The organism is Sphingomonas sp. AC411 (assembly GCF_979253035.1).
Genome location: NZ_CEEDAQ010000001.1, coordinates 2,887,501 through 3,000,459 on the forward strand (window position 1 = coordinate 2,887,501; position 112,959 = coordinate 3,000,459).

The 112,959-nt window shown below is 66.8% G+C and carries 98 protein-coding genes, 1 tRNA gene and 25 pseudogenes (1 of these 124 only partly in view); 59 read left to right on the plus strand and 65 right to left on the minus strand.

Translation table 11 applies throughout. The features are described 5' to 3' along the window. A protein-coding gene (locus tag AC0IX7_RS14790) for a CBS domain-containing protein (RefSeq protein ID WP_471812586.1) crosses the window boundary here: on the minus strand, positions 1-61 show its 5' portion. Its footprint begins 368 nt before the window's first position; 61 of the gene's 429 nt are visible here — the first part of the coding sequence; its start codon is at positions 59-61; the stop codon falls past the left edge of the window. Positions 62-132: 71 nt separating this feature from the next. On the opposite strand from AC0IX7_RS14790, the gene AC0IX7_RS14795 reads away from it, so the two are divergent. After that, on the plus strand, positions 133-447 hold the full coding sequence (locus AC0IX7_RS14795) for a hypothetical protein (protein WP_471812588.1): 315 nt from the start codon (positions 133-135) through the stop codon (positions 445-447). A gap of 50 nt (positions 448-497) precedes the next feature. Here the strand turns inward: AC0IX7_RS14795 and AC0IX7_RS14800 are convergent. Next, positions 498-1,585, minus strand: a pseudogene (locus tag AC0IX7_RS14800) (glycoside hydrolase family 43 protein). Between the two features lie 551 nt (positions 1,586-2,136). Between AC0IX7_RS14800 and AC0IX7_RS14805 the strand changes: the two are divergent. Together AC0IX7_RS14805 and AC0IX7_RS14810 are read left to right on the plus strand one after the other, a co-directional pair. Then, positions 2,137-3,178: pseudogene (locus AC0IX7_RS14805) on the plus strand (Ppx/GppA phosphatase family protein). After that, positions 3,175-3,846 carry an RlmE family RNA methyltransferase gene (locus AC0IX7_RS14810; protein ID WP_471812590.1) on the plus strand — a complete coding sequence of 224 codons (672 nt, stop codon included), beginning with the start codon at positions 3,175-3,177 and terminating at the stop codon, positions 3,844-3,846. Before AC0IX7_RS14805 ends, AC0IX7_RS14810 begins: the two are co-directional and overlap by 4 nt. 548 nt (positions 3,847-4,394) lie before the next feature. Here AC0IX7_RS14810 and rpoZ read toward each other — a convergent pair. Further along, on the minus strand, positions 4,395-4,739 hold the full coding sequence (gene rpoZ / locus AC0IX7_RS14815; RefSeq protein ID WP_055882033.1) for a DNA-directed RNA polymerase subunit omega: 345 nt from the start codon (positions 4,737-4,739) through the stop codon (positions 4,395-4,397). Between the two features lie 140 nt (positions 4,740-4,879). On the opposite strand from rpoZ, the gene AC0IX7_RS14820 reads away from it, so the two are divergent. Continuing rightward, positions 4,880-6,040, plus strand: a complete 1,161-nt coding sequence (locus AC0IX7_RS14820) for a phospholipase D-like domain-containing protein (RefSeq protein ID WP_471813891.1) — start codon at positions 4,880-4,882, stop codon at positions 6,038-6,040. 278 nt (positions 6,041-6,318) lie between these two features. On the opposite strand, the gene AC0IX7_RS14825 is transcribed toward AC0IX7_RS14820, so the two are convergent. Beyond that, a complete protein-coding gene (locus tag AC0IX7_RS14825; protein ID WP_471813893.1) occupies positions 6,319-6,831 on the minus strand; it encodes a class I SAM-dependent methyltransferase in 513 nt (170 codons plus the stop codon). A 292-nt stretch (positions 6,832-7,123) separates the two neighbouring features. Between AC0IX7_RS14825 and AC0IX7_RS14830 the strand changes: the two genes are divergently transcribed. Both AC0IX7_RS14830 and AC0IX7_RS14835 read left to right on the plus strand, forming a co-directional pair. Beyond that, positions 7,124-7,447, plus strand: a complete 324-nt coding sequence (locus AC0IX7_RS14830) for an antibiotic biosynthesis monooxygenase family protein (RefSeq protein ID WP_471812592.1) — start codon at positions 7,124-7,126, stop codon at positions 7,445-7,447. Then, positions 7,444-8,766 (plus strand): MFS transporter, encoded by a 1,323-nt coding sequence (locus tag AC0IX7_RS14835; protein ID WP_471812593.1) that lies wholly within the window; start codon positions 7,444-7,446, stop codon positions 8,764-8,766. Before AC0IX7_RS14830 ends, AC0IX7_RS14835 begins: the two co-directional genes overlap by 4 nt. 6 nt (positions 8,767-8,772) lie before the next feature. Here the strand turns inward: AC0IX7_RS14835 and AC0IX7_RS14840 are convergent, their stop codons facing one another. The 3 genes from AC0IX7_RS14840 to AC0IX7_RS14850 all read right to left on the minus strand — a co-directional run bounded on the left by AC0IX7_RS14840 (position 8,773) and on the right by AC0IX7_RS14850 (position 12,247). Then, positions 8,773-9,180, minus strand: a complete 408-nt coding sequence (locus AC0IX7_RS14840; protein WP_471812595.1) for an LmrA/YxaF family transcription factor — start codon at positions 9,178-9,180, stop codon at positions 8,773-8,775. A 193-nt stretch (positions 9,181-9,373) separates the two neighbouring features. After that, entirely contained in the window at positions 9,374-9,838 is a 465-nt protein-coding gene (locus tag AC0IX7_RS14845) for a nuclear transport factor 2 family protein (RefSeq protein WP_471812597.1), read from the minus strand. Between the two features lie 135 nt (positions 9,839-9,973). Beyond that, positions 9,974-12,247 carry a CDC48 family AAA ATPase gene (locus AC0IX7_RS14850; RefSeq protein ID WP_471812598.1) on the minus strand — a complete coding sequence of 758 codons (2,274 nt, stop codon included), beginning with the start codon at positions 12,245-12,247 and terminating at the stop codon, positions 9,974-9,976. A gap of 282 nt (positions 12,248-12,529) precedes the next feature. On the opposite strand from AC0IX7_RS14850, the gene AC0IX7_RS14855 reads away from it, so the two are divergent. Next, positions 12,530-13,414: a LysR substrate-binding domain-containing protein gene (locus AC0IX7_RS14855; RefSeq protein ID WP_471812599.1), complete on the plus strand. Its 885-nt coding sequence runs from the start codon at positions 12,530-12,532 to the stop codon at positions 13,412-13,414. Positions 13,415-13,532: 118 nt separating this feature from the next. Here the strand turns inward: AC0IX7_RS14855 and AC0IX7_RS14860 are convergent. Then, positions 13,533-13,990 (minus strand): annotated as a pseudogene (locus AC0IX7_RS14860) (peptidylprolyl isomerase). 104 nt (positions 13,991-14,094) lie between these two features. Here AC0IX7_RS14860 and mgtE point away from each other — a divergent pair. Further along, the gene (gene mgtE, locus AC0IX7_RS14865) at positions 14,095-15,504 is read left to right on the plus strand and encodes a magnesium transporter (protein ID WP_187504262.1); all 1,410 of its coding nucleotides are present in this window, start codon (positions 14,095-14,097) and stop codon (positions 15,502-15,504) included. A gap of 30 nt (positions 15,505-15,534) precedes the next feature. Next, positions 15,535-15,938: pseudogene (locus AC0IX7_RS14870) on the plus strand (DUF1489 family protein). Positions 15,939-16,334: 396 nt separating this feature from the next. On the opposite strand, the gene AC0IX7_RS14875 reads toward AC0IX7_RS14870, so the two are convergent. From AC0IX7_RS14875 to AC0IX7_RS14925, 11 genes and pseudogenes are all read right to left on the minus strand, one after another. Next, positions 16,335-16,874 carry a GIN domain-containing protein gene (locus AC0IX7_RS14875; RefSeq protein ID WP_471812600.1) on the minus strand — a complete coding sequence of 180 codons (540 nt, stop codon included), beginning with the start codon at positions 16,872-16,874 and terminating at the stop codon, positions 16,335-16,337. Next, positions 16,871-17,047 carry a hypothetical protein gene (locus AC0IX7_RS14880; RefSeq protein ID WP_471812601.1) on the minus strand — a complete coding sequence of 59 codons (177 nt, stop codon included), beginning with the start codon at positions 17,045-17,047 and terminating at the stop codon, positions 16,871-16,873. The genes AC0IX7_RS14875 and AC0IX7_RS14880 overlap by 4 nt, the downstream gene beginning before the upstream one ends. After that, entirely contained in the window at positions 17,044-17,373 is a 330-nt protein-coding gene (locus AC0IX7_RS14885; protein WP_471813895.1) for a GIN domain-containing protein, read from the minus strand. The genes AC0IX7_RS14880 and AC0IX7_RS14885 overlap by 4 nt, the downstream gene beginning before the upstream one ends. Then, positions 17,310-17,828, minus strand: coding sequence for a GIN domain-containing protein (locus AC0IX7_RS14890; protein WP_471812602.1), 519 nt, complete (start codon positions 17,826-17,828; stop codon positions 17,310-17,312). The genes AC0IX7_RS14885 and AC0IX7_RS14890 overlap by 64 nt, the downstream gene beginning before the upstream one ends. 218 nt (positions 17,829-18,046) lie before the next feature. Continuing rightward, positions 18,047-18,430 (minus strand): Rap1a/Tai family immunity protein, encoded by a 384-nt coding sequence (locus tag AC0IX7_RS14895; RefSeq protein WP_471812603.1) that lies wholly within the window; start codon positions 18,428-18,430, stop codon positions 18,047-18,049. A gap of 27 nt (positions 18,431-18,457) precedes the next feature. Beyond that, positions 18,458-19,261, minus strand: coding sequence for a hypothetical protein (locus AC0IX7_RS14900; RefSeq protein ID WP_471812604.1), 804 nt, complete (start codon positions 19,259-19,261; stop codon positions 18,458-18,460). 35 nt (positions 19,262-19,296) lie between these two features. Continuing rightward, positions 19,297-19,608 carry a hypothetical protein gene (locus AC0IX7_RS14905; protein ID WP_128454792.1) on the minus strand — a complete coding sequence of 104 codons (312 nt, stop codon included), beginning with the start codon at positions 19,606-19,608 and terminating at the stop codon, positions 19,297-19,299. A 501-nt stretch (positions 19,609-20,109) separates the two neighbouring features. Beyond that, positions 20,110-20,643 (minus strand): CarD family transcriptional regulator, encoded by a 534-nt coding sequence (locus AC0IX7_RS14910; protein ID WP_056053923.1) that lies wholly within the window; start codon positions 20,641-20,643, stop codon positions 20,110-20,112. Positions 20,644-20,845: 202 nt separating this feature from the next. After that, positions 20,846-21,187: a ferredoxin FdxA gene (gene fdxA, locus AC0IX7_RS14915; protein WP_031393648.1), complete on the minus strand. Its 342-nt coding sequence runs from the start codon at positions 21,185-21,187 to the stop codon at positions 20,846-20,848. Positions 21,188-21,429: 242 nt separating this feature from the next. Beyond that, on the minus strand, positions 21,430-21,738 hold the full coding sequence (locus tag AC0IX7_RS14920; RefSeq protein WP_235982864.1) for an RNA-binding S4 domain-containing protein: 309 nt from the start codon (positions 21,736-21,738) through the stop codon (positions 21,430-21,432). After that, positions 21,731-24,222, minus strand: a pseudogene (locus AC0IX7_RS14925) (helicase-related protein). Before AC0IX7_RS14925 ends, AC0IX7_RS14920 begins: the two are co-directional and overlap by 8 nt. Positions 24,223-24,518: 296 nt before the next feature. On the opposite strand from AC0IX7_RS14925, the gene AC0IX7_RS14930 reads away from it, so the two are divergent. Next, complete coding sequence (locus AC0IX7_RS14930) at positions 24,519-25,910, plus strand: M23 family metallopeptidase (protein WP_471812606.1); 1,392 nt, start codon at positions 24,519-24,521, stop codon at positions 25,908-25,910. A gap of 128 nt (positions 25,911-26,038) precedes the next feature. Here AC0IX7_RS14930 and AC0IX7_RS14935 read toward each other — a convergent pair whose 3' ends face one another. The 4 genes and pseudogenes from AC0IX7_RS14935 to AC0IX7_RS14950 form a co-directional block, all read right to left on the minus strand. Next, a complete protein-coding gene (locus AC0IX7_RS14935; RefSeq protein ID WP_471812608.1) occupies positions 26,039-27,115 on the minus strand; it encodes a histidine-type phosphatase in 1,077 nt (358 codons plus the stop codon). A 7-nt stretch (positions 27,116-27,122) separates the two neighbouring features. Continuing rightward, positions 27,123-28,247, minus strand: a complete 1,125-nt coding sequence (locus AC0IX7_RS14940) for a Ca2+-dependent phosphoinositide-specific phospholipase C (RefSeq protein WP_471812610.1) — start codon at positions 28,245-28,247, stop codon at positions 27,123-27,125. After that, positions 28,247-30,220 carry a TonB-dependent receptor gene (locus AC0IX7_RS14945; protein WP_471812612.1) on the minus strand — a complete coding sequence of 658 codons (1,974 nt, stop codon included), beginning with the start codon at positions 30,218-30,220 and terminating at the stop codon, positions 28,247-28,249. The genes AC0IX7_RS14940 and AC0IX7_RS14945 overlap by 1 nt, the downstream gene beginning before the upstream one ends. A gap of 227 nt (positions 30,221-30,447) precedes the next feature. Further along, positions 30,448-30,780 (minus strand): annotated as a pseudogene (locus AC0IX7_RS14950) (TonB-dependent receptor plug domain-containing protein); the annotation flags it as partial. A 368-nt stretch (positions 30,781-31,148) separates the two neighbouring features. Here AC0IX7_RS14950 and AC0IX7_RS14955 point away from each other — a divergent pair. From AC0IX7_RS14955 to AC0IX7_RS14970, 4 genes and pseudogenes are all read left to right on the plus strand, one after another. Beyond that, complete coding sequence (locus AC0IX7_RS14955) at positions 31,149-32,132, plus strand: LacI family DNA-binding transcriptional regulator (RefSeq protein ID WP_471812614.1); 984 nt, start codon at positions 31,149-31,151, stop codon at positions 32,130-32,132. Positions 32,133-32,284: 152 nt separating this feature from the next. Continuing rightward, positions 32,285-34,726, plus strand: coding sequence for a TonB-dependent receptor domain-containing protein (locus AC0IX7_RS14960; RefSeq protein WP_471812616.1), 2,442 nt, complete (start codon positions 32,285-32,287; stop codon positions 34,724-34,726). Between the two features lie 121 nt (positions 34,727-34,847). Continuing rightward, complete coding sequence (locus AC0IX7_RS14965) at positions 34,848-36,542, plus strand: alpha-amylase family glycosyl hydrolase (protein WP_471812618.1); 1,695 nt, start codon at positions 34,848-34,850, stop codon at positions 36,540-36,542. A gap of 176 nt (positions 36,543-36,718) precedes the next feature. After that, a pseudogene (locus AC0IX7_RS14970) lies at positions 36,719-38,033 on the plus strand (MFS transporter). A gap of 59 nt (positions 38,034-38,092) precedes the next feature. Here the strand turns inward: AC0IX7_RS14970 and AC0IX7_RS14975 are convergent. The 7 genes from AC0IX7_RS14975 to AC0IX7_RS15005 form a co-directional block, all read right to left on the minus strand. Continuing rightward, positions 38,093-39,763, minus strand: coding sequence for an ATP-binding protein (locus tag AC0IX7_RS14975; protein ID WP_471812620.1), 1,671 nt, complete (start codon positions 39,761-39,763; stop codon positions 38,093-38,095). Positions 39,764-39,841: 78 nt separating this feature from the next. After that, positions 39,842-40,561 carry a TIGR02186 family protein gene (locus AC0IX7_RS14980; RefSeq protein ID WP_187504291.1) on the minus strand — a complete coding sequence of 240 codons (720 nt, stop codon included), beginning with the start codon at positions 40,559-40,561 and terminating at the stop codon, positions 39,842-39,844. Positions 40,562-40,599: 38 nt separating this feature from the next. After that, a complete protein-coding gene (locus AC0IX7_RS14985) occupies positions 40,600-41,514 on the minus strand; it encodes a sulfite exporter TauE/SafE family protein (RefSeq protein ID WP_471812622.1) in 915 nt (304 codons plus the stop codon). Positions 41,515-41,625: 111 nt separating this feature from the next. Next, on the minus strand, positions 41,626-42,576 hold the full coding sequence (locus AC0IX7_RS14990) for a hypothetical protein (RefSeq protein WP_471812624.1): 951 nt from the start codon (positions 42,574-42,576) through the stop codon (positions 41,626-41,628). Between the two features lie 35 nt (positions 42,577-42,611). Continuing rightward, entirely contained in the window at positions 42,612-43,109 is a 498-nt protein-coding gene (locus AC0IX7_RS14995) for a hypothetical protein (protein ID WP_471812626.1), read from the minus strand. Between the two features lie 77 nt (positions 43,110-43,186). After that, positions 43,187-44,017, minus strand: coding sequence for a glycosyltransferase (locus tag AC0IX7_RS15000; protein WP_471812628.1), 831 nt, complete (start codon positions 44,015-44,017; stop codon positions 43,187-43,189). A gap of 324 nt (positions 44,018-44,341) precedes the next feature. After that, a complete protein-coding gene (locus AC0IX7_RS15005) occupies positions 44,342-44,848 on the minus strand; it encodes an outer membrane protein assembly factor BamE (RefSeq protein ID WP_128454806.1) in 507 nt (168 codons plus the stop codon). A 133-nt stretch (positions 44,849-44,981) separates the two neighbouring features. Between AC0IX7_RS15005 and AC0IX7_RS15010 the strand changes: the two genes are divergently transcribed. Both AC0IX7_RS15010 and AC0IX7_RS15015 read left to right on the plus strand, forming a co-directional pair. Beyond that, complete coding sequence (locus AC0IX7_RS15010) at positions 44,982-45,488, plus strand: ubiquinol-cytochrome C chaperone family protein (RefSeq protein WP_471812629.1); 507 nt, start codon at positions 44,982-44,984, stop codon at positions 45,486-45,488. Next, a complete protein-coding gene (locus AC0IX7_RS15015; protein ID WP_471812630.1) occupies positions 45,485-46,009 on the plus strand; it encodes a DUF177 domain-containing protein in 525 nt (174 codons plus the stop codon). The genes AC0IX7_RS15010 and AC0IX7_RS15015 overlap by 4 nt, the downstream gene beginning before the upstream one ends. A 256-nt stretch (positions 46,010-46,265) precedes the next feature. Here the strand turns inward: AC0IX7_RS15015 and AC0IX7_RS15020 are convergent. Continuing rightward, positions 46,266-46,806, minus strand: a pseudogene (locus AC0IX7_RS15020) (SixA phosphatase family protein). Between the two features lie 8 nt (positions 46,807-46,814). After that, positions 46,815-49,528, minus strand: a pseudogene (locus tag AC0IX7_RS15025) (ATP-dependent DNA helicase). A 249-nt stretch (positions 49,529-49,777) separates the two neighbouring features. Between AC0IX7_RS15025 and AC0IX7_RS15030 the strand changes: the two are divergent. From AC0IX7_RS15030 to AC0IX7_RS15050, 5 genes and pseudogenes are all read left to right on the plus strand, one after another. After that, positions 49,778-51,344, plus strand: a pseudogene (locus AC0IX7_RS15030) (lysine--tRNA ligase). A 230-nt stretch (positions 51,345-51,574) separates the two neighbouring features. Next, positions 51,575-52,132 (plus strand): 2'-5' RNA ligase family protein, encoded by a 558-nt coding sequence (locus AC0IX7_RS15035; RefSeq protein WP_471812632.1) that lies wholly within the window; start codon positions 51,575-51,577, stop codon positions 52,130-52,132. Between the two features lie 293 nt (positions 52,133-52,425). Next, positions 52,426-53,268 (plus strand): arginase family protein, encoded by an 843-nt coding sequence (locus AC0IX7_RS15040; protein WP_471812634.1) that lies wholly within the window; start codon positions 52,426-52,428, stop codon positions 53,266-53,268. Between the two features lie 49 nt (positions 53,269-53,317). Beyond that, entirely contained in the window at positions 53,318-53,905 is a 588-nt protein-coding gene (locus tag AC0IX7_RS15045; RefSeq protein WP_471812635.1) for an MFS transporter, read from the plus strand. Next, positions 53,872-54,333 carry a hypothetical protein gene (locus AC0IX7_RS15050; protein ID WP_471812636.1) on the plus strand — a complete coding sequence of 154 codons (462 nt, stop codon included), beginning with the start codon at positions 53,872-53,874 and terminating at the stop codon, positions 54,331-54,333. Before AC0IX7_RS15045 ends, AC0IX7_RS15050 begins: the two co-directional genes overlap by 34 nt. A gap of 257 nt (positions 54,334-54,590) precedes the next feature. Here AC0IX7_RS15050 and AC0IX7_RS15055 read toward each other — a convergent pair whose 3' ends face one another. Together AC0IX7_RS15055 and AC0IX7_RS15060 are read right to left on the minus strand one after the other, a co-directional pair. Then, positions 54,591-55,562 (minus strand): dipeptidase, encoded by a 972-nt coding sequence (locus AC0IX7_RS15055; protein WP_471813897.1) that lies wholly within the window; start codon positions 55,560-55,562, stop codon positions 54,591-54,593. Further along, complete coding sequence (locus AC0IX7_RS15060; RefSeq protein ID WP_471812638.1) at positions 55,529-55,819, minus strand: hypothetical protein; 291 nt, start codon at positions 55,817-55,819, stop codon at positions 55,529-55,531. Before AC0IX7_RS15060 ends, AC0IX7_RS15055 begins: the two co-directional genes overlap by 34 nt. A 97-nt stretch (positions 55,820-55,916) precedes the next feature. On the opposite strand from AC0IX7_RS15060, the gene AC0IX7_RS15065 reads away from it, so the two are divergent. Next, on the plus strand, positions 55,917-56,621 hold the full coding sequence (locus AC0IX7_RS15065; protein ID WP_471812640.1) for an acyltransferase family protein: 705 nt from the start codon (positions 55,917-55,919) through the stop codon (positions 56,619-56,621). Beyond that, positions 56,612-57,118, plus strand: coding sequence for a hypothetical protein (locus tag AC0IX7_RS15070; RefSeq protein ID WP_471812642.1), 507 nt, complete (start codon positions 56,612-56,614; stop codon positions 57,116-57,118). The genes AC0IX7_RS15065 and AC0IX7_RS15070 overlap by 10 nt, the downstream gene beginning before the upstream one ends. Here AC0IX7_RS15070 and AC0IX7_RS15075 read toward each other — a convergent pair. The 6 genes and pseudogenes from AC0IX7_RS15075 to AC0IX7_RS15100 all read right to left on the minus strand — a co-directional run bounded on the left by AC0IX7_RS15075 (position 57,016) and on the right by AC0IX7_RS15100 (position 63,244). Next, positions 57,016-57,774 carry an energy transducer TonB gene (locus AC0IX7_RS15075; protein WP_471812643.1) on the minus strand — a complete coding sequence of 253 codons (759 nt, stop codon included), beginning with the start codon at positions 57,772-57,774 and terminating at the stop codon, positions 57,016-57,018. The two genes, AC0IX7_RS15070 and AC0IX7_RS15075, sit on opposite strands and share 103 nt — an antisense overlap. A gap of 478 nt (positions 57,775-58,252) precedes the next feature. Next, positions 58,253-59,180 (minus strand): annotated as a pseudogene (locus AC0IX7_RS15080) (electron transfer flavoprotein subunit alpha/FixB family protein). After that, positions 59,177-59,923 (minus strand): electron transfer flavoprotein subunit beta/FixA family protein, encoded by a 747-nt coding sequence (locus AC0IX7_RS15085; protein ID WP_056419080.1) that lies wholly within the window; start codon positions 59,921-59,923, stop codon positions 59,177-59,179. The pseudogene AC0IX7_RS15080 and the gene AC0IX7_RS15085 overlap by 4 nt, the downstream one beginning before the upstream one ends. Positions 59,924-60,291: 368 nt before the next feature. Next, positions 60,292-61,494 (minus strand): ADP-forming succinate--CoA ligase subunit beta, encoded by a 1,203-nt coding sequence (gene sucC / locus AC0IX7_RS15090; protein WP_471812645.1) that lies wholly within the window; start codon positions 61,492-61,494, stop codon positions 60,292-60,294. Positions 61,495-61,731: 237 nt separating this feature from the next. Beyond that, positions 61,732-61,998, minus strand: a complete 267-nt coding sequence (locus AC0IX7_RS15095) for a hypothetical protein (protein WP_187502531.1) — start codon at positions 61,996-61,998, stop codon at positions 61,732-61,734. Further along, a complete protein-coding gene (locus AC0IX7_RS15100) occupies positions 61,991-63,244 on the minus strand; it encodes a radical SAM protein (protein ID WP_471812646.1) in 1,254 nt (417 codons plus the stop codon). Before AC0IX7_RS15100 ends, AC0IX7_RS15095 begins: the two co-directional genes overlap by 8 nt. 426 nt (positions 63,245-63,670) lie before the next feature. Between AC0IX7_RS15100 and AC0IX7_RS15105 the strand changes: the two genes are divergently transcribed. Together AC0IX7_RS15105 and AC0IX7_RS15110 are read left to right on the plus strand one after the other, a co-directional pair. Continuing rightward, positions 63,671-64,201 carry a sterol desaturase family protein gene (locus AC0IX7_RS15105; RefSeq protein WP_471812647.1) on the plus strand — a complete coding sequence of 177 codons (531 nt, stop codon included), beginning with the start codon at positions 63,671-63,673 and terminating at the stop codon, positions 64,199-64,201. 43 nt (positions 64,202-64,244) lie between these two features. Continuing rightward, on the plus strand, positions 64,245-64,574 hold the full coding sequence (locus tag AC0IX7_RS15110; protein WP_187502528.1) for a PilZ domain-containing protein: 330 nt from the start codon (positions 64,245-64,247) through the stop codon (positions 64,572-64,574). A gap of 216 nt (positions 64,575-64,790) precedes the next feature. Here AC0IX7_RS15110 and AC0IX7_RS15115 read toward each other — a convergent pair whose 3' ends face one another. After that, a complete protein-coding gene (locus tag AC0IX7_RS15115; protein WP_056053689.1) occupies positions 64,791-65,729 on the minus strand; it encodes a ribose-phosphate pyrophosphokinase in 939 nt (312 codons plus the stop codon). A 153-nt stretch (positions 65,730-65,882) separates the two neighbouring features. On the opposite strand from AC0IX7_RS15115, the pseudogene AC0IX7_RS15120 reads away from it, so the two are divergent. The 10 genes and pseudogenes from AC0IX7_RS15120 to AC0IX7_RS15165 all read left to right on the plus strand — a co-directional run bounded on the left by AC0IX7_RS15120 (position 65,883) and on the right by AC0IX7_RS15165 (position 73,730). Then, positions 65,883-67,150: pseudogene (locus AC0IX7_RS15120) on the plus strand (glutamate--tRNA ligase). Between the two features lie 508 nt (positions 67,151-67,658). Beyond that, entirely contained in the window at positions 67,659-68,324 is a 666-nt protein-coding gene (locus AC0IX7_RS15125) for an energy transducer TonB (protein WP_471812650.1), read from the plus strand. A 439-nt stretch (positions 68,325-68,763) separates the two neighbouring features. Beyond that, positions 68,764-69,720: pseudogene (gene ribD, locus AC0IX7_RS15130) on the plus strand (bifunctional diaminohydroxyphosphoribosylaminopyrimidine deaminase/5-amino-6-(5-phosphoribosylamino)uracil reductase RibD). After that, positions 69,720-70,331 (plus strand): riboflavin synthase, encoded by a 612-nt coding sequence (locus AC0IX7_RS15135; RefSeq protein ID WP_471812652.1) that lies wholly within the window; start codon positions 69,720-69,722, stop codon positions 70,329-70,331. The pseudogene ribD and the gene AC0IX7_RS15135 overlap by 1 nt, the downstream one beginning before the upstream one ends. Next, positions 70,315-71,481 carry a 3,4-dihydroxy-2-butanone-4-phosphate synthase gene (ribB, locus tag AC0IX7_RS15140; RefSeq protein ID WP_471812653.1) on the plus strand — a complete coding sequence of 389 codons (1,167 nt, stop codon included), beginning with the start codon at positions 70,315-70,317 and terminating at the stop codon, positions 71,479-71,481. Before AC0IX7_RS15135 ends, ribB begins: the two co-directional genes overlap by 17 nt. Continuing rightward, positions 71,481-71,902 (plus strand): annotated as a pseudogene (gene ribH / locus AC0IX7_RS15145) (6,7-dimethyl-8-ribityllumazine synthase). Before ribB ends, ribH begins: the two are co-directional and overlap by 1 nt. A 9-nt stretch (positions 71,903-71,911) precedes the next feature. Next, positions 71,912-72,112, plus strand: a complete 201-nt coding sequence (locus tag AC0IX7_RS15150) for a DUF4169 family protein (RefSeq protein ID WP_471812654.1) — start codon at positions 71,912-71,914, stop codon at positions 72,110-72,112. 367 nt (positions 72,113-72,479) lie between these two features. After that, positions 72,480-73,085 (plus strand): DUF1206 domain-containing protein, encoded by a 606-nt coding sequence (locus AC0IX7_RS15155; RefSeq protein ID WP_471812655.1) that lies wholly within the window; start codon positions 72,480-72,482, stop codon positions 73,083-73,085. Beyond that, on the plus strand, positions 73,043-73,294 hold the full coding sequence (locus tag AC0IX7_RS15160; RefSeq protein WP_471812657.1) for a DUF1206 domain-containing protein: 252 nt from the start codon (positions 73,043-73,045) through the stop codon (positions 73,292-73,294). The genes AC0IX7_RS15155 and AC0IX7_RS15160 overlap by 43 nt, the downstream gene beginning before the upstream one ends. Before the next feature lie 37 nt (positions 73,295-73,331). Continuing rightward, a complete protein-coding gene (locus tag AC0IX7_RS15165) occupies positions 73,332-73,730 on the plus strand; it encodes a hypothetical protein (RefSeq protein ID WP_471812658.1) in 399 nt (132 codons plus the stop codon). Here AC0IX7_RS15165 and AC0IX7_RS15170 read toward each other — a convergent pair. Both AC0IX7_RS15170 and AC0IX7_RS15175 read right to left on the minus strand, forming a co-directional pair. Then, complete coding sequence (locus tag AC0IX7_RS15170) at positions 73,646-74,230, minus strand: hypothetical protein (RefSeq protein WP_471812659.1); 585 nt, start codon at positions 74,228-74,230, stop codon at positions 73,646-73,648. The two genes, AC0IX7_RS15165 and AC0IX7_RS15170, sit on opposite strands and share 85 nt — an antisense overlap. A gap of 264 nt (positions 74,231-74,494) precedes the next feature. After that, complete coding sequence (locus AC0IX7_RS15175; RefSeq protein ID WP_471812660.1) at positions 74,495-75,583, minus strand: alkene reductase; 1,089 nt, start codon at positions 75,581-75,583, stop codon at positions 74,495-74,497. 51 nt (positions 75,584-75,634) lie between these two features. On the opposite strand from AC0IX7_RS15175, the gene AC0IX7_RS15180 reads away from it, so the two are divergent. From AC0IX7_RS15180 to AC0IX7_RS15205, 6 genes and pseudogenes are all read left to right on the plus strand, one after another. Then, positions 75,635-76,630 carry a DMT family transporter gene (locus tag AC0IX7_RS15180; protein WP_471812661.1) on the plus strand — a complete coding sequence of 332 codons (996 nt, stop codon included), beginning with the start codon at positions 75,635-75,637 and terminating at the stop codon, positions 76,628-76,630. Beyond that, positions 76,627-77,279 (plus strand): annotated as a pseudogene (locus AC0IX7_RS15185) (COQ9 family protein). Before AC0IX7_RS15180 ends, AC0IX7_RS15185 begins: the two are co-directional and overlap by 4 nt. Positions 77,280-77,460: 181 nt before the next feature. Further along, positions 77,461-77,736, plus strand: coding sequence for a FeoA family protein (locus AC0IX7_RS15190; protein WP_471812662.1), 276 nt, complete (start codon positions 77,461-77,463; stop codon positions 77,734-77,736). Between the two features lie 9 nt (positions 77,737-77,745). Then, positions 77,746-79,618: pseudogene (feoB, locus tag AC0IX7_RS15195) on the plus strand (ferrous iron transporter B). A gap of 8 nt (positions 79,619-79,626) precedes the next feature. Beyond that, positions 79,627-80,220, plus strand: coding sequence for a single-stranded DNA-binding protein (gene ssb, locus AC0IX7_RS15200; protein WP_471812663.1), 594 nt, complete (start codon positions 79,627-79,629; stop codon positions 80,218-80,220). 5 nt (positions 80,221-80,225) lie between these two features. Beyond that, positions 80,226-81,758, plus strand: coding sequence for a sensor histidine kinase (locus tag AC0IX7_RS15205; protein WP_471812664.1), 1,533 nt, complete (start codon positions 80,226-80,228; stop codon positions 81,756-81,758). Here the strand turns inward: AC0IX7_RS15205 and AC0IX7_RS15210 are convergent. From AC0IX7_RS15210 to metX, 4 genes and pseudogenes are all read right to left on the minus strand, one after another. Then, the gene (locus AC0IX7_RS15210; protein ID WP_471812665.1) at positions 81,755-82,135 is read right to left on the minus strand and encodes a response regulator; all 381 of its coding nucleotides are present in this window, start codon (positions 82,133-82,135) and stop codon (positions 81,755-81,757) included. The two genes, AC0IX7_RS15205 and AC0IX7_RS15210, sit on opposite strands and share 4 nt — an antisense overlap. A gap of 94 nt (positions 82,136-82,229) precedes the next feature. Beyond that, a pseudogene (gene metW, locus AC0IX7_RS15215) lies at positions 82,230-82,816 on the minus strand (methionine biosynthesis protein MetW). Positions 82,817-82,841: 25 nt separating this feature from the next. Then, positions 82,842-83,246: pseudogene (locus AC0IX7_RS15220) on the minus strand (GNAT family N-acetyltransferase); the annotation flags it as partial. Further along, positions 83,243-84,409, minus strand: a complete 1,167-nt coding sequence (metX, locus tag AC0IX7_RS15225) for a homoserine O-acetyltransferase MetX (protein ID WP_471812666.1) — start codon at positions 84,407-84,409, stop codon at positions 83,243-83,245. The gene metX and the pseudogene AC0IX7_RS15220, both read right to left, overlap by 4 nt. Before the next feature lie 376 nt (positions 84,410-84,785). Here metX and hisC point away from each other — a divergent pair, with 376 nt between their 5' ends. Together hisC and AC0IX7_RS15235 are read left to right on the plus strand one after the other, a co-directional pair. Then, a complete protein-coding gene (hisC, locus tag AC0IX7_RS15230) occupies positions 84,786-85,883 on the plus strand; it encodes a histidinol-phosphate transaminase (protein ID WP_471813899.1) in 1,098 nt (365 codons plus the stop codon). Beyond that, positions 85,883-86,789, plus strand: a pseudogene (locus AC0IX7_RS15235) (prephenate/arogenate dehydrogenase family protein). The gene hisC and the pseudogene AC0IX7_RS15235 overlap by 1 nt, the downstream one beginning before the upstream one ends. 158 nt (positions 86,790-86,947) lie before the next feature. Here AC0IX7_RS15235 and AC0IX7_RS15240 read toward each other — a convergent pair. The 4 genes and pseudogenes from AC0IX7_RS15240 to ftsE form a co-directional block, all read right to left on the minus strand. Next, positions 86,948-87,627: pseudogene (locus AC0IX7_RS15240) on the minus strand (lysophospholipid acyltransferase family protein). After that, entirely contained in the window at positions 87,624-88,160 is a 537-nt protein-coding gene (locus AC0IX7_RS15245; protein ID WP_471812667.1) for a YdcF family protein, read from the minus strand. Before AC0IX7_RS15245 ends, AC0IX7_RS15240 begins: the two are co-directional and overlap by 4 nt. Beyond that, complete coding sequence (locus AC0IX7_RS15250) at positions 88,157-89,056, minus strand: cell division FtsX domain-containing protein (RefSeq protein ID WP_471812668.1); 900 nt, start codon at positions 89,054-89,056, stop codon at positions 88,157-88,159. Before AC0IX7_RS15250 ends, AC0IX7_RS15245 begins: the two co-directional genes overlap by 4 nt. After that, the gene (gene ftsE, locus AC0IX7_RS15255) at positions 89,053-89,769 is read right to left on the minus strand and encodes a cell division ATP-binding protein FtsE (protein ID WP_332796933.1); all 717 of its coding nucleotides are present in this window, start codon (positions 89,767-89,769) and stop codon (positions 89,053-89,055) included. The genes AC0IX7_RS15250 and ftsE overlap by 4 nt, the downstream gene beginning before the upstream one ends. A gap of 164 nt (positions 89,770-89,933) precedes the next feature. On the opposite strand from ftsE, the gene AC0IX7_RS15260 reads away from it, so the two are divergent. After that, positions 89,934-90,716, plus strand: a complete 783-nt coding sequence (locus AC0IX7_RS15260) for an MJ0042-type zinc finger domain-containing protein (protein WP_471812669.1) — start codon at positions 89,934-89,936, stop codon at positions 90,714-90,716. A 149-nt stretch (positions 90,717-90,865) separates the two neighbouring features. Here AC0IX7_RS15260 and AC0IX7_RS15265 read toward each other — a convergent pair whose 3' ends face one another. The 3 genes and pseudogenes from AC0IX7_RS15265 to AC0IX7_RS15275 form a co-directional block, all read right to left on the minus strand. After that, positions 90,866-91,015: a hypothetical protein gene (locus AC0IX7_RS15265; protein WP_471812670.1), complete on the minus strand. Its 150-nt coding sequence runs from the start codon at positions 91,013-91,015 to the stop codon at positions 90,866-90,868. Continuing rightward, positions 91,012-91,656 carry an MATE family efflux transporter gene (locus tag AC0IX7_RS15270; protein ID WP_471813901.1) on the minus strand — a complete coding sequence of 215 codons (645 nt, stop codon included), beginning with the start codon at positions 91,654-91,656 and terminating at the stop codon, positions 91,012-91,014. The genes AC0IX7_RS15265 and AC0IX7_RS15270 overlap by 4 nt, the downstream gene beginning before the upstream one ends. Before the next feature lie 63 nt (positions 91,657-91,719). Then, positions 91,720-92,132: pseudogene (locus AC0IX7_RS15275) on the minus strand (MATE family efflux transporter); the annotation flags it as partial. Between the two features lie 184 nt (positions 92,133-92,316). Here AC0IX7_RS15275 and AC0IX7_RS15280 point away from each other — a divergent pair. From AC0IX7_RS15280 to AC0IX7_RS15300, 5 genes are all read left to right on the plus strand, one after another. Next, positions 92,317-92,403: transfer RNA gene (locus AC0IX7_RS15280), tRNA-Leu, on the plus strand. An 81-nt stretch (positions 92,404-92,484) separates the two neighbouring features. Beyond that, on the plus strand, positions 92,485-92,637 hold the full coding sequence (locus AC0IX7_RS15285) for a hypothetical protein (protein ID WP_175518116.1): 153 nt from the start codon (positions 92,485-92,487) through the stop codon (positions 92,635-92,637). Positions 92,638-92,787: 150 nt separating this feature from the next. Beyond that, the gene (locus AC0IX7_RS15290; RefSeq protein WP_471812671.1) at positions 92,788-93,570 is read left to right on the plus strand and encodes an exodeoxyribonuclease III; all 783 of its coding nucleotides are present in this window, start codon (positions 92,788-92,790) and stop codon (positions 93,568-93,570) included. Next, positions 93,567-94,610 carry a GTP cyclohydrolase II gene (gene ribA, locus AC0IX7_RS15295; RefSeq protein WP_471812672.1) on the plus strand — a complete coding sequence of 348 codons (1,044 nt, stop codon included), beginning with the start codon at positions 93,567-93,569 and terminating at the stop codon, positions 94,608-94,610. The genes AC0IX7_RS15290 and ribA overlap by 4 nt, the downstream gene beginning before the upstream one ends. 44 nt (positions 94,611-94,654) lie before the next feature. Beyond that, on the plus strand, positions 94,655-95,131 hold the full coding sequence (locus AC0IX7_RS15300) for a YdcF family protein (protein WP_471812673.1): 477 nt from the start codon (positions 94,655-94,657) through the stop codon (positions 95,129-95,131). A 197-nt stretch (positions 95,132-95,328) separates the two neighbouring features. Here the strand turns inward: AC0IX7_RS15300 and AC0IX7_RS15305 are convergent, their stop codons facing one another. After that, positions 95,329-95,991: an HAD family hydrolase gene (locus AC0IX7_RS15305; protein ID WP_471812675.1), complete on the minus strand. Its 663-nt coding sequence runs from the start codon at positions 95,989-95,991 to the stop codon at positions 95,329-95,331. Further along, positions 95,988-96,661, minus strand: a pseudogene (locus tag AC0IX7_RS15310) (YggS family pyridoxal phosphate-dependent enzyme). The gene AC0IX7_RS15305 and the pseudogene AC0IX7_RS15310 overlap by 4 nt, the downstream one beginning before the upstream one ends. 22 nt (positions 96,662-96,683) lie before the next feature. Between AC0IX7_RS15310 and AC0IX7_RS15315 the strand changes: the two are divergent. Next, entirely contained in the window at positions 96,684-97,211 is a 528-nt protein-coding gene (locus tag AC0IX7_RS15315; RefSeq protein WP_471812677.1) for a thiamine phosphate synthase, read from the plus strand. 324 nt (positions 97,212-97,535) lie between these two features. On the opposite strand, the gene AC0IX7_RS15320 is transcribed toward AC0IX7_RS15315, so the two are convergent. Beyond that, positions 97,536-98,243, minus strand: coding sequence for a hypothetical protein (locus AC0IX7_RS15320; RefSeq protein WP_187502497.1), 708 nt, complete (start codon positions 98,241-98,243; stop codon positions 97,536-97,538). A 293-nt stretch (positions 98,244-98,536) separates the two neighbouring features. Here AC0IX7_RS15320 and AC0IX7_RS15325 point away from each other — a divergent pair, with 293 nt between their 5' ends. From AC0IX7_RS15325 to AC0IX7_RS15350, 6 genes are read left to right on the plus strand one after another with little or no spacing between them, the layout of a single operon-like run. Next, complete coding sequence (locus AC0IX7_RS15325; protein ID WP_187502496.1) at positions 98,537-98,968, plus strand: DUF3576 domain-containing protein; 432 nt, start codon at positions 98,537-98,539, stop codon at positions 98,966-98,968. A gap of 10 nt (positions 98,969-98,978) precedes the next feature. Beyond that, positions 98,979-99,773 carry a class I tRNA ligase family protein gene (locus tag AC0IX7_RS15330; protein WP_471812678.1) on the plus strand — a complete coding sequence of 265 codons (795 nt, stop codon included), beginning with the start codon at positions 98,979-98,981 and terminating at the stop codon, positions 99,771-99,773. A 38-nt stretch (positions 99,774-99,811) separates the two neighbouring features. Further along, positions 99,812-101,659, plus strand: a complete 1,848-nt coding sequence (leuS, locus tag AC0IX7_RS15335; RefSeq protein ID WP_471812680.1) for a leucine--tRNA ligase — start codon at positions 99,812-99,814, stop codon at positions 101,657-101,659. Next, complete coding sequence (gene lptE / locus AC0IX7_RS15340; RefSeq protein ID WP_307087948.1) at positions 101,656-102,189, plus strand: LPS assembly lipoprotein LptE; 534 nt, start codon at positions 101,656-101,658, stop codon at positions 102,187-102,189. The genes leuS and lptE overlap by 4 nt, the downstream gene beginning before the upstream one ends. Beyond that, positions 102,186-103,007, plus strand: coding sequence for a DNA polymerase III subunit delta (gene holA / locus AC0IX7_RS15345; RefSeq protein ID WP_471812682.1), 822 nt, complete (start codon positions 102,186-102,188; stop codon positions 103,005-103,007). Before lptE ends, holA begins: the two co-directional genes overlap by 4 nt. Further along, positions 103,004-103,237 carry a hypothetical protein gene (locus AC0IX7_RS15350; protein ID WP_471812684.1) on the plus strand — a complete coding sequence of 78 codons (234 nt, stop codon included), beginning with the start codon at positions 103,004-103,006 and terminating at the stop codon, positions 103,235-103,237. Before holA ends, AC0IX7_RS15350 begins: the two co-directional genes overlap by 4 nt. 151 nt (positions 103,238-103,388) lie before the next feature. On the opposite strand, the gene AC0IX7_RS15355 is transcribed toward AC0IX7_RS15350, so the two are convergent. The 6 genes and pseudogenes from AC0IX7_RS15355 to AC0IX7_RS15380 form a co-directional block, all read right to left on the minus strand. After that, the gene (locus AC0IX7_RS15355; RefSeq protein WP_471812685.1) at positions 103,389-104,285 is read right to left on the minus strand and encodes a ParB/RepB/Spo0J family partition protein; all 897 of its coding nucleotides are present in this window, start codon (positions 104,283-104,285) and stop codon (positions 103,389-103,391) included. Next, positions 104,282-105,064 carry a ParA family protein gene (locus AC0IX7_RS15360; protein ID WP_332744945.1) on the minus strand — a complete coding sequence of 261 codons (783 nt, stop codon included), beginning with the start codon at positions 105,062-105,064 and terminating at the stop codon, positions 104,282-104,284. The genes AC0IX7_RS15355 and AC0IX7_RS15360 overlap by 4 nt, the downstream gene beginning before the upstream one ends. A gap of 7 nt (positions 105,065-105,071) precedes the next feature. Beyond that, entirely contained in the window at positions 105,072-105,680 is a 609-nt protein-coding gene (locus AC0IX7_RS15365) for a 16S rRNA (guanine(527)-N(7))-methyltransferase RsmG (RefSeq protein ID WP_471812687.1), read from the minus strand. Next, positions 105,677-107,511, minus strand: a pseudogene (gene mnmG / locus AC0IX7_RS15370) (tRNA uridine-5-carboxymethylaminomethyl(34) synthesis enzyme MnmG). The gene AC0IX7_RS15365 and the pseudogene mnmG overlap by 4 nt, the downstream one beginning before the upstream one ends. A gap of 54 nt (positions 107,512-107,565) precedes the next feature. Continuing rightward, positions 107,566-108,843, minus strand: coding sequence for a tRNA uridine-5-carboxymethylaminomethyl(34) synthesis GTPase MnmE (mnmE, locus tag AC0IX7_RS15375; RefSeq protein WP_471812688.1), 1,278 nt, complete (start codon positions 108,841-108,843; stop codon positions 107,566-107,568). A gap of 7 nt (positions 108,844-108,850) precedes the next feature. Beyond that, positions 108,851-109,087 (minus strand): DUF6489 family protein, encoded by a 237-nt coding sequence (locus AC0IX7_RS15380; protein WP_471812689.1) that lies wholly within the window; start codon positions 109,085-109,087, stop codon positions 108,851-108,853. Between the two features lie 69 nt (positions 109,088-109,156). Between AC0IX7_RS15380 and AC0IX7_RS15385 the strand changes: the two are divergent. From AC0IX7_RS15385 to AC0IX7_RS15395, 3 genes and pseudogenes are all read left to right on the plus strand, one after another. Beyond that, a pseudogene (locus AC0IX7_RS15385) lies at positions 109,157-109,288 on the plus strand (hypothetical protein); the annotation flags it as partial. Positions 109,289-109,437: 149 nt separating this feature from the next. Beyond that, entirely contained in the window at positions 109,438-109,617 is a 180-nt protein-coding gene (locus AC0IX7_RS15390; RefSeq protein WP_471813903.1) for a methylated-DNA--[protein]-cysteine S-methyltransferase, read from the plus strand. Further along, positions 109,614-110,315, plus strand: a complete 702-nt coding sequence (locus AC0IX7_RS15395) for a dienelactone hydrolase family protein (RefSeq protein WP_471812690.1) — start codon at positions 109,614-109,616, stop codon at positions 110,313-110,315. The genes AC0IX7_RS15390 and AC0IX7_RS15395 overlap by 4 nt, the downstream gene beginning before the upstream one ends. A 182-nt stretch (positions 110,316-110,497) precedes the next feature. On the opposite strand, the gene AC0IX7_RS15400 is transcribed toward AC0IX7_RS15395, so the two are convergent. Then, positions 110,498-111,217 carry a TerC family protein gene (locus AC0IX7_RS15400; protein ID WP_187502552.1) on the minus strand — a complete coding sequence of 240 codons (720 nt, stop codon included), beginning with the start codon at positions 111,215-111,217 and terminating at the stop codon, positions 110,498-110,500. 234 nt (positions 111,218-111,451) lie between these two features. After that, positions 111,452-112,706: pseudogene (rho, locus tag AC0IX7_RS15405) on the minus strand (transcription termination factor Rho); the annotation flags it as partial. Positions 112,707-112,959: the final 253 nt, after the last annotated feature.

Genomic DNA, 112,959 nt, shown 5'->3' on the forward strand with positions numbered 1-112,959 from the left:
TATCGGGAGTCAGCGACTGGATGCCACCCTTTCGGTCCTTCAGGATCGCCGCGATCGTCATCTTCGCCTCTCCTCAACTGCGTCTGTTGCGCGTGGCTTGAGGAAACCATGTTTGCGCGGCAATGTGAAGCGATGACCGATCGCCAGCCCAACGCTCCGGCCGACCCGCCGACCGGACCCCCGACCGGACTGGACGACCCGCATTATGCGGCGTTCGCATGGGCGCGGTTTCGCGGGATCATGGCGTGGATGGTGCTGGCCGCGGCGATCTGCGTCGCGGCGGTGATCGCGGCGATGGCGCATCTGCAGGGACCGCTGCATCTGGTGACGATGCTGGCGGTGATCGGCGGGGTCGGCGGATCGGTGATGATGGCCGGCCTGCTGATGGGGCTTGCCTTCCTCAGTTCGGGCAGCGGACACGACGAGGACGTGACGCGGATCGACTGAGCCTGCCCGTTATCGACAGACGGGTTCCGGCGCACCGGAACCCCGCTGGATCATTTCTTGAACGGATCGATCAGCCGAATCGTGCCATCCGGATTGAAGGTCAATTCGGTCATCTTCGCCGAGCGGAGGTGGTTCTTATTCGACAATTGCGTGTCGTGATAAAACAGCCACCAGCGGTTCTGGAACTGGACGATCGAATGGTGCGACGTCCAGCCCTGGACCGGCGACAGGATATGGCCGGTATAGCGGAACGGCCCATAGGGATTGTCGCCGATCGCATAGGCCAGGAAGTGCGTGTCGCCGGTCGAATAGGTGAAGTAATATTTGCCCGCGCGCTTGAACAGCCACGCAGCTTCGAAGAAGCGCCGGTCGTGATCGCCACCCAAGAGCGGCTTGCCTGCCTCATCGACGATCTGCACGTCGCGCGGAGGCTCGGCGAACTGTTTCATGTCCGCGGACATCCGCGCGACCTTCGGGGATAGCGCCGGCCGGTCGTCCTGCTTCAGATCTGTATCGCCGGCATTCGGATCGAAACTGCCCTTGCTCCAGCGCTGCAACTGGCCACCCCAGATGCCGCCGAAATACATGTAGCTCTCGCCGGTCGTGTCGGTGAACACGGCAGGATCGATCGAATAACTGCCCCGGATCGGCTGCGCCTCGGCCTTGAACGGGCCGGTCGGGGACTTCGACGTGGCGACGCCGATACGGAACACACCCTGTTTGTCCCGCGCGGGCATATAGAGATAATAGGTACCGTTCTTATAGGCTGCGTCCGGCGCCCAGGTCTGCTTGGATGCCCAGGGAATCTGCTTCACGTCGATGGCGACCGGATGGATCGTCACCGGACCACCGGGCGATCCATGCTCAGCACCCGGTAATCGTGCATCGCATATTGATTGCCCAGATCGTCGTCGGGGATGCCGGCGTCGACATCGTGGCTCGGATACACGTAGATCTTGCCGTTGAAGACATGCGCGGAGGGATCCGCGACGTAGATCTTGGTGACGAGCGGCTGTGCCAGATAGCGTTTGCCGTCGGGGCTGCGGGGCTCCGGCTTGGTCGTACTCTGTGCAAGCGCGAGGCCGGCGACGAGCAGAAACGGCAACGTCGTGATAAGGGCGGGCGGGCGAAGGCGCATAGTCATTAATCCTTCCTGTCGGGCGACCTTCTGCGAGGTCTGTCGAGCGATGAACTACGGTAGATAGCGCTACCATATGAAGGAGTGTGCGGCGGAGCAAGGGATTGCTCGAGCGCTGGCCGGAATCCATCATGGTGGTGCGAGTGCCGATGCAGCGGGCCAGCTGAAGACCGTAGCGGTGTGCCGCGACATCCGCTTCATCTGGACGATGAATATGCGCGGCCGGGGGTACGGGTATTACAGTAAGGGAGGGTTTGGCTCGCCGCAGTTCTTTCGGGTCGAATCGACCGCTGGATGCCCCGTGAGGATCTCGAACCTCAATAGGCGGTATCAGAAACCGCAGTCTTACCATTAGACGACGGGGCATCAGCGAGGGCGCGATCTAGGCGGGCGGTTTGGCGCTGTCAACGCCAAGATGTTGCCGATGTGCCACGTCGCTTGCGTAATCGCGCCGCCGCGCTACATTCGTGATCAAGCACCGGGCGGGTATTTTCCCGCGGCGGCAGACATAGATAGCGAGTTTTACGGCGATGGGGGATGTTTCCGCCCGAATGCCGTTCCGGCAGGGTGGTCCTGCCCGTCCGGCGACGACCCGGCCCTCTCGTGGGCGGTGGGCCGATGCGCAGGCGTTTGCCGCGCTCGATCTCGGTACCAACAATTGCAGATTGCTGATCGCGCGTCCCCAGGCTGGCGGCTTCGCGGTGATCGACGCGTTCTCGCGAATCGTGCGGTTGGGCGAGGGCCTGGCGTCGACCGGCAAGCTGAGCGACGCGGCGATCGAGCGGACGATCGCGGCCTTGCGCGTGTGTTCGGACAAGTTGCAGCGGCGCAACGTCACGCTGGCGCGATCGGTCGCGACGGAGGCGTGTCGGCAGGCGTCGAACGGGCCGGACTTCATCGCGCGCGCACTGGCCGAGACGGGGATCCACCTCGACATCATTTCCGCCGAGGAAGAGGCGCGGCTGGCCGTGCTCGGCTGCCATGCGCTGATCGAGCCGGGGAGGATCCCGCGCTGGTGTTCGATATCGGCGGCGGATCGACCGAGCTGGTGCTGATCGATACCTCGACGCCTGTTCCGACCGTGCTCGACTGGCATTCGGCACCGTGGGGCGTGGTGTCGCTGACCGAGCATGCCGGCGGTGGCGAGGGCGAGGACGGTCGTCGCGCCGCCTATGCGAAGATGCGACAGGTCGTCGCGGACAGTTTCGCCGGGTTTGCGAGCCGCCTCCCCGGCATATCGAGCGGCCCCGGCTGCTCGGCACCAGCGGCACGGTGACGACGCTCGGCAGCGTGCATCTCGGGCTCAGCCATTACGACCGGTCGGTGGTCGACGGGCTGATCGTGCCCGCGGCGGCGATGCGGCGGATCAGCGCCGACCTTTCCCATATGTCGATCACGGAGCGCGCCAAGCTGCCGTGCATTGGCAACGAGCGCGCCGACCTGGTGGTCGCGGGCTGTGCGATTTTGGAGACGATCATGGATTTGTGGCCCGCCGAACGGCTCGGCATCGCCGACCGCGGTATTCGCGAAGGCATACTGCGCGGCCTGATGGGCTCGCCCAAGCCCGGCAAAGCCACGGGAGCGACGGCATGAGCCGCGGCGGTTCCGGCGGGCATGTCCGCGTGCTCACCGCGCGCAAGCGGACCGCGCAGTCGACGCGCTGGCTCGAGCGGCAGCTGAACGATCCGTATGTGAAGCGCGCCAAGGCCGACGGCTATCGCAGCCGCGCCGCGTACAAGCTGATCGAGCTGGACGAGCGGTTCGAGCTGATCCGGGGATCGAAGCGCGTGGTCGATCTGGGCCTCGCGCCGGGCGGCTGGGCGCAGGTGATCCGGCGGCGGATCCCCAAGGCGACGGTCGTGGGCATCGACCTGCTGCCGGTGGATCCGATCGAGGGCGTGACGATCTTCGAGATGGATTTCCTCGACGATGCCGCGCCGGCGAAGCTGATCGAGGCGCTGGGCGGCGCACCGGATCTGGTGCTGTCGGACATGGCGGCGAACACCGTCGGGCATCCGCAGACCGATGCCTTGCGGACGATGGCACTGGTCGAGACCGCGCTGCACTTTGCGTGCGAGGTGCTCGAGCCGGGCGGCACGTTCGTGTCGAAGGTGTTTGCGGGCGGTGCGGATTCCGAGCTGGTCGCGGAGATGAAGCGGAACTTCAAGACGGTGAAGCATGCGAAACCGCCGGCCAGCCGCAAGGGGTCGGTGGAGTGGTTCGTGGTGGCGCAGGGGTTTAAGGGTCGGTCAGCGGATTAGCGTGGCTAATCCGCGTCGCGGACCGACCCCGGCCAGCGTTGCGCAGCAACGACTGACGACACGGCTTTGCCGTGGCGCCCTGCCTTAGGGTGGTCGCAAGCGATGCGGCCGAAATGAAGCATAACCATGTTTCCCCGCGAAGGCGGGGATCCAGACTGGGCTCCCGCCTTCGCGGGAGAACACGAGCGAGGCTCGCCAGATGTGATGCGTCGATCAACGACCCACGTCTTCGTCATGCCCGCGCAGGCGGGGATCTATATTCTCGGACGGTCGCGATCCTAAGAGAGGCTGGCCAATATGGGTTCCCGCCTCCGCGGGAATGACGAACGGCCCGACCACATCACGCGTGCCCTCACCCTTCCCACGGCGAAGTCGCCGCGGGCCCCTTCCCTCTCCCCTTCAGGGAGAGGGCATAGAAAAGCCCGCGGACTTGGTCCACGGGCTTTCTCTATTTCGCGCGCCGCGGCAAAGCCGCGTCGTCGGTCGGGCGATGCCCGCCGGCCGGGGTTTCGGCCGAGCCGCGGATTAGCTTCGCTAATCCTGCTGCCTCAACCCTCGTAATCCGCACCCAGATTCTGGTTCCGCGGCGGCGCAGCAGCGGTAAGACGCAGCGCCTCGGCCGAAGCGGCCAGGCTGCCGACGGCATCGACTTCGTCGTCGTCGTCGACGCGAACCTTCTGCAAGCCCTGGATGACCTGTTCCTTGAGATGCGCCGGCTTGACGTTCTCGTCGGCGATCTCGCGCAGTGCGACGACCGGGTTCTTGTCGCGGTCGCGGTCGAGCGTCAGTTCGGCGCCGCCCGAGATCTGGCGCGCACGCTGGGCCGCGAACAACACCAGGTCGAACCGGTTGGGGATCTTGTCGACACAATCCTCGACGGTAACGCGCGCCATGCGGCTTCCTTCGTAACAACGATAGAATGAGAATGCGTCGCCTACGGGGGTGGCCCGCAAAGTCAAGAAATCTGCCGCCCCCGTCTCATGGAGACCCCCGCGGGTTGCCACCGACGCCCCCCATGTCCATCACGCGCCGCATGGACGATCCCGCAGACCAGCCGACTTTCGCCGTCGACGGCAACCAGATGACGCTGCTCGACACCGGCCCGCGCCGCCTCGACGCGGTGCTAGCGCTGATCGACGGCGCCGAGCGGACCCTGCGCATACTCTATTACATCTACGCCGACGACGAGTCGGGCAAGCGCGTCAACGCTGCGCTCATCGCCGCCGCCAAGCGCGGGGTCGACGTCGCGCTGATCGTCGACGGTTTCGGCAGCGACGATGCCCCCGACGCGTTCTTCGAACCGCTGGAAACCGTCGGCATCTCGGTCTGCCGCTTCTCGGCGCGGTTCGGTCGCCGCTATCTGCTGCGCAACCACCAGAAGCTTGCGCTCGCCGACGAAACCCGGATCATCATCGGCGGCTTCAATATCGAGGACGATTATTTCGGCACCGCCGCCGAACAGGCCTGGCGCGATCTCGGCCTGCTGGTCGAGGGACCGGCGGCGGGGCGGCTGGCCGGCTATTTTGACGCGCTGAAGGACTGGATCCACGAGCCCAGGAACAAGCTGCGTCGGCTGAACGCCGCGCTGTCGCGCTGGAGCGAGACCAAGGGCACAACACGGTGGCTGATCGGCGGACCGACGCGGAAACTGTCGCCCTGGGCGCGCGCGGTGCGTGACGACATGCGCGCCGGACGACGGATCGACATCATCGCCGGCTATTTCACGCCCAGCCCCGCGCTGCTGCGGCGGCTCGACAAAGCCGGGCGTCGGCAGGCGGACGTGCGGATCGTCACGGCCAGCAAATCGGACAACAACGCGACGATCGCCGCCGCGCGGTTCACCTATGCGGGTTTGTTGCGGAAAGGCCTGCGGGTGTTCGAATACCAGCCGACCAAGCTGCACACGAAGCTGTATGTGATCGACGACGCGGTCCATATCGGCTCGGCGAATTTCGATATGCGCAGCCTGTTCATCAACCTCGAACTGATGCTGCGGATCGAGGATGCGGCGTTCGCGGCACATGTCCGGGAGTATATCGACGGCGAAGTGGCGAAATCGACCGAGGTGACCAAGGCGCTGTACCAGGCGAACACCGGCTGGGTGCAGCGGTTGAAGCAGCTCGGTGCGTATTTCGTGGTCGCGGTGGTGGACCCGAGCTTGTCGCGCGGGCTGAATTTCGGGATCGACGAATAGGGAGCATTTTTCGATCCTCCCCCGCCAAGGGGAGGTGGCGCCGAAGGTGACGGAGGGGGAGGACACGGAACAGCGGTTGCACTTACCTCCCCTCCGTCTGGCAAGAGCTAGCCACCTCCCCTGGCGGGGAGGATTGTTGGGTTCCGATAATCTCAAGTCACCAGCGCCGACGGCAAAGCCGCCGTCGGACGGGTTCGGCTTAGCCGACCCGCCGGCCGGGCCTGACGCTGCGCGGCGCTATCGCTCCGCGCAACGGCGCGGGCGTTGCCGCGCCTGCGTCAGTCCTTCCACGCCCAATACAACTGCGCCGGCGGCACGTTCCACCACTCCATATCGTGGTCGATCGAATCGAAATGCGGCGTCAGGAAGTCCTTCACCTTGGGCGAGAACTGATAGACCAGGAACGCGCCACCGGTCCGCAACACCGCATGCGTCGCCGCGGCGATCGCCGGGCCTACACCTGGGGGCAGCGTCGAGAAGGGCAGCCCCGACAACACGTAATCGGCCTTTTCGAAGCCGTGGTCGGCGACGATGGTTTCGACCTCGTCCGCCGACCCCAGCACCGCGAAGAAGCGCGGGTCGGTGATCGTGTGGCGGAGATACTGGATGAACTCGGGGTTGGTGTCGATGACCACCAGCTTGGCATCGGGCGCCATCCGGTCGAGGATCGGGCGGCAGAAGGTGCCGACGCCCGGGCCGTATTCGACGAACAGCTTGCAGTTCGCCCAGTCGACCGGGTCGAGCATTTTCCGAATCAGCTTGTCCGACGACGGCACGATCGATCCGACCATGACCGGATGTTTCAGGAACCCCGAAAAAACATCTGCCACGGGGACGGCACGCCGGCGGGGCGACTGCGTGCACGCCGGGTGGCGGTGGTCGAACTGGGCATCGTGTTCCTTACGATCAGGGGTCCCGCACCGTGGCGGAGCTTTGCCCCTCCCGTCGCACGAATTCCGAACGCGTTTCAAGGGCCGCGGGTTGCATGCGGCGACGAACCGAAGTGGAAGTCGTGCGGCGACAAGTGGTTCCGCCGAGCGCCAACGCCGTTGCCAAGCCTGCGGCATCGCTTAAGCACAGGCCATGCACGACGATCGAACAGGAGAAGTGGCGGTCATTTTCGTGTCGTTTCGTAACGGCGCGGACATGATCGGCTATGCCGAGGCCGCGGCGGCGATGGATGCGCTCGCCACCGCGCAGCCGGGCTATCGCGGGGTCGACAGCGCACGCGAGGCGGACGGCATGGGGATCACCGTCAGCTATTGGGCGGACGACGCCGCCGCGATCACGTGGCGCGACCACCTGGAGCACGCCGCGATCTGCGAGCGCGGGCGGGCGCTCTGGTACGATCGCTATTCGGTGACCGTCGCGCGCGTCGAGCGCGGCTATGCCTGGGCGCGACCATGATCGGCGCGAAGATCGGCGGCGCGACCGAAGGTTCGAAGATCGACCGCCGCTTCGCACTGATGTTCCTCGTGATGCTGACGATCGCGGCGGGCAATACCGCGCTGCAATCGGTACTGCCCGCGCTCGGTCGCTCGCTCGGAGTCGCCGACAGCGCGGTGGCGGCGGCGTTCTCGGTGTCGGCGCTGCTGTGGGTGATCGCCGCGCCGTTCTGGGCGAACCGGTCGGACAGGCACGGCCGGCGGGCGATGATCCTGCTCGGCATCGGCGGTTTCAGCGTGTCGCTCGCGCTGTGCGGGGTGTTCCTGATGGCCGGGATCAACGCGTGGATCGGCGGCACGGCGGCGTTCCTGTGCTTCATCGGCGGGCGACTGATCTACGGGACGTTCGGTGCGGCCGCGCCGCCTGCGGTACAGGCGCTGGTCGCCGGCGAGACGACGCGCGAGGAACGGACCAAGGCGCTGACGCTGCTCGCCTCCGCGTTCGGACTCGGCACCATATTGGGGCCCGCGATCGCGCCGTATCTGATCCTCGGCTCGATCGGCGGAGTCGAGATCGGGCTTGCCGGCCCCGCCTTCCTGTTTGCGGTGTTCGGCGTCGCGGTATGGATCACGGTGCGGCGGATGCTGCCCGACGACAAGATCGTCGCCGCCCACGAGACGCATGGCGCGAGTTCGGCCTATCCCTCGATCGGTGGCGCGCCCACCGGCGCGTCGGTCGCCGCCGCGACGGGATCGCATGTCGAGCATGTCGGCTACACCGATCCGCGCATCCGCGCCTGGATGATCGCCGGGCTGGTGATGGGCCACGCGCAGGCGATGACGGGCCAGGCGATCGGTTTCCTCGTGATCGACCGACTCCACCTCGCGCCTGCGCTGGCGCTGGAGCCGACCGGCATCGTCCTGATGATGGGCGCCGGCGCCGCACTGCTCGCGCAATGGGGCATCATCCCACGGTTGAACCTGACGCCGCGACAGCTGGTGCTGACCGGGCTGGTGCTGGCCGCAGCCGGCACCGCGCTGACGGGAATAGCGACGTCGCTGTACACGATCGCGACCGCCTATGCGCTGGCAAGCCTCGGCTTCGGCTTCACGCGCCCGGGATTTACCGCAGGCTCGTCGCTCGCGGTCGGCGCCAACGCGCAAGGTTCGGTCGCGGGCAAGGTGACGAGCATCAACGGCGCGAGCTTCGTCCTCGGCCCGTCGATCGGTGTCGGCCTGTACGAGGCGCAGCACTCGCTGCCGTATCTGGTCGCGGGCGCGGCGTGCGTGGTGATGATCGCCTATGCCTGGGTGGCGCTGCGCGATGCAAAAGAAGGTTAGGGTGGGTTAGGCCAAGATCGCATCCGACGGGTGGCCGCGACGTGCCACTGCGTCGAGCAGAGTCGCCTCGAGCCGCCGCACGATCCGCACGAACGCGGCATCCTCACCCAATGCGCGCGCAAGAACGATCGCGCCCTGGATCCCGGCGACCGTTTCCTCTGCGAGCCGCATGGCCAGCGCCGGCGGAAGCCGGCCCGTTTCGAGGCAGTGCGCCAACGCCGATATCCAGCGCGTAAAGTAGCGCCTGATGCTGACCGCGAACAGGTCTCCGGAAGAGCCGAGACCGAGCCAGCCGACGAGGCATACCCTGCCTCGGACTCGAAATACGCGGTGACGTCCGCGAACATCGCGGCGATCGACGATGCCGGGTCGCTTGCCTGCTCCAGGGCTGTGAAGATCGCCCTCGCGAACCACGCGTCTATGTCGGCGAGGACCGCCTCCATCATCTCCGCCTTCCCGCCGGGAAAGAAGTTGTAGAGGCTGCCCTTGCCGAGGCCGGTCGCTTTCGAGAGCATCGACAGGCTCGCGCCCTCGAAGCCGTGTTCGCGGAACGCCTCCGCCAGCGCCGGCAGGGCGTCCGTGCGATCGGTCAGGACGCGCTTCCCGCTCAGAGGTCGAGGTCGCTCAGCGAGGGGTGATCGTCCGGGCGACGGCCGAGCGGCCAGTGGAATTTGCGGTCGCTTTCCGCGATCGGCTGGTCGTTGATCGAGGCGATGCGGCGCGCCATCAGCCCGGCATCGTCGAATTCCCAATTCTCGTTTCCATAGGACCGGAACCAGCAGCCGTCGTCGTCACGCCATTCATAGGCGAACCGGACGGCAATCCTGTTGCCGTCATGCGCCCAGACTTCCTTGATGAGGCGATAGTCCAATTCTCGTGCCCATTTGCGCGTCAGGAAGGCGACGATCGCGTCGCGGCCGATCAGGAACTCGGTCCGGTTCCGCCAGACGCTGTCGGGCGTGTAGGCCAGCGACACCCTGTCGGGATCGCGGCTGTTCCAGGCATCCTCAGCCATCCGCGCCTTCTGTGCGGCGGTTTCGGAGGTGAACGGAGGCAATGGCGGACGGGACATGGCGACACCTGTAGCTGACTTGTACCGAACGGTACAACATGGTCGCCCAGGGTGCAATCCGTGCCCAAAGGCACGGCCGACCGGTTCGCCATCGGCACCTTTTCCACCCGGCCGAAACCGGGTGGGAGGCGAGGTTCAGTCGTCCGTCTTCTTGGGGAACGCGAAGCCGAGTGGCTGGATTGCCGTCGCATCCTGTTTCAGGCGGGCGGCCATCTGTTCGTATTCGCGCTCGGTTTCGGGGGTCACGCTGGCGCGCGACTCCTTCAGGGCGCCTTCGAAGTCGGCCATCGTCACGTCGGTCGAGTCGATCGAGCGACGCAAAGCGACCAGACCGGCGCGCCGAACGACGTCTTCCAGATCCGCGCCGCTGAAGCGGTCGGTGCGGTCCGCGAGACGATCGAGATCGACGTCGCTCGCCAGCGGCATCTTCTGCGTCTGGATGCCGAGGATGCGGCGGCGCCCGGCCTTGTCGGGGACGCCGACATAGACGAGTTCGTCGAATCGGCCCGGCCGCAGCAACGCCGGATCGATCAGGTTCGGGCGGTTGGTCGCGCCGATCACCACGACCGACTGCAGCTCCTCGAGCCCGTCCATCTCGGCGAGGATCGTGTTGACGACACGCTCGGTCACCTGGGGCTCACCTGCGCCGCTGCCGCGTGCCGGCACCAGCGAGTCGAGTTCGTCGATGAAGATCACGCACGGTGCGACCTGGCGGGCGCGCTGGAACAGCCGGGTGATCTGCTGCTCGCTTTCGCCGTACCATTTGCTGAGCAGGTCGGACGACTTGGTGGCGATGAAGTTCGCCTCCGCCTCGCGCGCGACCGCCTTTGCCAGCAGAGTCTTCCCGGTACCGGGCGGGCCGTAGAGCAGGAAGCCCTTGGCGGGGCGGATGCCGAGCCGGCGGAACGCGTCGGGGTTCTTGAGGGGAAGCTCGACGCCCTCCTTCAGCCGCATCTGCGCATCGTCGAGGCCACCAACGTCCGCCCAGCGCACGGTCGGCGCCTGCACCATGACTTCGCGCATCGCCGAGGGCTGGACGCGTTTGAGCGCGCCGAGGAAATCCTCGCGCGTGACCGACAATTCGTCGAGCACCTCCGGCGGGATCGTCCGTTCCTCGAGATTGAGCTTCGGCATGATCCGGCGGACCGCCTCGATCGCCGCCTCGCGGGCGAGCGCGGCGAGGTCGGCACCGACGAAGCCATAGGTGGTTCGCGCCAGTTCATCGAGGTCAACGCGGTCGCCGAGCGGCATGCCGCGTGCGTGGATGCCAAGAATTTCGCGACGGCCGCGCTCGTCGGGCACGCCGACGACGATCTCGCGGTCGAACCGGCCGGGACGACGGAGCGCCTCGTCGATTGCCTCGGGCCGGTTGGTGGCGGCGATCACGACGAGGTTCGCACGTGACTCGAGGCCGTCCATCAGCGTTAGAAGCTGCGCGACGAGTCGCTTCTCCGCTTCGCCGGACACCTGGCCGCGTTTTGGTGCGATCGAGTCGATCTCGTCGATGAACACGATCGAGGGTGCCGATTTCGCGGCTTCCTCGAACACTTCGCGCAGGCGCGACTCGGACTCGCCATAGGCCGAGCCCATGATCTCGGGCCCATTGATCAGGAAGAACTGCGCGTCGGATTCGTTGGCAACGGCGCGTGCGAGTCGCGTCTTGCCGGTACCGGGAGGCCCGTGCAGCAACACGCCCTTGGGCGGATCGACACCGAGCCGCTGGAACAGTTCGGGATAGCGCAGCGGCAACTCGACCATCTCGCGCAACTGGTCGATCGTCTGCGCCATGCCGCCGATATCGTCATAGGTGACGTCGGCGCGGCGCGCGGCCTGCGGCTCCTCATATTCGGAGCGCAGTTCGATCTCGGTATTCTCGTCGATATGCACCACGCCCTTGGGGCTGGCGGCGATCACTGCGAGACGGATCTCCTGCAATGCATATGCCGGCGCGTTCATGAACTGTTGGACGCCCGGCGGCATGTCGCCGACGCGCTGATGCCCGGCGGTCGCGACGATGTCGCCCTGACAGATCGGCCGGCCGAGAAAGGTGCGCTTGAGCGCGTTGGTCGAGCCCTGGAGGCGGAGGTTCTGCTGGGCGGGCGCGAACACGACGCGGGTGGCGGGCTTCGACTCGGCCTTGCGCACTTCGACGAAATCGCCCGAGCCGACCCCGGCATTCGCACGCTGGAGCCCGTCGATGCGGAGGATGTCGAGGCCCTCGTCCTCGGGATAGGGCCCGACGGCGCGCGCGGGCGTGTTCTGCTTGCCGAGGATCTCGATCACGTCGCCCTCGCCGATCCCGAGCGTCGCCATCAGCGCGCGCGGCAGATGCGCGAGGCCGCGGCCACTGTCCTCGGGACGCGCATTGGCGACCTGGATTTTCCGCGTGGGGGTTTCGCTATCTGGCATTTCTGCTCCTTCGAACTCGTAGCGCGCGAGATAGGAGGCCGGTTCCGGGCTTGCGAGGACTTGAAATGGCGCGGGGGACCCCGGGCAGACAAAAAAGGGCCGGCCAATGAAGGCCAGCCCATGAAAGTTTTTAGGAGAGGATGCCTGAAAGGCGAGGTCTTTTGCGTCGAGACGGTTCATGTTGCAAGTGCGAAGGGATCAGCTACGATTGCGCTAACTGCAATCGCATGCATGAATGCGTCCAGCGGTCATTGTCACACTCGTCGAGTCGAAAGAGGAAACATGCGCAGGCTGCCGCCATTGGGGGCTATCGAGGCGTTCGTGCAGGTCGCGCGGCTGGGCTCGATCAAGGCCGCGGCCGAGGATCTGGCGCTGTCCGCCCCAGCGCTCAGCCGGCGCGTGCAGAGCCTGGAACGATTCATCGCCAAGCCTTTGTTCGCGCGCCGGCATCAGGCGATGGTGCTGAATGCGGATGGCGAGCGGTTGCTGGCACAGATTGCGCCCGTGCTCGATCTGCTGTCGGATGCGGTCGAATCGCTGACCAGCACGACCGAGGTGCTGCGGCTACGGTTGGGCATCCTGCCGCTTTACGCGTCGCAGAAGCTGTTTCCGCGGCTGGGCGAGTTGCGCAAGGCACATCCCGAACTGCACCTCGACATCGATACCGCGGCGCATCTGGTGTCGCGGCTCGGCGACGGCCTCGATGCGGTGATCGCCTTGTCGCGCGAGATCGATCCGTCGCTGTACGCGCGGCGGCTCGATCGCAATTCGGTGTATGTGATCGGTGCGCGCAGCCTGCTCGAGCGGGCGGACCCGATCACGCGGCCCGAACAGCTGTCGACCCTGACCGCGCTGGTCCACCGCGACATGACGGATACGTTCTCGGCATGGCGGACCGCGGCTGGGCTCGACGATATCGAGCCGCTGGCGATCGATCATTTCGATTCGGGCGCGCTGATGCTGGAGGCGGCCGCGCAGGGGCTCGGCGTCGCGTTCATGCACGCGAGCCATTTTGCGGATGCGAACGACCCGCGGCTGGTGCGGCTGTTCGATATCGAGGTGGAGAGCCCGTACAGCTACTGGTTCGTCTGCCGCCCGCGGGCGTTGCAGACCAAGCCGGTGCGGCTGTTCCACGACTGGTTGATCTGCACTTTGGCGGAAGTCTGACCGCTGCTCCCTCCCGCTCGCGAGAGGGGTCGGGGAGGGGCGTCTCACACACACCGGACGCCGGTACGTACGTCGCGCCCTTCCCTAGCCCCTCCCGCAAGCGGGAGGGGAATTATGCTTACGCAGCGCGTGCCTTGATGATCTTGCCCGGGTTGCGCGGGGCTCGCCCTTCGGCAGCGCGTCGACCAGGTCCATGCCGTCGGTGACCTGGCCCCAGACGGTGTACTGCTTGTCGAGGAAGCGCGCGTCGTCGAACACGATGAAGAACTGCGAGTTCGCCGTGTCGGGCTGGTTGGTGCGCGCCATCGAGCACACGCCGCGGACATGCGGCTCGGCCGAGAATTCCGCCTTGAGGTTCGGCTTGTCCGAGCCCGACATGCCGGTGCCGGTGGGATCGCCGCCCTGCGCCATGAAGCCCGGGATCACGCGGTGGAACACGACGCCGTCGTAGAAGCCGTCATTGGCCAGCTCGACGATCCGCTCGACGTGCTTGGGCGCGAGATCGGGGCGCAGCTTGATCGTGACGTCGCCGCCTTCGAGGGTCAGCGTCAGCGTTTCGGGGTATCGGCCATTCATGTTCTCCTGAATTGATGCGCGGCAGATAGGGAGCCGCACTCCGACTGGCAAATGCGCACGCGTCGCGTTAGGGCCCAACCGCGCATCTTTTAAGGGAGGCAGCCATGAGCGAACTCGAGCTTCCCGAGGTCGAAACCGAAACCCAGCCCGAGACCCAGCTCGATCGCGACGACCATCTGCGGCCCGAATTCGTCCGGGCGGTGCTCGATGCGGTCGAGGATGGCGACGACGAGGCGGCGCGCGCGCTGGTCGAGCCGCTGCACCCGGCCGACATCGCCGATCTGTTCGAGCTGACCCCGCAGGAGGATCGCGCCGCGCTGGCACGCGCGGTCACCGACCTGCTCGGCGGCGACGTGTTCGCCGAGATGAACGATTACGTCCGCGAGGACCTGATCGATGCGCTCGAGCCGCACCAGGTCGCCGATCTCGCGTCCGAACTCGATACCGACGATGCGGTCGCGATCATCGAGGACATGGACGAGGACGAGCAGCGCGCGGTGCTGCGCGCGCTCGATCCTGACGATCGCGCCGCGATCGAGGAGGCGCTGAGCTACGCCGAGGAATCCGCCGGCCGCCTGATGCAGCGCGAGCTGATCGCTGTCCCTGAGCATTGGACGGTCGGCGACGCGATCGATTATCTGCGCGGCCATGAGGAGCTGACGACCGATTTCTGGGAAATCTTCGTCGTCGATCCGGCGCACAAGCCGATCGGCACATGCCAGCTGTCGTGGATGCTGCGTACCCCACGCGGAATCGCGATCGCCGACGTGATGAAGCGCGAGCAGACGCTGATCCCGGTCGACATGGACCAGGAGGAGGTCGCGCTGCGCTTCCAGAAATACGCGCTGATCTCGGCCGCGGTCGTGGATCATGGCGGGCGGCTGGTCGGCATGATCACGGTCGACGACATCGTCCACATTATCTCCGAAGAGGCGGGCGAAGATACGCTGCGCTTGGCCGGCGCGGGCGACGGCGACATCAACGAGCCGATCCGGCTGACCGTGCGGACGCGGTTCACGTGGCTGGTGGTCAATCTCGGCACCGCGATGGTCGCGTCGTCGGTGGTCGGGCTGTTCCAGGGGACGATCGCGAGCTTCGCGCTGCTCGCGGTGCTGATGCCGATCGTCTCGGGGATGGGCGGCAATGCGGGGACGCAGACGCTGGCGGTGGTGGTGCGGGCGCTCGCGACCAACCAGCTGACGAGTTCGAATACCGCGCGGATGATCGGGCGCGAGTTCAGGATCGCCGCCGCCAATGGCGTGATGCTGGGGGCGCTGATCGGGTGCGGGACGTATGTGATCTTCCACAACCTGAATCTGTCGATCGTGATCGCCGCGGCGATGCTGACCAACAATCTGACCGCGGGGCTGAGCGGGGTGCTGGTGCCGGTAACGCTCGACAAGTTCCGGATCGATCCGGCGGTGTCGTCGGCGGTGTTCGTGACGACGATGACCGACACGATGGGGTTCTTTTCGTTCCTCGGGCTGGCGTCATTATGGGGTCTGCACGGTTGATCGTCGCTTTTAGAGCCCATTTCCAGTCACATGCCGCTCCACCTCACCAAAGTCGCGTTCGGCGCGGAAAGCGTCGACCACCTCGCCGAGCGGCTCCGGCTGCGCGGCGAGGAAGGGCCGGTGTTTCTCACGACGCGCTATCTGCCGAAGCGGCATGAGGAAGTCGCGGGTCAGGGTTCGATGTTCTGGATCCTCAAGCACCAGCTGATCGCGCGCTCGCCGATCCTGGGCTTTGGCGAGGCCGAGGGTGGGCGCGTAGCGATCCATATCGATCCGAAGCTGGTGCTGGTTCAGGCGCGGCCCAAGCGTGCGCACCAAGGCTGGCGGTATCTGGAAGGGGCGGATGCGCCGCTCGATCTGGGGGCGATGCGACCGGGCTGGATGTCATGCCGCCGGCGTTGATGACCAAGCTCGCGGAGTTGGCGCTGATCTGAGGGGCTGGCCTCTCGGGGAGAGAGGTGGCTTTGGTTCGAGCGGTTTGGTCGCCAACGGGCCTACCCACTCCAACCCCTCCCTTTCAGGGAGGGGAGCCTGTTGAGCCCCATGCTGCCGAACTTCCAGCCGCGGCGGCCAGCCATCCTGCCAAGCCCGTCATCCCAGCGAAAGCTGGGATCTCATCATGGGCCGACCGTCACCTGCCCCGCGGGATACCCCAGCTTTCGCTGGGGCGACGGCGCGGTGGGCGGCGGGAGTGGTGAATGGCAGCATGGCGGAGGTGACGCAAAATCCAGAACGCGTGCTGCTCCCCTCCCTGAAAGCGAGGGGTTGGGGGTGGGTCGGCCCGTTGTTCGAACGCCTTGACCGCCAAGCCGCAGCCCCGCCCCTGCATCTCAGGAAGTAGGGCCCGCCTTCCCACACACCACCGGCCCACCGGTCGCCGCATCCACCCGGCATTTCGCGTTGCCGGTGACCGTGACCGTCCCCAGCCCGCTGTTCGTCACCTGTGCGGTGTAGCGCGCGGCCGCCTTGGTCTCGCCGACGCCATCCAGATGCACGGTCAGGTCGTCGACCGCGAGCGCCGACGCGTCGATCGCGCCCGGCCCGCTCGTCACCAGCCGCGCCCTTGCCGCGCGGCCGGCGAGCGTCATCTGGCCGGTACCGATCAGCGTCGCGTTCAACTGGTCGGTGTCGGCGGCCGCGAGCGACATGCTGGAGTTACCGCTGACCGTGACGTCGACTCGCATCCCGCGCATCCTGGCGATCGTCAGCCGCCCACCGGCTGCGACGCTGGCTGAGGTCAGTCCGGGCGTCGACAAATTGATCACGATCGGCGCCGAGCCCCTCGTGCGCGGCTGTTCGCCCCAGCCGCCGGTGCCCTTGCGCACCGACAGCGTGGTGCCGTCGACGCGAACCGCCACGGTTTCGGTCATGCGGAATCGCCGGTGATCGTCGCGCGCGGCGAGCCGATCGTGACGCGCACTTCGAACGGCCCCTCGACGCGCACCCGGTCGAAGCTGCCGACCGAGACCGTCCGGCTGGCCGCGGATCCTTGCGCGAACGCCGGCGAGGACAGGAGCAGCAGTGGCGCGAGCAGGTATCTCATGCCCGCGACCGTCGCCGCTCCCGCCGATCTTCGCAAGCCGTGCCGCGCAAGTCAGCTTCCGCAGCGGACGCTGCCGGAGCCCATCTTGAAACCGTGCAGCGCGAACGCGGCCCGAGATCGACGTCGCCCGAGCCCATCATGTCGACCTCCGCGGGGCCATCGACCACCGCGCGGACGCTGCCAGAACCGGCGATCTCGACCTTGGCGGACTTCGCCTGGAGCTTCGACGCCTCGACATTGCCCGAGCCGGCGATCTCGACGCTCAGATCGCGTGCGGACCCGCTGGCGCGCGCGGTACCGGAGCCCCGATCGAGAATTTCGCCGATTCCACCTGCACCGCGGCGATCGTCAGGTTGCCCGACCCTGCGATCCCGCCCTCGAACGCGCTGCCCTCGACGCGGTCCACCGCCATGTTGCCGGAGCCTGAGACGTTCGCCTCGGTCAGCCGCGGCAGCGTGACGTACACCTTGACGTTCGCCCCCTTGCTCCAGCCGAAGCCCGTGCCGTTCTTGCGCCCGATGTCGAGCGTGTCGCCGTCGCGCTCGATCCGAAGTCGGTCGAGCTGCTCGCTCGGTCCCTCGGCGCGGACCGAGAAGCCGGTGCCGACGCGCACGTCGACATCGTCCGAGCCGCGCAGGTCGATCTGGTCGAAATCGGTGACCTGGAAGGTACGGGTCGTACCCGACCCCGCCGCGGCGACCCCCGATCCCTCCTTGTCGTCGTTCCAACTGAACGAGCAGGCGGCGAGAGGTATGATCAGCCCGAGCGCAAGAAAGTTCATCGCATCCTCCTGTGTATTGTTTGAGCAATACACCTGATCGAGAGGGCTGCAAAGCGAAATTGCGCGGGCGGCGGACGTGAGCTCCCTAGAATCCTCCCCGCCAGGGGAGGTGTCGCCGAAGGTGACGGAGGGGAGGACACGGAACGGCGGTTGCCGCCTACCTCCCCTCCGTCTGGCAAGGGCCAGCCACCTCCCCTGGCGGGGGAGGATTACAAATATCAGCGCCTCTTGCAGGGATAAGCGTCGCGCAGGGCGTCGCGGACGACGAAGGAGGGCGCGCCGGTCCCCGTCTTCTTGGCCCGTGCGCGCAGATACTTCCGCACCGCCGCTGCGACCTCGATGTTCGAGGCGCGGGCCGGCAACGGGCAGATGTCGCCCGCCAAGGACAACGCGTCGAATTCGCCGAGGATGTAGCCGGTGCAGAAATTGGCGCTCGGATCGCTGTCCTTGCCCCGGCAATATTCGAGCAGTTGCTGGGTCGTGAGCGAACTCACCACGACAGCTCGATCGCGTGCTCGATCAGTCCGACTATCTGCGGGGTGGCCGGCGGGGCGATCGGGTGCGGCAGCCACGGCGGCTCCGGCAAGCATCAGTAAGATCATGACGTTTCCTCTGCGCCGGACAGCGCCCTAGCTGCCGACTGCGGCGCTGACATACGGCAACAGGCGCACGCGTGGGAACACGTCGTCGAGCGATTTGGTGTCGGGCAGGATATAGACGATGCCGCCCTTCTTCTGGAACTGTGGCGTAAGCGTCCGGATGTAGAATTTGGTGCCGACGTTGATGCAGCCGAAGCTGATGCGGTTGTCGTCCGGCGTCGGCGACAACAGCCTGTCGACGCGGTGCTCGCTCTTGTGCGTGGTGATCACCGCGTGGATCGCGACCGAATTGGCATAATCGACCCAGATCACGCGCTGGTGACCGAAGGCACGGCCGAACTTCGAGACGAACCGCCCCGCCGGCGTGGTCCGCTCGGCCGGACCGATATCGGCAAGGTCCTTCGCTCCGACCCCCGGCGAGGAATCATCGCCTACGCCGACGCCGAGCAGAACGGGCGCCTGGCCGAGGAACTCGCCCTTGGCGCTGAACAAGAGCAGCGATGCCGCCTGCTTGTCGATCACGACATAGGGCAGCCCGGCATTGTCGTGTTCGGCCGCGATCCAGGCGATCATGCGACTCGCCGGCTCCGATTGCGGCGGCAGTAGCAGCGGGGCCGCCTCGACCGGCTTGGCGACCTTGGTGCGGGACCGCTTCGGCGCCTTGGCCTTGCGCGACTTGGTCGAAGCGGCAGCCTTGGCCGCCGCACCACCCGTCGCCCCACCGGCCAGCGCGGCCTGCGGTGCGACGAGCGCGAACGCCAGCCATAAGCCCATGCCTGTACGGCAGGCGTGCCGGAACAGCCCTGCGGATGTCACGACGACATCGTCCAGCAAGGCTGTCCGTCGATGCAGGCGCTAGCGTGGATGGCTTAGCCGCGCGGCTTGCGCTGGCGCTGCTGGGCCTGCATCTGCATCTGCTGGTCGAGGCCATCGACGCGGCCGTTGAGCTGGTCGATACGCTGGCCGTTCTGCTGCGACTGGCCGGCGGCGGCCTGTGCCTGGGCGAGTGCCTGGCCGGACGTGCCTTCGACGGTCCGCAGGCGACCGTCCATGCCGTCGATCCGCGTGTTGACGACGGCGATCTGATCTCGGACGAAGCCCTTCGTGGCGCAACCGCTCAGGCCGACGCCGGCGATGAGGATCAGGGCGACCGTCGGGTATTTCGGGAGATTCGTACGCATAGACTTAACCTTTCCAAACATGGATGGCGTCAGTCAGCGGAGAGTCGGGGCAATGACAATCGATATCCGCCGAGACGGTCGCTCCGTCCGGCGAGACGTTCACCCGATCGGGCCAGACTTGTCCGAGGATGGAGTCTGCGACTGAATTTTGCGTGTAACGATACTGCCGGTCGCTTTCTTGATCGATGGCAAGCTTACGTTCAGATTAGCGGAATCCGCCAAACTTAACGCAGGATATACTTGAGGTACTTGCATTAGCCCGGCGAAGGCAGGGATGATCGTGGGAGGTACCACCTTTCAATCCTCCCCCGCCAGGGGGAGGTGGCTGGCGCTTGCCAGACGGAGGGGGCGGCAAGGGGCCACCTCTGTGCCGTGTCCTCCCCCTCCGTCACCTTCGGTGCCACCTCCCCTGGCGGGGAGGATCGAAAGGCAATCGATCCCCCAAACGAAAAAGGGCGGCCCCGCGGCACCGCCCTTTCGTCTCGACAAAGCACCCAGCGGTTATGCCGGCACCTTGTCCTTGTTGTAGATCGCGGCCGCGGCGCGGAGGATGTCGAGGATCTTCTCCTGCGCCTTGGGCTCGTCGAGTTCTTCCATCGCCGCCAGTTCGCGCGCGAGGCGGCTGGTCGCGCCTTCGAAGATCTGACGCTCGGAATAGCTCTGCTCGGGCTGGTCGTCGGCGCGGAACAGATCGCGGACCACTTCGGCGATCGACACGAGGTCGCCCGAGTTGATCTTGGCTTCATATTCCTGCGCACGGCGCGACCACATGGTACGCTTGACCTTGGGCTTGCCCTTGAGCGTGTCCATCGCCTCGCGCATCGTCTTGTCCGACGACAGCTTGCGCATGCCGACGCTTTCGGCCTTGTTGGTCGGCACGCGGAGCGTCATGCGCTCCTTCTCGAACCGGAGGACGTAGAGTTCCAGTGTCATGCCGGCGATTTCCGAGCGCTGGAGCTCGATCACACGGCCGACCCCGTGCTTTGGGTAAACGACGAAATCACCGACATCGAAGGACAGTGCCTTGGCAGCCATTTGGGGCCTTTCCGGATCAGGCCTCCACGCGACGCCTCGACGAAGGACTCGTCGCAGCTGCATCGGGGGAGGGATAGGTCTGTACGTCAAGCGGATGACGTGAATCATCGCGCCCGTCGCGGACCCATCTAGCAGCTTTGCAACAAAATTACCAGCCGAACGTGGCAGGCGGCTTGCCCTTTTCGGGATTCGCCGCCTCTTATCAGTCGCCTGCGCCGGGTTCGGGCGAGAAATATTTGTCGAACTTGCCCTCGACACCCTTCATCGCGTCGGCGTCCGGCGGGGTCTGGTTGTCGTTGCGCGTGACGTTGGGCCATTGCGCCGAGAAGGTCGTGTTCAGCTCGAGCCACTGTTCCAGCCCGCTCTCGGTGTCGGGCAGGATCGCTTCGGCGGGGCATTCGGGCTCGCACACGCCGCAGTCGATGCACTCGCTGGGATTGATCACCAGCATGTTCTCGCCCTCGTAGAAGCAGTCGACCGGGCACACTTCCACGCAGTCCATGTACTTGCAGCGGATGCAGGCATCGGTGACGACGTAGGTCATTGCAGAACTCCTGGGCCGGATTCCTTCCCGGCGACGAACGCGCCAGCGACTATGCGCGCAGGCCCGTCGCGTCAATCATAGCTGGGCTTGTGCGAGACGTTATCAGGCTTTGCCACTCTGTTCCTCCCCTGCAAGGGAGGTGGCTGGCGCTTGCCAGACGGAGGGGTATTCGCGCTGTCGAGAGGGTATCACCCCTCCGTCAGTCCTGCGGACTGACACCTCCTTGCAGGGGAGGATCAAGTTTATTCCGAGGCAGGATCGCGGACGGTACCGGCCGGCGTCCTCCCCGCAATCAGATCCTGATAGCATTCCTGCGCCTCGGGCGCCGGGCCACGCCTGACCGGCAGCGCCTCGACCCGGATCACCCGCACCCGCTCCTCCACCGCAAACGTCAGCACATTCCCGACCCGCACCGGGCAATGCGCGCGATCGATCGGGCGGCCGTCGATGCGGAGATGCCCCTTCTCGGCGATCGCCTGCGCGGCGCTGCGCGTCTTTGCGAGCCGCACGAACCACAGGAACCGATCGATCCGCATCGCGCCTTCAACCATGGCGGACCAGTGCGGCGAGCCCGGCAAACGCATTCTGCCGCGACGGATCGATCGGCGTCGGCGCCACGGCACGCGCCGGCGGACGGCCACGCCAGACCCAGCGCGGCGTGTCCCCCGCCAGCGCCTTGAACCCGAGTTCGGCCATCAACCGCTCCAGCGACGCCGGATCGACGCCGATCGAGGTGGCCAGCGCCGGATCGGGCGCGAACGGCGTGCGCCCCTGTCGCGAGTCGTGCGCGACGCGGGCGATCCGCTCGATCAGGTCGACGCGGACCGCCTGGAGTCCGAGCGGACGGAACCCTGCTTCGAGAACCGCACCCTCGCTGCCACGCGCCAGCACGGTGGCGCCCTCGCGCGGCACGGCGATCATCGTACCGCGAGCCGCCGCCAGGATACGCCGCCAGCGTGCCGACTCGGGCTTGAGCAAGCGCGCGTCAAACAGGTCGAGCGCACCGATCGTGATGCCGATCTTGCGCAACCGCTTGCGTTCCTCGGGATCGATCGCGTCGAGCGCGAGGCGCATCGGCAACCGTGGCAGGATCCCGCCGGCCTCTTCGATCGCACTGGCGACCGCGCGCAACGCGGGCGTCGCGTTGGGATCGCGACTCAAGTCGGCGAGGTGGACCAGCACTGCGATCCGCCGCTTGAGCATCGCGCCGAGCCACAGCGACAGACGCGCCTCGATCCGATCGCGCGCGGGCTTGTCGAGGCAGTCGAGCGACCGATCGAGGATCAGCTTCGGCCGCGCGAACGACGGTCCCGCGCCGAGCTTGGCGACGGGATGCCCCGCCCAGATGATCTGCGCCGCATCGTCGAGTGCGATGTCCGCATCGGGTGCGTCGACCAGCGACTGCCCGCGGCGCGAACGCTCGCCGGTCAGCCGCTTTTCCGCCGCCGCCAGCAGCAGCCTTTTGTCGCTCGCCCGCGCATCCGCCGCCACGGTGAAGCGGAACCCGTCGAGGCGACCGATCGGATGATCCTCGACCATCACCTCGCCCTCGGGGCCGATCACCACCGGCAGCGCGCCCGCATCCGCGCCGATCTGTCGCATCAGCGCGGTCGTGCGCTTGTCGACGAATCGCTGCGTCAGGCTCGCATGCAGCGCGTCCGACAGCCGTTCTTCGAGTGCAGCGGTGCGCGCGGCCCAGAGCGTCGGCTCGGCCAGCCAGTCCGCCCGCTGCGCGATATACGCCCAGATCCGCGTCGCGGCGATCCGTCCGGCAATGACGGGCACGTCGCCCGCCACCGTATGGAGCCGCGCGATCTCGTCGGCGAACCATTGGTGCGGGATATGCCCCCGCCCTTCGCTCAGATGCCCGAACAGCCGCGACACGAAGCGCGCATGGGGATCGAGCCCGACCTTCCGGAAATCGGGCACGCCGCACGCCGCCCACAGTCGCGCGACCATCGCCGGATGCCGCGCCCGCTCGCGCACCCAGCCCTCCTCGGCCAGCCGCTTCAATACACCGAGATCGAGTGCTTGCGGCGCAGCGCGCAGGACGCCCGCAGGAGGCCGCGCCTCCAGGCTCGCGACCAGCGCATCGATGCTGGAGAAATCAGGCTCGCCCTGCCGCCAATACAGATTTTCGAGCCGCGGAAACCGGTGCTCTTCGATCGCCAGCACTTCCTCGGGCAGGAACGCGCCGGGACCGTCGTCGGACAGCGCGCCGAAGGTCCCGTCGCGCTGGTGCCGCCCCGCGCGGCCGGCGATCTGCGCCATCTCCGCCACCGTCAGGCGACGCTGGCGCTTGCCGTCGAATTTGTTGAGGCTGGCGAACGCGACATGCGCGACGTCCATGTTGAGCCCCATCCCGATCGCATCGGTTGCGACCAGGTAATCGACCTCGCCTGCCTGGAACATCGCGACCTGCGCGTTGCGGGTGCGGGGCGACAGCGCGCCCATGACGACGGCCGCGCCACCGCGCAGGCGCCGCAGCATCTCAGCGACCGCGTACACTTCCTCTGCGGAGAACGCGACGATCGCGGAGCGCTTTGGCAGCCGGCTGATCTTTTCGCACCCGCATAGGTCAGCGTCGAAAAGCGCGGTCGGTTGACGATCTCCGCCTTGGGCACGAGCGCCTTGATCATCGGCCGTAGCGCCTCGGAGCCGAGGATCATCGTCTCCTCGCGGCCCCGCGCGCGCATCAGGCGATCGGTGAAGACATGCCCGCGCTCGGGATCCGCCCCTAGCTGCGCCTCGTCGATCCCGACAAAGGCGACGTCGCGATCGGGCATCGACTCGGCGGTACACAGGAACCAGCGCGCGTCGGGCGGCACGATCTTCTCTTCGCCGGTGACGAGCGCCACCCGGTTCGCGCCCTTGATCGCGACGACGCGGTCATAGACCTCGCGCGCGAGCAACCGCAGCGGGAAGCCGATCATGCCACTGGAATGCGCGCACATCCGCTCGATCGCGAGGTGCGTCTTGCCGGTATTGGTCGGGCCGAGAACCGCCGTGATCCCGTCGTTCGCGCCGTCGTTCATTGCAGCAACATCGGGGGTAAAGCGTGGCGGCGCAATGACCTGCGAAGAGTTTCGTCGGTATTAACGATCCGCCGCCGCCCGCGCACATCTCAGCGCAATTTGGGCGAGCCATACACACCGGTTAATTTGACTTTAGCATGTCGCGACCACAACCACCGCGTGACGCCGGGGGACCGGCACCATCGGGGCGGGCCTTGCGTGTATCTTCGTAACGATCAGGGCTTCGAATTGGCCAGCGCCACAGCGGGTTCGGTCGTGCGCCAACGCCGGCGCGCGCCCAGCCGACACGCGCGCCGTTGCTCGACCGGGCGACGCAGATAGACTGGGTGCCCGATCTCGGCGCGCGGATCGGGAGTCTCGACTGGTGGCGCGGCCTTGCGACCTGCACCGCGCTGTGTGCCGCGACCTGGACGTTGTCGCCGGGGATAAAGCCGCTGGTCGGCGCGGTGCCGACGCCGCTCGCGGGCGCCGAGTGGGAGGAGACACGGGCACAGGGCATCTCGCCGCTCGCCCAGGGTGCGACGACGGGGCGGCGGATGGGGGCCAACGATCTCGTCGCGCCGCTGGCCGAAGTGCCCGAACGGCCGAGCGTCGATCTCTCCGCGACGCTCGGCGAAGGGGACAGTTTCGACCGCGCCCTGATCCGCGCCGGCGTCGGCCGCAACGATGCCGAGGCGGCGGCGGCGCTGGTCGCGCAGTCGGTCGATCCGAAGGCGATCCCGGCGGGCACGCGGATCGCGCTGACGCTCGGGCGGCGGGCGGACCGGACCGTGGCCCGGCCGCTGGAAAAGCTCGATTTTCGCGCGCGGTTCGATCTGGCGCTGTCGCTGGCACGGGGTGCGGGCGGGCTGACGGCGAACCGCAAGCCGATCGCGATCGACTCGACGCCGCTGCGTATCCAGGGCCTGGTCGGCTCCAGCCTCTACCGCTCGACGCGAGCGGCCGGCGTGCCCGCCAAGGCGGTCGAGTCGTTCATCAAGGCGATCTCGACCCGGCTGTCGATCGGCCGCGACGTGACCGCCTCTGACAGCTTCGACCTGATCGTCCAGCGCGAACGCGCGGCGACCGGCGAGACCCGCATCGGCGACCTGCTGTTCGCCGGGATCGACCAGGGTCGCCGCAAGGTGCAGCTCGTACGGTTCGCCCCCGATGCGGCGAACGTCGACGACGATGCGAGCCGCGGCGGCTGGTTCGACGCGAACGGCCAGACCGAACGCCGCGCGGTATCGGGCATGCCGGTGATCGGGCGGATCACCTCGAGCTTCGGGCTCAGGACGCACCCGCTGCTCGGCTTCACGCGCATGCACAAGGGCCTCGACATCGGCGCGCCCTATGGTGCGCCGATCCGCGCGATGACCGACGGCAGGGTCGCGTTCGCGGGGCGGACCGGCGGCTACGGCAATTTCGTCAAGCTCGTCCACGGCGGCGGCATGGCGAGCGGCTACGGCCATATGAGCCGGATCGCGGTGTCGTCGGGTACGCGCGTGCGGGCGGGCCAGGTGATCGGCTATATCGGCTCGACGGGCATGTCGACCGGGCCGCATCTGCACTGGGAAGTCTGGAAGAACGGCACCGCGATCAACCCGCGCTCGGTCTCGTTCGCGAGCGTCGCGCAATTGTCCGGCGCGAAGCTGAGGGCGTTCAAGGCGAAGGTCGCGCAGCTGCTGGCGGTCCGCGTCGGCGGGTAACGCCCGACGTTCAGCCCCGCCCGACGTTCAGTTGCGGACCGGGGCCAGACGTCGTTCGAGCGACCGGGTGAAGATCGCCGCCGGGCAGAGCGTCCGTGCACAGCCGGCCACCCGCAGCGGCGTGACCGTCATGCCACGCCCCCGGCACGCAGGACCCGGGGCGACTGCGTGCGATAGGAGACCCGCACGAACGTCCGCCCGGTAACCGTATCCCGGATCCGCTCGAACAGCAGCGCGCCGCCGGGCGGGACATCGTTGGTCGCATAGCCCGGCGTGACGAGATCGACCCCGAGCGCAGCCGCCAGCGCGGCGACGTTGGTATCGTGGCCCATCAGCACATCGAGCCGCGGCCCGTCGTTCAGCGACCGGATCACGCGGCGCCCGATCACCGACGACTGGTGCGCCGCCATGTAGGGCGGCCTGGCGAACACCGCGAACAACGCTGCATGCAGCGCCCCGAGCCGTTTCAACGCCGCGGCATCGGCGCGTCCCCAGCCGACGTCGCGCGCGGGCAGGCCTTCGAGATACTGGAGCAGCAATACCTGCGCGACGCCCGACGTGCCGCGGATCGCCCCTTCGAGCGCGATGCCGTGACCGCCGTCATCGGACACGATACGCGCCGGTCCCGCGGGCACGCAGCCCCCGCCGCAGCCCAGCACGCGATCGAGGCTGGCGATCGCGTCACGGTGCCGGCGGACGAGCGCCGGCATCCCTCCGGTCACGCGGTCGATATCGGCAATCGCCCTGGCCGCGTCGAACGCGGTCGCATGCGCGCGGAGCGGCTCGAACATCGGATCGACCATGCCGGGCGCACGGTGCTCGACGCGCAGGCCACAGCCCGGCGCAAACCCCTGGGCATAGGCGTCACCGCTGGCGATCGTACGATCCGAACTGTTGCTGGCGATCCGTAGCGTTGCCGCGCCCGGGCACCCCTTCGCTGCAAACAGGCCGCGTGCCGCAAGCCATTTGCGGTCTTCCGCCGCGACGATCTGCAGTGCCCGAACACCGTGCGGTGTCACCCGGCTATCGGCGACGGACCATTTCGGCCAGGGCGCTGCGGTGCGCGTGCCGTCGGGCACCTCCCCCGGCAGCGGTGCGCGAATGCCGTGCCGCATCACCAGCACCGCGCGTTCGGTCACCAGGCTGGCGCGCACCGGAAACGCCACGCTGCTGGCGATCGCGAGTCCGACCAGAAGAGACGTCAAGCGCATCTCAGGGCTCCACCGTGCACGGCGCCGTCACCAGCACCGGATTGCACCGTGCCATCGCACCACCGGGCAGGGTCACCGCGAAGCCGAACCCCTGCGGGTCGGGGGCGCCCGGATAATAATCGGTGCTGACCGCCTGCGCGCCGCTGTCGGTCGCCGCCTTCGCCTTGGTCCTGTCGTGCGTGCGCGCTTCGACGGTGTTGGCGTCGGTCCGCGTCCGGACGATAACGCCGGCTTTCACCCAGTCGCGGATGCGGGCGCCGTCGACCAACGGATCCTGGACGATCTGGATCGCGCTTTCGGGCTCGCCGTCGGGATACCAGCCGAACATTGCCCGTCCCCGCAGCGACGGATGGCCCGCGCGATAGGCGTTCGAGACGGCCGGACGGACATCGAGCAGGACGTAGATCCGACCGCGCGCAGCCTCCAGCGTGGGCCAGCCCTTACCATGCACGGCCGCCGCCAGCGTCGCGGCATTGCCCCGCACCTCGTCCGGCACGATCAGCCGCCGTCCCGGTATCGCCTGCCGGATTTCACGATCGAGCGAGTCGAGCAGCGCGGCATCGTCGAGCGGCAACGGTGCCGCGACCTGCGCAGAGGCCTGCGTATCGGCGGCGTTGATCGTGACCATGATCGGCAGATGGCGCGGGTGCGCGCGCGACCAGGCATTCACTTCGCCGAGGCAGCGCTGCAACGTCACGCAGGTCGAGATATAGTCGATGTCGGGAACGTGGAACACCTTGTACCCCGGCCGCAGCATCGCCGCACGATCGAACGCGGTCGTCTCCCCCGCCGCCCGCGCAAGCCGCTCGCCCTTCGGATCGGCGTAGCGACCGCCTTTCGGATCGGCGAAGATGTCGATCTCCAGCTGCCGCACGCCGCGATCGAGCTGTGCGGCCAGCGGCAGATGATAATAATCGAGCGCCGCCGCGGTCTTCGGATCCCGCCGCCGCAGCTCGGCCATCACCGCATCCGGGATCTTTGCCTTGAAGCTGTTGTGCGAGCCGACGACCTGGATCTCGTTCATCCGCGCCGGCCCCTGCCCCGGTGCATGATCGGGCTCGGCGGCCTGGGTGGCGCCACCGATCGACAGACCGACCACCAGCATTGCGCGTGCGAAGGTCCGCATCAAACTTCTGCCCGCACGCCGAACAACACGGTCCGGCCCCAGTAATTGATCTCGCCGAAGCGGTTCTCGTCGTCGTTATACGTGTAGAGATGCGCACCCGACAGGTTGATGCCCTCCAGGCTGAACGTCACCCGGTCGCTCGCCTTGACCGAGATATTACCGTCGAGCGATCCGAACGGCGCGGTGTAGACCGGCGCCTGCGTCGTGCTGCCGGTGCCCGACAGATACCGGTCGCGCCAGACGTACGACAGCCGCGTCGAGATCGGTCCCTTCTCGTAGAAGCCGCTGATGTTGGCGCTGTTCTTCGACAGCCCGATCAGCTCGTCGCGGATCGGCCGTGCGCCTGCGGTGTAGCTCGCCTTGACCGAGGTGTGCGTATAGGACGCCTGCACGCCGAGACCGTCGAACGGCGCCGGCAGGAAGGTGAAGACCTGGTTGTAGGCCGCCTCGACGCCGTACACCTTCGCGTCGCCGCCGTTGACCTGCGTCGAGAGCAACACCGTGCCGCGACCGGGGATGTCGATGTTGACGTTCTGCTGCGTGATATAGTCGTCCATCGCCTTGTAGAACACCGCGCCCGTCAGCGAGCCGGCGCGGTTGAAATACCATTCGAGCGATCCGTCGAACTGCGTGGCCAGGAACGGCACCAGCTGAGGATTGCCGCCGCCCGCTGTCGGCGCGTCGGTCGATACGGTGATCCGCGGCGCGCTGTCGGTGACGTTCGGACGCGTCAGCACGCGGCTCGCGGCGAGGCGACCGACCAGATCGTGCGTCAGTTCGGCGCGCAGGTTGAAGCTCGGTAGCCAGTTGTTGAACGTCTTGGGGAAGCTTGCCGGCGTCGCGACGCTACCGGTGGTCAGCGTACCGCTCGCGACCTGATCGGTGTGGACATAGCGGACGCCGAGATTGCCGGTGACCGGCACCGCGCCGACGTCGAAGCCGTAATCGGCGCGCGCATACGCACCCCAGATCTTCTCCTTCACGACGAACGACGAGCGTAGATCGCCCGCGGTCAACGGCGACGCCTGCACCGCAGGGGTGAAGAACGCGTCGAGATAGGCCTGAGTGACGGGCACCAGGAACTGGCGCAGCGTATTGCCGGACACGCCCTTCAGGAAATCGTCGTACGGCAATTGTTCGTAGGCGCCCGACCCGAGGCTCGACAGCGGGGTGTTGGCAGCCGGATTGACGTTGAAGTCGCGGCGGAAATAGTCGCGCTTGCGCCAGTGATATTCGCCGCCCGCCGCCAGCTTGGTGATGAAGCCGTCGAAATCATGCGCGACATCGGCGCGGGTGTAGAAATCCCAGTCCTTGCTGTCCTTGGGTGCGATGTTGAACTGGTACAGCTGGTAGTTGGCCGGGTTGGTCGCATCGGTCGTCGTCGTGAAGGTCGGGATCGTCTTGTAGCCGGCGGACGCGTCGTAGGTCAGCGGCGCGAAGAACATCGCGCGGCTGCGCACCGTGCCCTCGTTATAGTTCGGGTGATAGCTGTGTGCGCTCGACCAGTTGACGGTCCCCGAGGCGTGCCACGCATCGGCATCCCAGGTCTGGCGCAGGCCGATGTTGAGCAGGTCGTGGCGGTTGAGGCTGTATTCGCGCGACGCCATGAAACGCACGTCGTTGATCGTCGCGGCGACCACCGTATCGCCGTCGAGCTTGACGCTGGACGGCACGATCACCGGGCGATGCCCCGCGACGCTCGCATCGTCGGGATAGATGTCGAGGCCGAATTCGTCATAGGCGACGTCGAGCCGGGTCGCGAGAATGTCGAGCGTGGTCTCGAACTCGGCATTCGGCTTCCACTGCGCGGAGACCATGCCCGAGATCCGCTTGCGATCCTCGGTCTCGATCGTCGGGCGCGTGCGGGTCGGCGTGTAGAGTCCGGTCGCGAGCCCCCCGAGGCGGGCGCGGTGAACTTGTCCAGGTTCCAGCCGAAGTTCAGAAAGCGATCGTTGCGCACCGCCTTTTGCCAATATTGCGCGCCGGCCAGGATGCCGAAGGTGCCGCTCGCGTTGGTCGCGCTGGTGATGACCGTCGCGTTCGGCTTCACCTTGTCGGTCTGGCCCGTATAGGTGCCGCGCAGATTGACCGTGGTCTTGTTGCCGACGTCGAGCGGGTGGAACGTCTTGACGTCGATATTCCCGCCCAGCGCACCCTCGGTCATGTTCGCGGTCGGCGTCTTGACGACGTCGATGCTCGAGGTGAATTCGGCGGGCAGCATCTCGAAGCGGAACTGGCGACCGTTCGCGCCGCCATTCTCGATCAGGTCGTTCAGCGCCACCGTGCTGCCGTTGAGCAGCGTGCTTTGGAACTGCGGCCCGAGCCCGCGGACGCTGACGTACAGACCCTCGCCGCGCGGACGGGTGATCGTCACGCCGGGGATCACCTGCAACGCCTCGGCGACGTTCTGTGCCGGAAACTTGCCGATGTCGGTCGAATTGATCGAGATCGACGCCGTAATCGGCACGCCGCTTCGTCTCGGTCGCGGCGCGCAGGCTGCGCGCGTAACTGCCGGTGACGACGATCTCGCCATTCTCGTCGGTGCCGGTAGCGGGCTCGCCGGTCTTGTCGGGCGTGGCTGCGTTCGTCGGCATCGCCGGGTCGACGCGGTCCTGCGCCTGCGCCTGCGCCGCAACCGCGCTCGAAACCAGGATCAGCGAACCCGATGCCCGAAGCAGGCTCTTGAACATACGCATCGCAATAAAGTCCCCGGTGGCACCGTCGCCACGTCGGCGCCACTAGGTATCGTCAGCGTCATTTCCGCGAACGAACCGCGACACTCGTGTTACATGGCGTCATGTTTGGACACCGCGCACCGCGATCCTGCCCGCAATTGCCGCCCCTGGGCGACGACTGTACGATGGCGCGCAGTGTCGCGACGACGAGGATCGACCCATCGCAATGAAACTGGCCGATCTGGCCGTGCTCGCCGGCGTTTCGACCGCGACGGTATCGCGTGCGCTGGCCGGGCACAACTCGGTCAATGCCAAGACGCAGGCGCGGATCCTGGCGCTGGCGCGCGAGCATGACGTGCGACCCAACCAGCTCGCGCGCAACCTGCGGCTGAAGAGCACCGGGGCGATCGGCCTGGTCCTGCCGCTCGGCCACGCGAAGACGCAGCACCTGACCGACCCGTTCTTCCTGTCGTTGCTCGGCTTTCTCGCGGATCTGCTGGTCGAGCGCGGCTATGACATCCTGTTGTCGCGGGTCATTCCCGATGCCGACGACTGGCTGGAGCGCGTGGTCGACAGTGGGCGGATCGAAGGACTGTTGCTGGTCGGGCAGTCGGACCAGTTCGGCGTGATCGAGCGGGTCGCGCAACGCTATCGTCCGCTGGTCGTGTGGGGCGCGCATCGCCCGGACCAGCATCATCTGACGATCGGATCGGACAATGTCGCGGGCGGTCGGATGGCGGCGGAGCACCTGATCGCGCAGGGCCGGCGGCAACTCCTGTTCGTCGGCGACCCTGCCCCGCCCGAATTCGCGGACCGGCTGGCCGGGTTCGCGGCGGCGGCGCGCGACGCAGGCGTTGCGCACGACATACTGGCGACGCCGATGATGCCCGAAGCGGTTCATGCCGCGGTGGCGGAGCATCTTGCGCGCGGCGCCGCTCCCGATGCGATCTTCGCGGCATCGGACGTCGCGGCGATGAGCGTGCTGCGCGCGCTGGCCGAGGCCGGGATCGACATTCCGGGCACGACCGCGGTGGTTGGCTATGACGACGTGACGCTTGCCGCGCATACCTCACCGTCGCTGACGACGATCCGCCAGGACCTGGCGATCGGTGCCGAACTGATGGTCGACCGCCTGCTGAAGCGGATCGCCGGGGAGCCGGCCGAGTCCGCGATCGTGCCACCCGTGCTTATTACGCGACAGTCCGGATGAATCCTGCAATCGATTGTGAAATGCTATTGCAATCGATTGCAAGAATAGTAGGAGGCGATCCTTGGCTTCACAGAAAGCCGGCCCGCAGGGAGGATCGCATGAAAGTATGTCACGTTTTGCTGGCTGGCATCGCCGCCGCTTCGTTCACAACCATGGCCTCGGCGCAGACCGCCGATCCACAGGTCGACCCGGCTGCGGCCCCCGCTCCCGTCGACGCACCGCAGGACGACATCGTCGTGACCGCGGTCGCGCGCGGCACCAACCGGCTCAACACGTCGATCACCACCAGCTCGATCAATTCGGACGCGCTGATCCAGCTCGCACCGCGCACGTCGGGCGAGCTTCTCCGCAACCTGCCCGGCATCCGCGTCGAGGCCTCGGGCGGCGACGGCAACGCGAACATCTCGGTCCGCGGCCTGCCGGTCGCATCGGGCGGGTCGAAGTTCCTCCAGTTGCAGGAAGACGGCCTGCCGATCCTCGAATTCGGCGACATCACCTTCGGCAACGCCGACATCTTCCTGCGCGCCGATTTCAACGTGCGGACGATCGAGTCGGTCCGCGGCGGTTCCGCCTCGACCTTCGCGTCGAACTCGCCCGGCGGCGTCATCAACTTCATCTCGAAGACCGGCGGGCAGGAAGGCGGCGCGTTCCAGCTGACCAGCGGGCTCGACTACCGCGAATTCCGCGTCGATTTCGACCAGGGCGGCAAGCTGTCCGACACGCTGACCTATCATTTCGGCGGTTTCTACCGGATCGGCGACGGCCAGCGGCAGGTCGGCTATGACGGCGTGAAGGGCGGCCAGTTCAAGGCGAACATCACCAAGTCGTTCGGCAATGGCGGCTATGTCCGGCTGTACGGCAAGTATCTCGACGATCGCGCGATCGGCTATCTCCCGAACCCGGTGCAGGTGAGCGGCACGAACAGCGACCCGACCTACAGCAACATCACCAATTTCTCGATCAACAACGGCACGCTGCACAGCGGCAACATCCGCACCGTGCAGACGCTCGACGGCGACAACAAGCTCGTCACGCGCTCGATCCGCGACGGCCAGCATCCCGTCGTCTATTCGGCGGGCCTCGAGACGCAGATCCCGGTCGCCGACGGCTGGAACATCGTCGAGCGGTTCCGCTATTCGGACATCTCGGGCGGCTTCACCTCGCCCTTCCCGTCTGCTGTCGACTCCGCGCAGACGATCGCCAACGGCCTCGGTGGCGCCGGCGCACAGCTGTTCTACGCCAGCGGATCGCAGAACGGCCAGCGGATCACCAACCCGGCGTCGCTCAACGGCAACGGCCTGCTCGCGAATATCGTGCTGTTCGACGTCGACCTGAAGAGCCTCAACAACATCACCAACGACATCCGCCTCAACGGGTCCGTCCCGCTCGGTTCGGGCACGCTGGCGATCACCGGCGGCTTCTATGCCTCGCGCCAGGACATCAAGACCGACTGGCTGTGGAACTCGTTCGTCCAGACCGTCGCCGACGACGGCCGTTCGGAACTGGTCGACATCCGCACCGCTGCGGGCGTGCCGGTCACGCAGAACGGCGTCCCCGGCTATTCGGCGAGCGGCTTCGGCAATTGCTGCCGCCGGTCGTACGATCTCGACTACACGACCTATGCGCCGTTCGCGCAGCTCGGTCTTGAGATCGGCCGCTTCAACATCGACGGCTCGCTGCGCTACGATTTCGGTCGGGCCCGCGGCAGCGTCGCCGGCGCCGATCTGGGTGCGAGCTTCGGCAGCGGCATCACGACGTTCGACATCAACGGCGACGGCGTGATCTCGGCCGCCGAGCGCCAGGTCGCGGTGATCCCGAACGTCCGCTCGCCGCTCAACTATAATTACGATTACCTGTCCTATTCGGGCGGCGCAAACTATCGCCTGACTGACAGCACCGCGGTGTTCGCCCGCTACAGCCGCGGCGGCCGTGCCAACGCCGATCGCCTGTTGTTCGGCCCGTCGATCAACACGACGACCGGCGGCTTGACCGACGAAGGCGCCGCAGTCGATTTCGTCCGCCAGCTCGAAGGTGGCTTCAAGTTCCGCCAGAACGGCATTTCGCTCTACGCCACCGGTTTCTGGGCACGCACCGAGGAGCAGAATTTCGAGGCGACGACGCAGCGCTTCTTCAACCGCGAATATGAGGCGAAGGGCGTCGAGCTCGAGGGCCGGATCGCACGCGGACCGTTCTCGCTGTCGGCGGGCGGGACGTACACCGACGCGGAGATCACCAAGGATGTGCTGAACCCCGCAGTCGAGGGCAACCGCCCCCGTCGCCAGGCCAAGTTCATCTTCCAGGCGACCCCGCAGGTCGATGTCGGCCGACTGACCGTCGGCGCGAACGTGATCGGCACCACCGACAGCTACGCGCAGGACAACAACGTCCTCAAGATGCCCGGCTATACGCAGGTCAACGCGTTCGTCTCGGTCCGTCCGGCGGAGAACGTCACACTGTCGGTCAACGGCAACAATCTGTTCGACGTGAAGGGCATCACCGAAGCCGAGGAAGGCGCGATCCCGACCAACGGCATCGTCCGGGCACGCTCGATCACCGGCCGGACGATCTCCGCCGCGGTCCGCGTCGGCTTCTGATCGGGCGGGTGAGCGTGACAACGACCTCCACCGAGCGCCGTCTAGAAGCGCTCGCCCCCTCCTCAAACGCCAGCTCGAACGGCTGTACGGCGGCGATCGGCTGGCGGCGCTCTGGCCGCGGATGGAGACGATCCTCCGCGACCGGGCGAGCGAACGGCCGGCGGCGATGGCCGCGCTGGACGAGGCACGGCTGGCCGACCCCGACTGGTTCGTCGCGCCCGACATGCTGGGCTATTCGACCTATGTCGACCGGTTCGCGGGCACGGTCGGCGGGCTGATCGACCGGGTCGACCATCTCGAATCGCTCGGCGTTCGCTATCTTCATTTGCTCGCGCTGCTGAAGGCGCGCGAGGGCGACAGCGACGGCGGTTTCGCGGTCGCGGATTATCTCGCGATCGAGCCGCGGCTGGGGACGATGGGCGATGTCGAGCGGCTTGCCGCACGGCTGCGCGAGGGGCGGATCAGCCTGTGCGTCGATCTTGCGCTCAACCACACCGCCGACGATCATCGCTGGGCGCAGGCGGCGCAGGCGGGCGATCCCTATTACCGGGCCTTTTATCACGTCGTGAGCGAGGACGAGGCGCAGGCGTACGAAGCCGCCCTCCCCGAGGTGTTTCCGACGACCGCACCAGGAAACTTCACGGCTGTGCCGGCGATGGGCGGGCAGGTCTGGACGACCTTCTATCCGTTCCAATGGGATCTGAACTGGTTGAATCCCGAGGTGATGCTGGCGATCGTCGACACGATGCTGCGGCTGGCGAACCACGGTTTCGAGGCGTTCCGGCTCGATTCGATCGCTTTCCTGTGGAAGCAGCTCAGCACCGATTGCCGCAACCGTCCGGAGGCGCATTTCATCGTCCGGGCGTTGCGCGCGGCGCTCGACATCGTCGCGCCCGCGACGCTGCTGAAGGCGGAAGCGATCGTCCCGACCGCACTGGTACCGCCGTATTTCGGGGCCGACGAGGGCGCAGATTGGGATGGCGGGTTCGAGCCCGAATGCCATCTGGTCTACAATAATTCGCTGATGGTGGCGGGCTGGGTCGCGTTGGCCGAGCAGTCCGCCACCCTGCCCCACGCGATCGTCGAGGCGAGCGGCGGCCTGCCACGCGGCGCCAACTGGCTGAGCTATGCGCGGTGTCACGACGATATCGGCTGGGGCGCGGTGATCGGCGACCTGGCCGGGATCGATCCGGACCCGGTCGCGCGGCTGAAGGTGGCGGGGCGCTTCCTCGAAGGCGGCGATGGCAGCTGGGCGCGCGGTGCGCCGTTCCAGTCGGACGGCTCGGTGCTGCATGGCTCGAACGGGACGATGGCGTCGCTGGCCGGGCTCGAAGCGGCAACGGACGACGCAGCGCGCGAGATGGCGTTTCGGCGGATCGCCTTGCTCAATGCGCTGTCGATCGCGAGCGGTGGCCTGGCGACGACGTACATGGGCGACGAGGCTGGGCTGCTGAACGACACGAGTTATCTGGGCGACCCTGAGCGCGCGCATGAAGGGCGCTGGCTGCATAGGCCGAAAATGGATTGGACGGCGCTCGATGGCTCGGCCGCGCGGCGGATCGGTGGCGATCTGGAGGCGTTGCGGGCGGCGCGGATCGCGAGTGGCGGGGCCGGTTCGCCGGTGGCGATCGCGACGCGCTCGCCCGCGCTGCTCGGGATCGGCTGTGGTAGCGACCGGGTGTTCCTGAACTTCTCGGATGCTCCCGTTTCGGTCGAAGGTTTGGCTGGGTGGCAGGATCGCTTGTCCGAACAGCTTTGCGGGGGCACGCTTGTCGTCGAACCCTGGGGCGTCGTCTGGACAGGTCCCGCAGCGTGAGCGTGCATTTTCGCAATCCTCCCCGCAAGGGGAGGTGGCAGGCATAGCCTGACGGAGGGGAGGTAAGGAGGAACCGCTGTTTCGTGTCCTCCCCTCCGTCGCCTTCGGCGCCACCTCCCCTGGCGGGGGAGGATCGATCGGTTCGCGCCGGACCATCGCGTACAAGGGGCAGGACAATGAACCTCGGCCGCATGACCAAACCGCGTCTGTCGCTCGTCCGCCTCATCGAGATGAACCTCGGCTTCCTCGGGCTGCAATTCTCGTTCGGGCTGCAACAGGCCAACATGGCGCCGATCTACGGCTATCTCGGCGCGGACGAGGCGAGCCTGCCGCTGCTGTGGCTCGCCGGGCCGATGACCGGGCTGCTGATCCAGCCGCTGATCGGTGCGATGAGCGACCGGACCTCGACCCGGATCGGCCGCCGCACCCCTATTTCCTGATCGGCGCAGTGCTGTGCAGCCTGTGCCTGCTGGCGATGCCGTACAGCCCGACCCTGTGGGTGGCGGCCAGCCTGTTGTGGGTGCTCGATGCCGCCAACAACGTGACGATGGAGCCGTACCGCGCCTATGTCGGCGATCGCCTGCCCGACGATCAGCGCGCCGCCGGCTTCCTGACGCAGTCCGCCTTCACCGGCCTCGCGCAGACGCTCTCGTATCTGGCACCGTCGTTGCTGGTGTGGATCGGCTTCAACAAGGACGCCGTGGACGGCAACGGGATACCAGACATTACGCGGATCGCGTTCCTGATCGGTGCGGTGCTGTCGCTCGCGACGATCATTTGGTCGGTGGTCCGCGTCCCCGAACTGCCGCTGCCCGCCGAAGAGCAGGCGCGGCTGGCGAAGGAGCCGCTGACGCTCGGCGGCACGCTGCGCGACCTCAAGACCGCACTGGTCGAGATGCCAAAACCGATGCGACAGCTCGCGTTGGCGATGCTGTGCCAATGGTATGCGATGTTCGCCTATTGGCAGTTCATCACCTTCGCGGTCGCGCGCTCGCTGCACGGCACGTCGGATGCGAAGAGCGAAGCGTTCCGCGATACCGTGCTGACCGTGGGCCAGCTCGGCGCGTTCTACAACGCCGTCGCGTTCGTCGCGGCAATCGCGCTGGTCCCGCTCGCCCGCCGCTGGGGGCCAAGAGCGCACACGCCGCCTGCCTGCTCGCATCGGGCGTGGCTATGCTTGCGATCCCCGGCTTGCGCACCGAGCCCGCGCTGTTCGTGGCGATGCTGGGCATCGGCATCGGCTGGGCGAGCATGATGGGCAACCCGTACATCATGCTGATCGACATGATCCCGCCCGAGCGCAACGGCGTCTATATGGGCATCTTCAACATGTTCATCGTCATCCCGATGATCATCGAGAGCCTGACCGTGCCGCTGTTCTACCACTCGCTGCTGGGCGGAGAACCGCGCAACATCCTGTATCTCGGCGGCGCGTTGATGATCCTCGGTGCGATCGCGACGACCCGCGTGACGATGCCCAGCCGTAGATAACGTGTGGGATCCTGCCCGCAGCGTCCGCCGCCAGCATGATCCCCTCGCAATCTTGGACGCTATTTCCCCTGGGCGCGCCACCGCTGGATGGTGCGGCCGATGATCTGGTCCTCGCCGCCGACATCGCGCCAGAGTTCGGAGAACAGCGGATCGCTCGACGCCGGTCGCTTCGACTCCTCGAGCCGGTCGAAGCTGACCCGGATCGGGATCGTCACGCCCTCTCCGCAGATGATGCATTCGCGGTTGCGGAGCGCGGGGATCGAATCGAGAAACCCGCGCGCGCCTTCGGGCATCGCAGCGCGGACGAAGGCCTGGTCGCGGTCGTTGTTGAGGCGCATCGCGATGATCGTGCCGCACTGCGACAGCACGCCTTCCGCCAGATCCGACGGGCGCTGCGTGATCAGGCCGAGCGACACGCCGTATTTGCGGCCTTCCTTGGCAATCCGCCCGAGGATGCGCCCGACCGCGCTGTTCGTTTCCTCACCTGCCGGAATATAGCGATGCGCCTCCTCGCAGACGAGCAGGATCGGGCGCTGCGGTTCGTTGCGCGACCAGATCGCGAAGTCGAACGTCATGCGCGCCAGCACCGCGACGACCACCGAGGTAATCTCCGACGGCACGCCCGAGACGTCGATGATCGAGATCGGCTTGCCCTCGCCGGGCAGGCGGAAGATCTGCGCGAGAAAGCCCGCCATCGTGTCCGCGACGAGCATGCCCGAGAACATGAAGCCATAGCGGGGATCCGCCTTGATCTCGTCGATCTTGGTCTTGAGACGCAGATAGGGCGCGGTGTCGCCGGCGCGGTCCATCTTGCCCATTTCGGCGTTGATGATAGCCGTCAGATCGCTGAGCAGATACGGGATCGGCGCATCGACCGTCAGCTTTGCGATCTCCTGGCCGATGCGGCTCTTGGCTTTCGCGGCAAGCAGGCATTTGGCGAGAATATCCGCATCGAACTGCCGCGCGGCGCCGCTGCTGGTGAGGAACACCTCGCAATGCTCCTCGAAGTTCATCAGCCAATACGGCATCTGCAGGTTCGAGACGTCGTAGATCGCACCGTTGGACTTGAACGCGGCGGCATATTCGCCGTGCGGATCGATCATCACGATATGACCCTGCGGCGCGAGTTCGCAGATCCGGTGAAGGATCAGCGCAGCGCCGGTCGACTTGCCCGTGCCGGTCGATCCGACGAGCGCGAAATGCTTGCCGAGCATCGCATCGACATACAGCGCGGCGCGGATGTCCTCGGTCGGATACACCGTGCCGACGGTGATGTTGACGCGGTCGTCGGCGGCATAGACCTGCTCCAGATCCGAGCTGGTGATCGGGAACACCTCGCAACCCGGCATCGGATACCGCGTGACGCCGCGGCGGAAGCGATAGAGCTTGCCGGTGAGTTTTTCCTCGTCACCCTCGCCCAGGAAATCGATCTCGGCGGCGATGCAGGTGCCGGCCGTGTCCTCGAGTTTCAGCGAGCGAACATTGGCGACCAGCCATGTTCCGCCAACCCGCATTTTGACCTGGCTGCCGACCTGGCCGGCTGCCGCGACGACGGGGTCGGGATCGTCGAACAGGCCGCCGATCGACGCACGATCCAGCAGCACGCGGCTGCTCGATCCGGCGATCGCGAAGACGACCCCGATCGGCGTCGCCATCGCATCCGCGCTGGCCAGACCACCGTCCAGCGGCACTGCGCGCGCGAACGCTTCTGATCCCGGCATTTGGCTCATTCCGGCAACATCCCCAGTCATTCCACCACGACCGTGCCAGCAAAGGCGTAAACATCCGGTGACGATGGTGAACGCGCGCTACACTCTTCGTGCGATCCAGCCCGCTGCCCAGCCGAGGAATACCGACAGCGCGACCGCGACCAGCCCGTAGATCACCGACGATCGCTCGGCGGCGCGGGCGACGAACCGCTCGAAGCCCGATTTGCGGATCTCGATATCGCGCACCGCCGCGGCCAGCACACGGCCGTCGCGGATCAGGAACGTCTCCGCGGTGAAGCGACCAACGGGCACGCGCGCCGGGATCGATACGCGTGCGCGGTAGAGGACACCGTCGGTGATCTCGACCGCGCGCGGTGCCTCGTAATACAGGCCGGCGCGGCGCTTGAGATCGACCAGGCCTTTCTGGAAGCGGTCCTGGGTGTCGACCGGCGCGCTGGATGCGGGCGACAATTGCAGGCTGTCGAGCCCGAGTTCGTAGATCGCGCGCGTCCGGTCGTCGACGAGGCGGTCGATCGGCTTGGACGAAGCGATCGCGTAGAAACTGGGGGCCGAGCGATAGCGCAGGCGCGAGGCGTTGACCCAGATGCCCGCGACCTTTTCCTTCTCGCGCATCAGGACCGACTGGGTCGGGCCCTTCACGACGACGACGACATCGGTCGGATGCTCGTCGCTCGGCAACCGCCCGCCGGGATAGAGGATCGCGCCGAACAGGAGGAGCTCGGCACCGGTGAAGCTGTACGCGATCTCGATATTGCGCTGCGACACGTCGGGGACGAGCACCGGTTTTGCCTGCGCCATAAGCAGTGGCGCGAGCAGGACGAGCCAGCGCGCGCGCTTCACGACAGCGTGACCGAGAAGATCTCCTCGGGCCGCCAGACCAGCCCGAGCAGGATCCGCGCGCCGACCAACAGCACCATCACCGCGAGCGCGAGGCGGAGATATTCGGGCCGGAACTTGGTCGCGAACCGCGCGCCGATCTGTGCGCCGACCACCGAGCCCAGCAGGAGCAGTCCGGCGAGGACGATGTCGACCGCCTTGGTGGTGGTCGCGTGGACCATCGTCGCGACCGCAGTGACGAACAGCGTCTGGAACAACGACGTCCCGACCACCACGGAGGTCGCCATGCCGAGCAGGTAGATCATCGCGGGAACGAGGATGAAGCCGCCGCCGATGCCAAGCAGGATCGTCAGGATGCCGGTGAAGAAGCCGAGCAACAGCGGTGCGAGCGGCGAGATGTAGAGGCCAGACGCATAAAAGCGCGTGCGCAGCGGGAGCGCGGCGACGAGCGGATGATGGCGGCGCTTGCGCGCCTTGGGAGGACGCCCGGTGCGGGCGCGACCGATCGTGCCGATCGATTCCTTGGCCATCATGCCGCCGATCGAGCCGAGCATGAGGACGTAGACGATCGCGATCACCGTATCGATCTGGCCGCTTTGCTGGAGCAGCCGGAACAGCCACGCGCCGAAGAACGAGCCGAAGATACCGCCCGCGACGAGCACGCCGCCCATCTTGGTATCGACGCCCTTGCGGCGGAAATGCGCGAACACGCCCGAGACGCTGGCGCCGGTCACCTGGCTTGCGGACGAGGCGGCGGCGACGGTCGGCGGGATGCCGTAGACGATCAGCAGCGGCGTCGTCAGGAAGCCGCCGCCGACCCCGAACATGCCCGACAACAGCCCGACGCCCCCGCCAAGCAGGATGATGACGAGCGCGTTGACCGACAGGTTGGCGACGGGGAGATACAGATCCACGGCCGCAGCGTTACACTGGATTGCGCGCGCGGGGCTAGGCTCGACGCGCGCGAACTGGATTGGAGGCGTTGGGTCGACGATGGTCGCTCGCTCCCTGCGCGATGGAGTACGTCAGAAGTCGCTGCCGATCGACAGCGCAGGTCCCGAACCCGGGCGCGCGCCACCGGCGATCTGCTCGCGCCAGTCGAGCGTCAGACGCAGGGTCTTGCCCGCGACCGGTACTGTCGCGACGACCGACGGGCCGATGTCGAACCGGCTGGCATCACGTTGCGCACTCCCCACGCGCCGACGCCGACATCCACGCGCGCACCCGCCACCTTGCCGAGCGGATGCGTCAGTCGCGCGGACGCGTCGACGAAACCTTCGATCCCGTCGCGCACGATTCCCCCGGCCTGCCCATAGGCTTCGACACGGACTCCGGGAGCGATATCGGACGGACCATAGCCCGCGATTACGCCGAGCGTCGCCCCCCGCGCCCCCGTCGAGCACGAAGCGCTGTTCAGCGACGAGGCGGATCGGCAAGCGGGTCGGCTGCCATTCGATCCCGACCGCCGCCTCGCGCCCTTTGCCCTCGAGCGGCGTGGCGACCCGCGCAACCAGTGCAAGCCTGCGTCGGTCGCCCAGCGCATAGACGAGCCGCAAGCCGCCCTGCGACGCGCCGAGCTGCCCGCCCGACACGGTCCCGGCCGGCCCGCCACGCGCCAGCAACCAGGCGCTTCCACTGAGACGGGCCGCCCTCCTGGCAACCGACGGCGGCGCGACCGGGGATGGGATGGCGTCGACGTGAGGCCGTTCCTGCGGAGCTTCGCGAACGGCCGCCGCGATCGAAGGCGCAGGGCCGCTGATGGGCTGTCGTATCGCCCGGCGTACGATCGCCATGGGGGACGGCGTGGCGTCGGACGGGGTCATCGCGACCGTCATTATTGGTCGTGATCGGCCAAGCACGACCGCGGCAACCTGTGGCACGAGCACGTCGATGACCCGCGGGATGATCTTGGATGCGGGCAGCGACGCCACCTCCGGCAACAGCAATGCCACCCGAATCATGATCCAGCCGCCCAAGGACAGTGCGAGAAAGCGTAGCGGGCGGCCGCCCCTCATCCTCTTTCGGCGGCTTCGCATTCCAGGCCGGGCGGCGTTGCCGGCGACAGATCGGGAAACTCGTGCCGCGTCTTGTCCCACACCGGCGCCGCGCCGCGCAGCATGCGGATATAGCGCAGGACCGCATTGGGCGCGGCGATCAGCGAGACGAGATTCCCGACCACGAAGCGCGGCAACGACCACAGCGCCTCGCGGAAACCGTAGCTGCGTCCCGTGAACAGCATCCGAAGTGCGAGCCGCCATCCGAGCAGCATGGCATTGGCGACGAACAACCAGAATGCGGTGGGAGAGGCGTTCGCAAGCGCCGCCGGCTCGCCGATCAGCCAGTGGATCACGAGCGATATCGCCCATAGCGGCATCGCGACATAGGCGACGGCGAGGACGACGATCGCGAGCGGCGCCCGCCGGTCGCGCATCCGCATCCAGTGATCGGCGAACGCGCGCGGCCTCGCCCAGCCGGTCCGATCCCAACCGGCCAGCGCGATGCCGGTCATCCAGCGCGTCTTCTGGCGGACCGATTCTGCGCATCGTGCCCGGGAAATAGGCGCGGACGGCGACGACCGTGCCCGCATCAGCCGTCGCGACCCGCGCGAAGATGCCGCGCGCGCCGAGTTCCGCGAGCCGCAGGCCGAGTTCGTAATCCTCGGTCAGGCTGGACGCGTCGAACGGATCCCCGCCCCGGGCCTGCGCGATCATTGCCAGGACATCGGGTGCGATCGCGCACCCCGTCCCGGCCAGTGGCATGCCTGCGCCCAACGCCGTCCGCACGACGATCTGCTTGGCGTGCGATTCTGGCGAACTCGTCGGCATAATGGCCCGAGACGAGCCGCGAGCCGCGATGGACCAGCGGCAGGACGGGAAGCTGGACCACTTCATACTGGTCGATCAGGCTGTCGAAGACCCGCAATTCCTGCGCGTGAACGACGTCCTCGGCATCGTGCAATACGATCGCCTTGGTCCCGACCGCCTCGCGTGTATCGTCGCGGCGCATCGCATGCCACACCGTGTTGAGGCAGTCGGCCTTGGTGGTCGGTCCGTCGCGCTGGCCGATGACCAGACGGACCCTCGCATCGCGCTCGGCGACCGCGGCGACCGCATCGATCGTCTCGCGATCATTGGGATAGGCGCCGACATAGATCCGGTAATCGTCATGGTCGTAGCGATCGAGTGCGGTCGACAGCATCCCGCCGATCACCGCCGCCTCGTCCCACGCGGCGACGAACACCGCGATCCGCCCCGTACTCCGCGGCGGCGGCAGCGTCGCGATACTCAGCCGACGCCGGCCGCCCCGGCGCAGCCGCTGGCCGAGAAAAAGCAGGTCGACCAAAAGGTCGTCGACGCCGCCGATGAACAGCCCGACGCTGGCGAACAACAGCGTCTCGCGTGCGAATGCATCGATCATCCACAGCGACTCGGCCACGCCCCACCCCCGTCTGGGGCGTACAGTAGATTTACGTCCGTTTCGGATTCAGTAGGGTCGGAATCGGATGTTTCACGATTTTTGTGAGGAACGCATCGACGCCCCCGAACCATCCGGCCGGGCGGACGTTACATACCGGATCCCTTCCCCTTTCGGGATCAGATGCCGATGATGCCCGGCCTGGTCGCACCGCCGCGTAACGGGCGGTGCGGCCTAGCCTGATTCCTTCATCGCACGCGCGCTGCTTGCGGCCGTAAGACCCCAGGAAGACCGCAGTCCTGTGCGCAGCAGTTGCGGGCCTAGCCGTTAAGGCCGGTCGCGACCGCCGCCGCCGGTGTTGCTGCCGTTGCCCGCGCCGCCGCCGGCACCCGCTGCGCCGACCGTGCCGATGTTGCCGAACAGATCCTGGAAGAACCCGCGTTCGCGACCCAGCGTCGGCGTCTTCTTGCCATATGGCTTGATCGAGGCGACCTGATCGAGCCCGCCGCGACGGATCGCGGTGACGGTGCCCTTCTGGTCGAAGCTGATCTGCAATGTGATCTGTGCGTTCGGGCGCGGATTGCGGAACGCGAGGTTGCGGCTGTCGCGCGCCAGATAATACCAGTCGCCCTGGTCGAACTGCCCGGCGAGCGTCGGCTTGCCCAGTGTCGCGAGCACCGACTGGCGGTTGTCGACGCCCGGCTGGACCGAGTTGACGAGATCGGTGTCGACCACATAGCCCTGGTGCGAGCGCAGCTGGGTGCAGCCCCCACTGGCCAATGCGGCGACCGCAAGTGCTGCGGCGAGACCCGTACGGGCGGAAAACACGCTCATATAAACTCCCAACCGGGGCACGCGAAAACACGTGACGAGTCCCACGCATTTGCATCGGCCGCCGTTCGCCTCGATATGCGAGGTTGCGCGGGCAAACAAGCCGAAGCGCGGTTGCGACCTGAAGGACGACGGATTGAGCTGGTTCGGAAGACTGCTCGGCGAGAAGCCGGACGAGGCATTGCCGCTGTATAACGCGGTGGTCGCACGCGCGCGCGCGGAGCATTGGTACCGGGAGGGCGCGGTGCCGGACACGGTCGACGGCCGGTTCGACATGATCGCGACGCTGCTGGCGTTCACGATGCTGCGGCTCGAGGCCGAGCCGGCGGGCGGCGATCCCGCAGCGCGGCTGGCCGAGCGGTTCGTCGACGACATGGACGGGCAACTGCGCGAGATCGGGATCGGCGACATCATCGTCGGCAAGCATATCGGCAAGATGATGGGCATGCTCGGCGGGCGCCTTGGAGCGTATCGCGAGGGGCTGGCGGCGGGCGATATCGCGCCGGCTCTAGTGCGGAACCTGTACCGGGGTTCGGCGCCGGACGACGCTGCCCTCGCGCATGTCCGCGACTCGGTGATGGCGTTTCATGCCGGGCTGGCTGCGATGCCGCTACCCAATCTGCTATCTGGAGAATTGCCGTGAAGCCCGAGTTCAGCCGCCCCGAACGCCTCGACACGATCGGCGAGCGCGAGCGGATCGTCGAGATCGTCGCCAACGAGGACGAGCGCGCGGCACTGGCGAAGCGATTCGACCTGCCTCGATATCGCGGCTCGACGCGCGACTTCGGGATCAAGCGCACCGAGAGCGGCATCGTCGTGAAGGGCCGCGTGACCGGCGCGGCGGTGCAGGCGTGCTCGGTCACCGACGAGCCGCTCGATACGCATATCGACGAGCCGGTCGCGCTGCTGTTCGTCGAGCAGCTGATCGCCGAGGGCGACGAGGTCGAGCTGTCCGACGATGCGCTCGACATGGTGGCGATCGAGGGCGGGACGATCGATCTGGGCGAGGCTGCGGCGGACACGCTGGCGCTGTCGATCGATCCGTTCCCGCGCGGGCCGAACGCGGCGGCGGCGCTGGCGGCGGCGGGGGTGATCAGCGAGGACGAGTTCCGGCCGGCGAATGCGTTTTCGGATTTGAAGGCGAGGATGGCGAAGAAGGGGTGAGCGGTGTGCTGTGTAGTACGCGGTAAGGATTAGCGTATCCACACATGCACGACCCGGCGAAGGCCGGGGCCCAGTTGGAAAGGTGGGCGTAACGAAGCGTTCCCCTTCGTTAGCGAGGGCCCCTAACTGGGCCCCGGCCTTCGCCGGGGTGGAGCTTACTTGAATGGTGCGCGTTTGGCGGTGCGCTCCCGCCTTCTTGTTCACCCGCGAAGGCGGGTGCCCAGACTGGATCCCCGCCTTCGCGGGGAAACAAGTTTCAGTCCGCGTCCGGGCCCAAGGTCGGGTCCAGATCGCGAGGACGGATGAAGCGGGTCAACCGCGCGGTAGCCGAACCGATGTCTTCCCAACTCCCCGCATCGAACTGGAGCTCCGCAATGCTGGCCGTCGGATATTTATCCTCGACCGCATCGCGCAGCGGGTCAGCCCCATCCGCAACCAGCATCAGGACGAGATCCTCCAGCCCGGGATTGTGCCCGACCAGCAGCGCGCTCTGCGTCTCCGCCGGAAATCCATGCACCACGTCCAGCAACGTCGCCGCCGAAGCCAGATACACGCGCCGGTCCCAGGCAGGCGCGATCGTCCGGCCATAGCCCGATCTCGATCTGCTCCAGCGTCTCGGTAACGCGCACCGCAGGCGAGGCGATCGCATGATCGAACGCCAGCCCGAGCGACCGCATGTGCCGGCCGACCATCGCGGCGGCGCGCTTGCCCTTGGCGTTGAGCGGCCGATCGAAATCGCGCGCGACCGGGTCGTCCCAGCCGGACTTGGCGTGGCGCAACAGCGTCAACGTCTTCATGGCAATCCTCAAGCCGGTTCGCGGCTTTCATGCCCTACCGGCGCACCAGAAGAAAGTGGATTGGAGGAAAGCCGGCTTGCCACTCGGGCCACCGCTTCTTCGAGCGTGACGCGGGCGATCGGCACCCCCGGCGGGAACGCGCTGAGCAGTCGCGACGGCATCGCCGCGGACAACATCACGAACACGCCGGAATCGTCCGCGCGACGGATCAGCCGGCCGAACGCCTGTGCGAGACGCGCGCGGACGAGACGGTCGTCATACGCTGAACCACCGCCCGCGAGCCTGCGCGCGGCGTGAAGCACCGACGGTTTTGCCCAAGGCACGCCCTCCATCACCACCAGCCGCAGCGATTCGCCGGGCACGTCGACGCCGTCTCGCAAGGCATCGGTGCCGAGCAGCGACGCGCCGGGGTCGTCGCGAAAGATGTCGACCAAGGTGCCGGTGTCGATCGGATCGACGTGCTGGGCGTGCAGCGGAAGCCCTTCGCGCGCAAGTCGATCGGCGATGCGGCCATGCACGCCGCGCAACCGCCGGATCGCGGTGAACAGGCCGAGCGTGCCGCCACGGCTGGCGACGATCAACTGCGCATACGCATTGGCGAGCGCGCCGATATCGCCGCGCTTCACGTCGGTGACGATCAGCACTTCAGCCTGGCGGGTATAGTCGAACGGGCTCTTCGCCTCGAACCGCGCGGCGGGGCGGAGGAGATGCGGCGCGCCGGTGCGGGCTTCGGCCACCTCCCAGTCGCCGCCGCCTGCAAGCGTCGCCGACGTGACGAGTGCGCCGTGGGCGGGCTTCAGGACGATCTCGGCGAAGGGGCGCGTCGGGTCGAGCCAGTGGCGGTGGAGACCGATATCGAACTCGCGGCCCTCGATCCGGTCGACCGCGAGCCAGTCGACGAAATCGCCATCGACCGGTCCGCCAACACGCGCGAGCAAGGAGAGCCACGACGCGACGGTCTCCGCGCGCCAGCCGATCGAGGCGATCGCGCCCTCGACCCGGGCTCGGGCGGGGCCGTCCATCCAGTCGGGCGCTTCGGCGAGCACCGCTTCAAGGCGGCGGCCGAGCGTGACGAGCGGACGGACGAGTGCGTCGAGGGCGGCGGCGGCGGGCGCGGCGGCCTCGATCAGTGTCGCGTCGGGTTCGGCGAGTTCGGTCTCCAGGCCATAGCCGGCGTCGCCCGGCTGTTCGGCCCGCGCGTAGGTGAGGCCGCGGACGGCGGCGAGCAGCGTCTCGATCGGCCCGAACGGCGCGCCCTCGCCGAGGCGTTGCAGCCAGCCGTCGGACGCCAGCGCTCCCGCCGCGGTGACCGCGTCGCTGATCGCCAGAGCGCCCTGTTCGTCGTAGCTGGCGAGATCGGACAGGCGTGCGGCGAGCCCTCGTCTTCGGCCACGACCGCTCGATTCGGGGCCGAGGATCCAGCGGCGCAGTTCGATCGTCTCCGCACCGGTCAGCGCGGTCGCGAACATCGAATCGGCCGCGTCGAAGATGTGATGCCCTCGTCGAACACGTAGCGCGTCGGCCGGGTCGCGAGTTCGCGCCCTCGTGCCGCGTTGACCATCACCAGCGCGTGGTTGGCGATGACGATGTCGGCATCGGACGAGGCACGGGCGGCGCGTTCGATGAAGCATTTCCGGTAGTGCGGGCAGCCGGCATAGACGCACTCGCCGCGCCGATCGGTCAGTGCGGTCGAGCCGTTGCGGCGAAACAGTGTCGGCAGCCAGCCGGGCAGGTCGCCGCCGACCATGTCGCCGTCCGCGCTATACGCCGCCCAGCGCGCGACGAGGTGCGCGAGGATCGCCGCACGGCCCGCGAACCCGCCTTGCAGCGCGTCCTCCAGGTTCAGCAGGCAAAGGTAATTCTCGCGCCCCTTCCGCGTGACGACCTTCGCCTTCCGGATCGCCGCGTCGGGGTAGAGGCGCGCGGTTTCCTGCCCCAACTGGCGTTGCAGCGTCTTGGTATAGGTCGAGATCCACACCGCGCCGCCGGCCTTCTCCGCCCAGAGCGAGGCGGGCGCGAGGTAACCCAACGTCTTGCCGATCCCGGTCCCCGCCTCGGCGAGGACGAGGTTGGGCGTGTCGCGCATTGCCCGCGGGGCGAAGGCGGCGGTGGCGGCACCCGCATAGGCGCGCTGCCCGGGGCGTTCCTCGGCACCGTGGCCGGTGAGGTCGACGAGCCGCGCCTCCGCATCGCCTGGCTCGATCGTGACGGTGCGCGGGGCAGGTCGCGGGGCGTGCTCCTCCCATTCGGGGAGCGACGAGAACAGCCAGCGTTCGTTGACGGACGGTTTCTTCAACCGCTCGGCGACGACCGGCGCCCAGGGCCAGCGCAGGCGGAACAGCGACTGCGCTGCGGTCCATGCGCCTTCACGCTCGGGCCAGTCGGTGTCGGTGAGCGCCAGCATCGCCTCCGCCGCACGGAGGAGGAACGGCGCAACTTCGGCATCCTCGCTCGGCACGTCCAAGCCGGTAACCCGAGCGATCCCCTTCGGCGTCGGCACCGCGAACTGCGCGGGACGCAGGAAAGCGTAGAGTTCGAGCAGGTCGAGCCCCGACAGATCGGGATAGCCGAGGCGCTGCCCGACGAGCGGCGCGTTGAGCATGATGACCGGCGTATCGGCGGCGATCCGGATCGCCTCGCCCCGCCCGATCGGACGGGCACCGTCCGCGTTCGCGATCCAGATGCCGGCGTGGCTGGCGTGGAGGGCGGGATAGGGGAGCACCGCGCGACCTTGTGCGAACAGGAACGAAAGGGCAACCTTTTGCTGCTTGTTCTCCCGCGACCTATCCCGTCATCCCAGCGGAAGCTGGGATATCCCCGTGAAGACCGCGGCACCCGCCCCATGAAGATCCCAGCTTTCGCTGGGATGACGGGTGGGTGGGCGAAAGGCGATTGACGGATGGCGGGTGAGCGCGTGCGCAGAAAACGGGAGGCTTGTGCGCTTCCTCCACCACACGCTATCGCCCCCGGCATGACCGAAGACCTCCGCACCGCCGCCCTCGAGTCCAAAGCCTGGCCGTACGAGGAGGCGCGCAAACTCCTGAAGCGCTATCCGCAGGGCAAGTCGGGCGACCCGGTGCTGTTCGAGACGGGTTATGGGCCGTCGGGCCTGCCGCATATCGGCACGTTCAACGAGGTTCTTCGCACGACGATGGTGCGCAACGCCTTCCACGCGCTCTCCGACACGCCGACGCGGCTGATCGCGTTTTCGGACGACATGGACGGCCTGCGCAAAGTGCCGGACAACGTCCCCAACGGCGACATGCTGCGCCAACATCTCGGCAAGCCGCTGACGCAGATCCCCGATCCGTTCGGCACGCATTCGAGCTTTGCCGCGCACAACAACGCGATCCTGCGCGAATTCCTCGACCGCTACGGCTTCGAGTACGAGTTCGCATCGTCGACCGAATACTACACGTCGGGCCGCTTCGACGAGGCGCTCAAAGGTGTGCTCCGTCACTTCCAGGGCATCCAGGACGTGATGCTGCCGACGCTCCGAGCCGAACGTCGTGCGACCTATTCGCCGGTACTGCCGATCTCGCCGACCAGCGGTATCGTGTTGCAGGTGCCGATCGAGGTCGTCGATGCCGAGGCAGGCCTCATTGCATTCGAAGACGAAGGCCAGCGGATCACGCAGTCCGTGCTCGGCGGCAAGGCCAAGCTCCAGTGGAAGGTCGACTGGGCAATGCGCTGGGTCGCGCTCGGCGTCGACTACGAGATGGCGGGCAAAGACCTGATCGATTCTGGTCACGCAGTCGTCGAAGATCGCGCGCGTACTCGGCGGGCGCCCGCCCGAGGGTTTCAACTACGAGATGTTCCTCGACGAGAATGGCGAGAAGATCTCGAAGTCGAAGGGCAATGGCCTGAGCCTCGAACAGTGGCTGACCTATGGCCCCGAAGAGTCGCTGGCGTTCTACGCGTACCGCGAGCCGAAGAAGGCAAAGTCGCTGCACATGGGCGTGATCCCGCGCGCGGTGGACGAATATTGGCAGTTCCGCGGCAATTATGCGGGACAGGATCTGAAGCAGAAGCTCGGCAATCCGGTGCATCACATTCATGACGGAAAGCTGCCGACCGGCGAGCTGCCGGTGACCTTCGGGCTGCTGCTCAACCTCGTCGGGGTGATGGGCGATGCGAGCAAGGAGCAGGTCTGGAGCTATCTGGCGAACTACGTGCCCGATGCGTCGGCGGAGAAGTATCCCGAGCTCGACCGGCTGATCGGCTATGCGCTGGCCTATAGCCGCGATTTCGTCGCGCCGACGCTGAAGCGGCGTGCGCCCGAGGGTGTCGAGGTCGCGGCGCTGGAGCGGCTGGATGCGGAACTCGCCGCGCTGCCGACGGAGGCGAGCGCGGAGGATATCCAGAACATCGTCTACGAGATCGGCAAGACCGGCGGGTTCGAGAACCTGCGCGACTGGTTCAAGGCGCTGTACGAGACGTTGCTGGGGTCCGAACAGGGGCCGCGGATGGGGAGTTTCATCGCGCTGTACGGGGTGGAGAACTCGCGGAAACTGATCGCGGAGGCGTTGGCGCGGTAAAGCCGTACCCTCGAAGAAATGTCCACCCCGGCGGAGGCCGGGGCCCAGTTGGGGGACGTGCATAACAGGGTGCAGCGTGTCGTTACCGCAACCTTTCCAACTGGGCCCCGGCCTCCGCCGGGGTGGTACTTTGAGTATGCAACTTCACGCCCGAACTCGACACCCCGAACTCGACACATAGTACAGAACATATTAGCAACACATCCGCCTCCCCCGATCTGGAAACCGGCATGTTCCATCGACCGATCGCCCGTCACCGCCTGTTCTTCGCACTCCGCCCGCCGCTCCCGCTAGCGCGCCAGATTACCGCTGCAGCGTCGTGGTTCGAGACCGACGGGGACAAGCGCCGCCCCGAGCATCTCCACGTCACGATCGACATCCTCGACGACCATGATCGCGTGTCGACGGCCTTGGAGCGCGACCTGAAGGCGATCGGCGATGCGGTCGAAGCGGCGCCGTTCGCGCTCCAGTTCGATACCGTCGTCGGCAGCGAGCGATCCATCGCGCTGCGTCCGCGCTTCAAGAATGCCTCGCTCGCCGCGCTGCATCAGCGGATCGCAGTGGCACGTGAGGCCACAGGGTTGCGCGCCCGCGAAAACTATCGGTTCAGTCCGCACATGACGCTCGGCTACCGCGAGGGTGCGCCGTTCACGCAGGCCATCGCGCCGATCGGCTGGACCGCGGATGCGTTCGTGCTGGTCCACAGCCATGTCGGCCGGACGCGCCACGACGTGATCGGGCGCTGGCTGCTGGAAGGCGACGACGATCGGCAACTGCCGCTGTTCTGAGCCTTCGAATTTGCCGAACGCGCGCGACCCGGTAGGACCCGCAAGGCGATCGGTCGGTTCTTCCCTCGTGACCGCGCAGCAAGGAGCGACAATGCGGCTGTTTTTCGACGAGGCCCAGCGGAGCCATGCGCCAGCGCGCGAACTGCACAACGGCGCGTTCACCGCCTATGCGGAGACGCCCGCACGGATCGACGCGATCCTGCGCGCGATCGGTCCGGTCGAAGCGCCGGAGGATCGCGGCGAGGCGCCGATCCTGGCCGTCCACCCCGCGCCGTACGTCACGTTCCTGAAGGATGCCGCGCGACTGTGGCGCGAAGCCGGGCGGGAGGGCGACGCGATCCCGTACACCTTCCCGATCTCGCGGGCGCCGGCCGCTCGACCTGACCCGGATCGATGCGCTGATCGGCGCGCACAGCTTCGACGCGACCACGCCGATCACGCCGCAGGCCTGGGCCGCCTCCTATGGCAGCGCCCAGTCTGCGCTCGCCGCGACGCACGCCGTGCTCGACGGCGACCGCGCAGCGTTCGCGCTCTGCCGCCCGCCAGGTCATCACGCGGGCGCGGACTATTGCGGCGGATATTGCCACCTCAACACCGCCGCGATCGCCGCGCAGGCCGCGCGCGATGCCGGTGTCGCGCGCGTCGCAATCCTCGACATCGACTATCATCACGGCAACGGCACGCAGGACATCTTCTACGCGAGAGGCGACGTATTCTACGCCTCAGTCCACGCCGATCCGAAGACCGACTACCCGTTCTACTGGGGCCACGCCGACGAGACCGGCGAAGGCGAAGGGATCGGCACCACGCTGAACCTCCCTCCCCCACGGCACGCAGATCGACGCCTTTCGCGCAGCGCAGACTACTGCGCTCGACACGATCGCCGCGTTCGATCCCGGCCTGCTGGTCGTCAGCTTCGGCGCGGACACGTGGGAGGGCGATCCGATCTCGCATTTCAAACTGACCACGCCCGACTATGCGGTGCTGGCCGCCGACATCGCCGACCGCGGCTGGCCGACCGTCATCGTCATGGAGGGCGGTTACGCGGTCGACGCGCTGGGGCACAACGTCGCGAGTTTCCTGAGTGGCTTCTAAGGCGCCGATCGCTCTGGGCACGCCAGCCTATCGCCGGCTGACGCTGGCGATGCTGTTCGCGGGGTTCTCGACCTTTCGCTGCTCTATTCGGTGCAGCCGTTGCTGCCGCTGTTCGCCGCGCAGTATCGGCTGACCGCGGAGGCTGCTTCGCTGGCGGTGTCGCTCGCGACCGGGCCACTCGCGATCGGCATCCTGTTCGCGGGGTTCGTGTCCGACCGCGTCGGCCGGCGTCCGCTGATGATCGCGGCGATGTTCGCGGCGGGCGCGCTGACGCTGGCGGCGGCGGTCGTGCCGGGGTGGAGCGGGTTGCTCGTGCTGCGCTTCCTGACCGGCGTCGCGCTCGCGGGCGTGCCGGCGGTGGCGATGGCCTATGTCGCGGAGGAGGTCGATGCGGGCGCGGTCGGTGCGGCAATGGGGCTGTATATCGCGGGCTCTGCGCTTGGCGGCATGGCCGGGCGGCTGGTCGTGAGTATCGTCGCCGATCTCGAAGGCTGGCGCTGGGCGCTCGCCGCGGTCGGGCTCGCGGGGCTGGCGATGGCGGAGGCGTTCCGCCGGCTCGCGCCACCCTCACGCAATTTCACGCCGAGCGTGGACGGCCGGGCGCGCTGTTGCGGAGTGCCGGATCGCTGTTCACCGATCGCGCGATGCCGCTGCTGTATCTCGAGGCGTTCCTGCTGATGGGCGTGTTCGTCACGATCTATAACTATGCGGGCTTCCGGTTGATGAGCCCGCCTTATGGGCTCAGCCAGGCGGCAGTCGGCGGCGTGTTCCTGCTCTACGTGCTCGGCTCGGTGAGTTCGGCGAAGTTCGGGACGCTTGCCGGGCGGCTCGGGCGGCGGAAGGTCTTCTGGGTGCCCGTCGTGCTGCTGATCGCCGGCGTCGCGCTGACCGCGATGACGCCGCTGGTGCTGGTGATCGCGGGGATCGCGGTGGTGACGATCGGCTTTTTCGGCGCGCATTCGATCGCAAGCGCCTGGGTCGGGCGGCGCGCACAGAGCTCGCGCGGACAGGCGGCGGCGTTCTACCTGTTCTTTATTATATGGGGTCGAGTGTGCTCGGATCGGCCGGCGGGTTCGCGTGGACGCATGCCGGGTGGCCGGGAGTGACGGCGTTCTGTTTGCTGCTGGGGGTGACAGCGCTGGTGATCGGGCTAGTTCTTCGTACCGTACCGCCGCTGGTGATGGAGCCACCGGTGCCGCAGCGGATGCCGGATCCTTGACGACTGACTTCTCCTCCCTGGAAGGGAGGGGCTGGGGTGGGTTGGCCTGCTTGTGCCCATAGGTTCGGATCTCGCGGAACCCGACCCACCCCCGCCCCCTCCCTTTCAGGGAGGGGAGAAGGAGTCTGGCTTCCCTCACCCCTTCTACCGTGACGCCACATCCGTTGCGTCGACCGGCGGCATACCCGCCATGCCCTTCGCGACCGCCTCGACCCGCTCCATGACGCGCAACACATTGCCGCCGGACAGTTTCGCCAGATCGCCATCGCTCCACCCCCGGCGCGCCAGTTCCGCAAACAGCAGCGGATAGCCGTCGACGCCCTTCAGCCCGATCGGCCCGGTGCCCTGGATCCCGTCGAAATCGCCGCCGATCCCAACGTGGTCGTGGCCGGCGATCTTCGCGATATGCTCGACATGATCGGCGACCGTCGCGACGGTGACCTGTGGCTCCGGATGCGCGGCGTCCCACGTCACCAGCGGCGCGGGCGATTTCGCGCCGTACGCCCCCGCAGGCACGCCAACGCTTTTCGCATAGGCCGAGCGCGCGACGTCCCACGCGCGCCACGCGGCCGACAGGAACGACGGGTAAAAGTTCACCATCACCACACCCCCGTTCGCGCAGATCGCGCGGAGCAGCTCGTCGGGGATGTTGCGCGGTGCGTCGGCGATCGCGCGTGCGCTGGAATGAGAGGCGATCACCGGCGCCTTCGTCGCAGCCAGTGCGGCGGCCATCGTCGCGTCCGAGACGTGTGACACGTCGACGATCATGCCGATCCGGTTCATCTCGGCGACCACCTGCCGCCCGAAATCGCTGAGCCCGTTCGCGCGCGGCGCGTCGGTCGAGCTGTCCGCCCAGTTCAGGCTCTTGCCATGCGTCAGCGTCATATAGGCGACGCCGAGCGCGCGATATTGGCGCAGCACGGATAGCCGTCCGTCGATCTGGTGCCCGCCCTCGACGCCGATCAGCGACGCGATCCGTCCCGCCTTCTCGATCCGACGGATGTCCGCGGCGGTGGTGGCGAGTTCGAATGTCGCCGGATTGGCCGCGACGAAGCGGCGGACGATATCGATCTCCTCCAGCGTCATCGTGACCGGGTCGGGCGCATCGGCGGGGATGTAGACCGACCAGAACTGCCCCCGACATGGCCCTTCCGCAGCCGGGGAATGTCGGTCTGGAGCGGGTTCGGCAGCCGTGCGGTATCGACCGAGAGATCGACCGCCTCGACCTTCGCGTCGTGCAACTCGCGGATTTCCCAGGCGACGTCATTATGCCCGTCGATCACCGGGCTGCGCTCCAGCACGCGCTCGACGCGTCGTGAAAGCGCAGCGTCCGGGCTCGCCTGCGCGGCCAGCAGCAGGAATGCGGCGATCATGTCTTGGTCCCCCATAGCGTCCGCTCCATCCTGAAGGAGGTGTTCGTGCGCGACAAGCCGGGTAAGGCGCTCGCCGGACGCAAACGGAGGGGCGGAATTGGACACGGGAACGGCCGGACCGGCGCGCACGGCGGACACGCGCCTCTCCACTGCGATCGCGATCGCGCGGCTGATCGGGATCATGGGGATCGTCTACGTCCATGCCTGGACCGGGCGGACCGCGGAAGAACTGGCGGCGGTCGCGTTCAGTTGGCAGGCGGTTCTTCGTACCGTGCTGGGCGAGATGTTCGGGCGTAGCGCGGTGCCGCTGCTCGGGATGATCTCCGGCTGGCTGGTGGTCTCGACCGCGACGCGACGGGGCTATGGCCCGTTCCTGCTCGGCAAGGCGCGGACGATCCTGCTGCCGATGCTGCTGTGGAATGCGATCGCGATCCTGCTGGTCGGGGCGGCGGCGACGTTCGGCGACCTGAAGGCGCCGACACCGTCGAGCATCGGCTGGACGCTGAACGAACTCGTGCCGCTCGTCCACGCCAACGACATCAACGTGCAAATGCCGTTCCTGCGCGATCTGTTCGTCTGCATGATGCTCGCGCCGGTTTTGGTACGCGCGCCGAGTATCTGGCTGGTGGTGGTCGCTTCGATCGTGGTCGTGTGGAGCGTGTCCGGGGTGCACATCCCGCTACTGTTACGACCGCAGATCCTGCTATTCTTCACCGCCGGGATCGCCGCGCGGCGGTTTGGCGTGGCGGAGCGGGTGGCGGGTGGCCTGTCGCGCTCTGTTCGCTGCCGTTCGTGGTGCTGATCGCGCCGCGGCTGTGGACTGCGCTGCTGGGGAACGCGTTCTTCGACGCGCATCCGCATGTGATGGCGGCGTTCGACATCGTGTTTCGATTGGCATCGGCGGTGCTGTTCTGGCGCGTCGCTTGGGCACTGGCGGGAAGTGGTGTCGCCGAGCGGCTGCGCGGGATCGAGCGCTACGGGTTTCTCGCATTCTGCGATCATCTGGTGCTGCTGTGGCTGTTCGGGCCGGTGATCGGGCTCGCCACCGGCGCGCTGGGGGCGGCGCCGTATCCCGCGTATCTGCTGGTCCAGCCGTTGCTGGTGCTCGGGGCGACGGTCGTCCTGGGCCGGGTGTTGATGGCGGTCTGGCCGACGGTCGCGCGCGTATTGAGCGGGGGCGGCTCGGGCGGTCGGTGTCAGCTGCCGCGTGACGGCGGACCGAGCTGGTTCACCCATTCCTGGTTGTGGACGACGGTCGAGCGGACCGGGCGGCCGGCGGCGTCGAGCCAGGGACGGTAGCGGAAGCGCAGCTCGATCAGGCGACAGGTGGTCGCGTCGAGCACCGCATTGCCGCTCGAGCGCGTGACCATGCAGTGCGTGACGCGGCCATCGGTCTCGACCGTGTAGCGGACGCCGACGATCCCGCCCGCACCGATCACCGCCTCGGCATTGGGGAAATCCTTGTTCTTGAAGCGGCCCTTGAGAAGGCGAGGCGGGGTTTCGTCGCCACCGTCGCCGTCGCCATCCCCGGAGCGGCCGCTGCCCGTGCCGTTGCCCTCACCGCCCGCGCCCGTGCCCGGTCCGGGGACGGGCGCGGCACCGGAGGTGGCGTCGCTGCCGGGGCCGGGTTTGAGCGCGGTTACGACGGGTGGCGGCGGGACGATCGGCGGCACGATCGGTTTGGGGACGACGAGTTCGGTCGCCTTGGAGCGGAGGTTGGCGGGGGAGGCAGCGCCCTCGGGGCGGTGGCTCTTCGCGGGGCGCGGGACGATCTTTTCGGGCGGCGGTGGCGGTGGGGTGGGACCGACGGCGAAGGTTTTGAGGGCGTCGGGGATCGCAGTGGGGATGGTGACGCCGAGGCCTAGAACCAGTGCGTAGCCGAGGATGCCGCAGAGTAAAGCGGCGCTAGCGGCTGATATCAGGCGGTCGCGCGGGTTCGGTTGGACGCCGTACATGCTGGGTAATTGGGGAGGCGGGCGGCAGGCGGCAACTGGCTGGTGTTGGGAGCCATGGCGACCAATCGGTCAGCCCTTCGGGGTTCGTTGGCAGACGGCAGCGACGGCTCCGGGGCTTGGGTTTTCGAGGCGGAGCCTGCCGATCTCACAAGCACCTCCTCGGCGAAGGCCGAGGTCCAGGTGGAAAGGTTGCTGTAACGAAGCGCTACGCTCCATGAGCGACGTCTCCCAACTGGGCCCCGGCCTCCGCCGGGGTGGTGCTCGCTTGGGTGCGGATAGACCTCAGTTTGTCGGCGTATCGGTTCGGCGTCGGCCGACCTGTACGTTCGGCAGACACTAGACGGGCGGTGCGACCGAAGTCACACCGCCCGTTCGTGGCGCGCGCCGCGGGAGTAAATCCCGCGTCGTCGGTCGGCGCTGAAGCGCCGCCGGCCGGGCTTGCTGTTGCGCGAGGCGTCGCCCGCGCAGCGGCGTTCGCCTACAGCTTCTCCGTCAACTCCGGCACGATCTTGAACAGATCGCCGACCAGGCCGATGTCCGCGACTTGGAAGATCGGCGCGTCCTCGTCCTTGTTGATCGCGACGATGACCTTCGAATCCTTCATGCCCGCGAGATGCTGGATCGCGCCCGAGATGCCGACCGCGACATACACTTCCGGGGCGACGATCTTGCCGGTCTGACCGACCTGATAGTCGTTCGGCGCGTAGCCCGCGTCCACTGCCGCGCGCGAGGCACCGACGCCGGCACCGAGCTTGTCCGCCAGCGGATCGATCAGCGCATGGAACTGGTCGCTCGAGGCGAGCGCGCGGCCACCCGAGACGATGATCTTCGCGCTGGTCAGTTCGGGCCGCTCGTTCTTGGCGATCTCGGCGCCGGCGAAGGTCGACAGCCCCTTGTCGCCGGTCGACGCGACCGCCTCGATCTCACCCGAGCCACCCTCGGTCGCGGCCTTGGCGAATGCCGTGCCGCGCACCGTGATGACCTTTGGCATCCGACGACTGCACCGTGGCGATCGCGTTGCCCGCATAGATCGGCCGCGTGAACGTGTCTTCGCTCTCGACCGACAGGATGTCGCTGATCTGCATGACGTCGAGCAACGCAGCGACGCGCGGCGCGATGTTCTTGCCGTGCGTCGTCGACGGCGCGACGAACGCGTCGTGGTGGCCCATCATCTCGACGATCAGCGGCGCGACGTTCTCGGCGAGCGCATGCGCGAACGCCGCGTCGTCGGCGACGTGAACCTTGCCGACACCGGCGATCTTGGCGGCTTCGGCAGCAACGCCATCGACGCCCTGGCCGACGACCAGCAGATGGACTTCACCGAGCTGCGATGCGGCAGTCACCGCCGACAGCGTGGCATCCTTGACGGCCGTACCGTCATGTTCGACCCAGACGAGTGTCTTCACTTGGCGACTCCCATTTCCTTGAGCTTGCCGACCAGCGCGTCGACATCGGCGACCTTGATCCCGGCCGAGCGCTTGGCGGGCTCGACCACCTTCAGCGTGGTGAGGCGCGGCGTCACATCGACGCCGAAATCGGCCGGCGTCTTCTGCGCCATCGGCTTCGACTTCGCCTTCATGATGTTCGGCAACGACGCGTAACGCGGCTCGTTGAGGCGGAGATCGGTGGTGATGATCGCGGGCAGCTTCAGCGTATCCGTCTCCGCGCCGCCATCGACTTCGCGCGTCACGTTGACCGAGCCGTCGGCGATCTCGACCTTCGACGCGAACGTACCCTGGCCCCAGTTCAGGAGGCCGGCGAGCATCTGCCCGGTCTGGTTGTTGTCGTCGTCGATTGCCTGCTTGCCGAGGATCACCATGTCGGGCTTTTCCTCCTCGACGATCTTGGCGAGGATCTTGGCGACGCCGAGCGGCTCGACCTTGGTCTCGCTGACGACGAGGATCGCGCGATCGGCGCCCATCGCGAGCGCGGTGCGGAGCGTTTCCTGGCTCTTCTGCTCGCCGATCGAAACGACGACGATCTCGGTTACGCCCTTGTCCTTGAGACGAATGGCTTCTTCGACCGCGATCTCGTCGAACGGGTTCATGCTCATCTTGACGTTCGCCAGATCGACGCCCGTTCCGTCCGCCTTCACGCGGGGCTTCACATTGTAGTCAAGCACGCGCTTGACCGGCACCAGCACCTTCATCGGGGTTCCTTCCAAGGTGAATCTATTCGTTCTCGCCAACCGGCGTTGGCCGGACAGATGGCTGTTTCAAGCCGTTTTCGCAAGTCCGGTATGGAAACATCGCTATGCCGTAGCGTCATGGCGATTGTTCGGCCGGACCAGTCGTATCTCCAGCGAATCCTCCCCCGCCAGGGGAGGTGGCTGGCCTTGCCAGACGGAGGGGAGGTTAGCGAAACCGAGGTTCCGTGTCCTCCCCCTCCGTCACCTTCGGTGCCACCTCCCCCTGGCGGGGGAGGATCGCGAAGCTGGCGATCGAGACCAACGAAAAAGGGCCCGGACGTTTCCGTCCGAGCCCCTTTCGCGAAGTCAGTATGCGAAAGACCGGGCGGTTACGCCGCGACCTTCTGCACCTCTGCGACGATCTTCTTCGCGGCATCGCCAAGGTCGTTCGCAGGAACGATCGCGAGGCCGGAGTTTGCGAGGATCTCCTTGCCCTTCTCGACATTCGTACCCTCGAGGCGGACGACGAGCGGCACCGAGAGGTTCACTTCCTTCGCCGCGGCGACGATGCCGTCGGCGATGATGTCGCACTTCATGATGCCGCCGAAGATGTTGACGAGAATGCCCTTAACGTTCGGATCCGCGAGGATGATCTTGAACGCCGCCGTCACCTTCTCCTTGCTGGCGCCGCCGCCGACGTCGAGGAAGTTGGCCGGGAACATCCCGTTCAGCTTGATGATGTCCATCGTCGCCATCGCGAGACCGGCGCCGTTGACCATGCAGCCGATGTCGCCATCGAGCTTGATGTAGGCGAGGTCGTACTTCGACGCTTCGAGCTCGGCGGGATCTTCCTCGGTCTCGTCGCGCAGTTCGAGCAGGTCCTTGTGGCGGAACAGCGCGTTGCCGTCGAACGCGACCTTCGCGTCGAGCACCATCAGCTTGCCGTCCTTGGTGACCGCGAGCGGATTGATCTCGATCTGCTCGGCATCGGTGCCCATGAACGCGTCATACAGCTTCGACGCGGTGTTCGCGGCCTGCTTGGCGAGATCGCCGGTCAGTGCGAGCGCTGCTGCAACCGCGCGGCCATGATGCGGCATGAAGCCGGTCGCCTGATCGATGTCGATCGACTGGATCTTCTCGGGCGTGTCGTGCGCGACGGCCTCGATGTCCATGCCGCCTTCGGTCGAGACGACCATCATGACGCGGCCGGTGGTGCGGTTGAGCGTCAGCGCGAGGTAGAATTCCTTGTCGATGTCGACGCCGTCGGTGACGTACAGGCGGTTGACCTGCTTGCCCGCGTCACCCGTCTGGATCGTGACGAGCGTGTTGCCGAGCATGTCGGTCGCGGCCGCGCGAACCTCGTCCTCGGTCTTGGCGAGGCGGACGCCGCCCTTGGCATCAGGGCCGAGCTCGACGAACTTGCCCTTGCCGCGGCCGCCGGCGTGGATCTGCGCCTTGACGACATAGAGCGGTCCGGGAAGCTTCTTGGACGCCTCAACGGCCTCCTCGACGGTCAGCGCCGCGAAACCGGCGGGGACGGGGACGCCGAACTTGGCCAGCAGTTCCTTGGCCTGGTATTCATGGATGTTCATCGGGAAGGCTCCACGCAATTTTTAGGAAACTCGGGAATTGGTTGGCCGTAAAGCACAGGGCGGCCAGCAAATCCACCCTTAAGGCATATGCACTTGCGTCTCGTTTGCAATAGAGCGTTTCAATCGGCTGCGATGATTGCCGGAACGGATCAAAACCAGGACGGCCGCCCAGCCACAAAGGCAGGGCGGTCGCCTCGTTCGCACACCCGTTGTTGACGGGCGTAGCCGACGCCTGATCTACAGGTGATTGAGCGCCGTCTTCACTTCGGTCTGCAGCGCGGCCGTCAGTGCGGTCTTGTTGTGCAGTGCCTTCGCAAACACGGTCTGGTCGATACCGGTATGGCCGAACTGATCGATACAACCCGCTCCGCCGCCGCAGCCTCCACCGCAGCCATCGCCCATCGCGACTTCGCCGCCCGGTTTGATGGTCCTGATGAACGACGACAATTTGCCGATCGGCACTTCACGCAGCACAGCCTGCGCGACTCGGTTTGACTCAGGCATCGACGGTCTCCTTGGTTGATCCCGGCACCGTGTCGGGATGGGGTGACGCGTGGCGGGCGAACCCCATCAGGCATTCCTCCGCCATCGCTTCGAAGATCGGTCCGAGCGCGCGACGCCCGAACGAGCCGGTGACGATCGCATCGCCCGCAATGCACCCGCTGGCCAGCGGCGCGTACCAGGTGTCGCTGCCGATGCCGCCCTCACCGAACTCGTCGAAATAGCGGGCGAAGACGCGGCGGCTGTCCTCGGTCGGAAAGCTGTCGGTGAAGATGTTGCCGAGCCGGAAGCGGTCATCGCCGATGAACATGAAGCAGGGGAACACCGATCCGTCGGCCGCGATCGACAGCTGGTTGAAGAACGCCGGGCAGTAGGTGGTCGAGGCGCGGCGCTCGTCGATCTGCTCGATGATCCGCACCGCGAACTCCAGCAACGGGCCCTTGCCGGCCACGACGTTGTCGATCGTCGCGCGCGCGGCGGCGCGATATTGCGGCACCAGATCGCCCATGCCGACCGACCATTGCTGCCAGTCGGCCTGATGATCGAAGATGCCCGATCCCAGCGCGGTTTCGTCGCGGTCGTTGTCGGGCAGGAAGGCGGGCGCGATGTGGATGACGCGGTCGTCGGTCACGTCGGCGAAGAACCCCATCAGGTCGACCACCGTCATGCCGGCGTCGATATGCGCGCGGCTGAACGTGCATTCGAACTCGAACGGTATCCCGGCGGCGCGAAACACGTCGAGCGACCGGCGCAGCAACTGCGAGCTCCGCTTGCCGCTCGCGGTCGGGCGGACGACGTCGTGGATCGCATCGGGGCCGTCCCAGCTGACCGTCAGCGCAATCTTCCAGCGAACCAGCGCGGCGACCACGCGCGCGCCGCACAGCGTGCCGTTCGTGGTGGCGACGAACTGCGGCATCTTGGCGAGTCGCCCCGTCGCCACCGCGCCCTCGAACGCCTCGCCGATCGCGTCGATCGCCTTCACGTTCATCAGCGGTTCGCCGCCGAAGAGGTGGACGGTCTCGATCCGTCCGTACATCGCGCTGACCCGGTCGACGATCTGGCGCGCGCGATCGACCGACATCAGCGATCGTGCGGCGTGATACAGTCCGTGATCCGCGTAGCAATAGGAACAGACGAGGTTGCAGGCGTTGCTGATGTTGATCGTGAAGCGGCCAAGGCGAGGTCGCCCGACATCAGCATTGTCCGATCCGAAGATCAGCGGCAGAAGCGCGGGGCGACGATCAAGCACGGGCCCTCGGCATTTGCAGGTGGCGGATCGTGGCGTGGGCTGAGTTCGGGAAGATGCGCGTCACCACGCCCCACTGACACTGTCAGAGACGAACGATCAAAGACGGCATGAAGATCGCTTTCCGTCAGAACGACGAATCTATTATCCATGCTACGCGTGATCATCAGTATTCCCCTCAGGATACACCGCTATCGATCGTTTCGACTCATGTCTTGCTAACCCTATAGTCCCTATGGTCCGGCTCTATTCCATGGAGGTAGAACCGTTTTGCGCACCGTATTTTCAGAATCCTCCGGAGAGCGGCGTTTTCCCGCTACCAGGCGAGGAGGAAACGGACCGAAACGGCCGAATCGGATGCAATAACGAGGCAGGGGCTGTTCAAAGTTTACGGATGCGAACGCCCGCCGGTTGGTCTAGAGAAGAAGGATGTCAATCGCGGCCGGCATCCTCCTGTTTTTCCTGACTGTTATCGGCATGGAGGCGTTCGCCTATGCCGCGCATCGCTGGGTGATGCATGGCTTCGGCTGGTTCCTGCACGAGAGCCACCACCGCGCACGGCACGGCAATTGGGAATTGAACGACCTGTATGCGGCGATTTTCGCGGTGCCGTCGTTCGTGCTGTTGCTGGGCGGCTTGCAGCTCGGCTGGTGGCCGGGGTTCGCCTGGATCGGTGCCGGAATCGCAGCCTATGGCGCGATCTATTTCGGGTTTCACGACGTGATCGTGCACCAGCGCATTCCGACGCGGTATCTGCCCAAGTCGAAATACATGAAGCGGATCGTCCAGGCGCACCGCCTACACCACGTCGTCGAGACGAAGGAGGGCAATGTCAGCTTTGGCTTCCTCGTCGCGCCCAAGCCCGAGGATCTGAAGGCGGAACTGAAGCGAAGGTCGCGCGCTGGTGTTCGAGCGCCCGTCAAGCCGCGCGCGCAGAAATCCCAGACCGCCGAATCATAGGCGTTTGGAGAATAGTAACTCTTTGGGGAGCAGTATTCCGGCCATGACACAGCCCGTCTCCCTTCCTCCAGCCGAGCCGACCGGCGAAGAGCTTCGCCAGGCGTTCCGCAAGGCGGTCAAGATGCGCGCGCACCTGCGCGATCGTGGCCAGACGCGATTCGAGATCGAGGTCACCGATCTGTCGCTCTCGGGATTTCGCGCGGAGACGAGCTTTACGTTGTGGCCGGGGACGGTGGTGTGGCTGACCTTGCCCGGATTGGCGGCGCTGGAGGCGGTGGTCGCATGGCGCGACAAGTTCAAATACGGCTGCGCGTTCGCCAAGCCGCTGCATCCGGCAGTGTTCGACCACATCGTGGCTCTGTCGCAGCGATAGGACACAAGCTTGGTTCTCCTGCGAACGCAGGAGGCCAGGGTTACTCAGCCCCGCCTTTGATTACCCTGGATTCCTGCGTTCGCAGGAAAACAGCTAGACGCAGCTAGACATCGGCAAAGGCGGCGTCGGACGGTTCGGTGTTATCCAACCGCCGGCCGTGTCGGTCGCTGCTCGCTTCTGCGAGCAGCGGCGCGGACGTGGCCGCGCCTGCGCCCGTCAATCAAACAAGCTCGAGACCGACGTCTCGTCCGCGATCCGCTTGATCGCCTCGCCGAGCAAAGGCGCGATCTGGAGGTGGCGGATCTTGCCGTGGGCGCCCTTGATGACGTCGTGGTTGCCGATCGAATCGGTGATGACCAGTTCGCGCAGTTCCGAGCCTTCGACGCGCGCAACCGCACCGCCTGACAGTACGCCGTGGGTCACGTAGGCGACCACGTCCTCGGCACCGGCCTCCTTCAGCGCCGCCGCCGCATTGCACAGCGTACCCGCCGAATCGACGATATCGTCGACCAGGATGCAGAAGCGTCCCTCGACCTCGCCGATGATGTTCATCACCTCCGACTCGCCGGCGCGCTCGCGGCGCTTGTCGACGATCGCGAGCGGCGCGTTGTCGAGTCGCTTGGCGAGTACGCGCGCACGGACCACGCCGCCGACGTCGGGCGAGACCACCATCAGGTTCTTGCCCTTGAAGCGCGCGAGGATGTCCGCGGACATCACCGGCGCCGCATAGAGGTTGTCCGTGGGGATATCGAAGAAGCCCTGGATCTGGCCGGCATGCAGATCGACCGACAGCACGCGGTTGGCGCCGGCGACGGTGATCAGGTTGGCGACCAGCTTGGCCGAGATCGGCGTGCGCGGCCCCGGCTTCCGGTCTTGTCGCGCATACCCCATGTACGGGATCACCGCGGTTATGCGCCGCGCCGACGCACGCTTCAGCGCGTCGATCATGATCAGCAGTTCCATGAGGTTGTCGTTGGCGGGGTAGCCGGTCGACTGGATCACGAACACGTCCTCGCCGCGGACGTTCTCGTTGATCTCGACGAAGACCTCCTCGTCGGCGAACCGCCGCACGCTGACGTCGGTCAGCGGAGTCTCAAGATAGGCGGCGATCTCCTGCGCGAGGGGCAGGTTCGAATTGCCGGTCATCAGTTTCATGAAGCTCTTTCCCGCTCGATATTCCGCACCCCTTAGGCGCAGCTTTCGGTTGGTGGAAGGGTTTGCCCGCGCGCGCGCGGCTACGTACAGCGGCGGGATGATCGTGATCACCCGTTTCGCCCCTCGCCCACCGGCCGGCTACACGTCGGCAACATCCGCACCGCGCTCCACAACTGGATGTTCGCGCGCGCCAATGGCGGTAAGTTCGTGCTGCGGATCGACGATACCGATCCCGAGCGGAGCGAAGAGCGCTTCGTCGACGCGATCCGCGCCGATCTCGACTGGCTCGGGATGACGCCCGATGCGGAGGAGCGGCAGTCGGCACGATTCGCGTTGTACGAGGCGCGGTTCGCGGCGTTGGTCGCCAGCGGGCACGTGTATCCGGCGTACGAGACGACGCAGGAGCTGGACCTGAAGCGCAAGATCCAGGCCGGGCGCGGGTTGCCGCCGATCTATGACCGCGCCGCGCTGGCGCTCGGCGACGAGGCGCGGGCGAAGCTGGAGGCGGACGGCGTGCGCCCGCATTGGCGGTTCAAGCTCGATCACGACTCGGCGATCGAATGGGACGACCTGATCCGGGGTCCGCAGCATTTTGAAGCGAAGACGATGAGCGATCCGGTGATCCGGCGTGCGGACGGCTCGTGGCTGTATATGCTGCCGTCGGCGATCGACGATGCCGAGATGGGCGTGACTCATGTCGTGCGCGGCGAGGATCATGTGTCGAACACCGCGCTCCAGTTGCAGATGTTCGCGGCGCTGGGCGTGACGCCGCCGCGGTTTGCGCATGAGGCGTTGCTGACGGGCGCAGAGGGGAAGCTGTCGAAGCGGCTCGGCTCGCTCGGCGTCGATCATTTCCGCGAGGTCGGGATCGAGCCGCAGGCGGTGCGTGCGCTGCTGGCGCGGATCGGGACGAGCGACCCGGTCGAGCCGATCGCCGACGCAGCGCCGCTGATCGCCGGGTTCGACTTTGTGCGGTTCGGGCGAGCACCGGCGCGGTTCGACGAGGCGGAACTGGCGGCGCTGAACGCGCGGATCCTGCATGCGCTGCCCTATGAGGCGGTGGCCGGGCGGTTGCCTGAGGGCATGGATGTGGCAGCGTGGGAAGCGGTGCGGCCGAATCTGGTGACGCTGGCCGATGCTGCGGATTGGTGGGGGTGATCGAGGGACCGATCGCGGTCGAGGGCGATGTGGAGGCGGAGTATCTCGATCAGGCGCTGGCCGCGGCGGGGGAGATCGACTGGTCGAGCGACCCCTGGCATGCGCTGACCGCGCGGTTGAAGGCGGAGACGGGGCGGAAGGGCAAGGCGCTGTTCCTGCCGTTGCGGCGCGCGCTGACGGGCCGTGATCATGGCCCGGACATGGCGGCACTGCTGCCGCTGATCGGGCGCGAGCGGGCTTTGGAGCGACTCGCGGCGCGGTGATGTCGCGTTGCGGGATGGCGTTCCGCCCCAAGCATGTTCTCCCGCGAAGGCGGGAGTCCAGTCTGGGCTCCCGCCTTCGCGGGAGAACAAGAAGGGGCGGGCCGGCGGTCGGTCCAATCGCAACGGACTCTTTTGTCGGCAGCCGAGAGAAGCGCCAACCGTACTCCAGCACCACCCCGGCGAAGGCCGGGGCCCAGTTGGAAAGGTCGCAGTAACGAAGTGCCGGCCTCAGTTAGCAACGTCCCCAACTGGGCCCCGGCCTCCGCCGGGTGTTGGATGTTTCGACTAGGGGCGCAACTGGCCAAACCGGAACGTCAAACCTGTCGCCGTGTCCGCCGTGTCCCCCGTGTCCCCCGTGTCGCGAACTTCACTGGCGCCGATCAGTTAGCGGCGCCTCATAACCTTACCCTCCTCCCGAACCCCTTGCCCCTCGCATGTAATGATGTACCATCGCAAACGGTGGTACCTATCTCGCCGCCAGCCTCGAGGAGAAACAGGGAGACGGAAAATGTACGCGGATCGACCAAACCGGACGGGCGGATTCAATCCCGGGAGCCTCGGCGTCGCGCTGGGCATCAACTGCGCGGTGATCGGAGCCTTGTTCTTTGCAGCACCGAACGTGCTGCCGTTCGTGCCCGACAAGCCACTCATAACCTATGTGCCGTACACCGCGCCCCCGCCGCCCGAGGTGGCGCCACCCCAGGATCCGCTGATCCGTCAGCAACCGCGCCCCGCCCCGCGTCCCGACGCACCTGTTCCGCAGGTGCCGACGCCCTCGGACACCGTGTTCACGGTCGTTCCCGACCCCCTCCCCTACACCCCGCCGATCGGAATCGAAGGCACCGGTACCGGCACGGTGGCGGTCGACCCGCCGAAGCCTGCCCCCGTATTCGTCCAGCCCGGCATCGACCCGCGCTATGCCGCCGACTTCCAGCCGGGCTATCCGTCCGAGGAACGCCGCGCCGAACGCGAGGGCAAGGTCGTGGTGCGCGTGCTCGTCGGCACCGATGGCCGGGTGAAGCAGGTCGAGCGGGTCAGCGCGACCACCGACGCCTTCTACCGCGCGACGCTGGACCGGGCGCTGGCGAGGTGGCGGTTCAAGCCCGCGACGCGCGACGGCGTTCCGGTCGAGGCGTGGCGATCGATGTCGCTGACGTTTGTCTTGCAGAACTGAACTTAGTGTCTTGCAGAACTGAACCTTAAGGGTACGGGGCTGGCCTCGCCGGTCCCGCACCCCTATCTTGCGCCGCATGGGCCTTTTCAGTCGCTTCTCACCGATCGTCGCCTATCGCGACCTGCGGCTCTTCCTGAGCCAGCGCCAGCCGTACGAGTTGATCTTTCTCGTAGCGGCGCTCGGCGTCACCAGCTTCCTGATCTACGCGTTCATGAAGGATTCTGTACGTCGAGCAGGAATACCGTCCGAAGATCATCTATGTCGAGCAATGGCCCGCGGATCGCACCGATGCGCAGATCATCGCGCAGCAGAAGATCGACGCGCCGATCAAGGCCAAGGCGCTCGCCGAGCAGAAGGCCCGCGAGGACGCACAGCGCGCCGCGTTCAAGCGGCTGGACGACAAGCTCAAGGCGATGGGGATCTGACCGACTCGCGCTGGATGGGGGCTGCACTGACGCTCGCAGAGCGTAGTCGCGGCAGGACGGCGCCCAACCCCAATGTCGGGTGCGTGATCGTCGCCGATGGCCGCGTCGTCGGGCGTGGCTGGACGCAGGCGGGGGCCGTCCGCATGCCGAAGCGATGGCGCTGGCGGAGGCTGGCGCGAAAGCTCGGGGCGCTACGGCCTACGTCACGCTTGAGCCGTGTGCGCACCAACCGCCGCGCGGCCCCGCGTGCAGCGACCTGCTGATCGGATCGGGGGTCGCGGGCGTCGTTGCGGCGATCGAGGATCCCGATGCACGGACGGCTGGCCAAGGCCTTGCCCGGCTTCAGGCGGCGGGGATTGCCATCACGCGCGGCACTCGCGCGAACGAAGCTCGCCGCTCGATGGCCGGGTTCCTTACGCGGCAGGCGGTCGGTCGCCCCCATGTCACCCTGAAGCTTGCGACATCGCTAGACGGCTGTATCGCGATGGCGGACGGATCGAGCCGCTGGATCACCGGCCCGCAGGCGCGTGCGCACGCACATCTGGAGCGGAGTCGGCACGAAGCGATCCTCGTCGGGCGCGGCACGCTCGAGGCCGATGCACCGCGACTCGACGTGCGGTTGCCGGGATTGGACGGTCGCGCGCCACGGCGTGTACTTTTATCCTCGACCATCGACGAGTTGCCCGGCTGGAGCGCAATCCTCCCCTGCCGCCATCGCCACCCTCCCCGATATCGACCACATCCTGGTCGAAGGCGGCGCTGCCGTAGCGTCGGCGTTCCTGGCGGCCGATCTGGTCGACCGGCTCCTCCTCTACCGCGCACCGATCCTGATCGGCCGCGGCAAGCACGCACTCCGCGACATCGGCCTCGCCGACCTGGCCGAAGCGCACCAACGCTGGACACAGGTCGATGCGCGGCAACTTGGCATGGACCGGCTCGAGGTCTACGAGCGCGAACGAAACGAGGCATAATGTTCACCGGAATCGTCACCGACATCGGCACCGTTACGCGAGTGGAGTCGCCCGGCGACACGCGCGTGGTCGTCAGCACCGCCTATGATACCGCCACCGTCGATCTCGGCGCGTCGATCTCCTGCTCGGGCGTCTGCCTGACCGTCGTCGATAAAGGCCCGAACTGGTTCGCGGTCGACGTCTCCGGCGAGACGATCAGTCGCACCGCCAAGGACCAGTGGACCGAAGGCCGGAAGTTCAACCTCGAACGCGCGATGAAGCTCGGCGACGAGCTCGGCGGCCATATCGTCACGGGGCATGTCGACGGCCTCGGCACCGTCGTCGCGGTGTCGGAAGAAGGCGGATCGCACCGCGTCACCGTCCGCGCCGGCGCCGACATAGCCCCGTTCATCGCGCCCAAGGGGTCGGTGACGGTCGACGGCGTCTCGCTCACCGTGAACACCGTTCAAGATATCGATGGAGAGGTCGAATTCGGTCTCAACATCATCCCGCATACCTGGAGCGTCACCACGCTCGGTACGATCCACGTGGAACAGTCGGTCAACATCGAGATCGACGTCCTCGCCCGCTATCTCCAACGCATGGAACATTACCGTGTCAAAGCCAGCTGAACGTACCGCCGAACTGGGGCGCCTGAAGCACGGCTATCTGTCGTCGCCGGAAGAGATCATCGACGAAGCGCGTAACGGCCGGATGTTCATCCTGGTCGACGACGAGGATCGCGAGAACGAGGGCGACCTCGTCATCCCTGCGCAGATGGCTACCCCCGAGAAGATCAACTTCATGGCCAAATACGGCCGCGGCCTGATCTGCCTCGCGCTGACCAGGGATCGCACCGAGGAACTCGGGCTCGAGCTGATGAGCCGCAACAACGGCACCCGGCACGAAACCGCGTTCACCGTCTCGATCGAGGCGCTCGAAGGCGTGACGACCGGCATCTCGGCCGCGGATCGCGCGCGGACCATCGCGGTGGCGGTCGATGCGACCAAGGGCAAGTCGGACATCGTCACGCCCGGCCACGTCTTCCCGCTGGTCGCGCGCGACGGCGGCGTGCTGATCCGCGCCGGCCATACCGAGGCGGCGGTCGACGTCGCGCGGCTCGCCGGGCTCAACCCCTCGGGCGTGATCTGCGAGATCATGAACGAGGACGGCACGATGGCGCGGATGGACGACCTCGTCACATTCGCGCAGTTCCACAACGTCAAGATCGGCACGATCCGCGACCTGATCGCCTATCGCCGCCGCTACGACCACCTCGTCGAGAAGCGTGCGGAAGCGAAGTTCACCTCTGAATGGGGTGGCGACTGGACCGCGCTGACGTTCTGGAACAAGGCGACCGGCACCGAGCAGGTCGCGCTGGTCAAGGGCAAAATCGATCCCGCCAAGCCGACACTGGTCCGCATGCACGCGCTGTCGCCGTTCGCGGATATCTTCGGCGAATCCGGCGATCGTGGCCGTATCCTCGCACGCTCGATGCAGATGATCGCGGATGAAGGCGCCGGCGTGATCGTCGTCATCAACCGTCCGCGCAGCAACACCTTCACCTCCGCGGTGATGAAGAAGGCCGGCGCGGAGATCACGCCGGACATGGAGGAACTGCGCGATTACGGCGTCGGCGCGATGATCCTGACCGAACTCGGCGTGCACGACATGGTGCTGATCACCAACACGCACCACACGTTGGTCGGGCTCGACGGCTACGGCCTGTCGATCGTCGGCGAGCGGCGCATCGCGTCCCTGGATATCGAAAAGAGCAACTAATGGCCCATCTCCTCATCGTCGAAGCCCGCTTCTACGATCACCTCAACGACCTTCTCATCGAAGGCGCGAAGGCGGCGATCGAAGCCGCCGGCCACACGCACGAGACGATCACCGTGCCCGGCGCGCTCGAAGTCCCCGGTGCGATCGCGCTGGCGGCCGAGAGCGAGACGTTCGACGCGTATGTCGCATTGGGAGTCGTGATCCGCGGCGAAACCTATCATTTCGAGATCGTCGCGGGCGAAAGCGCGCGCGGCATCATGCAGCTGACGATGGACGGCCTTGCGATCGGCAACGGCATCCTGACCACCGAGAACGAAGCGCAAGCGCTGACCGCGCGCGTCCGACCGAGGGCGACAAGGGCGGCGGCGCGGCAAACGCGGCGCTGGCGATGCTGGCGCTGAAGGACCGCTTCCTCGCGTGAGATGCGCGCATGGGTGAAGTGATCAACCTGCGGCTTGCGCGGAAGCAGCGGGCGCGGGCCGAGGCGGCGGTGCGGGCGGACCAGAACCGGCGGATGTTCGGGCGAACGGCGGCGGAGAAGGCGGCCGAGGCGGCTGTAAAGGCTCGGGTGGACGGGACGCTGGATGGTGCCTGGCTCGACAGTCCCACATCTGGCGATCGCTCGGAATAACCTTGCCCTCACCCTTCCCACGTCCAAGTGTCACCCGCGGGCCTCCTCGCAGACGCGAAACCTTCAATCCTCCCCGCCAGGGGAGGTGGCGCCGAAGGCGACGGAGGGGGAGGACACGGAACTTCGGTGACACCTTACCTCCCCTCCGTCAGGCAAGAGCCTGCCACCTCCCCCTGGCGGGGGAGGATCGTGAAGTCGTGCGGCACCATGCCCTCCCTTGTTCTCACGCGAAGGCGGGAGGCCAGTCTGGATCCCGCCTTCGCGCGGAAACAAATCTTAGGTAGCTGCCGACAACCACACCCTCCGCTGCCATCAGCAGGAACGTCCCGCGCGCCGCGCCGTTATGCCCCGTAACAAAGGGGCGATCATGATTTCGGATGCGAACGCGACGTTGCTCGCCAAACTCGGCTTCGCCGCGCGCGGGGTGGTCTATATTCTCGTCGGCTGGTTCGCGGTCGACGCGGCGCTGCATGGCGGCAAGATCGCCGACAATCAGGGCGCGATCGGGTCGATGGCCGACGGACCGCTCGGGCCATTGCTGCTGGCCATCGTCGCAGCGGGTCTGCTCGGCTACGCGGTCTGGCGGCTCACCGAGGCCGCCGCCAATCCCGAGGGAATCGGCAGCGACATCAAGGGCAGCCTCAAGCGCATCGGCCACCTCGTCAGCGGGATCGCGCATCTGATCCTCGCCTGGACCGCCGCCAAGCTCGCCATGAAAACCGGATCGCGCGATGCCGCCGTCTCACCCGGCGACGAGAGCGCACGCGACTGGACCGCGCTCCTGCTCGACCAGCCGGCCGGACGCCTTCTGGTCGGCGCAGTCGCGGTCGGCGTGCTGGTCGCCGCGTTCCAGCAGGCGCAAAAGGCATGGCGCGGGGACTTCATCCATGACCTCCGCGGCGACGCCCCGCGCCCGGTTACGTCTGCACGATGGGCCGGATCGGCTACGGCGCGCGCGCGCTGGTGTTCCTGATCGTTGCCGGACTGTTCGGACTGGCGGCCTGGACCGCACATGCGAGCGACGCGGGCGGCGTGGCGGAGGCGCTGGAGCGGCTGCAGTCGCAACCGGGCGGCAAGTGGCTGCTCGTGCTGACCGGAATCGGGCTGGCGCTGTTCGGTGCGTACAGCCTGATCGAGGCACGCTTCCGCCGGCTCCATGTCGACCTTCCCGGGACCGACTGAACCGAAGGGCCACGTATCGTGAAGGCATATCGTTAAGATGCCGATGGTAGCGGACGGCGGCATGTACACGATCAGCTTCGACTCCCCGACCAAGACGCTCACCATCGTCACCGAGGGGTTCTGGTCGGTCGCGACGACCGCGGCGTTTTCCGCGGAACTGCTCGCGCGGGGCACCGCCGCGCGGCTGTATCACGGCCGGTTCGTCGTGCTCGCCGACCTGCGCAAGGCGGCGATCCAGCCGTTGAAGGTCATCGATGCACTCGAAGCGATGATGCCCAAGGCGCTGAAGGTTACGTCGGCGCCGATCGCCGCGGTGGTCGCGTCGCATCTGGCGAAGCTCCAGACCGAACGTTACCTGAAGGCGGAGAATTGCCGCACGTTCCTCGATATCGACGAGGCGAAGGCGTGGCTCGCGGACGACGGGCCCGCCGCCTGACGGGGTTCAGTCCTGGGTGCGGTCTCCAGCAACGCCGCCTCAACCTCTTCGATCGTGATTCCGAACGCGCCGGCGAGCCCCGACACCGACGCGCCGCGATCGGCGAGCGTGCGGATGCGGGCGGTATCGACGATCGTCTTGTAGCTGCGCGTATCGCGGTCGGTCTTCGATTCCTCGCCGCTGCGGGCGAGCGCGCCCGAGCGGCGGCGTTTGGAAATCTTCAGCGCCTCGACGTCGTTGGTCGGCGGTGCATCGAGCCGCGCCTTGATCCGCTGATCCTCCTCGATACGCCGGCTTTCGCGGGCGCGTTCGCGTTTCTGGGATTGGCGGTCACGCTCGGCGGCGCGCGATTCGGATCGCTGTTCCGCGGCGGCTAACCGTTCCTTGGCGCGCTGTTCGCGGCCGTTGGCGCGCTCCTCCGCGCGTTTTGCGGCTCGGTCGGCGGCGCCGGGCATGAGCGGCCCTGTTCCCCTGCCGCCGCTCGGCCAGCCGTCGGTCATTGCATTTCCTGTCGTCACCGATGCGCCCCTGCGGCGCGGAAGCGCGCTGCTAGGCGATGGGGGCACCGGTGACTAGGGCAAGGATCACGTTGAAGAGCGACTAACCGGCCTCCGTCATGCCGGGCTTGTTCCGGCATCCACCGTTCCGCAAGATCGAGAGGATCGATCGTGCGGAACAGTGGACCCCGGAACAAGCCCGGGGTGACGGAGTGGTTCGGGCGATCCTCGCGGACCAACGCTGGACGTCGATCCGTCTATCAAAGGTTACGCGTTCGCAGTCTCGAGCGCGGGGTAGTCGATGTACCCCTCGGGGCCCTGGCTGTACCACGTCTTCGCGTCGTCCTTCGCCAGCGGCGCACCGGCGCGCAGGCGCTCCGGCAGGTCCGGGTTGGCGATGAACGGACGACCGAAGCTGATTGCGTCGGCATCACCCTTGTCGAGTTCGGCCTGCGCCTTTTCCAGCGTGTCATAGTCCGAGTTCACGACCAGCACGCCCTTGAAGACCTTCCGGATCGCCGGGCTGAGCTTTGGCACGTCAGTACGGCCAAAGGTGCCATCGGGGCCCGGCTCACGCAGCTCGAGGAACGCGATCCTCAGGTCGGACAGAGCCTTTGCGGCGGCGGTGAACAGCGGCTCGGGGTTGCTGTCGTCGACACCCTGCGAATCGCCGTTGGGCGACAGGCGGACGCTGACGCGATCTGCACCCGCGACCGAGATCACGCGCTCGGCGACTTCGCGGAGCAGGCGGACGCGGTTCTCGATCGAGCCACCGTACTCGTCAGTACGCAGATTGGCGTTATCGCGCAGGAACTGGTCGATCAGATAGCCATTCGCCGCATGGATCTGCACGCCGTCGAAGCCGGCCGCCAGCGCGTTCTTCGTCGCCAGCTCATAATCGTTCAGCAGGCGCGGAATCTCGTTCAGTTCAAGCGGACGCGCGACCTCGAAGTCCTGCTTGCCCTCGAACGTGTGTGCCTGGCCCTCGGTCGCGGTTGCCGACGACGAGACCGGCTGGCCGCCGATCACCGACGAATGGACCTGGCGCCCCATGTGCCACAGCTGCGCGACGATCCGGCCGCCGGCGGCGTGGACCGAGTCGGTGACGGGCTTCCAGGCGGCGACCTGCGCATCGGTCCACAGACCCGGCGCGAACGGCCAGCCAAGGCCTTCGCGGCTGATGCCGGTGGCCTCCGAGATGATCAGGCCGGCGCTCGCCCGCTGCGTATAATACTCGACCATCATGTCGGTCGGCACGGCATCCCTGTCGGCACGCCCACGGGTGAGCGGCGCCATGAGGATGCGGTTCGGCGCGTCGACGGCACCAAGGGTAATCGGATCGAATAGGCTAGGCATGGAAGCTCCTTATTGGCCTGACGGGCGGAAGATAGGAGGCTACAGGGCGGCATGCATCGCCCCGACCCGCAAAGATTATCTAGCGCGCCCGATACGCCGCGCGGTTTGACGACGGAGGCGAACAGTGTCGCCGCGCCGGGCCTGATCGCGTTCGCGGCGCTGGTGGTGGCGAACGTCGCACTCGCATTCGGGCCGTGGTTCGTTCGCGCGACCGAAGTCGGGCCGGTGGCGGCGGGGTTCTGGCGGCTCACGCTGGCGGTGCCGTTCCTGGTCGTGCTCGCGGTCCAGCAGGGCGCGCGACCGAGGCGGCTCGGGTGGAAGCTGTGGGCCGGGCTGCTAGCGGGCGGGGTGTGCTTCGCGGCCGATCTCGGCACGTGGCATCTCGGGATCCTGCGAACCACGCTCGCCAATGCGACATTGTTCGGCAATGTCGCGACGCTGATCTTCCCGATCTATGGCTTCCTGATCGTGCGAAGCTGGCCGACGCGGACGCAAGGGTTTGCATTGGCGTTGGCGGCGGCGGGCGGCGCATTGCTGCTCGGGCGGTCGTATCAGCTCGATGCGAAGAACCTCGCGGGCGATCTGTTCTGCCTGCTCGCGGGGCTGCTTTACACCGTCTATTTCATCCTGATGGCGCGCGCCCGGGCGACGCTCGCCCCGATATCCGCGCTGACGCTGTCGACGCTTGCAGGCATCGTGCCACTACTGATCTTCGCGCTGGCGATGGGCGAGCGCGTTTTGCCGACGCACTGGGGGCCGCTGATCGGGCTCGCTCTGTGCAGCCAGGTGATCGGCCAGGGCCTGATGATCTATGCGCTCGGTCGCTTCCCGCCGCTGGTGATCGGGATCGCGTTGCTGATCCAGCCGGTGGTGGCGGGGCTGGTCGGCTGGCTGGTGTACGGCGAGCGGCTCGGCACGGCGGATCTGGTCGGCGTTGTGATGGTCGCGGTCGCGCTGGTGCTCGTCCGCCAAGGACCCGGCCCCGAAGCGTTACCTCTTGAAGACGCGCTTGATACGCCTGATCTGGAACGGCAGGAGACGGTATGACCCAGGACCTTACGCTCGACGAAATCCGCGCACTTCTGGCGCCCGGCATCGCTTCCAACGCGGCGTTCGACGGCTGGAGCGACGCCGCGCGCGACATGGCCGCGGAAGCCGAGGAATCGACACCGACGTCGCCGCACTGGCGTTCAAGGACGGACCGGTCGACATGATCGACGCATGGTTCGCGCATATCGACGGCGTGATGCTGGCTGCCGTGCCGCCGGAGCGGCTGGCGCTGATGAAGATCCGCGAGAAGATCACCGCATTGGTCGAGGCGCGACTCGATGCGACGTCGATCGATCGCGAATCGCTGCGCCGTGCGGTGGCGATCCTCGCGCTCCCGCAGGATCTGGCGAAGGCGACGCGGCTCGGCTGGCGGACGGTCGATACGATCTGGCGCGCGGCCGGCGACGTCTCGACGGATTATAATTACTATACCAAGCGGACGATCCTGCTCGGCGTGTACGCGTCGACGATCACGGTGTTCCTCGACGACGAGAGCGAGAGCCTGGCCGAAACGCGCGCGTTCCTGGGTCGCCGCATCAACGGGATCATGCAGTTCGAAAAGGCCAAGGCCGGTTTCCTTAAGCGAACCGAGCACGGTTTCAGCCTGTCGCGATCTGTTGGTCGCCTGCGCTATCCGATGACCTGAGGGTTTGAGCGCGGACGTCTCCCAAACTTCGTCATCCTGGGCGCGACCCAGGACCCAGAGCGACGAACGCCGTCCTGTTTGGCTCTGGGTCCTGACTTTCGTCAGGATGACGGGGCGTTAGCGGTCGGCCGAGCCGCTTAGGGCTTCCCTTCCGCGAGCGTTACTGATAATCAGTCGCATCATGGACACTCGCCTCGATCGTTCCGTCAGCCTCGAAACCCTGCCGCGCAAGCAGCACGCGATTGTTGCGGCAATCGAGTGGGCGCGCCTTGCAGGGCCGGAAGCACGTCGTCTGCGCGAGCTGGGCTTCGACGAGGGTGTTGATGTCGAGGTGCTGCACCGTGCGACGCTCGGCCAAGGCCCGATCGCCTGCCGGATCGGCCGCATGACCGTCGCGCTCCGCCGCGCCGTCGCAGGTGCGATCCAGGTTTCTCCCATGCCTGCCGCGGCCGAATAATCCTTTAGAATGAACGCAGCACCGCTGGTTGCGCTGGTCGGCAATCCCAATGCCGGCAAGAGCGCGCTGTTCAACGCGCTCACCGGTGCGCGGCAGAAGGTCGGCAATTATCCGGGCGTGACGGTCGAGCGGAAGGTCGGGCGGCTGATGCTCGACGACGGGCGACCGATCGAACTGGTCGACCTGCCCGGCGCGTACAGTCTCGAACCCTCCTCCCCGATGAGCGTGTCACGCGCGACGTCGTCACCGGCACGCAGGACGGCGAGCGCCTGCCCGACGCACTGGTCGTGGTCGTCGACGCCGCCAATCTCGACAACCATCTGCGCTTCACGCTCCAGCTGATCGCGCTCGGCCTGCCGGTGGTGGTCGCGCTCAACATGGTCGATCTCGCCGAGCGCGACGGGCTGAAGCTCGACCCCAAAGTGCTGGAACGCGAACTCGGCGTGCCGGTGATCCCGACCGTCGCGGTGCGCAAGCGTGGCCTTGACGAACTCAAGGCCGCGCTGTCCGGCATCGTCGTCAACGGCCCGATGCGCCTCCGGAAGTCTGACGGAAGCGTGCAGGACGACATCGTCACGCTCCAGCGCCGCGCGCGCGCGATCGCCACGTCGGCGACCGTGTCCGAAACGACCGTGCGGCGCTGGACGCACATGCTCGACGCGGTCGCGCTGCACCCCGTCGCGGGGCCGATCCTGCTGCTGGCGATCATGTTCCTGATGTTCCAGGCGGTGTTCAGCTGGGCACAGCCGTTCATGGACGCGATCGATGCGGGCTTCACCGCGTTGCAGGCGTTCCTGACTGCCGAACTGCCCGATCTGCTGCTCCGCTCGCTGCTGGTCGACGGCGTGATCGCCGGCGTCGGCGCGGTGATCGTGTTCCTGCCGCAGATCCTGATCCTGTTCCTCTTCATCCTCGTGCTCGAGGCGAGCGGCTACATGGTCCGCGCGGCGTTCCTGATGGACCGGGTCATGGCCAGCGTCGGGCTGTCGGGCCGCGCGTTCATCCCTTTACTGTCGAGCTTCGCGTGCGCGATTCCAGGCATCATGGCGACGCGGACGATCGACGACGAGAAGGACCGCCTGACCACGATCCTGATCGCGCCGCTGATGACGTGCTCGGCGCGCCTGCCAGTCTACACGCTGATCATCGGCGCGTTCATCCCCAACACGCAGGTGCTGCCGTTCGTCGGGTTGCAGGGGCTGGTGATGCTCGGGCTGTACGTGATGGGCATCGTCGGCGCGTTCGTCGCCGCGCTGGTGCTGCGCCGGACGGTGACCAAGGGCGTGTCGTCGGGCTTCATGATGGAGATGCCGAAATACCAGTGGCCGCAATGGCGCGATGTCGGCATCGGCCTGTGGAGCCGCGCGCAGATCTTCCTGAAGCGCGCCGGCGGCATCATCTTGGTCTCGACCGTGATCCTGTGGGTAATGCTGAGCTTCCCAAGCCACCCGAGCAGCCAGCGGGCGCACCGAAGATTTCGGCGGTCGATTACTCGGTCGCCGGGCGTATCGCCAATGGCATCGCGCCGGTGTTCGCACCGATCGGCTTCAACCGCGACATCGTCCTCGCGCTGATCCCGGCGATGGCCGCGCGCGAAGTCGCGGTCGCAGCGATCGGCACGGTCTATGCGATCGACGATCCCGACAGCAATCAGGGCGGCAAGGCGATGGTCGAGAACCTGCGCGGCCGCTGGAGCCTGCCGACCGCGCTCGCCTTCCTGATGTGGTTCGTGTTCGCGCCGCAGTGCATTTCGACCATCGCCGTCACCCGTCGCGAGACCAACGGCTGGAAATGGCCCGCGTTCATGGTTGGCTATTTGTTCGCCGCCGCCTACATCATGGCTGGCATTACATACTGGCTGGCGGTGTTCGCCGGCCTCTGAGGGGCATCATGGCAGGCAGCGTCAACAAGGTCATCATCGTCGGCAATCTGGGTCGCGACCCGGAGAGCAAGGCGTTCCAGAACGGCGGCAAGGTCGTCAACCTGCGCATCGCGACGTCCGAGTCCTGGAAGGACAAGATGTCGGGCGAGCGCAAGGAAAAGACCGAATGGCATTCGGTCGCGATCTTCAACGAAGGTCTGGCGAACGTCGCCGAGAAGTATCTGCGCAAGGGCTCGAAGGTGTATATCGAGGGCGCGCTCCAGACCCGGAAGTGGCAGGACGCGCAGGGCCAGGACAAATATTCGACCGAGATCGTGCTGCAGGGCTTCAACAGCGTGCTGACGATGCTCGACGGTCCTAACGGCGGCCAGGGCGGCGGCGCGGGCGGCGGTGGTGGTAGCCGCGGCGGTGGCGACGACTGGGCCGGCGGCGGTGGCGGCAACGACTTCGGCGGTGGTTCGTCGGGTGGTGGCGGCGGTTACGGCGGCGGTGGCAGCCGTGGCGGCGGCGCGCCCTCGGGCGGCGGTGGCGGTGCGCGCGGTGGCAGCTTCGGCCAGACCGGCGGCTTCTCGGACGATCTCGACGACGACGTGCCGTTCTGATCTCCGTGACGGCGCTGACGTCTCTACCGCCGACCACCACGTTCGACGAGGTCGCACGCGCGCGCGTAATTGCGTCCTACGACGTGGCGGGCGCGCGCGCGAAGGGCCAGTTGGACGACATCGTGTCGTTCGCGGCCGAGCTTTGCGGCGCGCCGGTCGCGCTGCTGAGCTTGGTCGAGGAAGAGTATCAGCGTTTCCTGTCGCGCACCGGCACCGATCTGGAGCAGACCCCGCGCAGCATGTCGTTCTGCGCGCACGCGATGCACCATCACGAGGTGATGGAAGTGCCCGACGCGCAGGAGGACCCGCGCTTCGTCGACAACGCGCTGGTGACCGGGCCGCCTTATGTGCGGTTTTACGCGGGTGCGCCGCTGGTCTCCAGCGAAGGCGTGCCGCTCGGCGCGCTGTGCGTGCTGGCGCCCGATCCGCGCGAGGGGCTGAACCGGTTCCAGCGCGACGGGATGACCTTGCTCGCGAAGGCCGCGATGGGCCGGCTCGACGATCGCCGCACCGCGCGCGAGCAGGCGATGGCCGAGGCCGAGGCGCGTCGTACGCTCGAGGCGAGCGACCTGAAGTTCCGCACGCTCGCCGACACCATGCCGCAGATGGTGTGGTCGACGCTGCCCGACGGCTTCCACGATTATTTCAACGCCCGCTGGTACGAATTTACCGGCACGCCCGTGGGGACGACCGACGGCGAGGGCTGGAACGACATGTTCCACCCCGAGGATCAGGATCGTGCCTGGGCGCTGTGGCGTCACTCGCTCGACACGGGCGAGCCGTACAATATCGAATACCGGCTGCGGCATTTCGACGGCACCTATCGCTGGGTACTCGGCCGCGCGCTGCCGGTGCGCGACGAAAGCGGTGCGATCCAGCGCTGGTTCGGGACGTGCACCGACATCCACGAACAAAAGCTCGCCTATGAAGAGCGCGAGGTCATCAGCCAGGAACTGAGCCACCGCATCAAGAACATCTTCGCGGTAATCGCCGGGCTGATCGCGTTCGCCGCACGCGGCAAACCCGAATTCGCCGGCATCGCGACCGACCTGCGCCACCGCATTACCGCACTCGGCCGCGCGCACGACTTCGTCCGGCCCCATAGCGCCAACTCACGCCCCTCCGCGGCGCAGAACAGCCTGCACGGCCTGTTGCAGGAGCTGTTCGAGCCGTATCAGCGCGTCGATGGCATCCGCGTGATCGTATCGGGCGACGACGTGGCGATCGACGATCGCTCCGCCACGCCGCTGGCGCTGTTGTTCCACGAGCTGGCGACCAACGCGACCAAATATGGCGGGCTCGCCACCGAACTGGGCACCGTCCGGATCGCCGTAGCTGCAAGCGACGACACGGTAACGCTGACCTGGAGCGAGGACGGTGGGCCCGTCGTGATCGAACCGACGACGCCAGCCGGGTTCGGTACGCAGCTCATCGAGATGAGTGCCGTGCGTCAACTGGGTGGCAAGATCGAGCGCATTTGGAACGACTCGGGCCTGACCGTCGTGCTCGATATCCCGAAGGCCGCGTTCAGCCGCTAGACGATCCGGATGACGTCGTCGTTGATCGCCGGCTGCTCGTCGCAGGCGAGCGCGGCCGCAGCCAGAATCGCCGCGTCGCTGAACGGCTTGCGAATATAGCCGAGGCATTCCGCATCGCCGATCTGCGCGGGATTGGCGGTGACGAACACGACCTTGACGCCGTATTCGTCCGACATGCGCTTGGCGATCTCGGGCCCGGTCGCGCCATCGCGCAGATTGATATCGACGAACGCGAAGCTGCACCCGGGCGCCGCCGCGATCGCGCTCTCGCGATCAGCCGCGATCCCTGCGACGCCGTAGCCGGCATCGGTGAGGATTCTCTCGAGGTCGAGTGCGACGAAAATCTCGTCTTCGACAATGAGGGCGGTCTTGGTCATCGGCGTGTTAACCGGTCGCCGACCGATCGGTTCCGTGGCGATACTGATCTCGATCAGTATTCGGCGACATAATATTACATTTATCGCTGGATCATTACCGCCGCAGCAGGAAAACCGCGTGCTCGGCCAGCAGATTGGCGCCCCCGCGCCTGTCCGCTTGTCACCGGACAGGAACCAGGCGTCCTCGACGATGATCCCGCGCGCCTTAACGAAGGCGCGGAAATCGTCGATCGTGACGTGGTGGATATTCGGCGTGTCGTACCAGCTCTCGGGCAATTGCCGCGTCACCGGCATGCGACCACCCCAGAGGAGCGACAGCCGCACGCGCCAGTGGGCGAAATTAGGAAAGCTGACGAACGCGCGCCGACCGATCCGCAACAGGTGATCGAGCACGAGGTCGGGCGCGCGTGCGGTCTGTAGCGTCTGGCTGAGGATCGCGTAATCGAAGCTGCCATCGGGATAGCCGGCGAGGTCGATATCCGCATCGCCCTGGATCACCGAAAGCCCGCGCGCGACCGCGGAAGCGACGTTGTGCGCATCGATCTCCAGTCCGCGCGCATCGACGTCGCGGGTGTCGCGGAGTGCCGCCATCAGCGCACCGTCGCCACAGCCGATATCGAGCACGCGACTGCCTTGCGCGACGTTCTCGGCGATGACGGCGAGGTCGGTCCGTAAGGTCATGGTGCGGTCCGTAATTGCTCGGCGAGGCCGGGGCGAGCCGTTCCATGTAGCGATCGGCGCGGACCAGCGGATGAAAGCCGAGGCCAGCATAGACACTGTGCGCGTCGGCGGTAACGAGGCCGATCCGCCGCAGCCCGGCGAACGATGGATGATCCAGGAACCAACTCACCATACGCCGCCCGAGCCCCTGCCCGCGCACGGACTCCTCGACCCAGACGTCGGCGAGCCACGCGAAGGTCGCATGATCGGTAATCATCCGCGCAAACCCGACTTGCGCGTCGTCCCGATACGCCCCGAGGCAGTGCGAGCCGGCGATCGCGCGCTTGACCAGATCGCGTTCGATTCCCGGCGACCAATAGCTGCTTGCCAGCCAGCCATGGATGCGGTCGATCTGCAACCGACTCGGGTCGTCCGAAAGGATGATCGTCATCGCCCTGCCCTCAGGAAACCGTCGACGACCCGGTTGAGATCGGGCGCCTCGAGCAGGAATGCGTCGTGGCCGTAGGGGCTCGACAGCTCGACGAAGCTGACCGGCGCGCCGGCTGCGTTCAGCGCCTGGACGATCGCGCGCGACTCGGCAGTCGGGTACAGCCAGTCGGTGTCGAAGCTGACGAGACAGAACCGCGATTTGGTCGCGCGGAACGCGTTGGCGAGCAGCCCGCCATGCTCCTCGGCGAGATCGAAATAATCCATCGCCCGCGTGATGTAGAGATACGAGTTCGCATCGAACCGGTCGGTGAAGGCGAGCCCCTGGTGGCGCAGATAGCTCTCGACCTGGAAATCGGCATCGAACCCGAACGATTTCGCATCGCGCGCCTGGAGGCGGCGACCGAACTTCTCGGTCAGCCCGGCTTCCGACAGATACGTGATGTGCGCCGCCATTCGGGCGACCGCGAGACCCGCGGTCGGCGCGGCGTCGTCATGATACTCGCCGCCGCGCCAGTTCGGGTCGGCCATCACCGCCTGCCGGCCGACCTCGTGGAAGGCGATGTTCTGCGCGGTATGGCGCGCGGTCGAGGCGATCACGACGCACGCTTTCACGCGGTCGGGGAAGGTCGCGGGCCAGCTCAGCGCCTGCATCCCGCCCATCGATCCGCCGACCACCGCGTGCAGCACCGCGACGCCGAGATGATCGAGCAGCATCGCCTGCGCGCGCACCATGTCGCGGATCGTGATGACCGGGAATCCCATCGCCCACGGCCGCCCGGTCGCCGGATTGATCGTCGCCGGCCCCGACGAGCCCATGCAGCTGCCGAGCACGTTCGCGCAGACGACGAAGTGCCGCGCGGGGTCGATCGGCTTGCCCTCGCCGACCATCCGTGTCCACCAGCCGGGCTTGCCCGTGCGGGGGTGATTGGAGGCGACATGCTGGTCGCCGGTCAGCGCGTGGCAGATGAGGATGGCGTTGGAGGCGTCGGCGTTGAGCGTACCATAGGTCTCGTACGCGATGTCGACCGGCGACAGCAGCACGCCGCCATCGAGCCTGAGCGGTCCCGGCAACGTGACGCGCCGCGCGAGGCCGAAGCGCTGGTCGGTGTCGTGGCCGGTGCTGGGGTCGATGGCAGGCGTGTCGAGCATGCCGCGCGCTACCATAAGCGCCCGCCGTCATGCCAGCGCCGCATCCTCGATCCTCCCCCGCCAGGGGAGGTGGCTGGCGCTTGCCAGACGGAGGGGAGGAAAGGAAAACCGCTGTTGCATCACCCTCCCCTCTGTCGCTTCGCGCCACCTCCCCTGGCGGGGGATTAGCCGAACCGTCCCGTCATCCGTCCCCCTCCTCCGTCATCCTGACGAAAGTCAGGACCCAGGGTAACGAGCGATGACTTCCGTGGCTCTGGGTCCTGACTTTCGTCAGGATGACGGGGAGCGGACGGACTCGATGCCGACCTTGGCCAAACACCATCCCATCCACGCACAAATATTTGCCACCGCGCCACCGCGCCCGCTATGTCCCGCGGCCATGACAAACATCATGCCCGCACCCGCGCCGAAGCCCTGGATCCTGGGGATCGCGCCGTACACGCCCGGTCGCTCGACGACCGACGATGGCCGCACGGTGATCAAGCTGTCGTCGAACGAAAACCCGCTCGGCACCAGCCCCGCGGCCAAGGCCGCGTTCGATGCCGCCGACCGGACGCTGGAACGTTACCCCGACGCCGGCGCGACCGCCCTGCGCGAGGCATTGGCGGCGCATTACGACCTCGATCCGGCACGCGTGATCTACGGCACCGGCTCGGACGAGATCCTGCACTTGGTCGCGGGCGCCTATGCGGGCCCCGGCGATGAGATCATCCACGTCCGCTACGGCTTCGCGGTCTACGAGATCGCGACGCGGCGCGTCGGTGCCGAACCCGTCATCGTCGACGACCGCGACTACGCCACCGACGTCGACGCGATCCTCGCAGCGGTCACCGAACGCACCCGCGTCGTCTTCGTCGCCAATCCAAACAACCCGACCGGCACGTTCACGCCCCGCGCCGAAATCGCGCGCCTGCATGCGGGGTTGCCGAAGTCGGTGCTGCTGGTGCTCGACCAGGCCTATGCCGAATATCTGTCGCCGGAAGAAGACGATGCCGGCCTTGCGCTGGCGATGACCGAGGCGAACGTGCTGGTCACGCGGACCTTCTCGAAGATCCACGGGCTGGCGGCGGAGCGGATCGGCTGGGGCTATGCCTGCGCGCCGATCATCGACGCGATGCACCGCATCCGCGCACCGTTCAACGTGACCACCGCGGGCCAGGCCGCCGCCGTCGCCGCGATCGCCGACACCGCCTTCGTCGAGGCAACGCGCGCGCATAACGATCAGTGGCGCGGCTGGTTCGTCGAGCAGATCGGGCAGATGGGCAATGCCGGGCTTCGTTGCGTACCGTCCAAGGCGAACTTCGTGCTCGTGCTGTTCGAGGGCAAGCTGACCGCCGACGCCGCCTATCACGGGCTGATGGAGGCGGGCTATATCGTCCGCTGGCTGCCGGGCCAGGGCCTGCCGAACGCGTTGCGCATCACCATCGGCACCGAGGACGAAACGCGCGGCGTCACCGCGGCGCTGCGCAATCTGGTCGAAAGCGCCTGATGCTGCCGTTCGCGCGCGTCACGATCATCGGGCTGGGACTGATCGGCTCGTCAGTGGCGCGCGCGGTACGGGAAACGATGCCGACGGTCCGCGTTACCGGCTACGACGCCGACGCCAGCGTGCGCGAAACGGCGGACCGGCTGCAGTTCTGCGACGACGTCGCGGGTTCGGCAGGGGCCGCGGTGATCGACGCCGACCTCGTAATCCTGTGCGTCCCCGTCGGCATCATGGGCGATGTCGCGCGTGAGTTCGCGGCCGAACTCCCGCCGACGCGGTCGTCAGCGACGTCGGCAGCTGCAAGGCCGAGATCGTCCGCGCGCTCACCGAGGCGCTGCCGAACGCGATCGTCATCCCCGCGCATCCGGTCGCCGGCACCGAACGAAGCGGCCCCGAAGCCGGCTTCGCGACACTGTTCCGCCACCGCTGGTGCATCGTCACGCCCCCGAAGGTGCAGACCCGGTCGCGGTTGAGCGCGTTTCCGAATTCTGGCGGCGGCTCGGCGCGCAGGTCGAGACGATGGCACCCGAGCATCACGACCGCGTCCTCGCCGTCACCAGCCATCTGCCGCACCTGATCGCCTATACGATCGTCGGCACGGCCGGTGATCTCGAGGAAGTGACCCAGTCCGAGGTCATCAAATATTCCGCCGGCGGGTTCCGCGATTTCACGCGCATCGCGGCGTCGGACCCGACGATGTGGCGCGACATCTTCCTCAACAACCGCGAGGCGGTGCTGGAGATGTTGCAGCGCTTCTCGGAGGACCTGAGCCATCTCCAGCGCGCGATCCGCTGGGGCGATGGGGATGCGCTGTTCGACCTGTTCACGCGGACTCGGGCGATCCGACGGAGTATCGTCGAGCAGGGGCAGGACGACGACGTGCAGGATTTCGGGCGTACGCACGGCTGAGCTGGAGCCACCGTACCGTTTAGAAGCGCACCTCCCCGGCGGAGGCCGGGCCCAGTTGGTTAGGCCGAAGTAACAGCGCACAACGCACATTAGCGGCGTCGCCCAACTGGGCCCCGGCCTCTGCCGGGGTGACGGCCGAGAGGTGCTCGCGTTCCGACCTAATCCAGCGCGTTCATCGCCGCATGAACCCGCTGCTCGGCCTCTTCACGCGGCAGACCGGGCGGCACCACCTCGCCGAACCGGAAGGTGATCACCCCGGCAGCTTCGGCCCCTTCTTCGGCCACACCAGCCCACTGTCGCACGCGATCGGCACCGTCGGCATCTTCAGCGCGCGATAGAGCCCGGCAAACCCCGGCTTCAATGGCGGATGCTCACCGGGCAAGACGCGCGTCCCCTCGGGAAAGATTAGAATCGATCGGCCCGTCGCCTTCGCCGCGCTTGCTTCGCGCATCATGTTGCGCATCGCTTTGGCCGACGCTTCGCGGTCGACCACGATCGCGCCGTATTTGCGCGCCGCCCAACCCCAGGCAGGGATATCCGCCAGTTCGCGCTTCAGCACGATCGCCGGGCCGTCGAGCAACGCCTGCAACTCGAGCGTCTCGAACATCGCTTGGTGCTTGCAGGCGTAGAAAGCCTGCTCGGTCGGTCGCGTCCCCTCGACGCGGATATGCACGCCCAGGATCACGCGCGCGCACCAGCGATGGAAGCGAGTCCAGATCGTCGAATGCACGATCACCGCGCGCGAGCCGAACAGCGCCGAGATCGGCACGGTCACCACGATCGGCACGGAGATCGTGTAGAAAACGAGCATGAACGCCCAGTTACGCAGCCAGATCATCCGCCATATCCAATCCACAACGCGATCCGGCGAAGGATCAACTTGTTGTATTCGTTGACCAAGGTCCCGAGCCTAGGCGTACCGGGCACGCCGTCGCCGAGAATTACCACATTCTTGTCGAGCGCCGCCGACAGCTCCATCCGGGCGCGTGCGACATGCCAGTCCGACGTCACCAGTCGCACCGACCGGTATTTGTGCACCCGCACCCACTGCGCGGTCTCCTCAGCGTTCGACCGCGTATCGACCGCGTCGCCGCCAAGATCGATACAGCAGGCGAACAACGCCGGCGACGTCCGGTATTCGAGCGCGAGATCAATCGGCCGCACACCCGGCGCGACCCCCGTCACCAGCATCCGCTTCGCCTGGTGATCGCGGAGCAGCGCGATGCCGCGGTCGATCCGCCCTGCCCCGCCGGTCGGCACGACGATCGCATCCGTCGTGAAACCGTCGAGCGGCTTGGGCAGCATCAGCATGAACACCGCGAACCCGAATGCCCAGGCGAGACCCAGGATGCCGAAGAACCGTACGATCACAGGATGTGCCTCAACGCGCGCACGATCGTAACACGGGCGGCGAGCGTGGCGAGGACAACGAACGCGACCGGGAGCAGCGCGAGCATCACCCAGTCGGCCCCGCCGAGCGTCACGCCGCCGAGCAGTTCGGAGCCCAATCCGTGCAATCGGATGCCGATGAACCCGACCACCAGCAGCGCGACGACACCGCCCCCGGCGCCGCCGATCGTTGCGTCGAGCGCGATCCGCCGCTGGAACAGCCGCGCGACCTGAAGATCGGTCGAGCCGAGCATGTGCATCACCGCGATCGTCGCGCGGTGCGTCTCGAGCCCGGCGCGCGCGGCGAGTACGACGACGGCAGCCGTTGCACTGGCCATCAGCAGGACCAGCGCCAGTGCGAGAAACGTCAGCGAGCGCATGACGTCGTTGACGGGCGACATCCAGCTTTCATGACGATCGACGCGGACGGTTGGGCCGAGCCGCCGCACCGTGGCCGCGACACGCGCGGCCGCCGCCCCTTCATGATCGGCGAGGTCGACGTCGATCATCGCTGGCACCGGCAATTGCGGATCGGCGCCGTCCGAACCAAGCCAGGGTTGCAGCAACCGCGTCAGTTCGGCGCGATCGACCGGCGTCGCTTTCGCTACCGCTGGCATCCTGCGCAAGGCGGCAAGCACGCGCGCAGCGGCCACGTCCCGGCGCATCGGATCGCCATCGACGATCTGCACCGTCAACCGCCCTGCCAACTGTCGATCGAGCAGTCGCGCCGCCCCCGCCGTCGCGAGGCCAAGTGCCGCGGCGAGCATCGTCAGGAACAGCATGATCGCCATCACCCACGTCATCGCGCGCAGGCCGCCGGCTTCGTCGAGTACGCGGCGTTCGGCCGAAGACCGCGCTTTGGTGGCGCGACCGATCATTCGGGCCGCGTCGGCGGGTAGCGGAGCGACCCCGTCGGATCGAGCAGCCGCCCGCGATCGAGCCGCATCATCTGCGCCCCCGGTATCCGCCCCAGCAGATGGAAGTCGTGCGTCGCGACTACGACGGTCGTCCCCAGCTTGTTGAGCGATTCGAACAGGTGCAGCAGCCGTTCGGCCATGTCGGGATCGACGTTGCCGGTCGGTTCGTCCGCGACCAGGATCTCGGGGCGTGCGATCACCGCGCGCGCGATCGCGACGCGCTGTTGTTCGCCACCCGACAGCGTCGCCGGCCGCGCATCGGCACGCTCGGTCAGCCCCACCCAGGCGAGCATCTCGCGCACCGGCTGCTCGATATCCGCCTCGGGCATGCCCGCCACCCGCAACGGCAGCGCGATATTGTCCCAGGTCGACAGATGCGGGACCAGCCGGAAATCCTGGAACACCACGCCGATCCGGCGCCGGAACCCGGGCAGGCGATCGCGCGACAACACCACCGCATCCTCGCCGAACAGCCGGATCACGCCGCGCGTCGGCCGTTGCGCGAGATACAGCAGCTTCAGCAGCGAGGTCTTGCCGGCGCCACTCGCGCCAGTGAGGAAATAGAACGCACCGCTGCGCAAGGTGAAGCTGACGTCCGACAGCGTCTCCGGTCCAGCGTCCGGACCCGTACCGTAACGAAGCCCGACATTCTCGAATTGGACGATATTCGCCATGACGTGGTTGCGCCCGCTTTCGCCCGCTTGATGCCCGTGCCAATGCCCGTATCGGCGCTTTCGCATGAAAGCGCGGGCCGCTTCAAGCTTGCCACATCCGTCGGCGGCGTGCTTATTCGGCGCAAGAACGGTCGCGCTCCGGCGGCCGCTGGCGAAGCGTATCCATGATCCTCCAATGTCCCGAGTGCAGCACCCGCTATCTGGTGCCCGACAGCGCGATCGGGACCGACGGACGAACCGTGCGCTGCGCCAATTGCCGGCACAGCTGGTTCCAGGCCGCCGCGCCGGTGGTCGAGGACACGCTCGACCTGCCCGAACCGACCCCGCTCGCGCCTGCCCCGCCACCGCTGGCTCCACTGCCGCGGACACCGATCGCAGAGCCGGCTGAACGATTCGTGCCGTTCGCGCCTCCTGCCCCGGCAACGGCCGCACCGGCGACGCCCGAGGCTGCAAGCGCGCCGACCTATGCCGCGCCGACTTTTCCACCGGTCACCGAGCAACCGCCGTTTCGCCCGCGCCGCAACACCACGCGGCGCTGGACGATCGTGGCGGTTCTCGCCGGGTTGCTGATGCTGATCGCAGCGGGAGCGATCGTGTATCTGGGTGCACCGGGCGTCGCGGCTAAGCTGGGGCTCGGGATTGGCAGCGACGAGACGCCGCTGCGCCTGCGCGACAATCCGATCGAACGGCGCGAGCTGGATAACGGCTCCGAGCTGTTCGCGGTCAGCGGCCAGGTCACCAACCCGTCCAATCAGCGCCAGCGCGTACCCGACATCCGCGCCGAACTCCGCGATGCGCAGGGCCGGCTGGTCTATAGCTGGACGATCACCCCGCAGCAGCGGACGCTGGCGCCGGGCGGCGCGATCGATTTCAACTCGGCGACGCTGAACGTACCTGCGAACTCGAAGCGCCTCGAACTGAGTTTTGCAGGCGAAGCGACGCGATAACAGCTCGATCCTCCCCCGCCAGGGGAGGTGGCTAACACTTGCCAGACGGAAGGGGAGAAAGGCGACAAGCGTTGCGCGTTCCTCCCCTCCGTCACCTGCGGTGCCCCCCTTGCGGGGGAGGATACATTAAGCGCGCCGCAACCGCCGGCTCACGATCCAGAACCGCCCCCGTGCAGTACCGCCGCCGTCAGCATCCCGAGCCCCGACGCGTAGACCAGTGCCATCGGTCCAACCCCCGCATGCACCATCCACCAGCCGGCCCCGCCGGTGACGACGAAATACGCGACGATGCTGTTCACCCCGCGACCACCTGATCGCCGAGCGAGCGGAGCGCGTAGACCAGCACCACCTGCGCGCCGTCGAACAGGATGAACGGCGCCCACACCGGCAGCATCGCCAGCGCAACGGCGTGAGTGGCGGCATCCGACGGAAACGCCGCGACGATCGGCCCGCGCGCGACGATGAGCACGATCCCGCACGCACCCAGCGCGAGCATCGACAGCCCGGTGGCGATCAGCGCGCGCGAGATACCGGCTTTGGGCTCTCCTTCGCCCACCGCATTGCCGACGCGGACGCCACAGGCCGAGCCAAGCCCGAGCGCCAGCGCGAACGTGACGTTGTGAACCGAGAACACGATCTGGAAGGCGTGCGCCACGTCGTCGCCGAACTGCGTGGACAGCGCGATCAGGATCGAGAAGCCGGCCAGCTCCAGCCCCGACGCGACCGCGGGGACGATCCCGAATACCGCGAGCGCGGCGATACCTGCGGGCACCCCGCGCCATGCGGCCGCATCGATTCGCCGAACGCCGCGCTCCTTCGCCCGCGGCAAGGTCAGCGCGGCGGCGATCATCCCGACCGCGCCGAGCCCCGACGCGATCGCCGTGGCCGTCGCCGCCCCGACCGCGCCCATCGCCGGCAAGCCAAAATGACCACCCGACATTGCCCAGGCCAGCACCGCGTTGAGCGGCAGGATCGACAGGTTGACCACCGCGACGCGCCGCGGTCGGCTGACGCCTTCCAGGAAGAAGCTGGCGGCGACGATCATCAATTGCGGCGGATAGGTGAAGGCCATGACGCGGACGACCCGCCCCGCCGGCTCGACCAGTCCCGGCGCGACGCCGATCCCGGCGAGCATCGGATCCGCGAACACGAACATGACGCCGCCGACGACGAGCCCGAGCAACAGGCCGAGGACCAGCCCCTCGCGCAGCACCTGCCCGGTCCGCGGCAGATCCCCGCCCCGTCGGCGCGTGCGGTATGAACCAGCACGCCCGACAGCCACGCAAGCCCGGTGACGATCGCGATGAACGTCAGCGATCGGCTCGCCCCCAGCGCCGCCACCTCGTGCGCGCCGACCAGCCCGACCACGATCACGTCGGTGACGTGCAGGATCGTCCAGTTGAGGCTGGTCAGCATCACCGGCCACGCCAGCGCGAGAACGCGCCGCGTTTCGGCTCTGGTATCGGTCGAAAAAAGGAAGCGGGGCATCGTTTCCGGTACCGGACGAACGCTTTTTCGCAAAGGCCGTTGCGTAGCGTTCAAACCCTTGCTAGTGGCGCTCGCCTACCAGATGCCGGGTCCGCCCGGTGATGTTTCATGGGCGGCCATGGCGGAACTGGTAGACGCGCAACGTTGAGGTCGTTGTGGGCGAAAGCCCGTGGAAGTTCGAGTCTTCTTGGCCGCACCATTTTCCCCGATAGAATGAACCACCCCTTCGAGGGTTCCCCTTTCGCTACGCTTGTGCGTTGGGCTTGCCGGAGGAATTTGCATGAGTTCGATCGACGACACGATCATTGAAACGCCCGAAGGCCCGATGACGTTTGCGCAGTGGAAGAAGAAGAACCCGGTCCAGCTGCCCTCGCGCCGGACCAAGGGCAAGAAGCTGCCGAACAAGGTGAAGCTGACCACCGACGAGAAATAGCGGCCGACGAGAAATAGCGGCGCGTTTGGGACCCATTGTCGATCCCACGATAATCGCGTTTCCTTCCCCGGGATAAAGCGCTGCGGTCGCGCCCCACCCTTCGCCGCACCCTTCCTTGTCCCCATCCCCGCGCAACGCTACATCGCGGCCGTGAAGATCGTCTCCTGGAACATCAACTCGGTCCGTTTCCGGATCGCCATCGTCGAGCAGTTCCTGCGTGACGAGCAACCCGACATCCTGTGCCTGCAGGAGACCAAGGTCATCGACGGCGACTTCCCGTTGGAGGCGTTCCGCGCGCTCGGCTACGAGCATATCGTGCTTCACGGGCAGCGCATGCACCACGGCGTCGCGATCCTCAGCCGCGTGCCCTTGGTCGAGGACGACCGGTTCGACTGGCAGGCGAACAGTGAGGCGCGTCATATCGGCGTACGGCTCGAAAACGGCGTACGCCTAGAGAACGTCTATGTCCCGGCCGGCGGCGACGTGCCCGACCGCGAAGTGAACCCGAAGTTCGGCCAGAAGCTCGATTTCATCGAACGCATGACGACTTGGTCGGAAACGCTCCCCGGCCCGACCATTCTCGTCGGCGACTTCAACATCGCGCCGCTCGAATCGGACGTGTGGAGCCACAAGCAGTTGCTCGACGTCGTCAGCCACACGCCGATCGAGGTCGAGGCGCTCGGCCGGTTGCAGGCGGCGGGCGACTGGGTCGATCTCGGCCGCCGCTTTCATCCTGCGCCCGCGCGACTGTTCACCTGGTGGAGTTATCGCGCGAAGGACTGGGAAGCGTCGGACCGCGGTCGTCGGCTCGATCATATGTGGGCGACCGGTGCTGCCGCCGAAGCCGCGGTGTCGCATCACGTCTATGAACGCTGCCGGAGCTGGCTGAAACCGTCCGACCACGTCCCGATCATGACCGAGTTCGCGTTTTGAACCCGCGCGCAGCAGCGCGTGCGGTCGATGCGTTGCGGCGTGGCTGGCCGATCGCGATCGACGGGCTGGTGCTGCTGGCGGTCGAGACGGCGGATGCTGACCGGTTGGCGGCGTTCGACCCCGACGGGAATGGCGGCGTCCTGATCTCGTCGGGGCGCGCGGCGACGTTGAAGCTGGCGAACCAACTTGCGGCGGCCGATCCGACCGAGCCGGTACTGGTCGATCGCGCGCCGTGGATCGATTTCGCCGCGGCGACCGCGCTGGCCGATCCGCAGTTCGACCTGGCGACCTCGATGAAGGGTCCGTTCCATACGATCGCTTTGGGCGATCCCGACGCCGCCGCCGCGGCATTGCGGCTGGCGCGGATCGCCGGGCTGTTACCCGCGTTCTTCCTCGGCACCGGTGAACCCGAGGTGTCGATCACGCACGCCGATATCGACGCGCATGAGGATGCCAACCGCCTGACGCTGGCGGCGCGTGCGCGGTTGCCGGTCCAAGGTGCCGAGGATGCGGAGATCGTTGCCTTCCGATCACCGGAAAGCGCGGACGAGCACATCGCGCTGCTGATCGGCCAGCCCAACGGCCAGCCGCCGCTGGTCCGCTTGCATAGCGAGTGCCTGACGGGCGACGTGCTCGGCAGTCTCAAATGCGATTGCGGGCCGCAGTTGCACGCTGCGATCCACGCGATCCAGCATAGCGGGTGGGGTATCCTGCTGTATCTGCGGCAGGAGGGGCGCGGGATCGGGCTGGTCAACAAGTTGCGCGCCTATGCGTTGCAGGACCAGGGATTCGACACGGTCGACGCGAACACGCGGCTTGGCTTTGCAGTCGACGCGCGCGATTTCGGGGTGGCGGCGCGGATGTTGAATTTGCTCGGGCAGCGCGAGGTGCGCCTGCTGACGAACAATCCGGCCAAGGTTGCGGGGCTGGAGGCGGCGGGCGTGACGGTGATCGAGCGCGTGCCGCATTTCCTGCCCTCGAACCCGCACAACGCGCAGTATCTCGCGACCAAGCGCGATCGTACGGGGCATCAGTTCTGACCGACAGTCCGCCCTCGCCACCACCCTCCCGGCGCCTGATCGTGGTGTTCGGTGCTGCCGTTCGTCCCGATGGCAGCCCCAGCCCGACGCTCGCGCGACGCATCGCGTTCGCGGCGGCGGCGGCGGCGCGGTACGTCGATGCGGACCTGTTCTGCTCGGGCGCGAAGGGGACGCATGGGCCTTCGGAGGCATCGGTGATGGCCGGCGTGCTGGCGGAAACGGTCGATCCGTCGCGAATCCATCTCGACGAAGCCAGCGTGGATACGTTGCAGAGCGTCGTCGCTGCGACCGCATTTGCGCGTGCGGGGAAGTATGCGCAGTGCATGATCTGCACCGACGGCTATCACCAGCCGCGTATCCGCATGCTGTTCGCGATGCTCGGCATGCCCGCGAGCGCGATCCACGTGCCGCATGGCGGCAGCCGACGGTACCAGCTCAAGATGCGGACGCGAGAGGCGGCGGCGATCCCGTATGACCTGGTCGCGGGGATCGGCGCCATCTGGCGGCGGAAGCGGGGCTAACTACCACCTGCCAGCGCAGGGGCCAGCATCGAAATGTCCACAACTTCCCCCTCCCTGAAAGGGAGGGGTCGGGGTGGGTAGGCTTCCGTATCACCGTACTGTCGCGGCCAAAGCCGGCCTACCCACCCCCTGCCCCTCCCTTTCAGGGAGGGGAGCCTGCACCTTTTTGGGGTAGGACGACTGAACGTCGACCGCGTCTAAGCCAGCAGCCGCGCCGCGTCGTCGAAGCTCTCCGCCAGCGCATCGACGCCGATCGCCTTCAACCGCGCGCCGTGCTCGGCATTGCAATGCGACCCCGCCGACAGGCCGATAACGTAGCCGCCCGAGGCCACAGCCCCGGTCGCACCCACAGGCGAGTCCTCAAGAATCGCCGTTCGCGCGATATCGACCCCAAGCTGCCGCGCCCCGAACAGGTACAGATCAGGCGCCGGCTTGCCGTTCGTCACGTGTTCGCGGCCGCTGTAGAGGTGGTCGCCGAACGCGTTGCGCAGGCCGATATGCTCCAGGTGCCGCGCGATCCAGCTGACCGGGCTCGACGAGACGATCGCCTTGGGCAAATCGGCGGGAAGCGACCGGACGAACGCCACCGCACCCTCGATCGCGTCGACGCCCGCCGCCATCACCCGCTCGTCCTCGGCCTTGCGCGCCGCATAGAAGTCATCGGTCAGTGGCCGGTCGATCCAACGCTCGACCGCGTCGATGAACTGCGGCCCGGCGAGCCCCATGAAGTTCGCCATCGACTCGTCGGCCGTCGTCGGATGTCCGGCGGCGGTAAGCCACTCCGCGATGTGGCGGTTGCCGACGGCTTCGCTGTCGATCAGCACGCCGTCGAAGTCGAACAACAGTGCGTCGAACTTCATGCGCCCGTCCCCCGCGCACCGAACAGCGCACTACCGATCCGGACGTGGGTCGCGCCGATCGTCACCGCGGTCTCGAAATCGTCGGACATGCCCATGCTCAGACCGGTCAGCCCGTGATCGCGCGCGAGTTTCGCCAACAGCGCGAAATACGGCGCCGGTTCGATATCGGCAGGCGGCAGGCACATCAGCCCGGCGATCGGCAGTCCGGCGGCACGCGCCTTCTCGACCAGCGCGGGCAGGTCGGCGATCGCGCAGCCGCCCTTTGCGGTTCGTCGCCGATGTTGACCTGGAGGAAGCAGTCCGGGCGGCGATCGCTCGCGGTCATCGCCTTGGCCAGTGCATCGACCAGCGACGGGCGGTCGACCGCGTGGATGCAGTCGAACAGCGCGACGGCCTCGGCGGCCTTGTTCGACTGGAGCTGGCCAATCAGGTGCAGTTCGACGCCGGGATATTCCTCGCGCAAGGCCGGCCACTTCTCCGCGGCTTCCTGGACGCGGTTCTCGCCGAACACGCGCTGGCCCTCGGCGAGCAGCGGTTCGATCGCCGCGACCGGGTGCGTCTTGGAGACCGCGATCAGCGTGACGTCGGTCACCCGGCGGTCGGCGATCTCGGCGGCTTTGGCGATCCGGGTGCGGATGGACGCGAGCGGCGTGGTGTCGTCAGATGTCATGCCGGGCGCTATAGGCAGCGGCGTGACGGTCCGAAAGCCCATCCCCGAGCGCTGGTTGATGACCGATGAGCGGATGGGGGACGTATTGTGGGCGGCTTTGCGCAGGGTGCCACCGGGATCCGGGGTGGTGTTTCGCCATTATGCGACGCCTGCAGGCGAGCGGCGGGCGATGCTGCGGCGGATAAAGCGAGTCGCGTTCGCACGCGGACTGGTCGTGGTCGTGGCCGGGGCGTCGTCGATCGCGGCGGATGGCGTGCATGGGCGGGTGCGGACTCGAGCAACGTGGCGGATCAGGACGTGGCCGGCGCACGATCGCGCGGAGGCCTTGGCGGGGCGGCGCGCGGGAGCAGATGTGCTGTTCGTGTCGCCGGTTCATGCCACGCGGTCGCATGCGGGAGCGTCCGGGCTTGGGCTAGCGCAGGCGATGCGGATCGGGCGCGGGCTTGGGATACCGGTGATTGCGCTGGGCGGGATGGACGAGTCGCGCTGGCGGCGGATCCGACGGTTCGGGTTTCATGGCTGGGCGGCGATCGACGCATGGGTCCGCTAGGTTTGGGTGCCCTATTAGACTTGGCGGCTGGTTGGCTCGCGGTCTGCTAAACTTCACCACCCGCTCTGCAAAGCTGCTCGACCCGAAGGTGCCAGCAAATTTCCGGCACCACGCTGCCCACCCCGCCCGTCATCCCAGCGAAAGCTGGGATCTCATCGTGTGGCACGCTTCACCTGTATCGAGGGATACCCAGCTTTCGCTGGGGTGACGGGGTGGAGGTGATGCGGAGAGACGCCGGAGGCGGCGATGGGCGAGGGTTTGGGTTTCACCCACAAATGGCGAAATCCGGTCGAGCACTACGACGAACCGCCGCTACTCGGTCGGTCAGAAGCGGAAGGCGGTTCCCAGATATACGGCTTGGCTATCCCGGCGATCGTCGTCGACCTTGACGAAACGCTCGCGGTCCGAGCGATACCGGACGCCCGCCGTCACCGCCAGGTTACGCGTCAGCGAGTAGGAGCCGCCGAGATCGACCGAATAGCTCGGCGTTTCCTCGATCAGGTTCGAGGTGTTTGCCAGCGGACGATCCGCGGCAGCCTTGACGGTGCCGCTGAAACGCTTGGCGCTGTAGCTGATTGCCAGGTCGGCCGCCTGGCGGCTGCCCGGCAGGCCACCCAGATCAAGCTTGTTCACGTCGCCCGAAATCGCGAACCGCTTCCAGCCGACCGACATGCCGAGGTTGTACGCGATCGGCGCGATGCCGACGGTCGGCGTCGTCGATGCGAGGCTGGCCGTGTTCGCGATGCCGCGGTTGGTCTGCGCACGGACCGCGACGGTTACCGCACGGTTGTCCTGCCGGGTCTCGGCGGGCGTGAAGCGGAAGCTGCCGGCGTCGAAGCCACCGCGCGCGAACATCGCGGCAAGGCGGGGATCGGCGGCGGCGGGGGTGAACGACCCGATGCCGCGAACAGAAGCGACGTTGTGCTTGGCGATGCGCGCGGACTGTTCGCTGGCACCGAACGCGGGCGCGACGATTGCGGCGGTGGCGACAAGCGCCCCGGCAACCACCCCGAATATTCCCCCACGCGTCATCACAACGAATCTGTCCTTCGAGATCCCGTAATCGGATCCTGTTAAACAGCATCTAACATGAATTGATCCAGAGCAAAGGCCGCAGAACCGGCGTATTTGCCTCTTCGTCGCCGAATTGTCGGACAGTGTTGCAATCAGCACACATATCGCCGCGATAGCGCTACCGAATCGGACGTATCCGAACGCGAATCGCCTGCCCGGCGCGGCACCGTTCGCACATGCGGGCGTCTGCTTGCAGGCGCGCGGGCTGGCCTGTAGAGCATGAGGCAGATTTTCTTGCCAGGATGATGCCCATGTTCCGCCGCTCGCGTATCGCAGTCGTGCTGTTTGCCCTGCCTCTCGTCGCTTGCGGCGGCGGTTCCGCTCGTCCCCAGGCGGATCTCGCCGCGTCGAAGATCACGACGATCGGCGTGAACAGCTATCTGTGGCGCGCGAGCCTCGACACGCTCGGCTTCATGCCGCTGCTCCAGACTGATTCCAACGGCGGCGTGATCGTGACCGACTGGTACACCAACCCGCAGACCCCGACCGAGCGCATGAAGGTGACCGTGTCGATCCTCGATCAGGATCTGCGTGCCGATGCGCTGCGCGTCGCCGCGCTCCGCGAAGTCAACCGCAACGGCCAGTGGGTGTCGTCGCCGGTCCAGGCCGCGACCACGCAGAAGCTCGAGGACATCATCCTGACCAAGGCCCGCGACCTGCGCCGCGCCTCGATCGCGGGCTGAGGACACAATAATGGCGTCGCGTTTCAATGCGTTGAAGGCGGACGCGGCGTGGCAGAAGGTCTGGGACGAGCGCAAGACGTTCGCCGCGGATGACCTGTCGACCAAGCCGCGTTCGTACGTGCTCGAGATGTTCCCCTATCCGTCGGGGCGCATCCATATGGGGCATGTCCGGAACTACACGATGGGCGACGTGCTCGCGCGGTTCCGTCGGATGAAGGGCATGGAAGTGCTCCATCCGATGGGCTGGGACGCGTTCGGCATGCCAGCAGAGAATGCGGCGATGGAAAAGGGCGTGCATCCGGGCAACTGGACGCGCGCCAACATAGCGACGATGAAGGCGCAGCTGAAGCGCTTGGGCTTCGCGCTCGATTGGACGCGCGAACTCGCGACCTGCGAGCCCGAATATTACGGGCACGAGCAGGCGCTGTTCCTCGACCTGTTCGCGGCTGGGCTCGTCTACCGCAAGGAATCGGCGGTCAACTGGGATCCGGTCGACATGACCGTTCTCGCCAACGAGCAGGTGATCGACGGTCGCGGCTGGCGCTCAGGCGCGCTGGTCGAACGGCGGAAGCTGTCGCAGTGGTTCCTGAAAATCACCGATTTCGCCGACGAGCTGGTCGACGGGCTCGGCGCGCTCGAGCATTGGCCGGACAAGGTCAAGCTGATGCAGGAAAACTGGATCGGCCGCAGCCAGGGCCTGCAGTTCAAGTTCCAACTCACTGCCCCTTCCCGCTTGCGGGAGGGGTCGGGGAGGACCGAAATATCCGCGAACGCGCCGTCCGAGGAAGGCTCAGCTCCTCCCTAACCCCTCCCGCAAGCGGAAGAGGAATAGAGAGCGTCGAGGTGTTCACGACGCGCCCCGATACGATGTTCGGCTCCAGCTTCGTCGCGGTCGCCGCCGATCACCCGATCGCGCGCGCCATTGCCGCGACGAACCCCGAAGCAGCGGCCTTCATCGAACTCTGCAAGCGCGGCGGCACCACCGCAGCGGAACTCGACACGCAGGAAAAGCTCGGCTTCGACACCGGCCTCCGCGCGGTGCATCCGCTCGATAAGACGTGGCAACTCCCCGTCTACATCGCCAACTTCGTGCTGATGGAATACGGCACCGGCGCGGTGTTCGGCGTGCCCGCGCATGACCAGCGCGATCTCGATTTCGCGCGCAAATACGATTTGCCCGTCAAACGCGTCGTCAGCGAAGGCGATGACGAGGCGCCGGTGTTCGTCGGCGACACCGCCTGGACCGGCGCCGGCACCATCGTGAACTCACACTTCCTCGACGGCATGGACATCGAGGACGCCAAGCGCGTCGTGATCGAACGTGCCGAGGGCGAAGGCTGGGGCAAGGGCACCACCGTGTTCCGCCTGCGCGACTGGGGCGTCAGCCGCCAGCGTTACTGGGGCACGCCGATCCCGATCATCCACTGCGACGCGTGCGGCGCGGTGCCGGTGCCCAAGGACCAGCTGCCGATCGTGCTGCCCGAGGACGTCTCGTTCGACATCCCCGGCAACCCGCTCGATCGCCATCCGACCTGGAAGCACGTCCCCTGCCCGTCCTGCGGCGCGGACGCGCGGCGCGAGACCGATACGCTCGACACGTTCGTCGATTCGTCGTGGTATTTTATCCGCTTCGCCAGCCAGCCGGACGCCAAGCCGTTCGACCGGACGGGCGCGGAGAAGTGGCTGCCGGTCAACCAGTATATCGGCGGCGTCGAGCATGCGATCCTGCACCTGCTCTACGCCCGCTTCTGGACGCGCGCGCTGAAGCATATCGGCATGCTCGACATCGCCGAGCCGTTCGCCGGGCTGTTCACCCAAGGCATGGTCACGCACGAGACCTATAGCCGAGGCGACGCCGGCGACGCGCAGCCGGAGGCCGACACCGACGACGACGATTCGAGCGACGCACCGGTGAAGACGAAGTGGCTGTCTCCCGACAAGGTCCGCAAGACCGATGCAGGGTATATCGAGATCGCGACTGGCGGCCCGGTGACGGTCGGTCGCGTGACGAAGATGTCGAAGTCGAAGAAGAACACCGTCGATCCCGAGCCGATCGTCGACCAGTATGGCGCCGACGCGGTGCGCTGGTTCGTGCTCTCCGACTCGCCGCCCGAGCGCGATCTACCCTGGAGCGAATCCGGCATCGAAGGCGCGTGGCGTTTCGTCCAGCGTCTCTGGCGTCTGATCGAGTCCGACGATGCCGCCAAGGCCGAGGGCGACGACATCGCACTGCGGAAACTCTGCCATCGCACGACCGTCGGTATCGAGAGCGATATCAACGCCTTGCAGTTCAACAAGGCGGTCGCGCGGCTCTATTCCTTGTGCACGGCGATCGAGAAGGCACCGCCCTCCGCCGACCGCGATCAGGCGGTGCGGACGTTGCTCCTGCTCGTCAGCCCGATGGTCCCGCACGTCGCCGAGGAAGCCTGGGCGACCGCCGGCAATGACGGCCTGATCGCCGACGCCGCCTGGCCGATCGTCGACCCGGCGATGCTGATCGACGACGAGGTCACGATCGCGGTGCAGGTCAACGGCAAGCTCCGCGACACGCTCGTCTTCGCCAAGGGCGCACCGAAGGACGAGGTCGAAGCCGCCGCGCTCGCCTCCGAGAAGATCGTCCGCCTGCTCGAGGGCAAGCCGCCCTGGAAGGTGATCGTCGTGCCCGACCGTCTCGTGAACATCGTCGCATGAAGCGCCTAGCGATCCTCGCCGGTGCACTCGTGCTATCGGTAACGCTGTCCGGTTGCGGCCTGCACCCGCTCTATGCGGGCGGCAGCAGCGGTCCGGTCGCAGGGGCGCTCGGCCAAGTCGAGATCGCGCCGATCGCGGGCAAGAACGGCTGGCTGATGGCCACCGCCCTGCGCGACCGCCTGCCGTCGAACGGTGCGCCCGCACTCTACCGGATCGACATCCGCCTCGACGACCAGATCAGCGGCCTCGGCGTCCGCACCGACGACAGCGTCTCGCGCGAACGCCGGACTCTGCGCGCGCGCTATCAGCTCGTACGGATCGGCGACGGCTCGGTACTGCTCGACGCGACTGCTGGCTCCGACGCCGGCATCGACGTCGTTCGCTCGGAATATGCGACGATCGCGGCCGAGAACACCGCGCTCGAACGCCTGTCGCAGATCGTCGCCGACCAGATCGTCGCGCGTATTGCGCTGTATGCGCGGAATACGCCTGCGGTCGCGGCGGCGCAGGCCACCACGCCCGCCAAGTGAAGGCCAGCGCCGGCCAGATCCGCGGTGCGCTGGCCAAACCGAGCGGCGACATCCGCCTGTACCTGCTCCACGGCCCCGACGAGGCCGGTGCAAGTGATCTTGCCCGCGTGCTCGCCAAGGCAATGGGGGCGGATGCCGAACGCGTCGATCTCGACGGCTCCACACTTAAGAGCGATCCGGGCCGGCTGACCGACGAGGCGGCCTCGCTGTCGCTGTTCGCAGGCGCTCGGTTCGTAAGCGTCGCTTCGGCGGGCGAGGAAAGCCTGGAGGCCTTCACCAACCTGCTCGCGGCCGAGCGCGTCGGCAACCCGGTCGTCGCGATTGCCCCGACTGTCAAATCCACCGCGAAAATCGTCAAACTCGCGATCGACTCCCCGCGCGCGATGGCGTTCGCCTGCTACGCCCCGACCGCGCAGGACGCCGAACGCCTAGCGACGACGATCGCAGGCGAGAACGGCCTCCGTCCTGCCCCCGGCGTCGCGCGACGCCTCGTCGATACGACCGGTGGCGACCGCGCCGTAATCACCCGAGAGATCGAGAAGCTCGCGCTGTATCTCGACGCGGCGCCCGATCGCCCCGCGGACCTCGATCACCATGCGCTCGATGCGATCGGCGCGGACCTAGGCGATGCGGAGATGAGCCGCGCGATCGATGCCGTGATCGAAGGCCGGGTCGACGATCTCGGCGCCGAACTGGCGGTACTCGAAGAGGCGGGCACGTCGCCGATCCCTTGGCTCCGCCAACTCGTCCGCCGCTTGATTGCGCTGGCCGACATGCGCGGCGAGATCGACCGGGGGAAGCGGTCGACACAGTCATGAAACGCCACCGCGTATTCTTCAAGGAAGAGGCGAGCACCGCGCGGTCTTTGCGCCGCTGGTCGCCGGTGATGCTGGCCACCGCGATCCAGCGCGTCCGCACCGCCGAGCGGGCTATCATGGCGTCAGGCAATGCCGGGGGTAGTCGCGGAAGCGGCCGTTGTGGCGTTGTCCCAGGCAATCGCCCGGCGCAACTAGCCCGCACGCTTCCCTACCCCGTTCGTGCTGAGTAGAGACCGAGTAGCTGCGTCAGCGGCGTATCGAGGGCTCGTATCGAAGCATGGGTTCCGCGCACCAACCTGTCCTTCGATACGCCATTTCGATACGCGGCGATGCCGCTACTCGATGGCTACTCAGGACGAACGGGTTTGGGATCAGCGAGGCTCAGATCGCCCCACCCGTCAGCCGCTGGCACACCATATCGAGCTGATCCAACGTCGAATAACTGAGAGTCAGCGTGCCCCCAGTCTCGGTATGCGCTACCCTAACCTGCAACCCCAGCAGATCCGCCAGTTGCCGCTCCAAAGCTGCAATATCCGCGTCCGGAATCCGAGGCTCGGCTGGCTTACCGCTACGGCTCCGCCCGGGCTTGGCATCCCGCGCCAGCTTCTCCGTCTCGCGCACCGACAGTCCACGCGACACGACCTGGTCCGCGAGCGACTCCACGTCGGGTGAACCCAGCAAAGCCCGCGCATGCCCCATCGACAGGGATCCATCGACCACCTGCGACTGCACCTGCGCCGGCAGCTCCAGCAACCGCAACAAGTTCGCGACATGACTGCGCGACTTGTGGACGATCTTGGCGAGCACCTCCTGCGTGTGGCCATATTCGCCAGCCAGCCGCTGATACGCCTGCGCCTCTTCGATCGCGTTGAGGTCCTCGCGCTGGATATTCTCGATCAGCGCGATCTCGAGCGTCTCCGCATCGTCGAAGTCGCGGACGACGACCGGCACCTCGTGCAGCCGCGCGCGCTGGGCGGCACGCCAGCGCCGCTCGCCCGCAACGATCTGATAGTCATGCCCGTGCGGACGGACGACGATCGGCTGGATCAACCCGCGCGACGCGATCGATGCCGCCAGCTCGTCGAGCATCGCCTCGTCGAAGTGGCGGCGCGGCTGATCGGGATGCGGCGACAGCGAACTGACCGGGAGCATGCGGACGCCTGACGATTGCTGCGCTGCACCATCGCCCGAGACCGGCGTCTCGCGCGCCATCTCGCCGAGCAGCGCGTTGAGGCCCCTGCCCAGCCCCGGCCGACCACGTTTGTTACCGTCGCTCATGCCGCGGCCTGCGCGGTTGCTGGAAGCCGGCCGATCAATTCACGCGCCAGTGCAATATATGCCTGCGATCCGGAGCAGCGATGGTCGTAGATCAGCGCGGGGAGCCCGTGGCTCGGCGCTTCCGAGAGCCGCACGTTGCGCGGGATCACCGTCTCGAACACGACCTTACCCAGAACAGCGCGAACGTCCGCCGAGACCTGATCGGTCAGCCGGTTTCGCCGATCGAACATCGTCAGCGCAACCCCCAGAATGGATAGCCCCGGATTGAACCGCTGGCGGATACGCTCGACCGTGCTGAGCAACTGCGACAACCCTTCGAGCGCGAAAAACTCGCATTGCAGCGGTACCAGCAGCGAATCCGCCGCGACCATCGCATTGATCGTCAGCAATCCGAGCGACGGTGGGCAATCGATCAGCGCGATATCCCACGGCCCCTGCGCCGCCTTCACCGCCCGATCGAGTCGATGCGTGCGTGCGTCGAAATCGACCAGCTCGATCTCCGCGCCCGAAAGATCGACGGTCGCTGGTACGATATCGAGCCGAGGCACGCGCGTATGCACAACCGCTTCTGCGATCGAGGTTTCGCCAACCAGCACGTCGTAGCTCGACCGCTCGCGCTGCGAATGACCGATGCCGAGTCCGGTCGACGCATTGCCCTGCGGATCGAGATCGACCAGCAGTACGCGCATCCCCGTCGCGGCGAGCGCGGTTGCGAGATTGATGGCGCTGGTGGTCTTGCCCACCCCGCCCTTTTGATTGGCGACCGCGATGGTGATCATCGCGCGCTTACCCGATCCAGAACCACGATCGACGACTCCGGGTTCGTGACGCTTTGTTCCACGTGGAACATAAACCGCCAATGCTGCTTGAGCGCGGCGAGCTCCTCCTCGTCGAAACGCCCCCGAGGAAGCAACCACCGCGTCTCCGTTGTGGCGCAGTGCGCGGCGCCACGCAAAGGTTTTGCAACGAGGCGACCGCGCGGGCCGAAATGATCGCCGCGTCCGCGCTTGCATTTTCGACCTTGGAGGCGTGAACGCGGACCTGTTCGCCGAGACCGAGACGCGCGACGCAGAGCTGTAGGAAGTCAGCACGCCGCCGTCGGGGCTCGACCAGATCGACCGGCCCCTCGCGAACCAGCGCAACGACCATCCCGGGAAAGCCCCCGCCGGTACCGATATCGAGCCAGCGCCTCGCCGACGTATCCGCTCCGGCAAGTGCAACGAGCTGAAGCGAGTCGACCACGTGGCGGTCCCAGATCGTCGGGATCGTCGACGGCGCGATCAAATTCTGGTGCGGCGCTTCCTCAACCACCATCGCGACGAACGCCGACAGACGCTCGGTCGCTTCCGCCCCGAACAGATCGGTGACCCAGGCCTGTGCGTCGTCTTCGGTCATGCTGGCACTCGTTTCGTATGCAGTAATACCGCCGACAGCGCGGCCGGGGTGATCCCCGTACGCGCGCAGCCGCCGCTAGCGACGTCGGTCGCGCGGTCGTCAGGCGATCGATCATCTCGTTCGACAGGCCGGGTATGCGTTCATAGGCCAGGTCCTCGGGTAAGCGGATCGCCTCGTCGGCACGCAGGCGCGCAACCTCCTGCGCCTGGCGTTCGATATATGGGGCGTAGCGCGCGTCCTCTAACACTTCGTCAACAACCGCCGTCGGGATCCCGATCGCAGCGTCCGGCGCGACATGCGCGAGCGTCACGCCCTCGAACCGGAGCCAGTCGAAAGCCGTCCGGCGCGCGCCATCGCGACCGATGGCGACACCCTGATCAGCCACCTCGGTCGCGGTGCGTTCGCCGTCGAGCGACGCGCGGAACCGGGCACGGTTTTCGGCCAGCGCATGCTGATGCGCGAGCCGTTCCGGTCCAAGACATCCGGCCGCTTCGCCGATGCCACCCAGCCGCGTCTCTGCATTGTCGGCACGCAGCGACAGGCGAAACTCGGCGCGCGCTGTCAACATCCGATAGGGCTCAGTCACGCCTTGCAGCGTGAGATCGTCGATCATCACGCCGAGATAACTGGACGCGCGATCGAGAATGACGGGAGCGAGGTCGCACGCATACGCCGCGGCGTTGAGCCCGGCGACGAGCCCCTGCCCTGCCGCTTCCTCATAGCCGGTCGTGCCGTTGATCTGGCCGGCGCAGAACACGCCGTCGATCGCGCCGAGCGCAAGCCGCGTGTCGAGCGCGCGCGGGTCGATATAATCATATTCGACCGCATAGCCCGGCATCGTGATGTGCACGCGTTCGAGCCCGGGAATGCTTGCGAGCATTGCCGACTGGACCTCGACCGGGAGCGAGGTCGACAGGCCGTTGGGATAGACCGTCGCGTCGTCGAGCCCCTCGGGTTCGAGGAACACCTGATGCCCGTCGCGGTCGCCGAAGCGGTGAACCTTGTCCTCGATCGACGGACAATAGCGCGGGCCGGCTGCCTCGATCGCTCCGGTAAACAGCGGCGACCGGTGGAACGCCTCGCGGATGATAGCATGCGTTCGGTCGGTCGTGCGCGTGATGGCACAAGCGATCTGCGGGAGCGGACGCGCGCGGGTCATCGGCGACATCGTCCACGGATCGAGGTCCGACGACTGCTCGGCCAACGCGCCCCAATCGATCGTGCGGCCATCGAGACGCGGCGGCGTACCGGTCTTCAGTCGCGCCATCGGCAGGTCCCGCGCGCGGAGCTGGTCGGCCAATGGCTTGGCCGCACGCTCGCCAATCCGGCCACCTTCCTCGCGATCATCACCGCGGAAGATGCGGCCGCCGAGAAACGTACCGGTTGCCAGCACGACTGCGCGGGCTGCGACGATCGAGCCATCCGCGAGCACGACGCCAGCTACCCGATCGCCGTCGAAATGCAGCGCAGTCGCTTCACCTTCGACGATCGCGAGCCCTTCGGTCGCGGCCAGCATCGTCTGGATTGCACCCGAATAGAGCCGACGGTCTGCCTGGATGCGAGGGCCCTGCACCGCCGAGCCCTTGCTGCGATTGAGCATCCGGTAGTGGATCGCGGCCGCATCCGCAGCGCGCCCGATCAGTCCGTCGAAGGCGTCGACTTCGCGGACCATATGGCCTTTGCCGAGGCCGCCGATCGCCGGATTACAGGACATCGCACCGATATGCCGCGCGTCGAACGACACGAGCGCGGTGCGCGCGCCCCTACGCGCCGCCGCGGCTGCGGCTTCGGTTCCGGCATGGCCACCGCCAACCACCAATACATCGAACATGGCTCAGCCCTGGTGCGGCCCAGCGAGTGCGTCAAAGATGTTCCACGTGGAACATCACTTGCCGATACAGAAACGTCCGAACAGCGCGTCGAGCATCTCCCCGGTCGCGTCGAGACCCAGAACGCCGGCCAGGATCGCGCGGGCTTGGCGAAGATGCTCAGCGATAACGAGCGCGTCGGAACTCCGGTAGCGTAGCGCATCGGCCGCGAGTCCGCACTGCCGCCGCTGATGCTGCTTGAGCGCGATTCCATCGCCGCGCGGAAGCATGGCCATCGCCCGCTGATGCACCTCCGTCCAAAGCCGATCGAGCGAACCACGATCGGTCTGCGCAATGGCGAGCGCGCGCCCTGCCGGGATATGCCCCCGCCCCGGCAAGTCCGCACGGGCATGGATCCACATGGCATCCGTGCGCGGCGGTGGCGTGTCGGCAAGCCACAACACGATGTCCGCAGCCGCCAGCGCACCCTCAGCCCGCGTCACGCCGATCGCCTCGATCGGGTCCAGCGTATCGATCAGCCCGGCGGTGTCGGTCAGTACATAGGCGACACCGTGGCGGATCACCGGCACCTCGATCCGGTCGCGCGTGGTGCCCGAGATCGGCGACACGATCGCCGCGTCGCGCTCGCCGAGCAGGTTGAGCAGCGTCGACTTGCCGCTATTGGGCGGGCCGCCGATGACGACGCGCAGGCCGTCCTTGAGGCGCTCGACCGGCGGGGCATCGACCACTGCCTCGATCTCGGCCGCAAGCGCGTCGATCTCCGCGACGATCGCGTCGAACGCGGCGGTATCGCTCGCCACATCGTCCTCGTCGGCGAAGTCGAGCATCGCTTCGATCCGTGCGGACAGCATTGCGACGGAGTCCATCCAACTGCGGACGGCCTGGCTGACGCGACCCTCGGCTGCGGTCATTGCGGCGACGCGCTGGCCCTCAGTCTCTGCTTCGAGGAGGTCGGCGAGCCCTTCCGCTTCGGTGAGATCGATACGGCCATTGGTCAGTGCACGGCGGGTAAACTCACCAGGTTCGGCCGGACGGAGACCGGACTGCGCCGACAAAGCGCACTCCACGGCGGCGATAACCGCGCGGCCCCCATGGCAATGAAGTTCGACCAGATCCTCACCGGTCGCCGTCGTCGGTCCCGGGAAGACGATCACCAGTGCACGGTCGAGCAGCGCACCATCAGCATCACGCAGCCCGCGGAGACTCGCGTGACGAGCGGCAGGCAATGGCCCCGCCAGAGCTTCGGCCGCCGCAAAAGCCTGCGGGCCGCTCACCCGGACGACAGCGATCGCCGCGGGAGGACGCCCGCTCGATACCGCGAAGATCGTTTTCACGTGAAACTCAGCCGCCCGTCTTCGTCGCGGTGTCGAACATGCGCTTCCACATCGCCATCCCCGCCTCGCCCATCGGCTGCCAGCCGCGCATCATCGATTCGAGCATCTCGGGCTTCATCTGGCCGTCCGGGATCGCGTCCATCATCATCGCGACATAGCGATCGTGGATCGGTGTCAGATCGGGCAGGCCCACCGCGCGGCGCGCCTCTTCGAGGGTGCATTCGATCTCGATATTCATCTTCATATACCGCGTCCCAGATGGCGCTTGAGCCGCCCATCCGCGCGCTGCATAGCGTGGCAATGTATGCGCGCGATGCAGCCCTCGATCGCAACGCCAATCGGATTGGTCCGCGTGGCCGGTACCGCGGACCGGATCGACGCGATCGAGATTCTCGCAACGGGCGATGCGGTGGCGAGCGATGCACCGGCGATCCGGGAAGCCGTCCAACAGCTCGAAGCGTATTTCGCGGGGCGACTGACAGCGTTCGATTTGCCGCTAGCCCCTCGCCTACCGAACGCGGCGCGATCCTGCGGCAGGGGATCGTCGACATCGCGTACGGCGAGACCGCAAGTTACGGCGCGCTCGCGAAAGCGATCGGTTCGAGCCCGCGCGCGATCGGCCAGGCGTGCGCGCGCAATCCATTTCCGATCGTCGTCCCTTGCCACCGGATCCTTGGAGCCGGCGGGGCGCTTGGTGCGTATTCCGCGGGCAACGGCCCCATCACCAAATCCAGGCTGCTCGATCACGAGCGGCCGCAAGGAGGAGTGCTATGACGAACACGACCACCATCGCGACGCTTGACGGCTCCGGCGATTTCCACGCCTACCGCGCCGCCCCCGCCGGCACGCCGAAAGCGGCGATCATCGTGATTCAGGAAATCTTCGGGGTGAATGCCGGGATCCGTCGTAAGTGCGATACGCTCGCCGAGGCCGGCTATCTGGCGATCGCGCCCGACCTGTTCTGGCGGCTGGAGCGCGGCATCGAACTCGATCCGGACATCAAGCCCGAGTTCGATCGCGCGCTCGAACTGATGGGCCAGTTCGATCAGGACAAGGGCGTAGCAGATATCGAAGCCACGATCCGCGCCGCGCGTACCGAACTCGGCGATAGCAGCAAGGTCGGCGTAGTGGGCTACTGCCTCGGCGGACGCCTCGCGTTCATGACTGCGGCGCGGACCGACGTCGATGCGAGCGTCGGCTATTACGGCGTCGGGATCGATGGCCTGCTGGGCGAGAAGCATGCGATCGCACATCCGGTGCTGTTGCACGTGCCGGAGGAGGATCACTTCGTCGACAAGGCCGCGCAGGCGGCGATGCATGCCGGGCTCGACGATCACCCGAAGGTGACGATCTACGATTATGCGGGGGAGGATCACGGCTTCGCGACCGAGTTCGGCGAGCGGCGGTCGGATGCCGCGGCGAAGCTCGCGGACGAGCGGACGGCGAAGTTCTTCGCAGAGAATCTGGGCTGACGCCTTCCCCGTCACCCCGGACTAGTTCCGGGGTCCACGGTCCCGCGAACTCCTAGCTCTCGACCGTGCGGAACGGTGGATGCCGGAACGAGCCCGGCATGATGAGGTATGAACGTCGGTCATGAAAAAGGCCTCGCCGGACGATCCCGGCGAGGCCTCTTCTTATCCCAACTTCAACGCGGTCAGCGCAGCAGCGAGATGATCCCGAGCGTCTCGCCGGTGCCGACCCAGCCCTCATAGATCATCTTCACCGCGACCACGAGGATCACTGCGAGACCGATATACGCGATCCAGCGATACTTGTTGATGATGCGCGCGATATAGTTCGCGGCGAGGCCCATCATCGCGACCGACAACAGCAGGCCGATGACGAGGATGCCGGGATGCTCGCGCGCGGCGCCCGCGACGGCCAGGACATTGTCGAGGCTCATCGAGACGTCGGCGACCGCAACCGCCCAGGCTGCGCTGGCGAAACCCTTCGAGGACCGGAGACCCGAGCGCTCGTCGCCCTCGATTTCCTCGGAGCCTGCATTCTGCGCGCCCTCGCGGATTTCGCGCCAGAACTTCCAGCAGACCCACAGCAGCAGCAGGCCGCCCGCGAAGATCAGCCCGACGATGCCCATCAGCCAGGTCACGATCAGCGCGAAGAAGATGCGCAGTACGAGCGCCGCGCCGATGCCGATCAGGATGACCTTCTTGCGCTGGTCGGCGGGAAGTCCTGCGGCGAGTGCACCGACGACGATCGCGTTGTCGCCCGCCAGGACGAGATCGATCATCAGGACCGAGCCGAATGCGGCGAGGGCCTTCGGATCGCCGAGGTTCGAGAAGTCGGCGACGACGTGATGCCAGATGTCCAGCGGCGAGCCGGGTCCGGCGGCTCCCGATGCGGCGGCGGCCAGCATGGCGATGATACTCAAGGTTTCGGCTCCCGGTGACGTGGGTCACCAGCGCGAGCGGTGGTGACGGTTATGGGGGTTTAATAGCAAAGCGGCACGCGAAAGCCATGCTCTCGCGTGCCGTGAATAGGTGGTCTTGGCCGGACATGGGCAAAGCCCCTGTCGTCGGTCGGAGCTTACGCCCTGCCGGCCGAACCGGTGCGAGTCCTGCTGCAGCTTGCAGCAGGCCGCACTCGGTTGTTGATTCATGGAATCGAAGAAATTCTCGTTGGTCTTCGAGATCCTTCATCTTGTCGAGCAGGAACTCCATCGCGTCGATTGTGCCCATCTGCATCAGGATGCGACGCAGGACCCACATCTTGGAGAGCTTGGCCTTGTCGACCAGCAGCTCTTCCTTGCGGGTGCCCGACTTGCCGACGTCGAGCGCCGGGAAGATGCGCTTGTCCGCGACCTTGCGGTCGAGCACGATTTCCGAGTTGCCGGTGCCCTTGAACTCCTCGAAGATCACCTCGTCCATGCGGCTGCCGGTATCGATCAGCGCGGTGGCGATGATCGAGAGCGAACCGCCCTCCTCGATGTTGCGCGCGGCACCGAAGAAGCGCTTGGGACGCTGCAGCGCGTTCGCATCGACACCGCCCGTGAGGACCTTCCCCGACGACGGCACGACGGTGTTGTAGGCACGGCCGAGACGCGTGATCGAGTCGAGCAGGATCACCACGTCCTTCTTGTGCTCGACCAGGCGCTTGGCCTTTTCGATCACCATTTCAGCGACTTGCACGTGGCGCTGCGCGGGTTCGTCGAAGGTCGAGCTGACCACCTCGCCCTTCACGCTGCGCTGCATGTCGGTGACTTCCTCGGGGCGCTCGTCGATCAGCAGGACGATCAGGAACACCTCGGGGTGGTTGTCGGTGATCGCCTTGGCCATGTTCTGCAACATGACCGTCTTGCCGACGCGCGGCGGCGCGACGATCAGCGTGCGCTGGCCCTTGCCCTGTGGCGAGACGATGTCGATCACGCGCGCCGACTTGTCCTTGACGGTCGGGTCGGCGGGATCGAGCGTCAGCTTGCTCTCGGGGTAGAGCGGCGTGAGGTTGTCGAAATTGACGCGGTGACGGACGACGTCGGGGTCGTCGAAATTCACCGCGGTGAGCTTCACCAGCGAGAAATAGCGCTCGCCGTCCTTCGGCCCGCGGATCTCGCCCTCGACCGTGTCACCGGTGCGCAGGCCGAACTTCCGGACCTGGTTCGGCGAGATGTAGATGTCGTCGGGACCGGCGAGATAGTTCGATTCCGGCGAGCGCAGGAAGCCGAAGCCGTCGGGCAGCACTTCGATCGTGCCGAGCCCCATGATCTGGTCGCCATTGTCCGCCTGCACCTTCAGGATCGCGAACAGCAGGTCCTGCTTGCGCAGCGTCGAGGCGCTCTCGACCCCCAGTTCCTCGGCCAGCTGGACCAGCTCGGCGGGCTTCTTCTTCTTCAGGTCTTTGAGATGCATGGGGATTTCCGGATAGCAATCAACGGGAGAACGCTCGGTCGGCGGTGCGCTTGGGAAGCGAAACTGGGCGATACGAGTCTGCTGGAACCCACGACCGGGCAGGACGCCAGGAGGCCGTGTTGGGAGAAGGGGTTAGAATTGGGGGGCGGGTTAGTCAAGCGAGCCTTTTTGCCCCTCCCTGAAAGGGAGGGGTTGGGAGTGGGTCGGTTTCCGCGTGGTCGAACCGTTGGGGCTCGAGCGGGCCTACCCACCC

Bases quoted from the DNA above. Each gene is read 5' to 3' on its own strand.
- AC0IX7_RS15270 (WP_471813901.1), bottom strand. From the start codon at position 91,656: ATGTCGGGTGGTCATTTTGGCTTGCCGGCGATGGGCGCGGTCGGGGCG.
- AC0IX7_RS14830 (WP_471812592.1), top strand. From the start codon at position 7,124: ATGCACGACGATCGAACAGGAGAAGTGGCGGTCATTTTCGTGTCGTTT.
- AC0IX7_RS15095 (WP_187502531.1), bottom strand. From the start codon at position 61,998: ATGCCTGAGTCAAACCGAGTCGCGCAGGCTGTGCTGCGTGAAGTGCCG.
- AC0IX7_RS15005 (WP_128454806.1), bottom strand. From the start codon at position 44,848: ATGAGCGTGTTTTCCGCCCGTACGGGTCTCGCCGCAGCACTTGCGGTC.
- AC0IX7_RS15000 (WP_471812628.1), bottom strand. From the start codon at position 44,017: ATGATCGATGCATTCGCACGCGAGACGCTGTTGTTCGCCAGCGTCGGG.
- AC0IX7_RS15110 (WP_187502528.1), top strand. From the start codon at position 64,245: ATGACACAGCCCGTCTCCCTTCCTCCAGCCGAGCCGACCGGCGAAGAG.
- ssb (WP_471812663.1), top strand. From the start codon at position 79,627: ATGGCAGGCAGCGTCAACAAGGTCATCATCGTCGGCAATCTGGGTCGC.
- AC0IX7_RS15400 (WP_187502552.1), bottom strand. From the start codon at position 111,217: ATGCTGGCCGCCGCCGCATCGGGAGCCGCCGGACCCGGCTCGCCGCTG.
- AC0IX7_RS14980 (WP_187504291.1), bottom strand. From the start codon at position 40,561: ATGGCGCAGGCAAAACCGGTGCTCGTCCCCGACGTGTCGCAGCGCAAT.
- AC0IX7_RS14835 (WP_471812593.1), top strand. From the start codon at position 7,444: ATGATCGGCGCGAAGATCGGCGGCGCGACCGAAGGTTCGAAGATCGAC.
- AC0IX7_RS15165 (WP_471812658.1), top strand. From the start codon at position 73,332: ATGCCGATGGTAGCGGACGGCGGCATGTACACGATCAGCTTCGACTCC.
- AC0IX7_RS15175 (WP_471812660.1), bottom strand. From the start codon at position 75,583: ATGCCTAGCCTATTCGATCCGATTACCCTTGGTGCCGTCGACGCGCCG.
- AC0IX7_RS15210 (WP_471812665.1), bottom strand. From the start codon at position 82,135: ATGACCAAGACCGCCCTCATTGTCGAAGACGAGATTTTCGTCGCACTC.
- AC0IX7_RS15355 (WP_471812685.1), bottom strand. From the start codon at position 104,285: ATGAGCGACGGTAACAAACGTGGTCGGCCGGGGCTGGGCAGGGGCCTC.
- AC0IX7_RS14965 (WP_471812618.1), top strand. From the start codon at position 34,848: ATGGAGACGATCCTCCGCGACCGGGCGAGCGAACGGCCGGCGGCGATG.
- AC0IX7_RS15260 (WP_471812669.1), top strand. From the start codon at position 89,934: ATGATCCTCCAATGTCCCGAGTGCAGCACCCGCTATCTGGTGCCCGAC.
- AC0IX7_RS15395 (WP_471812690.1), top strand. From the start codon at position 109,614: ATGACGAACACGACCACCATCGCGACGCTTGACGGCTCCGGCGATTTC.
- AC0IX7_RS15135 (WP_471812652.1), top strand. From the start codon at position 69,720: ATGTTCACCGGAATCGTCACCGACATCGGCACCGTTACGCGAGTGGAG.
- rpoZ (WP_055882033.1), bottom strand. From the start codon at position 4,739: ATGGCGCGCGTTACCGTCGAGGATTGTGTCGACAAGATCCCCAACCGG.
- AC0IX7_RS15075 (WP_471812643.1), bottom strand. From the start codon at position 57,774: ATGTACGGCGTCCAACCGAACCCGCGCGACCGCCTGATATCAGCCGCT.
- AC0IX7_RS14920 (WP_235982864.1), bottom strand. From the start codon at position 21,738: ATGGTTGAAGGCGCGATGCGGATCGATCGGTTCCTGTGGTTCGTGCGG.
- AC0IX7_RS14825 (WP_471813893.1), bottom strand. From the start codon at position 6,831: ATGGTCGGATCGATCGTGCCGTCGTCGGACAAGCTGATTCGGAAAATG.
- AC0IX7_RS14795 (WP_471812588.1), top strand. From the start codon at position 133: ATGACCGATCGCCAGCCCAACGCTCCGGCCGACCCGCCGACCGGACCC.
- AC0IX7_RS14910 (WP_056053923.1), bottom strand. From the start codon at position 20,643: ATGGCTGCCAAGGCACTGTCCTTCGATGTCGGTGATTTCGTCGTTTAC.
- AC0IX7_RS15060 (WP_471812638.1), bottom strand. From the start codon at position 55,819: ATGATCGCCGCATTCCTGCTGCTGGCCGCGCAGGCGAGCCCGGACGCT.
- AC0IX7_RS15325 (WP_187502496.1), top strand. From the start codon at position 98,537: ATGTTCCGCCGCTCGCGTATCGCAGTCGTGCTGTTTGCCCTGCCTCTC.
- AC0IX7_RS15250 (WP_471812668.1), bottom strand. From the start codon at position 89,056: ATGATCGGTCGCGCCACCAAAGCGCGGTCTTCGGCCGAACGCCGCGTA.
- lptE (WP_307087948.1), top strand. From the start codon at position 101,656: ATGAAGCGCCTAGCGATCCTCGCCGGTGCACTCGTGCTATCGGTAACG.
- AC0IX7_RS14875 (WP_471812600.1), bottom strand. From the start codon at position 16,874: ATGACCGAAACCGTGGCGGTTCGCGTCGACGGCACCACGCTGTCGGTG.
- AC0IX7_RS15035 (WP_471812632.1), top strand. From the start codon at position 51,575: ATGTTCCATCGACCGATCGCCCGTCACCGCCTGTTCTTCGCACTCCGC.
- AC0IX7_RS15190 (WP_471812662.1), top strand. From the start codon at position 77,461: ATGGACACTCGCCTCGATCGTTCCGTCAGCCTCGAAACCCTGCCGCGC.
- AC0IX7_RS15085 (WP_056419080.1), bottom strand. From the start codon at position 59,923: ATGAAGGTGCTGGTGCCGGTCAAGCGCGTGCTTGACTACAATGTGAAG.
- AC0IX7_RS15105 (WP_471812647.1), top strand. From the start codon at position 63,671: ATGTCAATCGCGGCCGGCATCCTCCTGTTTTTCCTGACTGTTATCGGC.
- AC0IX7_RS14975 (WP_471812620.1), bottom strand. From the start codon at position 39,763: ATGAGCCAAATGCCGGGATCAGAAGCGTTCGCGCGCGCAGTGCCGCTG.
- AC0IX7_RS15360 (WP_332744945.1), bottom strand. From the start codon at position 105,064: ATGATCACCATCGCGGTCGCCAATCAAAAGGGCGGGGTGGGCAAGACC.
- AC0IX7_RS14850 (WP_471812598.1), bottom strand. From the start codon at position 12,247: ATGCCAGATAGCGAAACCCCCACGCGGAAAATCCAGGTCGCCAATGCG.
- AC0IX7_RS15380 (WP_471812689.1), bottom strand. From the start codon at position 109,087: ATGAAGATGAATATCGAGATCGAATGCACCCTCGAAGAGGCGCGCCGC.
- AC0IX7_RS15350 (WP_471812684.1), top strand. From the start codon at position 103,004: ATGAAACGCCACCGCGTATTCTTCAAGGAAGAGGCGAGCACCGCGCGG.
- mgtE (WP_187504262.1), top strand. From the start codon at position 14,095: ATGAGCGAACTCGAGCTTCCCGAGGTCGAAACCGAAACCCAGCCCGAG.
- metX (WP_471812666.1), bottom strand. From the start codon at position 84,409: ATGGTAGCGCGCGGCATGCTCGACACGCCTGCCATCGACCCCAGCACC.
- AC0IX7_RS14855 (WP_471812599.1), top strand. From the start codon at position 12,530: ATGCGCAGGCTGCCGCCATTGGGGGCTATCGAGGCGTTCGTGCAGGTC.
- AC0IX7_RS15320 (WP_187502497.1), bottom strand. From the start codon at position 98,243: ATGACGCGTGGGGGAATATTCGGGGTGGTTGCCGGGGCGCTTGTCGCC.
- AC0IX7_RS15330 (WP_471812678.1), top strand. From the start codon at position 98,979: ATGGCGTCGCGTTTCAATGCGTTGAAGGCGGACGCGGCGTGGCAGAAG.
- AC0IX7_RS15180 (WP_471812661.1), top strand. From the start codon at position 75,635: ATGCATCGCCCCGACCCGCAAAGATTATCTAGCGCGCCCGATACGCCG.
- AC0IX7_RS14955 (WP_471812614.1), top strand. From the start codon at position 31,149: ATGAAACTGGCCGATCTGGCCGTGCTCGCCGGCGTTTCGACCGCGACG.
- ftsE (WP_332796933.1), bottom strand. From the start codon at position 89,769: ATGGCGAATATCGTCCAATTCGAGAATGTCGGGCTTCGTTACGGTACG.
- AC0IX7_RS15305 (WP_471812675.1), bottom strand. From the start codon at position 95,991: ATGAAGTTCGACGCACTGTTGTTCGACTTCGACGGCGTGCTGATCGAC.
- AC0IX7_RS15285 (WP_175518116.1), top strand. From the start codon at position 92,485: ATGAGTTCGATCGACGACACGATCATTGAAACGCCCGAAGGCCCGATG.
- AC0IX7_RS15155 (WP_471812655.1), top strand. From the start codon at position 72,480: ATGATTTCGGATGCGAACGCGACGTTGCTCGCCAAACTCGGCTTCGCC.
- fdxA (WP_031393648.1), bottom strand. From the start codon at position 21,187: ATGACCTACGTCGTCACCGATGCCTGCATCCGCTGCAAGTACATGGAC.
- AC0IX7_RS15050 (WP_471812636.1), top strand. From the start codon at position 53,872: ATGCCGCTGCTGTATCTCGAGGCGTTCCTGCTGATGGGCGTGTTCGTC.
- AC0IX7_RS15160 (WP_471812657.1), top strand. From the start codon at position 73,043: ATGGGCCGGATCGGCTACGGCGCGCGCGCGCTGGTGTTCCTGATCGTT.
- AC0IX7_RS14890 (WP_471812602.1), bottom strand. From the start codon at position 17,828: ATGAACTTTCTTGCGCTCGGGCTGATCATACCTCTCGCCGCCTGCTCG.
- AC0IX7_RS15125 (WP_471812650.1), top strand. From the start codon at position 67,659: ATGTACGCGGATCGACCAAACCGGACGGGCGGATTCAATCCCGGGAGC.
- AC0IX7_RS14960 (WP_471812616.1), top strand. From the start codon at position 32,285: ATGGCCTCGGCGCAGACCGCCGATCCACAGGTCGACCCGGCTGCGGCC.
- AC0IX7_RS15170 (WP_471812659.1), bottom strand. From the start codon at position 74,230: ATGACCGACGGCTGGCCGAGCGGCGGCAGGGGAACAGGGCCGCTCATG.
- AC0IX7_RS14845 (WP_471812597.1), bottom strand. From the start codon at position 9,838: ATGTCCCGTCCGCCATTGCCTCCGTTCACCTCCGAAACCGCCGCACAG.
- AC0IX7_RS14905 (WP_128454792.1), bottom strand. From the start codon at position 19,608: ATGCGTACGAATCTCCCGAAATACCCGACGGTCGCCCTGATCCTCATC.
- AC0IX7_RS14880 (WP_471812601.1), bottom strand. From the start codon at position 17,047: ATGAGATACCTGCTCGCGCCACTGCTGCTCCTGTCCTCGCCGGCGTTC.
- AC0IX7_RS14895 (WP_471812603.1), bottom strand. From the start codon at position 18,430: ATGATCTTACTGATGCTTGCCGGAGCCGCCGTGGCTGCCGCACCCGAT.
- AC0IX7_RS15365 (WP_471812687.1), bottom strand. From the start codon at position 105,680: ATGACCGAAGACGACGCACAGGCCTGGGTCACCGATCTGTTCGGGGCG.
- AC0IX7_RS14820 (WP_471813891.1), top strand. From the start codon at position 4,880: ATGGACGATCCCGCAGACCAGCCGACTTTCGCCGTCGACGGCAACCAG.
- AC0IX7_RS14940 (WP_471812610.1), bottom strand. From the start codon at position 28,247: ATGCGGACCTTCGCACGCGCAATGCTGGTGGTCGGTCTGTCGATCGGT.
- AC0IX7_RS15115 (WP_056053689.1), bottom strand. From the start codon at position 65,729: ATGAAACTGATGACCGGCAATTCGAACCTGCCCCTCGCGCAGGAGATC.
- AC0IX7_RS14810 (WP_471812590.1), top strand. From the start codon at position 3,175: ATGAGCCGCGGCGGTTCCGGCGGGCATGTCCGCGTGCTCACCGCGCGC.
- AC0IX7_RS15150 (WP_471812654.1), top strand. From the start codon at position 71,912: ATGGGTGAAGTGATCAACCTGCGGCTTGCGCGGAAGCAGCGGGCGCGG.
- AC0IX7_RS15040 (WP_471812634.1), top strand. From the start codon at position 52,426: ATGCCGCGCGACTGTGGCGCGAAGCCGGGCGGGAGGGCGACGCGATCC.
- AC0IX7_RS14995 (WP_471812626.1), bottom strand. From the start codon at position 43,109: ATGACCGGCATCGCGCTGGCCGGTTGGGATCGGACCGGCTGGGCGAGG.
- sucC (WP_471812645.1), bottom strand. From the start codon at position 61,494: ATGAACATCCATGAATACCAGGCCAAGGAACTGCTGGCCAAGTTCGGC.
- hisC (WP_471813899.1), top strand. From the start codon at position 84,786: ATGCCCGCACCCGCGCCGAAGCCCTGGATCCTGGGGATCGCGCCGTAC.